Here is a 95,238-nt window from a genome sequence, read left to right as displayed (position 1 = left end):
GCGAAGCATTCGGCGGTGGGTCTTGACGACCTATTGCAAACGTAGCGGGTTGGCTACCGCTTTCCCTGGTCAACCGGGCTTGTTGTCACAAGCCTCGTCCTTTAGGGCGAGGTAGTTGACGGCGGTCTCGGGTGGTGGCAAGTGAACCAAGTGTAAAACCTATAGGTAACACATAGGTCAAGCGACTTTTTTGGAGTCAGCGAGTATGGAATGAAACAAAGATTTAAAACGTTCGTTAGACCAATGTCTGGGGGTTAAATAAAATAAAACGAACGTTTGCCCTTGAACCTTTTGGCCAGGTGCGAGAAAACATGCAGGTACACACAAGCACAGTAAATAAATAGTGCGGCCAGCATTAAAAAAATAAGCATGTTGGTTCATTAGCAAAAGGGTTTCATGATGAAAAATAATTTCCACAAGCTTGCCTTGGTAGTCTCCGTTGCAACTGCCTTCGCCAGCCAGGCCCATGCCGGTGGTTATCAGGTCAATGAGCAAAGTGTCAGTGGGCAGGGTTACGGCCATGCCGGGCGTAGTTCCAACGTCAACGATGCCACTATCGTCTTCGGCAATCCGGCGGGGATGTCGTTTCTTGATCGTGCACAGTTCAGTGCGGGTGGCACGTATTTAAGTGTTAATAGCGACATCGACAACGCTAGCGCTACTCGTAATGGTGCACCGGTCACAGGAAGTAGCGAAGGCGATATGGTGCCGGGTACGCTAGTTCCCTTTGCGTTCTACGCCCACCCCGTTAATGAGCAGTTAGCATTTGGCTTCGGCGTGTACGCGCCATTTGGCTCCAAGACTGAGTATGAAGATGGATTTATCGGCCGTAATTTAGGTAACTACACTGAGTTGACGGTGATGAGCGCCCAGCCAACGGTATCCTACCGTTTTAATGATCAATTCTCTGTAGGTGCTGGTCTATCGTTCAACCGAGTGGATGGCAAACTTCAACGCCAAGTGCCAACGCCTGTTTTCGGTGCACGGCCTGATTTGCCCGGCGGAGTAGGTCCAGTTGGAACCCAAGAGCTTGATGCAAATATCGAAGGTGATGATGATGGCTGGGGATATCACGTCGGGGTAATGTATCAACCCGTTCCTGAAACTACTTTTGGCCTGACTTACCGATCCAAAGTCAGTTATACCTTAGAAGGTGATTATAAAGCCGTTGACTCCAACGGCGATGTTTATGCCAATCCGTTGACAGGAGAGAGCCAGGAAAAAAGTGCTCAGCTCGACTTGGACACACCAGAAACCATCAACTTCTCCGTTACTCAGCAAATGAATGATCGACTGAAGCTTATGTTTGGTGCGTCTTGGACACGCTGGGATCGTTTTGATGAGATCCTGGTTACAGGTCCTCAAGGCGAGACAATAACGTTTGAAGAGCAAGATTATTCGAATGCATGGGCGTTTGCTGTGGGTGGTGAATATCAGTGGAATCCGCAAATTGCACTGCGTGCAGGTTTAAGTATCGACAAAACGCCAACCAGCGATCAATTCCGTAGTGCACGCATTCCTTCTGATGATCGTCGTATCTTTTCGGTGGGGGCTGGTTGGACGCCTATCGAAGATTTGACACTTGATTTTGCCTATTCGTATCTGACGGAACGTAGCACGCTAGTTGACCAAGAGCGTAACGATGCTGGTGGTGCCATTACGTCCACCTACACTGCCGACTACAAGAACGAAGCCCACGGTTTCGGTGCGCAGCTGACCTACCGCTTCTAACGTTTGACGTCTGGAAGGTTTCGCACGTAAACAACCCGGCACCCGCCGGGTTGTTTGCTTTGCTGCGGGGCAATGGATGCGAGTAATCGCCAATTTGGGTACAATGCCTGCCTTTTCCGCACGCCACACTGCTTTCTTGAAGAAAGGGGCTTGAAGACAGGAGACAGGACTTTCTTGAACCGGGCCTGAGCAAGCGCTGTGGCGGCGAATGTTTCCCCGCAACGTTATCAGTCACTCAATCAGGGCGAACCCATGCTGGAAACCAACCCGATTCATAACCTCATCAAGGACCTGTCTGAGCGGACAGACGTTCTTAGGGGGTATCTTTGACTATGCCGAAAAGCAGGATCGGCTAGAAGAAGTCACCCGTGAACTCGAAGACCCCGCTATCTGGAATGACCCGGCCTACGCGCAGAAGCTAGGCAAGGAGCGCGCTTCCCTGGAAGCCATCGTGGCCACCATCGACGAGTTGGACCTGGGACTGGCCGATAGCCGCGACCTGCTCGAACTCGCCGAGATGGAAGACGACGAAGGCACGGTAGAAGAAGTGCGTAAAGAGCTTGATGGCCTGGCGGCTTCGCTGGAAAAACTCGAATTTCGGCGCATGTTTTCCGGTGAGATGGACGCCAACAATGCCTATCTGGATATCCAGTCGGGTTCCGGGGGCACGGAGGCACAGGATTGGGCTAACATCCTGCTGCGCATGTACCTGCGCTGGGCCGAAAGCCACGGCTTCAAGGCTGATATTACCGAGGTGTCCGCCGGTGATGTGGCGGGAATCAAGTCGGCCTCGATCCACATCCAGGGCGATTACGCCTTCGGCTGGCTGCGCACCGAAACCGGGGTGCATCGTCTGGTCCGCAAGAGTCCGTTCGACTCCGGCGGCCGCCGCCATACCTCATTTGCCTCGGTGTTTCTGTCGCCCGAGATCGACGACAGCTTCGAGGTCGAGATCAATCCTTCGGACTTGCGCGTTGACACCTATCGTTCCAGCGGTGCCGGCGGTCAGCACGTCAACACCACCGATTCCGCGGTGCGGATTACCCACGAGCCGAGTGGCATCGTGGTGGCCTGTCAAGGCCAGCGCAGCCAGCATGCCAACCGTGACTTCGCCATGAAACAGCTCAAGGCCAAGTTGTGGGAGCATGAGATGCAAAAGCGCAATGCCGCCAAGCAGGAAGCCGAAGATGCCAAGGCCGATATCGGCTGGGGCAGTCAGATTCGCTCCTATGTGCTGGACGATCAGCGCATCAAGGATCTGCGTACCGGCGTGCAATCGAGCAACTGTGAAAAGGTGCTAGACGGCGACCTGGATCAGTTTATCGTTGCCAGCCTGAAACAGGGCTTGTGAGCTTCTTGTTTTTCCAGGCACTTTTAATTATTTAAGTTCTTCCCGAGCCCGGGTATGTAATTTTTCCGATAGGGTATGACATGGCCAATCAGGACGCTTCCTCCAATAGTCCGCAGCATGACGAGAACCATCTGATCGCCGAGCGTCGGGCCAAGCTGACCGCGCGTCGCGAGCGTGCCGCCGCCACCGGTACCAGTGCCTTTCCCAACGATTTTCGCCGCGATAGCCTGACCGTCGAGTTGCATGAAGAGCTGGGCGACAAGGACAAGGCCGAGCTTGAAGTCCTTGGCCGCGTGGCATCCGTCGCCGGACGTATCATGCGCCAGCGTGGGCCTTTCATCGTGATCCAGGATGTGGCCGGACAGATCCAGCTTTACGTGGATAAGAAAGGCCTGCCGGCGGAACTGCTGGAAGACATCAAGAGCTGGGACATCGGTGACATCGTTGCCGCGCGCGGGCCGGTGCATAAATCAGGTAAAGGCGACCTTTACGTCATGATGGTCGAGGCCCAGCTTCTGACCAAGAGCCTGCGTCCCTTGCCGGATAAGTTCCACGGACTGACCGACATGGAGGCGCGCTACCGCCAGCGCTACGTCGATCTGATCATGAACCCCGACTCGCGAAAGGTGTTCGAGACCCGGGCCGGGGTGATCAGCGCCATGCGCCGCTTCTTCGAGGAGCGCGGCTTCATGGAGGTGGAAACCCCCATGCTCCAGCCGATCCCCGGCGGTGCCACCGCGCGCCCCTTCATTACCCACCACAATGCGCTGGATATCGATATGTACCTGCGCATCGCCCCGGAGCTCTACCTCAAGCGCCTGGTGGTGGGCGGCTTTGAACGGGTCTTCGAGATCAACCGCAACTTCCGCAACGAGGGGCTCTCCACCCGGCACAACCCCGAGTTCACCATGATCGAGTTCTACCAGGCCCATGCGAACCACAATGACCTGATGGACCTCACCGAGGAGATGCTGCGCAGCGTGGCCCTGCAAGTGCTGGGCACCACCACCGTGGTCAATACCGTGCGGAACAGCGAGGGGGAGGTGCTCGAGACCTTCGAATACGACTTCGACAGCCCGCTGAAGCGCATCACCGTGTTCGACGCCATCCTCGAGTACAATTCCGACATCCACGCCGAGGCGCTGGCCGATGAGGCCGCCGCGCGTCAGATCGCCGAGCGGCTGGACATCGACGTCAAGGACGGCTGGGGGCTTGGCAAGATCCAGATCGAGATCTTCGAGAAGACCGTCGAGCACCGCCTGAAGCAGCCAACCTTCATCACCGAATACCCCACCGAGGTGAGCCCGCTGGCGCGGCGCAAGGACAGCAACCCCTTGGTCACCGAGCGCTTCGAGTTCTTCGTCGGCGGGCGCGAGATCGCCAACGGCTTCTCGGAGCTCAACGACGCCGAGGACCAGGCCGAGCGCTTCCGCGAGCAGGTGGCCGAGAAGGAGGCCGGCGACATCGAGGCGATGTACTACGATGCCGACTACGTCCGCGCGCTGGAGTACGGCATGCCGCCCACCGCCGGCGAGGGCATCGGCATCGACCGGCTCGTCATGCTGTTCACCGACAGCCCCTCGATCCGCGATGTACTGCTGTTTCCGGCGATGCGTCCCGAGGCGTCGGAATAAACTGGAAAGTCTCGGAATAATTGGTAAGGAGTGCTTCAAACGCCCATAATGGTCGGCGTTTCGACGGCGAGGAGAGTTCCAATGAAACTGCTTAACCGCTCCGCCCTGAGCGTCAGGCCGACCCAGGACTTTGTAGACTGGATCAATGCGCTCGAACCCACCATGGGAGACGACGACCTGACATTGGACGACGTCGAACGTGAAAGCACCATTTACCTGATTCCCGAGATGGATACGCCGGAAGCGCTGGCCACCTTCGTTCGCGAGCGCTACCCGAAAATCCTGGAAAACGAGCTGCGTGCTTGGGAAGAAGACGAAGAACAGTGGCCGGACAGCCTCGATTGGTCGCTGTTTGAACGTTTTCTTCAGGTAGAACACAGTTATCTGGCCATCGATCTGGATGATGAAACCGCTCTGGAAATTTCCGAAGTGGATGATGCGCTGCTGCTGGATAATGAATAGCATCAGGCGCCAGCTTTCGATGAACCATAAGAAACCGGCTGCGGCCGGTTTCTTGTTGTAGACGAAGCCTATCCGCATGCGACTGTTTGAAACCCGCCCCGGTGATGACGGCCTGCCCGGACATGAACGGGTCCTGGCGGTATTGGCGTTGATCACCGGTACCTTAATGGCGGTGGTCGACACCACCATGATCAACCTGGCGCTGCCTTCCATTGCGCAAGATCTGAATGTTTCCGCCTCCCGCGTGGTGTGGGTGACCAATCTTTTTCAGGTGACGTGCGCTGCTTTCCTGCTGGTGTTTGCCGCGATCAGTGAGTTGGTCACGCGGCGCCGCCTGTACCTATTCGGCATTGGGCTGTTCGTGCTGGCCTCCATCGGCAGTGCCTTTTCGACTAGCCTGGAAACCCTGCTGGTGTTTCGCGCCCTGCAAGGTTTGGGGGCCGCCGCGACCCTTTCCATCGGACCGTCGATCTATCGCTCGATTTTTCCTTCGCGGCTATTGGGGAGTGCCCTGGGCCTGAGCGCCTTGGTGGTGGCCGGAGGCTATGCGGCGGGACCCACCCTGAGCGGAGTGATTCTCTCCTTCGCCGATTGGCCGTGGCTATTTGCCTTGAATGTGCCTCTGGGCGCCTGCGCCCTGTTGTTCGGCTTTCGCGCCTTGCCGCGTGAAACGCCGCGCCAGGGAAGTTTCGACTTCCTCGGAGCGATGCTGTCGATCAGCATGTTGGCAAGCTTCTTTCTGGCCATGGATGCCCTGGGGCATACCGCACCCCCCTGGCAGAGCGGCGGCTGGGCGATGCTGTCGTTAACCGCGGGGGTGGGGTTCGTGCTGCGTCAGAAGCGAGCACCTTTTCCCTTGCTGCCGTTGGTGGTGTTTCAGGAGCGCCGCTTCACCCTGGCGGTCTCCACGTCGGGGCTGGCGTTCGTCGGTCAAGGGTTGGCCTTTGTGGCGCTGTCGTTCCTGTATCAACAGGAATTGGGTTTTTCACCCCTGCAGACCGCCTGGCTATTCACGCCCTGGCCGCTGGCCATCATGCTGGTCGGGCCGATTGCCGGACGTCTGGCGGACCGTATCAATCCCAGTGTGTTGTCGAGTACAGGACTGCTGCTGTTGATCGCGGGGTTCGTCGCCTTGGCGTTGGTGGATGAAACCACTGGCGTGCTGGGAGGGTTATGGCGGATGGCGCTATGTGGCGTGGGGTTCGGTCTTTTCCAGCCGCCCAACAATCGCGAAATGATGGCCAGCCTGCCGGCGGAGCGCAGCGCCAATGTGTCGGGTGTGATGAGCACCACCCGCACGGTGGGTCAGTCGTTGGGCGTGGCGTTGGTGGGGGCGGCGTTGGCGGCGGGGTCACCGGTGCAAGCCACTCTCTGGTTGGGCGCGGTCACCACCCTGCTGGCCCTGGGGGCAAGCCTTGCCCGAATGCCCCTGGCCAGGCGCGCCATGCTGGAACGTCAGGCATCGTCGCGTCCTGACTAAAAGCGTATAATCGGGGTTTGGTTTTACAGGAGAGGCGTCATGAAGTGGCAGGCACTGATTGAAGAAAAACTCCAGGCGCTGACGCCGGAGTATGTTCAGGTGGAAAACGAAAGCCATCGGCATAATGTCCCGGAAAATTCTGAAACGCACTTCAAGGTCACCTTGGTGAGCGAGCGCTTTGAGGGCATGATGCCGGTCAAGCGCCATCAGCAGCTGTACGCCTTGCTCGCCGATGAGCTTTCCGGTCCGGTACACGCCCTGGCCTTGCATCTCTATACCCCGCTGGAATGGCAGGCGCGTGGGGGCGAGCGTCCGGCTTCCCCTGATTGTCGTGGCGGCGGGCAGTGACCGGCGACGTCCAACGTCTGCAATACCTTCAGGCCATGGGCATTACCGCCTGGGCCAGTCGTTACCGTTTGCCCAATGCCAGGCCCACCCCCGCTTGTGAGTGGGAGGCGCCCGAGCCCGAGACGCAGCACGCCAGCGCCAAACTGCATGCTCTGCTCGATGAAGCACAGCAAGCGGCCTCCAGTCGCCAGGAAGAGCAAGCATCTGCCCAGGAGAAGACGGACAACCCCGTAAAGCTGGGGGACGTGCGGGCGTTGCTGGGAGATGCCGGCACACCCGCTAGTGAGAAACCGCCGGTCTTGGAACAAGTGCCCGCCGTTGATAGCGTGAAAACCGCGCAGGACCCGGCTCAGCCGCTGCGCTTTCAGCTGTCGTTGATCTGCCTGGAGGGGCGCTGGCTGAGCCTTCAGTCGGGTGAGATAAGCGCGGAAGAGCAGCGCCTGCTGAGCGCCATGCTGAAGGCGGCGGGAATTCAGCTAGCCACGCCGCTTGTCATCGAAACCTTTTACTGGCCGATGGTGGAAGGGCTGTCTGCGGACGACCCCCTGGAAGAAGCCCGTGAAGGCCTGGAGGCTTATATCGCCGGTTGCGCCGCCCGCCACGGCTGGTCATTGAACCAGGTGTTGTGGTGGGGTGGGGCATCATCAGACGATGAAACACACGCCACCTTGGCAGACGTGCTGGATATCGCTAACAGCGCCCAGGGGCAGGCGCAAAGCCAGGCGTTGGGTCTACCCCTGTGGCAGGCGCCGAGCCTTTTACAGCTACTTGAAAGTGCCGAGGCCAAGCGAGCCTTGTGGCCTGAGCTGGTCGAGCTTGGCACCCGCTGGCGACAGCTGGCAGCCAAAGTGGATGACGCGCGGGAAGAGGCAGCACGGGAAAAGTCGGATGATCACTGAGTTGTCGCCCGAACACCTGGAGGCGTTGCTAGCCCTTGAGGCCGAGGCCGGCAGTGGCGCAAGCGCCAATCAGCTGGCCACGGCACTGGCCGACGCTGACTGCCGGCTGATCGGTGTTTGGCAAGGCACTCAGCTGGGCGGTTACGCCTTGCTGGCGCGTCTGCCGTTCGATGCCGAGCTTCAGGCGCTGGGTGTCTCGCCGCTTCATCGGCGCAAAGGGCTGGGGCAAGGCTTGCTGGAAGAGGTAACCAGTATCGCGAAGGCGTGGCAAAGCGAGCGGCTGTTGCTTGAAGTCCGGGCCGGCAACACAGCGGCTGTCACGCTCTACCACCGCTGTGGCTTTCAGCTTGACGGGCGACGTAAGGGCTACTACTCGAGCCGCTCCGGGCGCGAGGATGCCTTATTGATGTCGCGGGTGCTTTTGCCTATGGCGCCAAACTTACTCTAGCTCGGGGCCTAGCTCTGGTCATCGATGCTATCGAACTTGCCCAGCAAGGCGCTCAGGCGCTGTTCCCATTCTTCACGTTCCTGCTTGAGCTTGGTGTTTTCATCACGCAGCTCGTCATTTTCCATTTTCATCATTTCCAACGCTTCTACAGCGTTAGTGACTTTTTGCTCAAGCTTATTGAACAGTTCCAGACTCATCGATACCTCCAGAAGGACCAAGGCAAGTGCGTAGCGCTCGCCGAATGATTGACAGCGGCGAGCGTAACGCCGGGGACGTGGCGCGGCAAGTGGATAAAGGGAACAAAAAGCGGACCAACGTTACAAAAGGCGCTGATAGAGACGGCCAATGCTTTCTCCCGCTCGGGTTTCGCGGTGCAGTGACCAGGAATTCGGCACTGGCGGTGACAGGCCGGCCTCGGTTTCCACATAGATCATTGCCCGAGGGGTAAGCCAGCCGTTTTCCAGTGCCTGGCAGCAAGGCTCGACCAGCGCCTGATGAAAGGGTGGGTCAAGGAATACCAATGAAAATGCCGTGCTGGGGGGTATGGTGAGAAATGCCGACACATCACGGCTGATCACCGAGGCGTTCTCCACTTCAAGCAGCGCCAGGTTATGACTCAGTTGCGCAGCCACTTTCGAATCGCGCTCCACCAGACAGGCGCTTGCCGCCCCACGCGATAGCGCTTCAATACCCAGTGCACCGGTGCCAGCGAACAAATCCAGCACTTGGGCGCCTTCCACATGTGCCGCCAACCAGTTGAACAGCGTTTCCCGCACGCGATCCGGTGTCGGGCGCAGTCCCGGGCTTTCAAGCACCGGTAATTGGCGGCGACGAAATTTCCCGCCGATGATGCGCAATTTCCCACTCCCGCCGGGGGCGCTGGCGCGAGAGTCTCGCGACGGACGAGAGGTGTTTTTGGAAGGGGAGCGTTTTGGTCTCATGGCGAGGATTGTAGCGGTCTGATTGTCCAAAGTCTCGGTGGGCAATGGTAGGATGGAGCAAATGTTCACTCCTTGAAGTGGGATTCCCTAGATGCTCGGTTTTTTCAAGCGCAAGAAGAAGCAGGACGAGGACGCCAAGTCCAAGGAAAACGCTCAGCAAGCAGAGCGTGAAATAGAAGAGACGCGCGACGAAACCGGTGAAGAACCGGAAAAAGCGCCTGCCGAGGAGACTCAGCCCTCTCTTGAACCATCGGAATCATCGGAGCCTGCGAAGGCGGAAGCGCCGCCGCCGGAAAAGGCGCCGGAACCTGAGCCCGAGCCGGAGCCCGAAATAAAATCCACCCCTGAACCTGAACCTGAACCTGAACCTGAACCTGAACCGTCCAAGCCGGCATTGCAGGAAAAGCCGGTAGCGGAAAAGAAGGGGTGGTTTGCACGCATCAAGTCCGGGCTAGGCAAGACGCGCGCCAACTTCACGGAAGGCCTGGCGAGTCTGTTTCTGGGCAAGAAGCAGATTGACGATGAGTTGATGGAGGACCTGGAGACGCAACTGCTGATGGCGGATGTGGGTATCGAGGCGACCACCGATATCATCGACAGCCTGACCGCACGGGTCTCACGCAAGGAGCTCAATGAGCCTGAGGCGCTTTATCGCGCCCTCCAGGAAGAATTGGAAGCGATGTTGGCGCCGGTTGCCGTACCGCTTGAACTCACCAAGCAAGGCCCGGGGCCTTTCGTGATTTTGGTGGTAGGCGTCAATGGGGTGGGCAAGACCACGACCATCGGCAAGCTGACTCAGCGTTTCCAGCGTGAAGGAAAGAGCGTCATGCTGGCGGCCGGGGATACCTTCCGTGCCGCCGCGGTCGAACAGCTAAAGGTATGGGGCGAGCGCAATAAAGTGCCGGTGATCGCTCAGCACACCGGCGCGGATAGCGCCTCGGTGATCTACGATGCCGTGGCCGCTGCCACCTCGCGGGGCGTGGATGTGTTGATCGCCGATACAGCCGGCCGGTTGCACAACAAGAGCCATCTGATGGAAGAGTTGAAAAAAGTCCATCGTGTCATGGGCAAGCTGGACCCGAAGGCGCCGCATGAAGTCATGCTGGTGCTGGATGCCGGCACCGGCCAGAACGCGATTTCTCAGGCCAGCACTTTCAATGAAGCGGTGCCGGTTACCGGGATTACCCTGACCAAACTCGATGGTACCGCCAAAGGCGGGATTATCTTTGCATTGGCCAAACAACTCAACATGCCGATTCGCTTTATCGGCGTCGGCGAAGGGCTGGATGATCTGCGGCCATTCGCCGCACGTGACTTCGTTGAGGCCCTGTTCTCGAAAGATTCGCTCGACAAAGACCCGCTCGACAAGGATAGCCAGCAACGAGGCGATCCTAACGCATGATTGCGTTCGAACACGTGGGCAAGCGTTACGGTGGGCGTTTCGAAGCCCTGGCCAATATCGACTTTGGTGTGGCGCGCGGCGAGATGGTGTTTCTTACCGGCCATTCGGGGGCCGGTAAAAGCTCGCTGTTGCGCCTGATCATGCGCCTGGAGCGGCCCAGCCGCGGGCGGGTGGTGGTGGCGGGGCATGATATTGCCCGACTGCACGCCAGCCAGGTGCCTTTTTATCGGCGCCAGATCGGGGTGGTGTTTCAGGATCACCAATTGTTGTTCGACCGCAGTGTCTTTCATAACGTGGCGCTACCCCTGGTAATTCAGGGCGTGGAACCACGCGAATCGGCTCGTCGGGTACGGGCGGCTCTCGACAAGGTGGGACTCCTGCATCGCGAGAAAGCCCTGCCCATCGAGCTTTCCGGCGGTGAACAGCAGCGAATCGGCATTGCTCGCGCGGTGGTCAACAAGCCGGCACTACTGCTCGCCGATGAACCGACCGGTAACCTCGACCCCCAGCTTTCCGCCGATATCATGGCCCTGTTCGAAGACTTCAACCGCATCGGCACGACCGTGATGATCGCCAGCCATGACTTGGCGTTGATCGCTCGGCTGCACCATCGCACCCTGCGTCTGCGCGACGGCCGCCTAGTGGCGGATGAGAGAGCCCCATGAGCCAAACACCTCCCTCCCGACGTGGAGCCCGTAGTCATAAGACCCGCTTATCCAGCCGTTTGCGTGCCTGGGCGAGGCACCATCGCGCCATGCTGGTGGATAGCGCCTGGCGGCTGGTACGTCATCCGCTGGGCAACCTTCTGACAATGCTGGCAATCGCTATTGCGTTGGTGCTGCCCGCGGCGCTATGGCTGACGCTGGACAGCGCGCGGCTGCTGGATGCCGAGCTTGAGGAAAGCGCCACCCTTACCGTCTATCTGGCGCAAGAGGTGGACGACGTGCAGGCAGGACGCATCGAACAAGCCGTCCAGGCGCAACCCGAGGTAGCCGCTACCCGGTTGATCAGTGCAGCGGAAGGGATGGCTGAGTTCCAGCAAGCCCTGGGGCTGGATGACGCCCTGGTGGGGCTTGCCGATAATCCCTTGCCGGCGAGTATCGTCGTGCATCCGACATCCCCGGAGCCTGCGGCGATGCAGCAGCTTTCGCAGGTGCTGGGCGAGATGAGCGGCGTGGATGACGTGCGCCTGGACCTTGCCTGGATCGAACGACTGCGCCACCTCGCCGAACTGGGGCGGCGCCTGGCGTTGGCATTGGCGGTGCTGTTCGGGCTGGGCGTGTTGCTGGTGGTGGGCAACACCATCCGTTTGGCGGTGGAGAGTCGGCGACGGGAAATCGAGGTGGTGATGCTGATCGGCGCCACCCATGCTTTCGTGCGGCGTCCTTTCCTGTATAGCGGCGCTTGGTACGGTGTGGGAGGTGGGTTGCTGGCGCTGGGACTGCTGACGTTGGGCAATCACTGGCTGTCGCTGCCGGTGAGTGCGCTTGCCGCCAGTTACGGGGCTAGCTTCAGCTTGCCTCAGCTTGACTTGGCAGGCTCTACAATTCTGCTATCTTGCAGTACACTGCTTGGCTGGCTAGGCGCTTGGCTTGCGGTAGGGCGGCATCTGTCGAGTATCCGGCCGCGCTAGTGCCAGGCAAGCAGACCTGTGCATGTTTGAGTTTCAAGTCATGGTGATTTCAGTTGGGCTGCCAGCAGGTCAGCGATTGTCATTGAGATTGTCATCGGTAATCAGAGTCAGCGGTATTGAGCGTCAGAAATAAACAGATGCGGGAACCATTAAGTGATCACGACGTCTAGTTCGAGGTCAAATATGTTATGGAACAGGTTTATAGGGAGACAAAACGTCACATGAGTAAAAGTCTTCTACCGATAGGCCAGATTTCTCCGGGGCATGACTTGGGCGGTTACATCCAGGCCGTGCACGGAATACCGGTGCTTAGCGCTGATGAAGAACGCGAGCTGGCCTTTCGCTTGTATGATGAAAGCGATCTGGAGGCGGCGCGACGTCTGGTGCTCTCGCACCTGCGGTTTGTGGTGCATGTCGCACGCAGCTATTCCGGCTATGGCCTGCCCCAGGCAGACCTGATCCAGGAAGGCAATTTGGGCTTGATGAAGGCCGTCAAGCGTTTCGATCCCAACCAGGGCGTCCGGCTGGTGTCCTTTGCGGTGCATTGGATCAAGGCGGAAATCCATGAGTTCGTGCTGCGTAACTGGCGTATCGTCAAGATCGCCACCACCAAGGCTCAGCGTAAACTGTTCTTCAATCTGCGGGGCGCGAAAAAACGCCTGGCGTGGCTGAACAACAGTGAAGTCGAGGCCATCGCCAAGGATCTCGACGTCAAGCCGGAAGTGGTGCGCGACATGGAAGGGCGGCTCTCGGCCTATGACGCCGGTTTCGATGCCTCACCCAGCGACGATGAAGACAGCGTTTATCAGTCGCCGGCGCATTACCTGGATGATGCCGACTCGGACCCGGCCACCAAGGTTGAAGACAGCGACTTTTCCGGTGATGCCACGCGCCGCTTGCAGCTGGCGCTGGAAACCCTGGACGAGCGTTCGCAGGATATTCTCCAGCGCCGCTGGTTGAGCGAAGACAAGGCGACGTTGCATGACCTGGCGGATATCTACGGGGTCAGCGCCGAGCGGATTCGTCAGCTGGAAAAGAATGCGATGAAAAAGATTCGTCAAAAGATGGGCGATACCCTGGCGGCGTAACGGCTATAGGTTGAAAAAAACACGCTTCCCCGGCCAAGACCGAAGAAGCGTGTTTTTCGTTGACGGCTTACGCGGCTTCGACAGCGTAAAACAATTGGTCGGCAAGAAACGCCCACTGATCTTCCCAATGCTCAGTGGGAGAACGCTTGAAATCACTTCGCACGTACTGCGAAATCTGCCCTTCAGCTTGAGCCAGCAACAGATTGGCCGTGGCGGCTGCCGAAAGTGCCGGGCGCAGTCCTTCGCGCAATTCGGCTTCGCGTAACACCTGCTTGAGTTGAGTTTCCAGGCGCTCGAACAGCTTGTGGATGCGCAGGCGCAGGCGTGCCGTTTCACCGGTGAGGACGTCACCGCCCAGCAGGCGGGAAAGCCCCGGGTTCTTCTCGGAAAAGCTCAGCAATAAGCGCAGAATGTGGCCGCAGCGTGACGTGGCATCGGGGATCTCTTCCAGAATGCGTGTGATTCGAGCAAACAGACTCTCTTCGATAAAATCGATCAAGCCCTCGAACATTCGCGCCTTGCTGGGAAAGTGACGGTACAGCGCTGCCTCGGAAACGCCGACCTGACGGGCCAGGGCGGCGGTCGTGATACGTTTGCCACTGTCTTCTTCCAGCATCAATGCCAGTGCCTGGAGAATCTGTTCACGGCGGCGGGGTTTGGGTTGTTCAGTCATGGCACAGCCTCGCTCGCGGTTAGTCGGCGTCGGTGATCAAGGTGCCGACCCCGGCATTGGTGAAGATCTCCAGCAAGACGGCATGAGCCACACGCCCGTCGATGATATGCGCACTCTTGACCCCGCCCTTGACCGCATCGAGGGCGCAGCGAATCTTGGGCAGCATGCCGCCGTGGATGGTGCCGTCAGCGATCAGATCATCCACCTGAGCGGTGGAAAGCCCGGTCAATACCTCACCTTCAGCGTTCATCAGGCCGGCAACGTTGGTCAACAGCATGAGCTTTTCCGCGCCCAGCGCTTCGGCCACCTTTCCGGCGACCAGATCAGCATTGATGTTGTAGCTGCGGCCTTTCTCGTCCACCCCTATGGGTGCGATCACCGGAATGAAATCCCGCGCGGCGAGCATTTCGATCAGCTCGGTGGAAATGTGTTCGACCTCGCCGACATGGCCGATGTCAATGATCTCGGGAGCAGTCATCTCGGGGCTCTGGTGTTCCACCTGGAGCTGACGGGCACGGATCTGGGCGCCGTCCTTGCCGGTCAAGCCGATGGCCTTGCCGCCACTCTGGTTGATCAGGTTGACGATGCTCTTGTTGACCAATCCGCCGAGCACCATCTCCACCACGTCCATGGTTTCGGCGTCGGTGACGCGCATGCCGTTGACGAAGCGCGACTCGATATTGAGTTTCTTCAGCAACTCCCCGATCTGAGGGCCGCCGCCGTGTACCACCACCGGATTGATGCCGACTTCCTTCATCAGCACGATGTTGCGGGCGAAGGAGTCGATCAGAGTATCTTCGGTCATGGCATTGCCGCCGTACTTGACCACGACGGTCTTGCCGGAGAACTGCTGGATGTAGGGAAGGGCTTCGGAAAGCACCTCCACAACGACACGAGGGTCGCGGCTGGTTGGGTTCATCGGGTTTCCCTTGCTACAGTTTTTTGGTTTTTTTGAGGTGTTTTATCGTGTGTGACGCCTTTCCATCTTGTCGAGAGTTGCTCTATTGATGACGAGACATTATCTGAAAACTGCGCCCACCTTGAGGTGTGGGCGCATGGCTTTCACTCGGAATGGCTTTCGCTCAGAGAGGTATTTCCAGTTCCGGTGCTACCTGCTTGAGTGCCTGGGCGAATCGCTCGCGGATACGTGCCAGGGCGGCATCGTCCTTGCCTTCAAAGCGCAGCACCAGCATGGGCGTGGTGTTGGAGGCGCGGCACAGGCCCCAGCCATCCGGGTAATCCACACGAATACCGTCCAGGGTGGTTTTGATACCTTGGCCGAAGTCGCCTTCGCGAGCAAGTCGAGCGACGATGTCGAATTTGTTCTCGTCGGTGACCTCGATGTTGATTTCCGGGGTGCCCACGTCCTGAGGGAAACTGTCGAAGAAGGTGTCGGCATCGACGTTCTGCTTGGCGAGAATTTCCAGTAGCCGCACGGCCGCATAGAGGCCGTCATCGAAGCCGTACCAGCGCTCCTTGAAGAAGATATGGCCGCTCATTTCACCGGCCAGTAGCGCGCCGGTTTCCTTCATGCGGGCCTTGATCAGGGAATGTCCGGTACGCCACATTTCCGGCTCGCCCCCGGCATCGCTGATCACGCGGGTCAGGTTGCCGGTGCATTTGACGTCGAAAATTACCTTGGCGCCCGGGTTGCGCTCGAGCATATCGGCGGCGAATACCATCAGCAGATGATCCGGGTAGATTAACCGTCCCTTGGGAGTGATCACCCCCAGGCGGTCGCCGTCGCCGTCGAACGCCAGGCCGATGTCGGCCTTGGTGTCGGCCACGCTTTTGATCAGATCCTGGAGGTTTTCCGGCTTGCCGGGGTCGGGATGGTGATTGGGAAAGTTGCCGTCGATCTCGGCGAACAAGGGAACAGTCTCCACACCGAGTTTTTCGATCAACTGCGGGCCGAGTTCACCGGCAACGCCGTTGCCGCAATCCACCACGGCCTTGAGCGGGCGCGAGACCGTCACATCACCCAGGATGCGCTCGAGATAGGCTGAACGCAGGTCTTCCTGGCGTATGCTGCCCTGGCCGCTTTCGAGCTGGTTGTCCTGCAGGCGCTGGTGGAGGGCGGTAATCGCTTCGCCGGAAAGCGTTTCTCCCTTCAACACGATCTTGAAACCATTGTAGTCCGGCGGGTTGTGGCTGCCGGTGACCATGACGCCGGAGGTGGTGCCTTCGAGAACATGGGTGGCGAAGTACAGCACCGGGGTGGGTACCATGCCCACGTCCACCACATCACGCCCGGCGGCGTTGAGCCCGCGCATCAAGGCGGCCTGGAGACGCGGCCCGGAAAGCCGGCCGTCACGGGCGACGACCACGGTGGATTCACCGCGAGCGGCGGCTTCACTGCCGATGGCGCGACCGATCAGTTCGACATTGGCTTCGGTCAGGGTGTCGTCGACGATGCCGCGAATATCGTAGGCGCGAAAAATGGAAGCGGGTACCGGGTTTTCGAAGTTGGAGTTCATGATCGTCCCTGCAGAATATGTCAGTGAAAATGGCTGAGCAAAGCTCTTGGTAAAGCTCTCGATAAAGCTCTTGGAAAAGACCTCAGTGAGAGCCGGTGCTACCGAAGCCGCCGCTGCCGCGAAGGCTGTCGGTGAACGTATCCACCAGTTCAAGCTCGGCTTGCACCACGGGCACAAGCACGTATTGCGCCAACCGTTCGAAAGGTTCCAGCGTGAAGGCTTGCGTGCCTCGGTTCCACACTGAAATCATCAGCTCACCCTGGTAGTCGGAGTCGATCAACCCCACCAGGTTGCCCAGCACGATGCCGTGTTTATGCCCCAGGCCGGAGCGCGGCAGGATCATGCCGGCAAGCGAGGGGTCGGCAATGTGAATGGCCAGGCCCGTGCGAACCAGCTCGCACTGCCCCGGAGCAAGCGTCAGCGGGGCGTCGAGCAGGGCGCGAAGGTCCATGCCTGCCGAGCCTTGGGTCGCGTAATGCGGCAGATGCTCACGCATGCGTTCATCGAGCAGTTTGAGTTGCAGGCGTGGCGCTGAAGCCGAGGCGGTCATGGGGTCTCTCCAAAAGCTAGCAGATCCAGGGCGCGCTGGATAATATCACTGGCTAGGCGTGCCTTGGGTTGCGATGGCAGCGATTCGCTGGCTTGGCCATCAGGTGTTTTCCACAGCAGCCAGGCGGCGTTGTCGTCGCTGCCGAAGACGCCACCTGCCTGGGAAATGTCGTTGGCCACGATCATGTCCAGCCCCTTGCGAGCCAGCTTGTCGCGCGCATAGTGTTCAACGTCTCGGGTCTCCGCGGCAAAGCCGATCACCAAGGGGCGAGAAGCGCTGGGCAGGGCGGCGATATCCGCGATGATGTCAGGGTTTTTCACCAGGATGAGCGTCAAGCTGTCTTCGTTCTGGTGCTTTTTTATCTTGTGCTCGGCGGGTGCTTCAGCGCGAAAATCCACCACCGCGGCGCAGCCGATGAAGATATCCGCGCCCTGAGCGAGCCGATGGGCGGCGGAATGCATTTGAGCGGCGCTGTCCACGTCGAAGCGCTCCACCCCGGCGGGGGTGGGCAGGTTGACCGGTCCGCTGATCAGGCTGACCCGTGCACCGGTTCTGGCAGCTGCGTGAGCCAGGGCATAGCCCATCTTCCCGGAACTGTGATTGGATAAATAACGTACCGGGTCCAGGGGTTCACGGGTGGGGCCGGCGGTGATCACGATGTGACACGAACGACTCGTTTGGGCAGGACGGAAAACCTTGAACACGGCTTCGGCCACGGCTTCCGGCTCGCTCATGCGCCCGGGGCCGATATCGCCGCAGGCCTGGTCGCCCGCATCGGGGCCGACCCATTGCCAGCCATCGCGGGAAAGCTGTTCAAGGTTGCGCTGGGTCGCCGGGTGGCGCCACATGACCTGGTTCATTGCCGGGGCCATCAGCCTTGGGGCCTCGCTGGCCAGGCACAGGGTGGTGAGCAGGTCATCCGCCATGCCGTGGGCCAGGCGCGCCATCAAGTCGGCGGTGCCCGGGGCGATCAGGATCAAATCGGCCCAGCGGGCGAGCTCGATATGGCCCATGCCGGCCTCGGCGCCGGGGTCGAGCAGTGAGGTGCGTACCGGCTCGCCGGAGAGGGCTTGTAGCGTCAAGGGGGTGATGAACGCCTGGGCGCCGTCGGTCATGACCACGCGCACCTCCATGCCCGCTTGCTTGAGCAGACGAATAATCAGCGCACTTTTGTAAGCGGCAATGCCGGCACTCACGCCGAGCAGGATGCGCTTTCCAGCAAAGGGTGGCATGTGGGGTTCCCGCATCGTTGATTGAGGGGCTTTACCATACCACCACAGCCATGCCTTGCGTAGGCGGTGCGCGGCCTATCCGGAGTGTTATCTCGCTAAAACAACTGAGTATACTGGCAAGACTAAAAATAATGAGGGCGGTGTCTCGAGACCCGCCCGACAAGCCAGGGACAATCAGGCAGGGAGGCGGAAAAATGGGGATCAATCATTGGCCGGAAGGTGAGCGGCCCCGGGAAAAGCTGCTCAATCTGGGGGCTCAGGCATTATCCGATGCCGAGCTTCTGGCAATCTTTCTCCGGGTGGGGGTGCAGGGGCGCTCGGCGGTGGATCTGGCGCGTGACTTGCTGAGTGCCTTTGGCGGTCTGCGCCAATTGCTCGAGGCCGATCAAGTGCGTTTTTGTGAAGCGCACGGCCTGGGCAATGCCAAATATGCCCAGCTGCAGGCGACACTCGAACTTTCCCGGCGTCACCTGGCCAGCCAGTTGGCGCGGGGCAATGCACTGATGTCGCCGGCGCTGGTCAAGCACTACCTGAGCTCACAGATGCGCCACCTCGGCCATGAAGAATTTGCCGTACTGTTTCTGGATACGCAGCATCGCATTATCCGTTACGAAACGCTGTTTCGCGGCACCCTGGACAGCGCCTCGGTGTACCCGAGGGAGGTCGCCAAGCGTGCGCTGGAACTCGGTGCGGCGGCGGTCATCCTAGCGCATAATCATCCCTCCGGCGTCGCCGAGCCGAGCGATGCCGACCGGCGCATCACCGAGAGGCTCAAGGAGGCCTTGGCGTTGTTCGAGGTGCGAGTGCTGGATCACTTCGTGGTCGATGACGGCGAGGTGGTCTCGTTCGCCGAGCGTGGCTGGGTCTAAAGAATTGGATGTGAATATAAAGCTGTTTCGGGGCTTTTTCAGGGGTATTTGTCGGCTTTGCTTGCCCGGCGGGAGTCTCTCTGGTATAAAGTTCCCCCTTTGAACTTGGGTCGAATCACGGACAGGGCTGAGTCACGCGGTAACGGATGTCACGAGGTTATCCGGCGCGCCCTTTTCCGGTTTGCCCGACAGGTTTTGAACTACTCGCCAAGCGGTTGGAGGCTCTCATGTCCAAAGTATGTCAGGTTACCGGCAAACGTCCGGTGACTGGAAATAACGTTTCTCACTCCCAGCGTAAGACGCGTCGTCGCTTCTTGCCTAACCTGCACAGCCACCGTTTCTGGGTGGAAGCCGAAAATCGCTTCGTCAAGTTGCGCGTCTCCAGCAAGGGCATGCGTATCATTGACAAGAAGGGTATCGACACGGTTCTGGCTGATATCCGCAAGCGCGGCGAAACCATTTAAGCTTGAGCTACGGCTGCAAGCAGACGTTTTTGGGAGATTAAAACGATGCGCGACAAGATCAAGCTGGTGTCCAGTGCCGGTACCGGTCACTTCTACACCACTGACAAGAACAAGCGCAACACGCCGGATAAGTTCGAATTCAAGAAATACGACCCGGTAGTGCGCAAGCATGTCATGTACAAGGAAGCTAAAATCAAGTAAGCATTTGCTTGTTGATTGCGCTTTCACCGCAGGCGAGTGCCTGTTGAAGAACCCGGCTAGCCGCCGGGTTCTTGCATGTTCGCTGTATGTAAAATCGCTGTATGCAGAAACTGTCATTATAGGCCGCTATCATGCCTGAGCTGCCCGAAGTCGAAACCACGCGTCGCGGTATTGCACCTTACCTGGAAGGTGCCGAGATTACCGAGGTTCGGGTGCGTCAGTCACGCTTGCGCGTGCCGGTGCCTTCGGACCTTGCCGAGCGCCTGATCGGTGCACGCATCGAGCTACTTTCCCGCCGGGCCAAATACCTGCTGATGCCCCTGGATTCGCCTGAAGAAAGCGCCACCTTGCTGTGGCACCTGGGAATGTCCGGTAGCTTGCGTATTTCCCGGGTGGGAGAGCTTCCACGCAAGCACGATCATGTGGATCTGGTGCTGGATAATGGCTGGATGCTGCGCTATCACGACCCGCGCCGGTTTGGTTTCGTCGATTGGCTGCAGGGCGACGAGCAGAGCGACAAGCGCTTGGTTCACCTCGGACCCGAACCGCTTTCCGAGGCCTTCGGCGGCAAGCGGTTGTACGAGATGTCGCGCGGCCGTCGAATAGCGGTGAAGCCCTTCCTGATGGATAATCGGGTGGTGGTCGGGGTGGGGAATATCTATGCCTCCGAGGCATTGTTCATGGCGGGTATCGACCCCCGCCGAGCCGCCGGGCAGATTTCGCAAGAACGCTATGAACGGCTCGCCGACGCCGCTCGCGAGGTTTTGGCTGCGGCGATCACTCAGGGCGGCACCACCTTGCGTGATTTTGTCAGTGGACGGGGTGAGCCGGGCTATTTCGCTCAGCGGCTGAATGTCTATGGTCGCCATGGCCAGCCATGCCCCCGCTGTGAACATGAACTTATCAGGGTGACGCTAGGCCAACGTGCCAGTGTGTTTTGCCCCGGCTGCCAGCATTGATCTGTCGGCCCAATTGATTGTGGAGACTGTTGTGACCCAACGCTTGCGCCTGAACAAGAACGCCGACCGCCGCCTCAAGGCCGGTCATCTGTGGATCTACTCCAATGAAGTGGATATCCAGGAAACTCCGCTGAAAAACTTTGCCGCCGGTGAGCCGGCGCTGGTCGAAGCGTCCAACGGCAGGCCGATGGGGGTCGCTTACGTCAACCCTCACTCCCTGATCAGCGCACGCCTGATGTCTCGCGACCCGGCCATGCGTCTGGACCGCTCGCTTTTCGTGCATCGATTCAACCAGGCGTTGGGGTTGCGTCAGCGGTTGTTCGCTGAGCCGTTCTATCGCTTGATTCACGGCGAAGGCGATTTACTCCCGGGCTTGATCATCGACCGTTTCGGCGATGTGGTGGTCGTGCAGCTGAATACCGCCGGCATGCAGGCTCTGGCTGACGAAATCGTCGATGCGCTGGAAAAAGTCCTTAGCCCCGAGGTGATCGTGTTCCGCAACGATACCGGGGGTCGCCGTCAGGAAGGGCTGGAGGCCAAGGTCGAAGTGGTCAAGGGCACCCTTCCGGATGAAGTGTTGCTGGTGGAAAATGGGGTGCGTTTTGCCATCCCGATTCTGGGCGGTCAGAAAACCGGCTGGTTCTATGACCACCGTGCCAACCGTGCCTGGCTCAACAGCCTGGTAGCCGGCAAGCGCGTGCTGGATGTGTTCAGTTACGTGGGTGGCTGGGGCGTTCAGGCAGCCGTCAACGGCGCCTCTGAAGTGCTATGCGTCGATGCCTCGAGCAGTGCCCTGGAACAGGTGGCTTATAATGCTGCGCTCAACGAGGTAAGCGAGCAGGTGTCGGTCAGCGAAGGCGATGCCTTCGAGGTGCTGGCGGCGCTCAAGGCCGACGGTGAGGAATTCGACGTGGTGATCCTGGATCCGCCGGCCTTCATCCGCAAGCGCAAGGACATTCCCAACGGTGAGCGTGCTTATTCACGCCTTAACCGTGAAGCCATTCGCCTGCTGGGACGCGATGGGTTGCTGGTCAGCGCCTCATGCTCCATGCACCTGGCCCCGGAGCGTCTGATGGAGGTGGTGCGTGGCGCCGTGCGCCATCAGGACCGCCATGGCCAGGTGATCTTCCAGGGGCATCAGGGACCGGACCACCCGGTACATCCCGCCATCCCGGAAACGTCCTACCTCAAGGCATTGGGCGTACGGATATTCCGCGACTGAGTTACTTGAATGTGGAATGACGCTAGGTTTTTATTGTGTCTTTCCCCATTTCAGTAGATTTTTCTTCTGAAAAGCGCCTTAAACGGCGTTTTTCTTGTTTTACTCTCAGGGGGATGGGTGAGCGGACGAGCTATGCTGTAATAGGGGCGAAATGTCACCCCCAACAGCATTGCATGCATCAGGAGAGTCTTCATGAAAGTCGCCGTGCCCAAGGAAATCAAGAACCATGAATATCGCGTCGCCCTGACGCCCACCGGTGTTCGTGAGCTGACCGGACGTGGTCATCAGGTAAGTGTTCAGGCCGCCGCCGGTGAAGGTGCGGGCTTCACCGATGCCGACTATCAGGCTGCCGGCGCGCATGTCGAAGCGGACGTGAAAGCCTTGTGGCAAGGTGCCGAGCTGATACTCAAGGTCAAGGAGCCGCAGGCGGAAGAAGTGGCGCGATTGAGTTCCGGGCAGACGCTTTTCACTTACCTGCACTTGGCCGCGGAAGAAAAACTGACCCTTGGGCTTCTGGAGAGCGGCGCTACCTGCATCGCCTATGAAACCGTCACCGATTCCCGCGGTGGTTTACCGCTGCTGGCGCCGATGAGTACCGTGGCCGGGCGCATGGCCGTGCAGGCGGGGGCGCATAGCCTGGAAAAGGCGCAAGGCGGTGCCGGCGTATTGTTACCCGGGGTGCCGGGCGTCTCGCCGGGCAAGGTGACCGTGATCGGTGGCGGTGTGGTCGGGGAAAATGCGGCACGCATGGCGCTGGGGCTGGGGGCGGACGTCACCATTCTGGATAAATCGATTGCACGCCTGGAAGTGCTGGATGACCGCTATCAAGGACGCATCAAGACCGTCTATTCGACTGCCGATGCGCTGGATGATGCGGTGCGCGACTCGGATATGATCGTCGGGGCCGTACTGATTCCCGGTGCCGCTGCGCCCAAGCTGATCACGCGAAAAATGCTCGCTGACATGCAGCCCGGCAGCGTATTGGTGGATGTGGCGATCGACCAGGGCGGCTGTTTTGAAACCAGCAAGCCCACCACGCACGCCGAACCCACCTATATCGTCGATGGTATCGTGCATTACTGCGTCGCCAATATGCCGGGGGCGGTGGCGCGCACCTCCACCCTGGGGTTGACCAATGCCACGCTACCCTTCGTGATCGCCCTGGCCGACAAGGGCTGGCAGAAGGCCCTGGCCGATGATGCGCATTTCCTGCCAGGGCTGAACGTGCATGATGGTCGAGTGACTTATCAGGCGGTCGCCGACGCCTTCGGCCTGGAATACACCGATCCAGTCTCGCTGGTCGGCTAAGCACAAATCTTCGAACCGTTATTGGCGGCTCACGTTATTTACGACTCACGTATTTAAGGCTCAATAGTGTGGCGGCACCTCATCCTGCGGATTGAATCCCTCGGGATGGGGTGCCGCCGTCGTATCCGTGTCTTGCAAGGCCTGATGCTGCTCGCGCAGGCGCTCGCTCATCATCCTGCTAAGCTGTTCCAAGCGTGCCAGGCGCCTCTCTTGTTGAGCGGTGGCTTGATCGAGGGTGTCCAGCCAATGTTCCTGGTAGGCGATACGGCTTTCTAGTGCTTCGAGACGGTTGTCAAGCTCGGCGGGCGAGAAATGTTGGCTCATGATAACATCGCAACCTTGTGTATATTATGCCCGGTTCTGTTGGGCGAGGGTCTGATAGACTGGGTATTGTCCATTGTCTGTTATTGCTACAACAAGAGAGCTTTTATTAATCATGAATCCAAAAGTTGTGTTTCGCTGCATATTAATCAGCCTGCTTCTCGCCGCTCCGGTACCGCTACTGCTTGCCGGATTTGCCCACTTGGCCGACCCGTTGCTTACCAAGCAAATATTTGCCGACATTCTGCTCAGTGGCGTGGCGAATATCTATTTTGCCGTAGTTTTAGGTAGTTTCATTGTTTTGCTTGTGGGCACCCTGGCTGGCGCCGCCTTGGCAGTGGTGCCTGCGGCCTTGCCTACCCAGAGAAGAGTGGGGCAAGCGGACGCTCCGGAACCCGCCCAGCAACGGCAAGAAACACTGGCTGATGAAGAGGACGATGATGAAGTTGATATCATCGATTACAACGATGGCCGAGAGGAAGGAGAAGTCAAATGGTTCAATACCAACAAGGGCTACGGTTTCATCACGCGGGATAATGGCGATGATGTGTTTGTGCATTTTCGTGCGATTCGTGGACGCGGAAACCGGATGCTGACGGAAGGTCAGATTGTGCGTTATCAGGTGATTCATAATGAACGCGGCCTTCAGGCGGACGATGTCAGTATCATTGAGTGAATTTTTTTTACTGACAGTCCCACCCAGAAGTACCGTCTTTGAAGTGCCATCTTGATGGAATTGATTGTTGATGGAAGCAGTTGCAAACGGCCCCGCTTAGCGGGGCCGTTTGCTTTTGGCTTAACGGCCCGAGTCGGGCCACTCGATCGGTCCTTCCCGGCCATCTGGCAATACCTGCCAGAAACGGTCCGGATCGTCGCCCGGGTGCCAGCCGCCCAATGAGCAGCGTACTTCCACCACCAGATGCTCGGCGGCCTGCTGGGCGCAGTCCTGGTCGGTGATCCAGGGCGTCTCGCCGCTATCGAACCACAGGCTGGCAAAACCGTCGGCGGCTTTTTCCACCAGCAACACGGGTATGCGCCGGCTTTGGTAAACCCCTTGCGTTTTCCACTGGCCTTTGCCCGCAGGGCTCAGCGGCGGGGCGTCGAGGGTCTGTTCCAGCCAGCGATTCAGCGCCGGCAAGGATGCTTGGGCGAGGTAGATCTCGATATCCGGATAACGTTGCATCATGGCGTCACGCTGGCTGATGGAACAAACAAATGGCGCAGGGTCGCTTCGTATACCCGGCTCAAGTCATCCAGGTCGCTCGCGAGAACTCGTTCGTTGACCTTGTGGATGGTAGCGTTGAGAGGCCCGACTTCCACCACCTGAGCGCCTAGGGTGGCAATGAAGCGGCCATCGGAGGTGCCGCCACTGGTGGAAAGGACTGGTCGCCGGCCGAGCGCTTCTTCCACGCCGCCGAGAACGGCATCCACCAGCTCGCCCTCGGCAGTCAGGAAGGGCTCGCCATTGAGGGTCCAGTCGATGTGATAGCTGAGCCCGAAGCGATCCAGGATCGTCTCGGTGCGTTCACGCAGTTGGGTATGGGTCACTTCCGTGGAAAAACGAAAGTTGAACACCACCTCCACTTCACCGGGAATTACATTGGTGGCACCGGTGCCCGAGCGGAAATTGGAGATCTGGAAGCTGGTGGCGGGAAAGAAATCGTTACCCGCGTCCCAGTGCTCGGTGACCAGAGCGTCGAGCGCCGGCATGGCCTGATGAATGGGGTTGCGTGCCAAGTGCGGATAGGCCACATGGCCCTGCACCCCGGTCAGGTGGAGAACGCCGCCTAAGGAGCCGCGTCGCCCGTTCTTGATCACATCCCCCAGCACCGTCGTGGAGGAAGGTTCCCCCACGATGCAGTAGTCCAGACGTTCGTGGGTTTCGCGCAGATGCTCGACCACCGCCCGGGTACCGTCCATGGCCGGGCCTTCTTCATCCGAGGTGATCAGAAAGGCGATCCGGCCGTCATGATCCGGGTGTTCGGCGACAAAGCGTTCCACGGCGGTGAGCATGGCGGCCAGGCTGCCTTTCATGTCCGCCGCGCCGCGTCCGCAGAGCATGCCCTGGTCGTCGATGCAGGGCGTGAAAGGGGGGAATTCCCAATTGGTGTGCGGCCCGCTGGGCACCACGTCGGTATGCCCGGCAAAGGCCAGCACCGGGCCGTGATGGCCGCGTACCGCCCAGAAATTATCCACGTCACCGAACGGCAAGTGTTCCACGTGAAAGCCGATCCGTTCCAGGCGCTCGATCATCAGCGCCTGGCAACCTTCGTCATCAGGGGTGACCGAAGGTCGGCGCATCAGGTCGAACGCCAACGCCAGTGTCGGTGATAGGCCTTGAGGCTCAGTTATGGGCATGCAGTGCCTCGTTGAGCGCCACGGCACTCTTGTTGGTCAAGCACTCGATGCGGCCGTTCTGGGAGTTGCGGCGCAGCAGCAGGTCCGGTTGCCCGGCCAGATTGCGCGCGGCGACGGTCTCGACCTCCTGGCCCTGATCGTCGAGCAGCGTGACCTTGGCACCGGCGGTAATGTAAAGCCCGGCTTCCACGGTGCAGCGATCGCCCAGCGGAATGCCGATACCGGCGTTGGCGCCGATCAAACAGCCTTCACCCACGGAAATGATCATGTTGCCGCCGCCGGAAAGCGTGCCCATGGTGGAGCAACCACCGCCCAGATCCGAGCCTTTGCCGACCATGACGCCTGCCGAAATGCGACCTTCGATCATGCCCGGTCCTTCAGCGCCGGCATTGAAGTTGACGAAACCTTCGTGCATCACCGTGGTGCCTTCGCCCAGGTAAGCGCCCAGGCGTACCCGGCTGGTATCGCCGATGCGGATGCCGGTGGGTACCACGTAGTCGGTCATCTTGGGGAACTTGTCGACGCAATCCACCGAAAGCGGACGTCCGGCCAGACGCGCCTTGAGGCGACGCATGGGCAGCTCTTCGATATCGATCGGGCCTTCGCTGGACCAGGCAATGTTGCGCAGCAGGCCGAACATGCCGGTCAGGTCAAGATCGTGGGGCTTGACCAGGCGGTGCGAGAGCAGGTGCAGCTTGAGGTAGACCTCCGGCGCGTTCTGCGGCGGCAAGTCGCTTTCCAGGAACATGGCCACCAGCGGGCGCTGGCTATGCGCCAGGGCTTCGGCAAGCTCGGCCTGCACGCCGTGGCCCGCGGCTTCCAGCGCCTTCGCCAGGGCGGTGCAATGTTCGGGCAGAAAGCTCACGGAGGCGTTGCCTTCCGGCGCATCGAGCACCTGCCTGGCTGCGGCGACCAGGCTGGCGTCGGGGTTGAGCAAGGGGGTGGGGTAGTAAATTTCCAGCCAGTCGCCCTGGGTGTTCTGGGTGCCGATTCCAAGCGCAAAGCTCAGCATGAGGTGATGTCCTTGTTCAAGATGTGGTCGGAGCTCAAAGGTCGGCTTCAAACTCGCAATGGGTAGTGAATAAAAATAGTCAGTGAAGAAAAAGGTAGCGTGAATAGCGTGACTATCCCGAGGGATGAAAACCGATATTCAGCCTTTTAAATCGTCGTAGTCGCCCTCGCGATACCCCACACGAATTTCGTTGCCGTTTTCCAGCAAAGGGCGCTTGAGCAGCGTGGGGTATTGCATGATCAATTGGCGGGCGGAGTTGGAGTCAAGCGTGTCCTTGTCCGCCTGCGGCAGGTCGCGCCAGGTTTTGCTGCGCTTGTTGAGTACTTCCACCAGAGGCACCCGGTGCAGGATATGTTCGAGTAACGCCGCGGAAAGCCCGTCTTCACGCAGGTCATGGGTCTTGAACGGGATGCCTCGGCTATCCAGCGCCTTTAGCGCCTTGCGGCAGGTGTCACAGTTCTTGATCATGTAGAGCGTCAGCATTTAAAGCTTTCCTTCCAGAAGATCACGAATACGCTGGGCGGCCTGTACCGTCGGTTCCAGTTCGGCCACCAGTGCCAGTCGCAGGCGCCCTTCGCCGGGGTTGATGCCTGTCACGCCGGCCCGGCCCATGTAAGACCCCGGCAGTACGCTGACATGCGCTCGCTCGAATAGACGCCGGGTGAAGGCTTCGTCGTCACCGTCAGGTACCGCGGGCCAGAGATAGAAACCCGCCTCGGGAGTGGGGAAATCCAGTACCGGCGAAAGGATGCTAGTGACGGCGGCAAACTTTTCCCGATAAGCGTCACGGTTGGCGCGCACATGGATTTCGTCCTGCCAGGCGCTGATGGAGGCACGCTGCAAGGGCAGCGACATGGCGCAACCATGGTAGGTGCGGTAACGCTTGAATGGTGCAATGAGGGCCGCATCCCCGGCGACGAACCCGGAACGCAGCCCCGGCAGGTTGGAGCGTTTGGACAGGGAATGAAACACCAGGCAACGCTGGTATTCGTGGCGACCAAGCTCGGCGCAGGCTTGAAGCAGACCGGGGGGTGGCGCCGCCTCATCCAGGTAGAGCTCCGAATAGCACTCGTCCGAGGCGATGATGAAGTTGTACTCGTCGGCAAGCGCGATCAGTTTCTTGAACTCTTCCAGCGGCGTGACTGCCCCGGTGGGGTTGCCCGGCGAACAGAGAAATACCATCTGTACCTCGCGCCAGGTATCCGCGGAAATTGCGCTGAAGTCCGGGCGAAAGTGGTTTTTCTCGGTGCAGTCGAGGTAGAGCGGCTCGCCGCCGGCAAGCAGGGTGGCGCCTTCATATATCTGATAGAAGGGATTGGGCATGGCCACCTTGGCCGGTCGGGTGCGGTCGAGTGCCGCTTGGATAAAGGCAAAGATCGCCTCCCGGGTGCCATTGACCGGCAGCACCTGGCGTTCGCTGTCCAGGCCGGCCAGCGCAAAGCGACGCACGGCCCAGTCGGCAACTGCCTGGCGCAGCTCGGGCAACCCGGCGGTGGCCGGGTAGCGGGCCATCTCGTGCTGATAGGCGACGAGCGTCTGAAGCGCCCCGCTGAAAGGGGCGTGCTGAGGCTCGCCGATGGTCAGGGGAATGTGCGCAAGCCCCGGCGGTGGGCTCAAGCCTGCCTTCAACGCCGCCAACTTTTCAAACGGATACGGATGCAAGGCGTCGAGATCTGGGTTCATGGGGCTTACCGGCGGTTGAGTAATGGGTGGCGAACAGGCCGTCGATTATAGGCAAGCCCCGGGTCGGTCTCAAACCTAACCGGGGTGGATGCCCTTTACACGCCCAACACTTCGATCAAGCGAGCGCGAAGTTTCTCCTGGCGTTCAAGGTCGAGAAGGGGACTTCCGGCCTTGGTGGTAATGAAGAAAACGTCCTCCACCCGTTCGCCCAGGGTGGCGATCTTGGCGGCGGAAAGGGCGATGTCCTGCTCCATGAAAATCTGTCCCACCCGTGCCAGCAGCCCCGGGCGGTCAGGGGCGGTAAGCTCCAGCAGGGTGCGGTCGTTGGCCGGGTCCTGTTCGATCAGAACTTCCGTGGGTACCTTGAAGTGCTTGAGCTGGCGCGGGGTATGACGAGTGACGATCTGGGGATAGTCCTCAGGGTCGTCGAGTTCTTCCACCAGATGGCTGCGCATTTCCTCGATGCGCCCAGGATCGCGTATCGCCTGTCCCTGATGATCCAGCACAATGAAGGTGTTGAGCGTCCAGTCGTTGCGTGAGGTGGCAATTCGGGCGTCATGGATCGACAGGCCCAGCTGTTCCATGGCGGCGGCGGTCGCGGCGAAAAGATCGTCTACCGAACGCGTGTAAACGAATACCTTGGTGCCGCCTTCGGCCATGTCATCGGTCGGCGCGCTGATCAAGATCAAGGGTAGCTGAGAGTCGCCATGGGCGAGAATGCCCTGCGTTTGCCAGACGATTTCACTGGGGGCGTACTGCAGGAAGTAATCTTCGCCCAATGAATCCCAGAGGTGGTCGATATGCGTGCTGTCGACGCCGATGCTGATCAGCAGTGAGCGGGCTTCGTTGCGCGTTTCACGCACCCAGTCATCGCGGTCGGGCGGGTTGTTGAGCCCACGGCGCAAGGCGCGCTTGGTTTCGGTATACAGTTGACGCAACAGCGAGGCTCGCCAGCCGTTCCACAGCGTGGGGTTGGTGGCATTGATATCGGCCACGGTGAGCACGTAGAGATAATCCAGCCGCACTTCATTGCGCACGATTCGGGCAAAATCACGAATCACGTCCGGGTCGGTGATGTCGCGCTTCTGGGCGGTCATCGACATCAGCAGGTGATGCTCCACCAGCCAGCGCACCAGACGGGTGTCGTGTTGGGAAACGTGATGGCGAAGGCAGAAGTGCTCGACGTCAACCGCGCCGATCAAGGAGTGGTCGCCGCCGCGCCCCTTGCCGATATCGTGAAACAGCCCGGCGATCCACAGAAGTTCCAGTCGGGGAAGCTGCGGAATCAGGGCGACGGCGACCGGAAACTCTTCCCGCGCCTCGAGGTTGCGAAAGCCCTGAATGAATTTCAACAGGCGCAGGGTGTGGGCATCCACGGTGTAGATATGAAACAGGTCGTGCTGCATCAGCCCCACCGCGCGGCCGAACTCCGGCAGGTACTTGCCGAGAATGCCATAGCGGTTCATGCGCCGCAGTTGCCGCGGAACGTTGCCCCCCGAGCGTAACAGCGCCATGAACAGGCGTTGATGGCGTGGCTCGTCGCGATAGTGGTCATCGATCTGATGGCGGTGATCGCGGATCAAGCGAATGGTGTCGGCACGTACGCCCTCGATTTCCGGGTGCTTGGCCATCAGCAGGAACAGCTCCAGCATGGCCTCGGGATGGTCACGAAACAGGCTGCGCCTGCGGGCCTGAATGTAGCCGCCCTTGGTTTCAAAACGAGCGTTGAGCTTGACCGTGGACAGCGCTTGGGTGCCGCGCAATATCACTTCATCGAAGTGTTGCAATAGCATGTCGTTGAGTCCGGCCAATGCCGTGACATGACGATAATAGCGCTTCATGAACTGTTCGACGGCCAGGCGCTCGGGCGTGTCGCGAAAGCCGAACAACTGCGCAATGGTGCGCTGGTGGTCGAACAGAAGGCGGTCTTCCGCGCGGCCGGTGAGCATGTGCAGGGCATAGCGTACCTGCCACAGAAAGGCCTGGCCCTGGCTCAGAATGCGCAGTTCGGCGTCGTTCATGAAGCCGTTGGCGACAATGTCTTCATAGCGCTCGGTGCCGAAATGGCGCTTGGCCACCCAGCCGATCATCTGGATGTCGCGCAACCCGCCGGGAGAGCTCTTGATGTTGGGTTCCAGGTGATACTCGGAGTTGTTGTAGCGGTAGTGACGCGCAATCTGCTCTTGCCATTTGGCTTCAAAGAAACGATCCGCCGGCCAGAGGTGCTCGCTGCTCAAACGTTCTCGCATGGCGTTACGCAGCCGCTCGGGGCCGGTTATCAGGCGCGATTCGAGCAGGTTGGTGATCACTGTCACATCGGCTTCGGCCTCGCGCTCGCAATCGGTGAGCGAGCGGACGCTGTGGCCGATTTCCAGGCCGATATCCCATAGAAAGGTGATAAAGGCGGTCAGGGGTTCACGGTAGGCCGTATCGTCGTCATGTTCCAGCAACAGCAGGAGATCCACATCCGAATGGGGGTGCAGTTCGCCACGTCCGTAGCCTCCCACCGCGAGCAGGGCGATGCCGTCATCCGGCCAGCTATGCTGCTCCCAGGCGAGTGCCAGCAGGCGGTCGAGGCACCAGGCGCGTCCATGCACGAGATCCCGAATGTCGGCGCCGGCGTGAAAACGCTCATCGAGGCGCGCCTGAATCTCACGCAACGCTGCCTTGAACGGTGCGATGGGCGAGCGGCTGCCGGCGAGTTCGTCGTGAAAGCGCTGGGCATCGAACAGCGAGGTGTCGGGGGTGAAATGGTAATGATGAAGTAGCATTAGCGATCGAGAAAGCCGAGGTCTTCCTCGCCTCGTGCGGTAAGTACTTCGACCCCGGTTTCGGTAACCAGCAGGGTGTGCTCCCATTGAGCGGACAGACTGCGATCCTTGGTCACGGCGGTCCAGCCATCCCGCAATACCTTGGTTTTATACTCGCCGACGTTGATCATCGGCTCGATGGTGAAGCACATCCCGGCGGCAAGGGCGATGTCGGCTTCCGGGGCATAGCCGTCATAGTGCAGAAACTGGGGTTCTTCGTGAAAGTCGACGCCGATGCCATGGCCGCAGAAGTCACGCACCACCGAATAGCCGTTGGCTTCGGCATGGGCCTGGATGACGCGGGCCAACTCGGAGAGGCGCACGCCCGGCTTGATCAAGGAGATGCTCTTGTAAAGGCATTCCTGGGTAATGCGGCACAGGCGCTCACCCTGAATGTTTTCTCCGACGATGAACATCATGCTCGAATCGCCATGGTAGCCGTCGGCGGTCTTCACGGTGATGTCGATGTTCATGACATCGCCTTTCTTGAGCTTCTTGGCGTCATCGGGAATGCCGTGACAGACCACGTGGTTGATCGAGGTGCAGATCGACTTGGGGAAACCATGATAATTGAGCGGTGCGGGCGTTGAGCCGAGCGCATTGACGATATAGTCGTAACACAGCTTGTCGAGCTTGCCGGTGCTTACCCCTGCCTCGACATGGGGGGTGATCATTTCCAGTACGCTGGCTGCCTGGCGGCCGGCTTCGCGCATTTTCTCGATTTCTGAAGGCGTCTTGATGGGAACGTTCATGGCGTCTCGATGTGGGAAGTCGCTTTGGGGAACACGCCGTAAACAGCAGGCGGCTTCATCTTGGCAAGGATCTATGGTATAAAGCCGCGCGCTTTCCTGCAATCGTCATCCTGCACCACGCCTGCTGAGCAAGCCTGGCTGCCGTTGCGAAGCTGAAAGCGTTAATCACGGTAGTAAATGATAGTAACGCCTTGAAAACACACATGCACCGACACATGGTCCCGGGTGCCGCTGCGGCTGAATCGGTCGCGTGGTCGGATCCATGGGGTGCGTGGAGGCCTAACCCGTAAAGTCTAAGGAGTCATCCATGGCACACGTCAATATGCGTGACCTGCTCAAAGCAGGCGCTCACTTCGGTCACCAGACCAAATACTGGAATCCGAAGATGAGTAAATTCATCTTCGGTGCGCGCAACAAGATCCATATCATCAACCTTGAGCATACCTTGCCGGCGCTCAACGATGCGATTGATGTGGTCGAGAAGATGGCAGCCACCAACAACAAGATCCTGTTCGTGGGTACCAAGCGCAGCGCCAGCAAGATCATCAAGGAAGAAGCCAACCGCGTCGGCCAGCCTTTCGTCAACCATCGCTGGCTCGGCGGCATGCTGACCAACTACAAGACCATCCGTGTTTCCATCAAGCGCCTGCGCGACCTGGAAACCATGCATGAAGATGGTACTTTCGATAAGTTGACCAAGAAAGAAGTGTTGATGGCCACGCGTGAGCAGGACAAGCTCGAGCGCTCCGTGGGCGGTATCAAGAACATGGGCGGCTTGCCGGATGCCCTGTTCGTGATCGACGTCGACCACGAACGCATCGCGATCAACGAAGCCAACAAGCTGGGCATTCCGGTCATTGGGGTGGTGGATACCAACTCCAACCCCGATGGTGTTGACTACGTGATCCCGGGTAACGATGACTCCATTCGCGCCATCCAGATCTACGTCAAGGGTATTGCTGATGCCTGCGCACGTGCCAAGGAAGGTCGCCCGGACGAATTCGTCGAAGTGAGCGAAGAAGCCGCAAGCACTGAAAGCCCGGAAAAAGACGCAGCGGCGGAATAACGGCCAAGCGTTTGTCGGTGCGACCTTGTTAAGCGTCGCGCCAGAAAAAGGGGGCAATGGCCCCCTTTTTTCCCACTGGCGGTGAAAGCCGGGGTGGGAAGTATTCAGTCCGGTGCTTCGGTACCGGCAGGGCAGTGCTCAGCTCTGTGCGGCGGGGTCTTGCGGGGCTTTGCTTTGGAGGATCTTGTTTTGCAGAACAGTAGTGTTGCTTTCAAGCTCTCAGCTTTTAAATTCTCAGTCAGATAGAACCATTCAGAGGTGAATTCCCATGGCAGCTATCAGCGCCTCTCAGGTCAAGGAACTACGCGAACGTACCGGACTCGGCATGATGGAGTGCAAGAAGGCACTTACCGAAACCGAGGGTGATATTGAAGTCGCGATCGAAAACCTGCGTAAAAGCTCCGGTCTCAAGGCCGCCAAGAAAGCGGGCCGTACCGCCGCCGAAGGCGCCGTGGTCACTAAAGTGGCCGACGACAACTCCTACGGTGTGATGGTCGAGATCAACTCGGAAACCGATTTCGTCGCCCGCGACGACAACTTCAAGGCGTTTACCGCCAAGATCGCCAGTGCCTTCTTCGATGCCAAGAGCGAAGATGTGGCCGCGGTCATGGAAGGTGCCCTTGAAACTGCACGCGAGCAGTTGGTGCAGAAGATCGGTGAGAACATCGGTGTGCGTCGTGCCGTGGTCGTCGAAGCGGGCGAAGGCGGCATCGTGGGCGAATACGTCCATGGCGGCCGCATCGGCGTCTTGACCGTGCTCAAGGGCGGCACTTCGGAAGTGGCCAAGGACGTGGCCATGCACGTGGCAGCCATCAACCCGGCGGTTGCGCATCCGGAGCAGATGCCCCAGGAACAGCTGGATCAAGAAAAGGCCATCATTCTGGGGCAGCCTGATATGGCCGGCAAGCCGGAGCAGATCGCCGAGAAGATGGTGCAAGGCCGTCTGAAGAAGTACCTGGCCGAGAACAGCCTGACCGAACAGCCGTTCGTCAAGGACCCCAATCAGTCCGTGGCCGAGTACGTCAAGGCGGCGGGTGGTGAAGTGCTCGACTTTACTCGCTTTGAAGTGGGCGAGGGCATCGAGAAGGAAGAAGTCGATTTCGCCAAGGAAGTTATGGAACAGGCCGGCCGTCGCTGAGGTCTGAAGTTCCAATGTAATAATGGCGTGCGCGTAAGCGCACGCCTTCGTGTATCCGGCCCTTGCCCGTTCCGGTGCCGGGCTGCCCCGCCCGCCTGCTCTCAGGCACACTTCAGGAGACATGCCATGACCCTTGATGCCCAGGAAACTTTCCCCACCCCCAATGCCAAACCAGCAAGCTCCAAGTCAAAATACAAGCGTATCTTGCTCAAGCTTTCCGGCGAGGCGTTGATGGGTGAGCACGATTTCGGGATTGACCCCAAGGTACTCGACCGCCTGGCGCTGGAAATCGGCCAGTTGGTCGGAATAGGTGTTCAGGTAGGTATCGTGATCGGGGGAGGCAACCTGTTTCGTGGCGCTGCCTTGAATGCTGCGGGAATGGACAGGGTCACGGGTGACCATATGGGCATGCTGGCCACGGTAATGAATGCGCTGGCCATGCGCGATGCACTGGAGCGTTCCAATATCCGTTCCAGAGTGATGTCGGCGATTCCCATGAGCGGTGTGGTGGAGCATTACGATCGCCGTACAGCAATTCGTTACCTCACCTCAGGCGATGTGGTGCTATTTTCCGCCGGCACAGGCAATCCTTTCTTCACCACGGATTCCGCTGCCTGCCTGCGGGGTATCGAGATTGACGCCGACGTCGTGATCAAGGCCACCAAGGTCGATGGGGTCTACGATAAGGACCCGGTCAAGCACGCCGATGCCGTCAAGTACGAAAAGCTATCCTATGATGACGCCCTGGATCAGAAGCTGGGGATTATGGATTTGACCGCTATCTGCCTGGTACGTGACCATGATATGCCGGTGCGGGTATTTGACATGAACAAGTCCGGTGCCCTGCTGAACCTGGTAGTCGGGGGCAAGGAAGGCACGCTGATAGACAGAGGATAATATTGTGATCAACGAGATCAAGAAAGACGCGGAATCCCGCATGAAGAAAAGTGTTGAAGCGCTGCATGGCAACTTCAACAAGATTCGTACCGGCCGCGCTCACCCGAGCATTCTGGATACGGTCACGGTGGACTATTACGGTAGCCAGATGCCGCTCAACCAGGTGGCTTCGGTCAACGTTGAAGATGCCCGCACGCTTGCCGTGGTGCCCTGGGAGCAAGGCATGGTGCCCAAGATCGAGAAGGCTATCATGACCTCCGACTTGGGTTTGAACCCCGCCAGCGCCGGCACTGTGATTCGCGTGCCCATGCCGATGCTGACTGAGGAAACGCGTAAGGGCTACATCAAGCAGGCGCGTAGTGAAGCTGAGCATGCGCGTGTGGCCGTGCGTAATGTCCGTCGCGATGCCAATGGTGATTTCAAGGCCTTGCTCAAGGACAAGGAAATCAGCGAAGACGAGCAGCACCAGGGCGAAGATGCCATTCAGAAACTGACCGACAAGCATATTGCTGAAATCGACAAGATGCTGGAGGCCAAGGAACACGATCTGATGCAGGTGTAACCGTTCTGACTATCCAGGCGGGTGGCGATTGCCACCCGCCATGTTTTTGAGTTTGAGTTTACGTTAGAGTTCAAGCCTTGAGTCAATGATCCACCTGGATGTGAGAGCCCATGACGTCATCGCAGCTTCCCGACAAGCAGCCCGACAGTGCCTTTTCCATTGCTTGTGAGCAGGGCAGGTTACCCGGTCATGTCGCCATTATCATGGATGGTAATAATCGCTGGGCGAAAGGTCGTGGCCTTTCCGGCGTGCGTGGCCATCGCGCCGGTGTCGAATCGGTCAGAACGGTAGTGCGCCGAGCCGTCGAGCGGCAAATCGAGACGCTGAGTCTGTTTGCCTTTTCCAGTGAAAACTGGAAGCGTCCGGCGGCCGAAGTCAATGCCTTGATGGAGTTGTTTCTGATTGCGCTCAAGCGTGAAGTGAAAAAACTCCATGAACGCGATATTCGGCTTTCCATCATTGGTGATCGCCACGGGTTTTCACATGCCATCCAGAAGCAGATCGAGCGCGCCGAGGCATTGACCGCCGGTAATGCCGGGATGCACCTGGTGGTCGCCGCCAACTACGGTGGACAGTGGGACATCACCGCGGCCGCACGTCGGCTTGCCCAGCGTGTCGCCGCCGGGGAATTGGCGCCGGAATCCATTGATGAGCAGTTGATGGCGTCGTCCTTGCACACCCAGCACATTCCTCCCGTGGACCTGTGTATCCGCACCAGCGGTGAGCAGCGCGTGTCGAATTTCATGCTGTGGCAGCTGGCGTATGCCGAACTGTACTTCACGCCCCAGCTGTGGCCGGATTTCAATGCCGAATCCTTTGATGCGGCGCTGGTGGATTATTGCCGGCGTAAGCGACGTTTCGGCATGACGGACGAACAGATCGAGGCGCAAGGTGCTTAAACAGCGAATCATTACCGCCGCCTGGCTAGCACCCCTGATGCTGGCTGGGCTGTTTGGACTCGAGGGCGGCGCCTTCGCTCTGTTTACGGCGGTTGTCGTGTTATTGGCGGGCTGGGAATGGGCGCGTCTGGCCGGTATCGAAGAGACTCCCCAGCGGCTTGGCTGGGTGGGGTTGATGGCCGCGCTGATGGGGCTGATGTGGGCACTCGATGCGGCACTTGCCCTCTGGCCATTGTGGCTTGCTGCCCTGGGTTGGCTGGTGACGCTTTACTGGGTGGCGCGGTATCCCGAAGCGGGAGCTCAGTGGCAGTCAACCCCTCGGCGCTTGCTGATGGGGTTGTGGGTACTGTTGCCTGCCTGGGTAGGGTTCAATGTGCTGCGTGACAGCGGGGCGTGGCTGTTGTTCGTGCTGCTGTTGGTGTGGGGAGCGGATATCGGGGCCTATTTCTTCGGCCGTGCCTACGGTAAACGCAAGCTGGCGCCACGGGTGAGCCCGGGCAAATCCTGGGAAGGCGTCTTCGGCGGCCTGCTGGTAACGTTTCTGCTGGCGGTGGGCTTTGCCGTCTGGCAGGGGTTTGGCATGGTCAGTGCTCTGTCATTGGTGATAATCACCGCACTGGTGACGCTGGCGTCGGTGTTGGGAGACCTGCTGGAAAGCATGCTTAAACGCCATCGTGGGCTCAAGGACTCCAGCAACCTCCTCCCAGGGCACGGGGGCGTACTCGACCGTATCGATAGCCTGACTGCCGCGATTCCCTTGTTTGCTCTGTGTTACCTGACGGCACTTTCTCCATGACTTTCCCCATGATGCAACCGCAAGGAAGACAGGCCGTTACCGTGCTGGGCGCCACGGGGTCCATCGGTACCAGTACCCTGGATGTGATCAGGCGTCATCCCGAACGTTACCGGGTCCATGCGCTCACCGCTCACCGTTCGCGTGAGGCGTTGTTTGAACAGTGCCGCCTATATACTCCCGAAATTGCGGTATTAGGAACCGAAACCGATGCTGCCTGGCTGCGCCAGCGTTTGGCGGATGCCGGACTGGCCACCCAGGTGCGTGCCGGAACTCAAGCCTTGATCGATGTTGCCCGAGACAATGACGCCGGCATCGTGATGGCGGCGATTGTCGGGGCTGCCGGCTTGCTGCCCACCCTGGCAGCAGTGGAGGCCGGCAAGCGTGTGCTGTTGGCCAACAAGGAAGCCCTGGTAATGAGTGGTGCCCTGTTCATGGAGGCCGTGGCGCGCTCCGGTGCCACGTTATTGCCGATTGATTCCGAACATAATGCCATCTACCAGTGTCTACCCATCGAACATCGAGGTGGATTGGCTCGGCATGGTGTCTCCCAGCTGTTGCTGACCGCTTCCGGTGGTCCGTTTCGTGGCTGGAGTGCCGAGCGAATTGCCCGAGTCACCCCCGAGCAGGCCTGCGCCCACCCTAACTGGACGATGGGCAGAAAGATTTCAGTGGACAGTGCCACCTTGATGAACAAAGGACTGGAGTTGATCGAAGCCTGTTGGCTGTTCGATGCGTCGCCCGAGCAAATTCAGGTCGTGGTACATCCACAAAGCGTGATTCATTCCATGGTGGCCTATCATGACGGCTCGGTCATCGCCCAGCTGGGCAACCCGGATATGCGCACCCCGATTGCCTATGGGTTGGCCTGGCCCGAGCGTATCGATGCCGGGGTAAAACCCTTGGATTTGTTCGCTGTGGCCCGGCTGGATTTTGATGTGCCGGATGAAGACACTTTTCCATGCCTGCGTCTCGCTCGTGAGGCGATGAAGGCCGGGGGTACCGCCCCGGCGATTCTCAATGCCGCCAACGAAATCGCGGTCGAGGCTTTTCTTGGGGGCCGGTTGAGTTTTCCCGGAATAGGCGAGCTGGTAGCCCGCGTCCTGGATCGCCAGGCGGTGACCTCGGCGAATACCTTGGAAGGCATTCTTGAGGCAAACCGGCAGGTACGCCACCTCACCCGGCAATTGCTTGACGTAAAAACGTGAAAGACCCGATGAAAAACATGTCTTTGAGGAGCCAAACGTGGGTCTGATTCAAAATATTCTTGCCGTCATCGTGGTGCTGGGTTTGTTGGTAACCTTCCATGAATATGGCCACTTCTGGGTGGCGCGGCGCTGCGGCGTCAAGGTCTTGCGCTTTTCCGTAGGCTTCGGTAAACCGCTGTGGTCACGCTATGACCGGCATGGTACCGAGTTCGTGGTAGCCGCCATTCCGCTGGGTGGCTACGTCAAGATGCTGGACGAGCGCGAAGCGCCGGTGCCTGAAAACCAGCTTGATCAGGCCTTTAACCGCAAGACCGTCTGGCAGCGAATCGCCATCGTCATCGCCGGTCCGTTAGCCAATTTCCTGCTGGCCATCGTGGCGTACTGGGCATTGTTCGTGGTGGGAACCACGACAGTGTCTCCAGTCATCGGGGCCGTGGCGCCGCAATCGCCTGCCGCTCAAGCCGGGTTGCAAAGCGGCTACGAAATAACCGCCGTACAAGGCGAGGAAGTACGCTCCTGGGAGGAGATCAACCTCAAGCTGGTGTCCGTTATCGGCGAAAGCGGCGAGCTTGTCCTCCAGGCCCGTCAGGATATCGATCAGAGTACGCGCGATTATCGGTTGCCGGTGGATGATTACCTGGTGCGCCAGGACCCGCCGCAGCCACTCTCGACCCTGGGTATCACACCCTGGCAGCCGGAGTTTCCGCCGGTGCTGGGTCAGGTGCTTGAAGGGGAAGCGGCCGCTGAAGCCGGCTTGCAGCCGGGCGATGAGATCCGTACGGTCAATGGCGAGGCGGTGAACGACTGGATGCAATTCGTCAATATCGTACGCGGTAACCCCGGTGAGTCGCTGGCATTAGAGATCGAACGTGACGGCCGACGCCAGAGCATGACGCTCACCCCGGGTCGCACTGCGCTGGAAACCGGAGTGGAAATCGGCTACATCGGCGCGGGCGTGGAGCCGGTTAGCTGGCCGGAGGAGTACCGGCGTGAAATACGCTATGGCCCGATCGAAGCGGTCGGCCAGGCTTTCTCGCGTACCGGTGAGATGACGTTGTTGACCCTGGGCGCTATCCGCAAGATGCTGGTGGGCCTGATTTCACCGTCCAATCTTTCCGGGCCGATTACCATCGCTCAGGTGGCCGGGGACTCGGCGCGTACGGGGGTGGAAGCTTTCGTCACCTTCTTGGCGTACCTTTCGATTAGCCTGGGGGTGTTGAATCTCTTGCCCATCCCGGTGCTGGATGGTGGCCACTTACTTTACTATTTCATTGAAGCGGTCCGCGGACGTCCCGTGTCCGAACAGGTGCAGGCGGTCGGGCTACGTATCGGCCTGGCCCTGGTGGGGAGCTTGATGCTGATGGCGCTTTACTTCGACCTGATGCGCCTGTGGTAGCCAGGCGAGCAATGATGACGCGCGCGAGCAGCTTCTGCCTTGTCAGCTGCCCGCACAAATGTATATGGTGCCTGTCTGGACAAGGTGGGCAGACCAACGCGAGCGAACTGACTGCATGAAAATAAAGACTTTTGGAATAGCGGCATTGGTGCTGGCTAGCGCTGGTAACGTACAGGCACAACCCTTTGATGTTTCAGACATACGTGTAGAGGGATTGCAGCGGGTTTCGGCTGCATCGGTGTTCAATGCCTTCCCGGTGAGTGCCCGCGACCGTGTCGACGAAGCTGAACTGGCCGAGGCGACGCGCAATCTTTTTGCCACCGGCTTGTTTGAAGACGTGACGCTTGCCCGCGAAGGCGATGTGTTGATCATCCAAGTGGTTGAGCGGCCCACCATTGCACGGCTCAATATCACCGGCAATAAGCAGCTTTCCGAAGACGACCTGCGTGAAGGCCTGAGAGAATCGGGCATGGCCGTCGGCCAGGTGCTGCAACTTTCCACCTTGGAAGAGATTCAGCGTGAGCTTGAAGGGCTCTATCAATCCCAAGGGCGCTATAGCGCAAGTATCGAAACCGAGGTTGAAGAGGTTGATGAAGGCCGAGTGCAGGTCAACATCAACATCAACGAAGGCGCAGTCGCCACGATTCGTCAGATCAACATCGTGGGCAACGAGGCTTTTGACGATCAGACCTTGCGTAATGTCTTCGAGCTCGAAGATCAGCCGGGTCTTCTGTTTGGCTGGTTCTCGAGTGACGAGTATTCGCGGGCTGCGCTTGCCGGCGACATCGAACGGCTGCGCTCCTATTATCTGGATCGTGGCTATGTCAATTTCGAGGTGACCTCGACTCAGGTCTCGATCAGTCCCGATAAATCGGACATCTTCATTACCGTCAACGTCGATGAGGGGAACCAGTACCGTGTCGGTGACATCCGCTTTGTCGGCGAGATGGAAATCAGCGAGCGCGAAGCCCGCGAACTGCTCGAAGTGCAAAGCGGCGAGATCTTCTCGCGTCGCGATGTCAATGCCTCCGCCGAAGCCTTGCGCACCCGGCTGGGCGCGGACGGCTTTGCCTTTGCCGAGGTGGAAGGCATCCCCGAACTTGCCGATGACGGCAAGACGGTCGATCTGGTGATGGCGGTGGAAGCCGGGCGGCGCGCTTATGTCAGGCGTATAGAATTCTCCGGCAACACCACCACCCAGGATGAGGTGTTGCGTCGTGAAATGATTCAGATGGAAGGCGCCCCGGCTTCCACCGAATCGATCACTCAGTCACGTCAACGTCTCGAACGTCTCGGGTTTTTCAGCCAGGTGGAAGTGGAAACCCGCCCCGTGCCCGGTGAGCCGGACATGCTGGACGTGGCTTACAATGTCGAAGAGCAGCCATCCGGCTCGGTCTCGGCGAGTGTCGGCTTTTCACAAAGCGCCGGGGTAATCTACGGCGCGGCGCTGGCCCAGAACAATTTCCTGGGCACCGGTAATCAGGTCAATGTCGGCGCTCAACGCAGTGATACCTTTACCAGCGTCAACTTCGGCTTCACCGACCCCTACTGGACCATCGACGGGATTTCGCGAGGCTATAATCTCTTCTACCGCGAAACCGATTACGCCGATTCGGATATCTCCACCTATTCCACCGATGCTTATGGTGCGGGTGTCAATTTCGGCTATCCGATCAGCGAGCTCTCACGGCTGAACTTCGGCGCCAGCGTGGAAGATCTTTCGATCAAGACCTATATCGACACGGCCTCGGAAATTCGCCGTTACGTGGAGGATCAGGGCTCCGATGCCCAAAGCCTCAAGCTCACCGCCAGCTGGACGCGCAATAATCTCAACCGCGGGATAATGCCCACGGCGGGTAGCTATCAGCGTCTCTCTCTGGAAACCGGCGTGCCGGGAAGCGATGCCGAGTACGTCAAGTTGCGTGCTCGTGCCCAGAAGCTTTACCCACTGGGGGATGACTGGTCACTGAAGTTCAGTGGCAATTTGGGCTATGCCGATACGCTGGGCAGCAACGACCCTTATCCCTTCTATGAAAACTTCTATTCCGGTGGTCTGGGGTCGGTACGCGGTTTTACCTCCAATACCCTGGGGCAACCGACCACACCGTCTCGGGAAGGCGGACGAGACCGTACCATGGGCGGTAACGTGGTAGTGGAGGGCAGCGCTGAAGTGCTGTTCCCCATGCCGTTCATTGAAGACCGACGTTCGATACAGACCTCGCTGTTCTTCGATGCCGGCAATACCTTCCTGACGTCTTGTTACGATGTTCTGGAAGAAGATGCCGCTCGGCAACGCTGCAGTTCCGGGGTGGACATGGGCGATCTACGTTACAGCGTGGGGGTGGGACTTTCATGGCTGACGCCGGTGGGTCCGTTGACCTTCAGTGTGGCACAGCCCCTGAACGACGAAAGTGACGACGACACCCAATTCTTCCAGTTCTCGCTGGGTCAGTCGTTTTGATCGAGCCTCGATACAAGGAGAAAGACCGATGCGTAAACTGATCGCAGCCATATGCTTGCTGGGCGCCATGATTGTACCGGCCCATGCTGCAGAAGTGGCCGTGCTGGACTGGCGAGCGGCGTTGATGAATACCCAGTCCGCTCAACAGTCGGTGAGCCAGCTGGAGAGTGAGATCGGTGCTCAGCAGCGTGAAGCACAGGCGCTGGGCAACGAACTGCAACAACTTCAGCAACGTCTGCAGAGCGAGGGCGAGGTCATGCCTCAGGCCGAACGTCAGGCATTGATCGAAGAACTGCAGCAAAAAGGCGGGCGTTTCGAACAGCTACGCCAAGAGGTCATGCAGGCCCAGCAACGCTCCGAACAACAGTTTCTGGAGAGTGCGGAAGCCCGGCTGGAGCAGGCCGTGGAGCAAGTCATCGAGCGCCACGCTATCGATGTGCTGGTGGAGCCCCAAGGTGTGCTGCATTCGGCCATCGACCTGCCCAACCTCACCGATGAAGTCACCCAGATATTCGATTCTCTGAATTGATGCGGGTCCATCCCGATCCTGTCCATCGTAAGGGGCGGCTTCCAAAGCGCCCCTCCAGCTTCCCAGGCTCCCATGACGCACGCTCTCGACCAACTGACCCTGGCTGATATCGCCCGACATCTCGACGCCACCCTGGTGGGTGATGGCGGGCAAGCCATTCGCGGCTTGGCAACCCTCAAGGATGCCGGGCCGGATGAAGTGGCCTTTGTGGCCAACCGCGCCTACCTCAAGGACTTGCCAAGTACGCGAGCAGCCGCTGTGCTGCTGCATCCCGAACATGGCAAGACCTGCCCGGTGCCCCGCCTGGAAATGGAAAACCCTTATCTAGGCTACGCCAAGCTCTCCCAGCTGTTCGACCCGGTTCCCGCCCGCGATCATCCAGGGGTTCATCCTTCCGCCATCGTGGCCGGTGATGTCACGCTGGGGGCTGAGGTATGTATCGGACCGCATGCCGTGGTCGAAGCCGGTGTGGTGCTGAAAGCCGGTGTGGTGATCGGTTCAGGCAGTGTGGTGGGAGCCGACACCACCCTCGGCGAGGGCACTCGCCTGCATCCCAACGTCACGGTGTGCCATGGCGTGGTCATCGGCAAGCGCGCGATTCTGCACAGCGGTTGCGTGATCGGCGGCGATGGCTTCGGCTTTGCCCACGATGGCGCCCGATGGCACAAGATCGCTCAGCTGGGCGGCGTGGTGCTGGGAGATGACGTGGAGGTCGGCAGCTGCTCGAGTATCGACCGGGGTGCGCTGGGCGACACCGTGATCGGTGACGATGTCAAGATCGACAGTCAGGTGCAGATTGCTCACAATGTGCGTATCGGTGAGCACAGTGCACTGGCGGGTTGCGTGGGCATTGCCGGTTCAACCCAGGTCGGCAGGCATTGCATGCTGGGCGGAGGTGTGGGGCTTTCCGGACATCTTACGATTTGCGATGGCGTTCAGGTCACCGGCATGAGCCTGGTGACCAATTCGATTCATGAGCCGGGCGTGTATTCGTCGGGAACCGGTTCCATGAATAACGCTCAATGGCGCAAGAACGCAGTGCGTTTCAAACAGCTGGATGACATCGCCAAGCGCTTGTTGCGGTTGGAAAAGCGTACTCACAATCCATAAGCGCCGCGTCGTTCGGCGGGCTTTGGTATTGAGACGATGGGAAGGCGCGCTATAATCCCCGCCATTTTTGCCGGCAGCCCTGCCGGCACTCGCCTGGCTCCTGGCCAGGCATTTTGTCATTTCAGAGGTTGTTACGATGGTTATGGACATCAACGAGATCCGCGAATACCTGCCTCACCGTTATCCGTTTTTGCTAGTGGATCGGGTAACGCAGCTTGTCGAAGGCGAAACCATCGTTGGTTACAAGAATGTGAGTATCAATGAGCCGTTTTTCAACGGCCATTTCCCGCACCATCCGATCATGCCCGGTGTGCTGGTGCTCGAAGCACTGGCGCAAGCGTGCGGTATCCTTGGCTTCAAGACCGTCAACAAGCGTCCTGCCGATGGCTATGTCTATTATCTGGTGGGAAGTGACAACGTGCGCTTCAAGCGTCCTGTCATGCCGGGAGATCAGTTGGTTCTCGAAGCTAACGTGATTCGCGGCAAGCGTGGCATCTGGAAGTTCGCCTGCCGTGCGACCGTCGATGGCGAGCTGGCCTGTGAAGCTGAAATCATCTGCGCCGAGAGGAAGGTGGCTTGATACATCCTACTGCTCTGGTCGACCCCAGCGCCCGGCTGGCCGATGACGTCGAAGTCGGGCCGTTCAGCGTGATCGGCCCGGATGTGACGATTGGCGCCGGTTCACATATCGGCCCCCATGTGGTGATCAAGGGGCCAACCACACTGGGTGAACGTACCCGTATTTTCCAGTTTGCCTCGGTAGGTGAAGACTGCCAGGACAAGAAGTATGCCGGGGAACCCACCCGCCTGGTCATGGGCGACGACAATATCATCCGCGAGTGTGCAACCCTGCATCGGGGCACCGTCCAGGATCGCGGCGAAACCACCATCGGTTCGCGAAATCTTTTCATGGCCTACGTACACGTCGGCCATGACTGCGTTATCGGCAGCGACTGCATTCTGGCCAATCAGGTGACCCTGGCCGGCCATGTCACGGTCGGCGATTTTGCGATTCTCGGCGGACTGGCAGCAGTGCATCAGTTCTGCCATTTCGGAACGCATGCCATGGCCGGTGGGGGTTCCATCATCACCAAGGACACCCCCGCCTATGTCATGATCAACGGCAACCCGGCAAAAGCCCATGGCTTGAACCTGGTGGGGCTCAAGCGGCGTGGTTTTTCCCGTGAGGCTATCCAGGCGCTGAGTGAGTCCTACAAGCTGATCTATCGCCAGGGGCTTACCGTGGAGCAGGGGTTGGCCGAAATCGACTCGCGCTTCAGCTTGGCCGAGACCAAGGCGTTCGCTGATTCGATCAAGGTCTCGACGCGCGGCATTATCCGCTGAGCAAGGCGCCTTTATGACGATCAAACGTGTCTACCTGATAGCAGGCGAACTTTCCGGCGATCTCTTGGGCGGTGGCTTGATGCGTGAACTCAAGGCGCGTCATCCCCACATTGAGTTTCGTGGTATCGGCGGCCCGCGCATGCTGGCCCAGGGCATCGACAGCCGCTTTGCGCTTGAAACGCTGTCGATCATGGGGCTGGTCGAAGTGCTCAAGCACCTTCCCGGCCTGATCAAGGTGCGGCGGGCGCTCAAGGCGGATGCCCTGGCCTGGCGGCCGGATGTCATGATCGGGATCGATGCGCCCGATTTTAACCTGGGGCTGGAACGACAACTGCGCGAGGCGGGTATTCCCACCGCTCATTATGTCAGCCCGACGGTATGGGCCTGGCGCCAGGGCAGGGTCAAGGGCATCGCCAGGTCCGTGGATGTGATGCTGACGTTACTGCCATTCGAAGCCGCTTTTTACCGCCGGCATCAAGTGCCGGTGGTCTTTGTCGGGCATCCTCTGGCCGATGAACTGCCGCTGGAAAATGACCGGTTTCAGGCGCGTGACGCCCTGGGGCTGGTTCAGAATCAGCCGGTTCTGGCATTGCTTCCCGGTTCGCGCGCCAATGAAATTCGCTTTCTGGGCGCGACCTTTCTGGAAGCCGCCGAGCAGCTCTGCCAGACCCGCCCAGGCTTGCAGGTGGTGATTCCCGCCGCAACGCCGGCTCGCTATCAAGAGCTTGAAGCGCTGCTGACGGAGTACCCGGCACTGAAGGCGGCGGTTCGCTTGCTCGATGGGCAGGCCCGCGAAGCCATGGTGGCCTCGGACGTCGTGTTGTTGACCTCGGGTACCGCCGCCCTGGAAGCCATGCTTTGCCATCGCCCCATGCTGGTGGCCTACAAGCTGGCGCCGGCGTCGTACTGGCTGCTCAGTCGTCTGGTCAAGAGTGAATGGATCTCCTTGCCCAATCTGATTGCCCGGGAAACCTTGGTGCCTGAGTTGATTCAAGAGCAAGCCACGAGCACGGCGATTAGCCAGCAAATGAATGAAATGCTTGATGATCCGGATGGCCGCGCCGCCCTGGAAACACGCTTTGCCGAACTGCATGCCGGCCTACAGCGCAATGCCAGTGCGCGGGCCGCCGAGGCGATTGACGCTCTGGTGGCCAGGCGCCCGCTTACGGAGGTGGCCGATGACTTCATCCAGTAAGCGTTTCGAGCCCTTGATAATCGACTATTCCGGGCGTTGGTTGGCCGGGGTGGATGAAGTCGGGCGTGGCCCGCTGGTGGGCGCGGTGGTGGCTGCAGCGGTGATACTCGACCCCGATGATCTCATCGACGGCCTGGCGGATTCCAAGGTGCTCGCCGCGCCCCGGCGTGAAGCCCTGGATCGACAGGTTCGTGCTCGCGCCCTGGCGTTTGCCGTCGCCGAAGCGTCGCCTGAAGAGGTGGATGCGCTGAATATTTACCACGCGACGCATTTGGCGATGCGGCGTGCCATCGATGCGTTGACGCCGGCGGCGGAGTATCTACTGGTGGATGGTAACAAGCTGCCCGGCCATACGCTTCCCGGCCAGGCAGTTATCAAGGGCGATTCGCGCCACATGGCGATTGCCGCCGCCTCGATTCTGGCCAAGGTGGCCCGTGACGCTCAAATGGTGGCACTGGATGCACGCCATCCCGAATACGGCTTCGCACGCCATAAGGGCTATCCAACGCCCGAGCACCTGGCGGCGCTACAAGCCCATGGCCCTTTACCCGAACATCGCCGCAGCTTTGCCCCGGTACAGCGGCAACTAGCGCTGCTCTAGCGCTGCTTTTCTTTTCCTGTTTTCTGCCGAGTTGCCCATGACGGTTCCTTTTGTTCATCTGCGTTTGCACAGTGAATACTCCTTGGTGGATGGCTTGCTCAGGCTCAAATCGCTGATCAAGACCACTGCCGAGCGCAGCATGCCGGCCCTGGCCCTTACCGACGAAGCCAACCTGTTCGGTCTGGTGAAGTTCTACAAGGGCGCCCAGGGAGCCGGACTCAAGCCGATCATCGGTTCGGATCTCTGGCTTGCCAACGCCCATGATCCCCTGCATCCCTATCGCCTGACGCTATTGGCGATGAACGAGACCGGCTACCGTAACCTCACCGAATTGATCTCCCAGGGCTGGATGGAAGGTCAACGGCACGGCAAGGCGATTCTCGACAGGCAATGGGTGCTGGCCAAAAGCGACGGCTTGATTGCGCTGTCCGGCGGCCGCGATGGCGAAATCGGCCGTCACCTGCTCTCGGATCACTACGCGGAAGCCGAAGCGCTGCTGGCGGAGTGGCAAGTGGCATTTCCCGAGCGCTTCTACCTTGAACTGGTACGTACCGGGCGCTCGATGGAAGAGGCCTGTGTGCATGAAAGCGTCAAGCTGGCGCTGGCCACCGGCACCCCGGTGGTGGCTACCAACGATGTGCGTTTTCTTGAGCGCGACGACTTCTGGGCTCACGAGACCCGGGTTTCCATCGGCGAAGGCCGGGCCTTGGACGACCCCCGGCGCGAACAGCGCTATACCGAAGAACAGTACCTCAAGAGCCCGGCGGAAATGGCTGAGCTGTTCGCCGATATTCCCGAGGCGCTCGAAAACAGCGTGATGATCGCCCAGCGCTGCAACGTCGATGTACGCCTGGGCGAGATATTCCTGCCGGAATTCGAGATTCCCGAGGGCCTGACCCAGGACGAGTTCTTTCGCAAGGTCTCCCACGACGGCCTGAACCAGCGACTGGATTTTCTGTTTCCCGCCGAGCGCTACCCCAGAGATAGCGAGGAATATGCCGAAATCGATGCCCGTTACCGCAAGCGGCTGGATTTCGAGCTGGATATAATCATCCAGATGGGGTTCCCTGGTTACTTCCTGATCGTGATGGACTTCATTCAGTGGGCCAAGGACAACGACGTGCCGGTCGGGCCGGGGCGTGGCTCCGGTGCCGGCTCGTTGGTGGCCTATGCCCAGAAGATCACCGATCTCGATCCTATCGGCTACGACCTGCTGTTCGAGCGCTTCCTGAACCCTGAACGTGTCTCCATGCCCGATTTCGATGTGGATTTCTGCATGGAAAAGCGCGACAAGGTCATCGAGTATGTCGCCGAGCGTTACGGGCGCGATGCCGTCTCGCAGATCGTCACCTTTGGCACCATGGCGGCCAAGGCGGTGGTGCGCGATGTGGCTCGGGCTCAGGGCAAGCCTTATCTGCTGGGTGACAAGCTCTCCAAGCTGATTCCGTTCGAAGTGGGCATGACCCTGGGCAAGGCCATCGAGGCTGAGCCGGCGCTCAAGGAATTTCTCGATGCCGACGAAGACGCCCATGAAATCTGGGAAATGGCCCAGAAGCTCGAAGGGGTGACCCGCGGTACCGGCAAGCACGCCGGCGGCGTGGTGATCGCCCCCACCAAGCTCACCGACTTCGCGCCGCTGCTGTGCGACGAGGACGGCGGCGGCTTGATGGTGCAGTTCGACAAGAACGATATCGAGGAAGCCGGGCTGGTCAAGTTCGACTTCCTGGGCCTGCGCACCCTGACGATCATCGATTGGGCGCTGGAAATGGTCGACAAGGTGCGTGCCGTTGAAGGCAGGGGTCCGCTGGATATCGACAGCATTCCGCTGGATGATTCGCCGACCTTCGAGATGCTCAAGCGCGCCGAGACCACGGCGGTGTTCCAGCTGGAATCCCGCGGCATGAAGGAACTGATCAAGCGCCTGCTGCCGGACTCGCTGGAAGACATGATCGCCCTTGTCGCCCTGTTTCGCCCCGGCCCCCTGCAATCCGGGATGGTGGACGATTTCATCAACCGTAAGCACGGCCGCGCGGAAGTGTCTTATCCACACCCGGATTACCAGCACGCCCTGTTGAAACCGGTGCTGGAACCGACCTACGGCATCATCCTGTATCAGGAACAGGTGATGCAGATCGCTCAGGTGATGGCCGGTTATTCCCTGGGGCAGGCCGATATGCTGCGCCGGGCCATGGGCAAGAAAAAACCCGAGGAGATGGCCAAGCAGCGCGCCGGTTTCATGGAAGGCTGCACTGACCATGGCATCGACAAGGAACTGGCGGGCAACATCTTCGACTTGGTGGAAAAATTCGCCGGTTACGGTTTCAACAAGTCGCACTCGGCGGCCTACGCCCTAGTGTCTTACCAGACCGCCTGGCTCAAGGCGCATTACCCCGGCCCGTTCATGGCGGCGGTGATGTCCACGGAAATGGACAACCTCGATAAAGTCGTGCCGTTGATCGAGGAATGCCGTCAGCTCAAGCTCACCGTGACGCCGCCGGATGTCAACGTGGGCGGTTACAAGTTCACCGTGGATAAAGACAAGCGCGTGGTTTACGGCCTGGGCGCCATTCGCGGGGTGGGTGAAGGGCCGATCGATGCCATCGTGAAAGCGCGCGAGACCGGGGGTGCCTTTACTGACCTGTTCGACTTCTGCCGCCGGATCGACCCCAAGCGTCTGACCAAGCGCACCCTGGAAGCGCTGATTCGCTCCGGCGCATTGGACAATCTCGGCCCCAACCGCGCAGTGCTGGCAGCGGCATTGGAAGATGCACTCAAGGCGGCGGCACAGAACCATAGCAACCAGAACCTGGGCATGGTCGACATGTTCGGTGAGGCCTTCGTGGAGCAGGACGACACGGACGTTTACGCCAATTACCTGAATGCCCGGGAATGGACGGACCGCGAGCGCCTTTCCGGGGAAAAAGTCACTCTGGGGCTGTACCTGACCGGTCACCCCATCGATGAATACGAGAAGGAGCTGGCGCGCTTCGTCTCGACCCGTATTTCCGATCTCAAGCCATCGCGTGAGTCCCAGCGGGTCGCCGGCTTGGTGGTGGGCATGCGCACCATGAAGTCCAAGCGTGGCGACACCATGGCGTTTCTTACCCTGGACGACCGCACCGGGCGAATTGAAGTGTCGCTGTTCGGCGAGCTTTTCGAGCAATTGCGCGGCTATATCGACGCTGATCAGGTATTGATCGTCGAAGGCGAGGTGTCGAGCGACGACTACTCCGGTGGCTTGCGCCTGCGCAGCAAGGACGTGACCCCGATGCTCGAAGCGCGTAAACGCTATGCCCAGGCCGTGGAAGTGGCGCTTGATGGCGGCAGGGTCAACGGACGCTTGGTGGACAGTTTGCGTGATTATCTGACCCCGCATTGCGATGCCCAGGGATTGCCGGTGCGGCTGAAATACCGTAACCATGAGGCCAGCGGTTGGCTGGAATTGGCCGAAGAGTGGAAGGTGGCGCCCAGCGATGACCTGCTGCTGATATTGCGTGAGCTCCAAGGCCAGACCGGGGTGCAGCTGCGCTATCGATGATCACTGCTGTGCCGCATATCGCTTCGGCTTATCGTTACGTCGGCAACCATGCCTGATTCGGCCTTTCCTTGCGTGGCAGGGTCAGGGTGCGATAATGCCGTCATTGAATGCTCGTTTCACAAGGTCTAGCCGATGAACCCCAATTATCTTGATTTTGAACAGCCCATTGCCGAGTTGCAGGCGAAGATCGAAGAGTTGCGCCTCGTCAACTCCGACAGCCAGATCAATCTTTCCGACGAAGTGGCGCGCCTGGAAGAAAAAAGCCGCAAGCTGACCGATTCCATTTTCAAGGATCTTAGCCCTTGGCAGGTTTCGCAGATATCGCGCCACCCCCAGCGTCCTTATACCCTCGATTATCTGGACCTTGTATTCACTGATTTCGATGAGCTGCATGGCGATCGTCACTTCGCCGACGATGCGGCGATCGTGGGCGGCGTTGCGCGTCTGGACGACAAGCCGGTTATGGTGATCGGCCATCAGAAAGGCCGGGACGTGAAAGAAAAAGTGCGCCGCAACTTCGGTATGCCGCGTCCCGAAGGCTACCGCAAGGCCTGCCGCCTGATGGAAATGGCGGAACGCTTCAAGATGCCGGTACTGACCTTTATCGACACCCCGGGCGCCTATCCGGGCATCGATGCCGAGGAACGCGGTCAGTCCGAGGCCATCGCTTACAACCTGGCGGTGATGTCGCGCCTCAAGACGCCGATCATTTCCACCGTGGTCGGTGAAGGTGGCTCCGGCGGCGCTCTGGCCATCGGAGTATGCGATGAGTTGCACATGCTGCAGTATTCGACCTATTCGGTGATCTCGCCGGAAGGCTGCGCCTCGATCCTGTGGAAAAGCGCCGAGAAGGCCTCGGATGCCGCACAGGCTATGGGGATTACCGCTGAACGCTTGAAAGAGCTGGGCTTTGTCGATGCCTTGATCAAGGAGCCCTTGGGCGGCGCCCATTGGCACCCGATAGATACCGCAGCAAGGGTCAAGGAAGCGCTGTTGGCAAGCCTCGGCCGGCTTGAAGCCCTGGACACCGATACATTGCTCAAACGCCGCTATGAGCGCTTGATGAGCTATGGGGCACCGGTCTGACGCTGGATGTCAGTCAATGCTTTGCTCGATGACGCCCTGGCCGACAGCGTGCCGGGGCGTGTCGTCTGGGTGGCGCTTTCCGGTGGCCTGGACTCCTCGCTGCTTTTGACCCTGGCGGCACGCGCTTGCCAGCGCCATGCACGGCCCTTGTATGCCCTCCACGTCAATCACGGCCTTCAGGCGGCGGCGGTTGATTTCGAGGTTCATTGTCGGCGCCTGTGTTCACGGCTGGGCGTGCCGCTTTACGTCGAGCATGTGCAGGTGGAAAGCGCCGGGCAAGGGGTCGAGAACGCCGCTCGCAAGGCCCGCTATCACGCTTTTGCAAGGCGTCTGAACGCCGGTGACACCTTGCTGCTGGCTCAGCACCAGACCGATCAGGCGGAAACCTTTCTGCTGGCCGCGCTACGCGGCAGTGGAGTGCGGGGGTTGGCGGCAATGCCCGCTGTCCGCCACTGGCGTGGCGCACGAGTGGTGCGCCCCTGGCTTGCCATCAGCCGGGGGCGGCTAAAGGCTGAAGCCGAGATCGAATCGCTTGCCTGGGTGGAAGACCCGACTAACCAAGACACGCGCCTGTCGCGCAATTTTCTGCGCCAGAAGATCCTGCCGCGCCTGGAGCGGCATTGGCCGCAGGCGGTGAGCAGTCTGGCTCAGGCGGCCGATCAGGCGAGTGAGGCGGATGCCTTGCTCGATGAACTGGCTGAAATGGATCTTCAGGCGGCAGGAGGCGAGCCATCACGCTTGTTACTGACCGGGTTGTCGACGCTTTCCGGGGCACGCCAGCGTCTGCTGATACGTTACGCCTGCCAGCAACTGGGGCTCGCCACGCCGCCACGCGCACGATTGGCCGCTTTGCTCGAACAGCTCAGGGCGCGCCATGACGCTCAGCCCCATGTCTCCTGGAAGGAAGGAGAAGCGCGGGTCTGGAAGGACAGGCTGTATCTGTCAGCAGTATTGCAAGCCTTGCCGACGGGATGGCAGGCCAGCTGGGATGGACGCTCCCGCCTGGTTACTCCCTTGGGGACACTGGCGTTAGTCACGCATGAGCTCCCCGAGCCTTCGCTTTGTGAAGCGGCGTTTGAGGTCAGGCTACGTCGCGGAGGAGAGGTGCTGACGATGCCCGGACGTGGTCGGCGCGACCTCAAGCGCTTGCTTCAGGAAGCCGAGATTCCGCCCTGGGAGCGTGAGCGCCTGTTGATAGTGATGTTCCGGGGGGTGTGCATCGCGGTGCTGCGCACGCCGGGCGAGGTCATCGCCCAGGCGGCGGGCTGGGGCTTCAGGCCTGCTTGAGCGACAGCGCAAAACCTGCGGCTTCCAGATAGCTCTGTTCCTGCTCCAGGTCGGTGAGCAGCAGAGTGGGCTCCTCGGTTTCCGGCATGGCGAGATGCATGGCGTCACCCTTGAGCGTAACCGCCGGTGGCGTGGAGGGTTGTTCCGGGCGAGAGTGGTTGAGTAGCACCGCCAGGCGCAGCAGGCGAGCCAGCCTTGCGTAGCTGGGTTGCAGCGATTTGGGCAATGCCTGCCACTCCTTGAGCGGAAACTTGCGCCGGTGAGCGCGCACCAGAAATGCCAGCAGCTGCTGTTCCGGGCGGGAAAAGCCCGCCAGGTCCGAATGCTCGAGTAAATAGGCCCCATGGCGATGAAACTGGCTATGCGAGATCGCCAGGCCGATTTCATGTACCTGGCAGGCCCAGGCCAGGTAACGTCCCTGGTGTTCATTTAGCTGCCAGGTTTCCTGAACTGCTTCAAACAATAAGTGTGCCGTTGTCGTGACGTTATCCGCCTGGCGACTATCCACGCCATAGCAGCGTTTCAGGGTCTCGAGGGTTTTAAGCCGTGAATCTTCCGCATTGCGGCGCCCGGCCATGTCGTACAGCACGCCTTCTCGCAAGGCACCATCGGAAAAACGCATTTGCTTGAGTGAAAAGGCTTCGAAGATGGCGCATAAAATCGCCACCCCAGCGGGAAACACCCGGGCGCGGTCGGGCTTGAGTCCCTCAAGAGCGACCTTGTCCAGGTGCTTGTGCTTGAGTAGCCGCTCACGCAGCTTGTGCAAGCCTTCGCGGGTGATCAGGCCCTCTTGCTGGGTGTCTCCATAGGCGTTCAATACGCTGGCGACGGCCTTGATGGTGCCGCTGGAGCCGACCGGGTCCTCCCAGCCCAGACGCTGATAAGGGCGCTGGATGTTGGCGAGTTCGGAAAGGGCGGCGAGTTCGGCACGCCGCAAGCGTTTTTCATTGAGTTCGCCTTCAGGGAAGAAGCGTCGTGAGAAGGTCACACAGCCCATGCGCAAGCTTTCCAGCGCCTTGGGCTCGAACTGCTCGCCGATGATGAATTCAGTGGAGCCACCGCCGATATCCACGATCAAACGGCGGCCGTTTTCCGCCAGGGCATGGGCGGCGCCGAGATAGATCAGGCGTGCCTCTTCGCGACCGGCGATGATCTCGATCGAGTGGCCCAGCTGGGCTTCGGCGCGCTCGATGAATGCCTGGCTGTTAGTGGCATCACGCAGGGCGTTAGTGCCTACGATACGCAAGTTGGCCGGGGGAATGTCTTCCAGAAAGGGCGCGAAGCGGCCCAGGCAGTCAAGGGCGCGCTGGATGGCGTCCTCCCCGAGAAAGCCTTGATCATCCAATCCGGCGGCGAGTTGCACTTTTTCACCTTCACGGGCGACAACCTGTAGCCGCTCATGTTGATAGTTGGCGACCAGCAAGTGAAAACTGTTGGAGCCTAGGTCGATGGCGGCCAAGCGGCTCGGGGCGTCCGATGTACTCTCGGCGGAAAAAGAGCTTTCGGTGGAAAGCGGGGTGTCCTGGAGCATGGGCTATCCTTGGTTGGCTGTGGCAAGGTTGCGGGCGAGTTTGGGTGTTGTCAATTCCTCTTGATACTGAGACTTGCGTTTCCTGCAAGGCTTGACTAACATCGGGTCACTGGCCTGGTCCGATGAGCTCTCGGTTTTTACCTGCGGTTCATACTCGCGGTTCTTACTTGAGTCATACCGATCTTCGATTTCACATGGCAGCCAGATTCCCAAGTCGTCAGATAGCCCGCTGATCCAGCCATTATCCCAGTGCTGATCAGTCAACATGTGCTCGCACTCTCGATTGAGCCTAGGAAAATATATGGTTTGGTCAACGTCCCTTTCATAACGAGCACCTGTCTTTTTCGGGTCTGAACGCATCACGCGGCGTTTTCTCCTCGCCTCCCGTCTATTCCGGCGCCTTGCGCCCAGCTTCCATGAGCAACTTTCAACACACCGATGAATCTCACAGAACTCAAGCAAAAACCCGTTCCCGAGCTGTTGGATATCGCTCGCGAGATGGGTATCGACAATCTGGCCCGTTCGCGTAAACAGGACATCATCTTCGCCATCCTCAAGAAACATGCCAAAAGTGGCGAGGATATCTATGGCGACGGTGTGCTGGAAATCCTTCAGGATGGCTTCGGCTTCCTGCGCAGTGCGGATAGCTCATATCTGGCCGGCCCGGATGACATCTATGTCTCCCCGTCGCAAATTCGCCGCTTCAACCTACGCAAGGGCGATTGTATTTCCGGCAAGATCCGACCGCCGAAAGAGGGTGAGCGCTATTTCGCTCTGCTCAAGGTCAGTCAGATCAACTTTGACCGCCCGGAAAACGCCAAGCACAAGATCCTGTTCGAGAACCTGACGCCACTGTTCCCCGATGAACGTATGGTGATGGAAATCGGCAATGGTTCCACCGAGGATCTGACCGCACGCATCATCGATCTCACCGCGCCGATTGGCAAAGGCCAGCGCGGCCTGCTGGTGTCGCCGCCCAAGGCGGGCAAGACCCTGATGCTGCAGAACATCGCCACCTCGATCACCCGTAACAGCCCGGAATGTCATCTGATCGTGCTGTTGATCGATGAGCGCCCGGAAGAAGTCACCGAGATGTCGCGTACCGTGCGTGGGGAAGTGGTGGCCTCAACCTTCGATGAACCGCCGGCGCGTCACGTTCAGGTCGCTGAAATGGTGATCGAGAAGGCCAAACGTCTGGTCGAGCACAAGAAAGACGTGGTGATCCTGCTGGACTCCATCACTCGTCTGGCGCGTGCCTACAACACCGTGGTGCCCAGCTCCGGCAAGGTGCTTACCGGCGGTGTCGATGCCCATGCCCTGGAAAAGCCCAAGCGCTTCTTCGGTGCGGCACGTAACATCGAAGAAGGCGGCAGCCTGACAATCATCGCCACGGCGCTGGTGGATACCGGTTCGAAGATGGATGAAGTGATCTTCGAGGAATTCAAGGGCACCGGCAACATGGAGGCGCACCTTGATCGCAAGCTGGCGGAAAGACGTGTGTTCCCGGCAATGAACATTCGCCGCAGCGGTACTCGTCGCGAAGACCTTCTGGCCTCGGAAGACGAGATGCAGCGTATGTGGATTCTGCGCAAGCTGCTCAATCCGATGGATGACACGGCGGCTACCGAATTCCTGATTGACCGCTTGAAGGATACCAAGACCAACCTGGAATTCTTCGAAGCCATGAAGCGTCGCTGATCGCGTCAGCTGTGACCCAGAGAGGCCTGCTGTGAAGTACAAGGATTTACGTGAGTTCATCACCGCGCTAGAGGCCGCTGGTGAATTGAAGCGTGTCACTGTCGAAGTCGACCCTTATCTGGAAATTACCGAGATATGTGATCGTACCTTGCGTGCCGGTGGCCCCGCGCTTTTATTCGAGAACGTCAAGGGTCATGAGATGCCGTTGCTGGGTAATCTCTTCGGGACCCCCAAGCGAGTAGCGCTGGGCATGGGGCAGGATTCGGTGGAGGCGCTGCGTGAAGTGGGCAAGTTGCTCGCCTTCTTGAAAGAGCCCGATCCGCCCAAGGGCTTGAAGGACGCCTGGGACAAGCTGCCGATCTTCAAGCAGGTTCTCAGCATGGGGCCGAAGAACGTACGTCGAGCGCCCGTGCAGGACGTGGTCTACGAAGACGAGGAAGTGGATCTCGGCCGTTTACCCATCCAGCACTGCTGGCCGGGCGATGCGGCACCTCTCATCACCTGGCCGCTGGTGATCACCCGGGGGCCGAATAAAACACGCCAGAACCTGGGCATCTACCGACAGCAGAAAATCGGCAGAAATCGCCTGATCATGCGCTGGCTGTCGCATCGTGGCGGTGCGCTGGATTTTCTCGAATTCCAGAAGGCCCATCCCGGCGAGCCATTTCCGGTGGCAGTGGCGCTGGGCGCCGATCCGGCGACGATTCTGGGTGCGGTGACGCCGGTACCTGATACGCTCTCCGAATACGCTTTTGCAGGCCTTTTGAGGGGCTCGCGGACCGAGTTGGTCAAATGCGGCCACGTGGACCTGGATGTGCCGGCGTCGGCGGAAATCATTCTGGAAGGCTTTATCTACCCTGATGACATGGCAGCGGAGGGACCGTTTGGCGATCACACCGGCTATTACAATGAAGTCGATCATTTCCCGGTGTTTACCGTTACCCGCATGACCATGCGTCGTGATGCCATCTATCATTCGACCTACACCGGTCGACCGCCGGACGAGCCGGCGATTCTGGGCGTGGCGCTGAATGAGGTCTTCGTGCCGATTCTGTGCAAGCAATTCCCGGAAATCGTCGATTTCTATCTGCCCCCGGAAGGTTGTTCCTACCGCATGGCGGTGGTGACCATCAAAAAGCAGTACCCCGGCCATGCCAAGCGCGTGATGATGGGCGTCTGGAGCTTTTTGCGCCAGTTCATGTATACCAAGTTCGTGGTGGTGCTCGATGACGATGTCAATGCTCGCGATTGGCAGGATGTGATCTGGGCGATCACCACGCGGATGGATCCCTCACGTGATACCGTGCTGGTGGAGAACACACCCATCGATTACCTCGATTTCGCCTCTCCGGTCTCCGGGTTAGGCTCGAAGATGGGGTTGGATGCCACCAACAAATGGCCCGGAGAAACTCAGCGTGAGTGGGGAACTCCTATCGTAATGGATGATGCGGTCAAGGCGCGTGTCGACAGCCGTTGGGATGAGTTGGGAATCGATATCCCGTTACCCGAGGCGCGTCATTGACATTCTTGGCAGCTATTTTTCTTATGTCATCAAACCATTTTCTCTCTCCCCCTAAAAAACAGTAAGAGACGCTATGAGCGCAAGGATACTGACCTGTCAGGTTGCCGCCGTTGAAGACCTTAGCCCCGATGTGCTTGGGGTGACCCTTCACGGGCGTGCCGAAGCCATGCAGCATGCGCCGGGACAGTACCTGGAGTTACAGCTGGACGAGGACACCTGGGTTCCGTTTTCGATCGCCAGCGCCGAGCGCGGTGATGGTGTGATAGAGCTGCATATCCAGCACTGGCCTGAGCGTGAGAATTCCGCCCGGCTACGTGAATTGCTGCAAGTGGCCAACCGGCTCAATGTGCGCCTGCCCGGCGGCAAGAGCGTGCTGGACCTGGAAAGCCAGCGCCCTCTGCTGTTGATTGCCGCCGGTACCGGTTTCGCCCAGATGAAGGCGATCATCGAAGCGGCAGTGCATCATCAGCCCGAACGCAAAATCTCGCTGTGGTGGGCGGTACGTGAATGGCGCGACCTCTATCATGAGCAGCTCGCCAGTGAATGGGCTCGGAGGCTGCCTCAGGTCAGTTTTCATGCCGTTACCGAAAGCCCGTTGGAAGCGGCGCTGCCCGCGGATAATGCCAGTCAGCATCATCTAGGGCGTATCGACCGGGTGCTGGCGCAAGAGATCGATGATCTTCGGGGGTGGGATGTCTACCTTTCCGGCTCGCCGCCGATGGTGTATGCGTGCCTCGACGTTCTGGAAGAAAAAGCGCTGGATGCCGATCGCGTGTTTTCCGATGTGTTCGCCTACGCGCCGCGCAAGACCTGAACCACGTTCTCGCTGAATGCAGCTCGATTGGTTAAACTTGTCTGTTGACCGTGTCGCTTTACCCCCGACGATACGGCGCATGGCTCAGGCCGCAATACATAATAGATAAGGAAGCTTCAATGGCTCATCATGACGAAAACTTCAAGGATACTTCAGGATTGCCGTCGATCATTCTCGGCTTGATTGTATTGGTCGGCATGGCGGCATTGCCGGGAACTATTGGTTGGGTGCAAGTATTTACCGGCTGAAGGGTTGCCATCCGTGAATCCGGCAGGCAGGATTGGTTCATCGAATGACATATGACCCGGCTCATCCCGGTTAACCCAAAGCAGGACATCCCATGAACGCGACACGTTTTTCTCTCAACGCAGCTAGCATGTCGGCCTTCGCCGGCAAGGGTGCCGTGTTGAAGAAAACGTCCGCTCAGGCATATTTCTGGTATTGGTTTAGCCACGGTGTGCCCATGGCCGACGCCTAGCGTCGCGTCGACAGGCACACCCTCCAAGGGTCGCCTGCCGAAAACAAGAAAGCCCCGGTCGGCAACCCCGACCGGGGCTTTTTTATTTTTTAACCATGGAGAATTGATAATGAACGCCCCAGCAAGCCAAGCTCTTGCCGTCACCGAAACGCTCTTGTCCAGGGATACCCCGGCCTCGGTGAATTACTTGCCTACGCCCGCCCAGCTGCGCGCATCCATCCACCTTTCTCCGGCTCTCGAAGCACGTATCCAGCAGCAGCGCGACGCGGTCAATGCGATTCTCGACGGCAGTGATAAACGCCTGCTGGTCGTGGTCGGGCCTTGCTCCATCGACGACCCCAGGGCGGCACGGGAATACGCCGACCGCCTGGCTGTGTTGAGCGAAGAAGTGGCGGATACGCTATTGCCGGTCATGCGGGTTTACGTAGAGAAACCGCGCACCACTGTGGGTTGGAAGGGGTTGGCCTACGATCCGCATCTCGATGGACGTGGTGACATGGCGCAGGGCCTGACGCTTTCCCGTCAATTGATGCATGACGTGGCGGAACGTGGCCTGCCGGTCGCCACGGAACTTCTTCAGCCGATGCTCGCGCCTTACCTTGAAGACCTGTTGAGCTGGGTGGCGATTGGCGCGCGCACCACTGAATCTCAGTTGCATCGTGAACTGGCAAGCGATTTGCCGGCAGCGGTGGGCTTCAAGAATGCCACCAGTGGCGATGTGCAAGTGGCGCTTGATGCGATGATGGCAGCAAAACATCCTCATCAGCGTTTCGCCATGGAGGCCAATGGACGTCCGACGGTTCAGCAAAGCGCGGGCAATCCGCATACGCATCTGGTGCTGCGCGGCGGCCACGGTGAACCCAACTACCAGAGCGACCATGTGGCGGCTGCCACGCGAGCGCTGCTCAAGGCCGGACTCAACCCGCGCCTGATGGTGGATTGCAGCCATGCCAATGCGCGCAAGGATCATCGCCGTCAGGTGGAGGTCATGCTGGATGTACTGGCCCAGCGTCAGGCGGGCAATCCGCATGTCGCCGCCTTGATGCTGGAAAGCCATTTGCATGAAGGCAAGCAACCGCTCAAGCCGGGTGCCATGCGTTATGGCGTTTCGGTGACCGATGCCTGCCTGGGCTGGGAAACCACCGAACGCCTGCTGAAACAAGCCGCCGAACGGCTGGGCTGAACATCGTTGGTGAGCAATGCACGTCTCGGTGTGCTTTGTTTAGTACCACCCGCGCCGTATCATGAGGGACTTTTGATATGGCAGAGAGACTCCGTATGGCGTTTTATTTGGAAGAGCATGACCCGGAAACCTACCGGCGCAAGGGACGCTTGATCAGCTTGGCGATGGCCGGGCAGCTGATCGTGCTGGGTTTGGTATTTTCCCAATTATTGGTGGTTTCCTTCGGTAGCAGCCTGTGGCTCAACGCGCTAGGGGTATTTCTGGGGCTGCTTGCCACCAGCGCAACGTTCGCCGTGTTGAAGGACCGGCCATGGATGAAGGAAGTACGCTACGTTTGGCAGCTTAAACATCATCTAGGCCAGATCAGCGGCTACCTGCCGGGTTTGCGCAAGGCCGTCGAAGAAGGCAACACCACCGCGCTGGATCTACTGACTTTTTATCATCAAGGCATGGCGCAGCTGGCCGAACTCAATGGCCGTACGCCGGATGATGACTCCGAGCGTCTTGCCGAAAAGATGCAGGTACGTCTGAAACGTGAAGAGAAAGGCCTTCCCGATAAGGTCGACGGCTTTGATCCGTTGGATCTCCAAGCCTTCAAGCGTGGTTGAGTTCCGTCTTGTAGCCCCGGCTGTTTTGTCGCTTAGACTGTTTTGTCGCCCAGACGAGGAGTATTGATTTTGCCTACTGCCTACTTTTCCGCGTGCTTGCCCGCTGCCTTGTTCGTGTTACTGAGTGGCTGTGTCGCCCCGGCGGCGAGTACAGACCCTGTGCCGGCTGGTACAGCCTCCACCTCGGCCAGTGCCGCCTTCAATACCGCGCCTTTGTTGCCCTCGTCTTTTTTTGCCGGTGGTGCTGAGCAATTTTCCGCCTGGCATTGTCAGCCGGCCAATCAGCATTTAGTCACCGCCACCACAGGCAATGGCGAGCTTCGGTTATGGTCGCTGCACGGTGCCTGGCAACTGCCGGCGGCTGTGGTGGCCAGTGGCGCACGCTACCAGGCAGGCGATATCAGTTTCTGGAATCGTGGCGAGCAGGCGCAGGTGGAAACCCCGCGTGGCCAACTGCAATGTCGCTTGGCCGAGCAGCGCGACGTCTTTACGCGTAGCGATCATCCTGGGGTGATGTTTCGTGGGCAAGGCAACGAGCCGGGTTGGTCGGTGGACCTGGCGCATGACACACCGACCCTCTCATTGGTGCTGGATTACGCGACTCGCGAGGAAACCCGTGCCTATCGCGTTAGCGTTATGGACAACGAAAACGGACGGGTGGTCCTGGAAAGTACCCGGCCTGACCAGCCGTTTCGTCTACGCCTGGAAGCCGGTGCCTGCTTTGATGACATGAGTGGAAAACCTTTTCCCACCAGGGTAACGCTCACCTTCGAAGGCACGCAATATAGTGGCTGCGGCCAGGGTATTACCCCCGGTAGCTAGTTTTTCTTGCATGGGCAGGGACTTGCGCGAAAGGCTCAAAGTCGTTAGGTTGAGTGGCGCGTCAAGCCGTGACGCTTGCCCCATCCACTTCCGAGATTCAAGTGAGATGGGGGGCAAGATAGTAAATGAAAAAATCCCTATAAGGAGCTTCACCCATGGCGTTTGAATTGCCTGCCCTGCCGTATGAAAAAAATGCCCTCGAACCGCATATCTCCGCCGAGACGCTCGAGTATCATTATGGCAAACACCACCAGACTTATGTCAACAAACTCAATGAGTTAACCGAAGGCACCGACGACGCCAAGAAGTCTCTGGAAGAGATCATCAACGCCTCCTCAGGTGGCCTGTTCAACCAGGCGGCCCAGGTGTGGAACCACACTTTCTATTGGCATTGCCTGTCGCCCAACGGCGGCGGTGAGCCGACCGGCGCTCTGGCCGATGCCATCAATGCCAAGTTCGGCTCCTTCGAGGAATTCAAGAAGACCTTCAACGCCAATGCAGCGGGTAACTTCGGTTCCGGTTGGACCTGGCTGATCAAGACCGCCGATGGCGGTGTCGATATCGTCAACACCAGCAACGCCGACACCCCCATTGCTCATGGCCAGACGCCGATCATGACCATCGATGTGTGGGAGCACGCTTATTACATCGATTACCGTAATGCACGCCCCAAGTACCTGGAAAACGTCTGGAACGTGCTCAACTGGGACTTCGTCGCTCAGAACTTTGCCTGAGACGTAACGCAAGCTGGGTAACCCAACACGGTTTGAAACCATTGCACCAAGCCGTGAAAACCCCGCAAATGCGGGGTTTTGCATGTCTGGTCAACAATCAACAATCAACAATCAACAATCAACAATCAACAATCAACAATCAACAATCAGCCGTAGGCTCGATATGCCAACGGGGCGCGACAAAATCGCCCGGACACAGCGCTTCTGGTCGGCCAAGGGCACGGTTGGCGAGGCGCACCAAGACCTCCAGTTGCAAGTCGCGTGATGTGTCCACCAATCGGGGTGATTCCAGTGCCTGCCAGCGCCTCTCATCACGTCTCGCTAAGGTGAAGCTGAACGGATGGAAGCCGGGAAAGCCCAGGCGAATATCCGTGGCCAGCAAAGTGGTTTGCTCATCGACCCGCTCCGTGTCGTAGCGCAGGAAAGGTCCAGCAAACCAGTCGAGACGTTGCCCATGCCGCGTTTCCAGGGCGAGCGGCTCAAGGTGGGCGCCGCGATGAAAGCGCGCCAGATACGGCTGATGGTCGCCATCGAACACGCTGATCAGGCTTTCATAATGCTCATCCTGGGCAATGATCGTGACTCGCCACAACAGGATATTGAAGGGCGTGGGTTGAACCAGGCGGGGTGCTTGCTGTAGCCCATGCTCAGCCAATACCGGCGCCAGGCGGTATTCCACCCATTGCTTTGCGCCTGCCGCCAGCAGCAGATACAGGCAGGAGATAGCCAGCCCCCAGGCGCAGGCGCGCTGCACCCGATGGCCGACCAGCGCCACACCGATCCCGATCAGAAGCGGAAGGCTGTAAAGAGGGTCGATGATGAAAACGATCGGCCAGGCCTCCGGGGGTGTGGCCGAAGGCCAGAACAATTGGGTGCCGTAGGTGGTCAAAGCGTCGAGCAGCGGATGGGTGACGAGCGCCAGGATAAAAAACCACCACCAGCGCGCCAGTGAGATATCGCGGGCTAGGGCGAAACGTGCGGCAAGCAGTGCCAGAAGCGTGCCCAGCAGGATGAGGACCCACAGCGAATGGGAGAAGCCACGATGCTCGGTCATGTTGCTCACGGCATCGCCGTAATCCAGCACGACATCCAGGTCGGGAAGGGTACCCAGCAATGCACCGATCACGACTGCCTTGCGTCCCAGACGCTTACCCAGCAAGGTACCGCCGACGGCGGCCCCGAGCGCCGCCTGAGTCAAGGTATCCACGGCTTTCTCCTGTCAGCAATCACAGCTAAGATGGGGGAATCATTTAACTATACCGTTTTATTCAAGAGGTCGTCGCCATGTCACGTTCTCGTATAAACAAGCTGGTGTCCGGTGCTTGTCTGCTGACGGTGTTCGCGGGGGCTTCATCGGCCTTTGCCGACGACCCTGTCATCGAAGTGCACAGCGACCCCAGTTGTGGCTGCTGCGGTGCCTGGGTGGAACATTTGCAAGACAATGGCTTCGAAGTGGCGCATCACAAGCAGCCCGATATGCGCTCGATCAAGATCGAACAGGGCGTCGCCCCGGAATTAGCCTCCTGTCACACCGCCATGGTCGAAGGCTATGTGATCGAAGGCCATGTGCCGGCAGCGGATATCAAGCAACTGCTGGAACAGCGTCCGGATATCGCCGGGCTGAGCGTGCCGGGTATGCCGCACGGCACCCCGGGTATGGAAACCGGCCGTGTGGATGACTATGCGGTGCTGAGCTTTACCCGCGATGACCGGACCCCGGAAATCTTCCGCGAATATATCCACTGAACAAGGAGGTCGATCGTGCAATACCTGCATAGCATGCTGCGTGTCAGTGACCTGGACGCCTCGCTGCATTTTTACTGCGATCTGCTGGGTCTCAAGGAAGTGCGCCGCAAGGAAAGCGAAAAAGGCCGTTTCACGCTGGTGTTTCTGGCGGCCCCCGACGATCAAGCCAGCTCCGATGAGCATCAAGCTCCCGAGATCGAACTGACCTATAACTGGGATCCGGAAAGCTATACGGGTGGGCGCAATTTCGGTCACCTGGCCTACCGTGTCGAGGATATTTACGCCTTATGTCAGCACCTGCAGGATAACGGCGTGACCATCAATCGCCCGCCGCATGATGGGCATATGGCGTTCGTCAAAAGCCCCGATGGCATCTCCATCGAGCTGCTGCAAAAAGGCGATGCCCTTGCTCCCCGGGAGCCTTGGGTGTCCATGGAAAAGACCGGCACCTGGTAACAGGCCGGCACTTGTTAAGTGAGATATCGATAATGAAAAGCGTATACCGTATCGCCCCGCTGGCAGTCCTGGCGGCGGTGACGCTGGGGCTTGTGGGTTGCAGCAGTACCCCGGATACCGAGCATCTGGATGAGCCGTCATCGCAAGGGCTTTCCGGCCCGGTGGTGGAGCAGCGCTGGAATCTGCTCCTGGTAGGCACGAATGAGCGGCTTTCCATGCCGGAAACGCCGTATTTTCGTATCGAGGCCAATGGCAAGCTGAGTGGCCACGATGGCTGTAACAGCTTCAGCGGAGAGGTGGCATTGGGCGACAACCAGCGTATCGGAGTGAGCAAATTGGCCACCACGCGTATGGCCTGCCCACAGCTGGAAGATGCACAGCGAGTCACCGATATGCTGGAAACCGCCTATCGCTACCTGATCGACCATGACCGCTTGGTGTTCTTCGGCCCCGACAGCCGGGTGCTGGGCGGCTTCAGAAAGGCCGGTTGAAGCGGGCGATAAAACGCGCATCGATACGTTTTTTCCAGCGCCACACCCAGCGCCCGGAAAATCCGATACTGCCGCGGCTGGCAATCGCTCGGCCATCACCGGTACCGATCAAGGCGAGTACGCGCCTGGGTGGCTGCCAGGGCTTGAGTGCCTGGCCGTGACAGGCGCGGCGCAGGTTTTCAGCCAAGGGTGGCCCCATACGTACCGCATAGACACCGGCATTGGGCAACGGCGGGTCGAAGGCCGTGCAGTCCCCAGCGGCAAACAGCCGAGGCATGCCGCTTACTGCCAGGGTGTTTTCTACCTTGATGAAGCCGTTTTTATCCAGCGGTAAGTCGCTTGCGGCAAGCCAGCGATGGCCGACCGCACCGGTGGCCCAGAGCACGATATCCGCTGGATGCTGCCGACCTTGGTGGTCGCGCACCGCGCCTTCAACGAGTGCTTTTCCCCGAGAGTTTCCTTGCCAGGTCACGTCCGCTTGCTTGAGTGCGCGCTTTATCAGAGCGCGCGGCAAGTGGCCGGCGCCGGGCAATGGCTGCTTTCCCGCACTCATCAAGGTGCCGCGCCAAGTGATATCCGGGCGTTGCGACCTGAGCTGCGCCAGGACGCTCATCAGGGTTTCGCATCCCGCCGCACCGCCGCCCACCCCAAGCACGCGGCGCTCGGTCCCACCCGGCCAAGCCTGTACTGTTTCCAGCAAGTCTTGCCAGCGCCGTTGAAGCTCATTCAAGGGGCGCATGGCCAGAAGGTACGGCGGGGAATCGCTTTGCTGCGCTGGTCTCTCAAGGGTCGAGCCGACATTGAGAGAGGCGATATCAAAATTGATTTTCTCACCCCCAGCCAATATTACATGGCGGTTTGCACCGTCGACCGCCACCGCGGGCTCCACAATCAAGCGGGCACCGGCCCGCTCGCATAAAGTGGCGATATCGATCTGCGCTTCTTCCAGGGGGCATTCCCCGGCCAGCCAGGCGGGTACACAACCGGAATAGGCGGCCTTGGGGCGATCACTGATCAGCGTCAGCTCAATGCCCGCATCCGGGCGTTCGGCGAAAGCTTCCAACACGAAGGCATGGGCGTGTCCCGCCCCGACCAGCACCAGTTTCTTCACAAAGACACCCCATCCTTGCGCCGCCAGGCAAAGTAGCGTTTCAGCAGGCGCAACAAGCGCTCGGGTTTGTGGGCATTCTTCCATACCCCGGCCGTTGCCTTGGCGGCTTCGCCCAGGGTGGGATAGGGGTGAATGGTGCCCAATAACTTGTTCAGCCCCAGGCCGTGTTTCATGGCCAGGGTGAATTCCCCCAGCCATTCTCCGGCATTTTCGGCCACGATGGTCGCGCCCAGAATGCGGTCACGCCCGGGCACCGTCAGCACCTTGATGAAGCCTTGCGTCGCGCCTTCGGCGATAGCCCGGTCGCTTTCTTTCATGGCGTAATGAGTGAGCTCATAATCGATGCCTTTGGCCTTGGCCTGTTTTTCGTTGAGCCCCACCCGGGCGACTTCCGGTTGCACATAGACCACCGCCGGCATGAAGCGATAATCCACGGCAAAGCTCTTGAGTTCGCCGAACAGCGCATTGACCGTGGCGTGCCAAGCTTGATGAGCGGCGGCATGCGTGAGCTGGTAAGGCCCGGCGAGATCGCCGCAGGCCCAGATATTGGGCATGCGGGTCTGCAGGCGATTATTCAGCTCCAGCGTGCCTGTCTCGGAAGCGCTAATGCCCAGCGCCTCCAATCCCAGCCCTTGGGTATTGGCCTGGCGCCCCACGCTGACCAGCAGTCGGTCGAAAGGCAGTGTACGACGCTTTCCGTCATGTTCGATCACCAGAGCGTGGCCTTCATCGGTGGCAATCACTTCCAGCGCCTTTGCCTGGGTAAGCACATCGATTCGTTCGCTGCCGAGTACCTGGGCGACGTGTTCGCCGACCTCGCTGTCTTCGCCGCCGAGCAGTTGATCGGCGCCCTCCACCAGGCTAACCCGGCTACCCAGACGTGCGAAGCTCTGGCTCAATTCGCAGCCGATGGCGCCACCGCCAAGCACCACCAGACGCTCGGGTAATGTCTTCAGTGACCAGAGGTTTTCCGAGGTGAGCACTTCGATCCGGTCTATTCCCGGCAGGTTCGGCACCTTCGGCCGAGCGCCGGTGGCCAGGACGATATGCCGGGCGTTGAGAATCTTGTCGCCGACCTGAACTTCCCAGGGCGAAACCAGGGTGGCGCTGTCCTGAATGACATCTACCCCAAGCCCGGTATAGCGCTCTACGCTGTCGTGAGGGGCGACGTTGGCAACGGCTTCATGCACATGGCCCATGACCGCCGTAAAATCGACCTCGGGTTGCTGGGTCTTGATGCCGAAGCGATGGGCATGGCGAACCTCATGGGCGCTACGCGCGGCACGAATCAGCGCCTTGGAAGGCACGCAGCCGGTATTAAGACAGTCGCCGCCCATCTTGTCGCGTTCGACCAGCGCGACCTTGGCCTTGACCGCACTGGCGATATAGCTTGCCACCAGGCCGGCGGAGCCCGCGCCGATCACCAAGATGTCGTAGTCAAAGTGCTTGGGCCGAGTGAACCCCCGATACATCTTGCGCCGCTGAACCAGCAGCACCAGGCGCCGGGCGACCCAGGGGAACACCGCAAGCAAAGCGAAAGAAGCCAAGAGCGATGGCGACAGTACGCCGCCCAAGGATTCCAGTTCGCCCAGCTGTCCTCCGGCGTTCACGTAGACCAAGGTGCCCGGCAGCATGCCGATTTGACTCACCCAGTAGAAGGTAACAGTCTTGATTCGCGTCAGGCCCATCACCAGGTTGATGATGAAAAAGGGGAATACCGGTACCAGGCGCAAGGAGAAAAGGTAAAGGGCGCCATCACGCTGGATGCCGCGATTGACCGTTTCCAACTGGCGAGGAAAGCGCTGCTCGATAAGCTTGCGAAACAGAAACCGTGACAACAGAAAGGCGAGCGTCGCCCCGATGGTGCTGGCGAAGGAAATGATCAAGAGCCCCCAGCCCAGGCCGAACAAGGCGCCGCCCAACAGCGTCAGCAGAGTGGCGCCGGGCAGCGAAAGCGCGGCCATCACCACGTAAATCGCAAAGAAACCCCCGCCGACCTGCCAGGGGTGCTGCACGAACAGCTGTTGAAACTGAGCTTGATATGCCTGGAGGTTGGCCAGGGTGAAAAATTCATCGAGGCCGGTCAGAAAGAAGGCGGCGATGGCAAGCGCCACCAGGGCGGCAATGAGCAGGCGTTGTCTCGTCACGGGCGTATCTCGTAGGAGGAATGAATAGCTAGGTCGCTGAAAACACGCAAACCTTACAGCAGCGATACGTTAAGTGCTTGCCAGCGCGCCCAGTCTTCAGGGTGATCAATGTCCCAGAGGGTAGCCGGGCAGGCAAGCGACAGCCCCAGTTGCTGGATGCGTTGGCGAGTCATCGCCATGACCTGAGCGCTTCCCCAGGCGATTTCCCTGAACAGTTCCGGCTGGGGGTGGGTCATGCCGATCAACCCATAACCGCCGTCTTCGGCGGGTAATATCACTACGTCATGGTCGGCGAGTGCTTGACTACAGTGCCGCAGCAGCGCGGGGCTAATCAGCGGGCAATCGCTGCCCATCAACAATGTCGGCCCTGGCGCGCAGCCCAGCGCATGCAACATCCGCGCACCCAAATCGCCTTCCGGCTGGGGCGCCAGGCTTATGGCATAGTGCGCTTGAAGCTCGATGAACAAGGGATGAGCGTGATCCAGCGCCGTCCAGAGGGTGATTTGCGAGCCTGCAAACGCCTGACAGGCGGTGGCCACGCTATGTCGCACCAGGTCGGCATGAATCCGGGCGGCCCGTTGCGCCCCCACGCCTGGAATCAAACGGGTCTTGGCCTGGCCGGGCAACGGCGCCTTGGCCAGAATTCCCAACTGCATATCACTTTCTAGTCTACCTGACATGGCGGTACTCCTCTGCCAGACGCTCGGCGGTCTCACCCCGCCAGTAGCGGTAACGTAGCCCCCACATCAATAAAATGGTCTTCCAGGCGCCATGGTTATCCCAGCGCCTTCCGGCACTGGTGACTTTCTGCCCCAGGCAGGCGGGTCTTGAAAGCCGCTTGAGCTTGCGTGATATCTCGATATCCTCCATCAGCGGCTGGTCGGGAAACCCGCCGACCCGCTCAAAGGCATTTAGGGTCATGAACATCGCCTGGTCGCCGGTAGCAATCCCGGTGAGCCGCGAACGCCGGTTCATCATGGCGCTGATCATGGGTAGCATGGAACTGGCACCGCTCAAATGAATATCGAATCGTCCCCACACTCGATTGCCGCCCAATGCCCGGGAAATCGCGGGCAGGGCGTCTTCAGGCAGATGTGTATCGGCGTGCAGAAACAGCAACCACTCACCGCTGGCTGCGTAAGCCCCGAGGTTCATCTGCCGCGCGCGGCCAACCGGGCCTTCCAGCACCTGATCGGCAAGCGGACGGGCGAGGGTGAGGGTGGCATCTTGACTGCCGCCATCCACCACGATGACTTCCACGCCGCTGTGTCGCAGCGGAACAAGCGCTTCGAGTGTCGCAGCGAGCGTGCTTGCCTCGTTCAAGACGGGAATCACGATGCTCAGGTGATGTTCAGAGTTCAATCAGCGGCCCTCCCGCTGCCTGGGCGTCTTCCTGATCATGGGTGACCAACAGGCTGGGCAGGCCCGCTTCTCGCAGCTGGCTGAATACCAGGTCGCGCATTTCCCTACGCAGGGTAGTATCCAGCTTGGAAAAAGGTTCATCCAGCAGTACCGCGCAGGGTTTGGAAAGCAGCAGGCGCATCAAGGCGACACGCGACTTCTGGCCCCCGGAAAGAGTGGCCGGGTCGCGATTGCCGAAGCCGCTCAGGTTGATCTGTTCAAGCGCCCGTTCAATGCACTCGGCCTTGTTCGGTGTATGTTGCGGCAGGCCGAATCCCAGGTTACCGGCCACGCTCAAGTGCGGGAATAACAGTGGGTCCTGAAACAGCAGCCCCACCCCGCGAGACTCCGCCGGTAAATGGGTGATGTCACGATTTCCCAGCCATATTTCCCCTTCGGCTTGAAAGGTGGGCGACAGAAAGCCTGCCACATAAGCCAGAAGCGTGGACTTTCCCGAGCCGGAAGGGCCCATCACGGTGAATACATCGCCTGGAGAAATGATTTGATCCACGCCGACCAGACAGCGGTTTTCCAGTTGGATGCGTACCTGTTTCAAGATCAGCGAATCGTTCAAGGCGCACCTCGCATGCCGCTTCGGTTGGCCCACAGCAATCGAGGCAAGCCGATTGCCAGCATGAAGCCGATTAACGGGAGTACTGCCTGTACCAGTGCCCAGACGCCGATCAAGCGACGGTTGCCGCCTGCGGCCAGTGACACCGCCTCGGTGGTAATCGTCGTGACACGTCCGCCGCCGAGTAGCTGGGTGGGCAAATACTGGCCGATGCTTATGGCAAGCCCTACGGCCACGGCGGTGAGAATCGGGGCCAGCAGCAACGGTAGGCGCACTTGAAAGAAGGTGCGCAGTCGGGAAACGCCTAGGGTGCGCGAAAGCTGAAACCAGCGCGGATCAAGACGCCGGTAGGCTTCGGCAAGCGATAGGTAAAGGTAGGGCAGAACGAAGAGTAAATGTCCGGCCACCACCAGCCCTAGCTGCGGGCGTATCCCCAGGCTTTCCGCCGCCACCACCAACCCGAACAGAAAGGCGATCTGAGGCACGATCAGCGGGAGATAAAGTAGCCACAGGGCGCGTGAAGGCAGGATCTGTCGCCGGTATTCATTTTCCAGCGTGGCGAGTACCAGCACCAAGGCGAGCAAGGTGGAAGCGCAGGCAATGGCCGCCGTCGTGAGCAGGGGAGATTGCAAGGACGGCAAGGCACGCAACCAATGCACAACCACAAAATCTTGCGGCAATGCCTCGGGAAAGCGCCAGAAGCCGGCAAAGGAGAACAGAGCCAGGCCGCCGATCGCGGCAAAGGCGGTCAGCGTGGTCAGCAGAATCAACCCGCGGCCTGCAATGCGCAGGGGGAGCTCGCCGCCCCTGCGGTTGCCACGCTCGATCCAGTGCTGCATCGAGCGGTGAACCAGGGTTTCCAAGCCCCACCAGGTCGCCAGGGCGGCGAGGGTGACGCCCAGTTGCAGCACCGCCCCTGCCGAGGCCATGAAGCGGCGGGTCAAGTCCGGGTCGTGAAACCATTGCAAGACCGATACGCTGAGCGTGGAGGGCAGGGTCGGCCCCAGAATCATCGCCATATCGACAACCGAGGACGCATAGGCGATCACCGCATAGACCGGCAAGCGAATCAGCGGATAGAGCGCCGGCAACACTGCCTTGAACCAGGCAATCGTGGGGCGATAGCCCAGCGAGCGGGCCATCATGACTCGCTGCTCCGGGTTCAGTTGAGGCAGGGCGGCCAGGCTCATCAGCAGCAGAAAGGGTATCTCTTTCAGGACGAGCCCTGCCATTAACGCAAGCCCCCAGGCATCGTTCACGATCAATAAATCCGGCGGACGCTCCCAGCCGGTCAGCGCCGGCGAGATAAAGCGTGAAATCAGCCCTGAAGGCGCGATCAGAAATGCCAGCCCAAACGCCGTGGCGGCGTGGGGAATCGATAATAACGGCGATACCAGGCGCCGAATCGCACGGTCCAGTCGTGAGCCGCTGGCGGCGGCTAGAAACAGCACCACGATACTCAATGACACAATCGTGGTGACAAGCCCGGTGGAGAAACTCACCCACACCGAGCGCCACAGCCCCGGCTGGGCGAAGAGTTCACGCCATGGCGCCAGGCTCAGGGTCTCGCCACCGAGCACCGGTAGATAACCGAAGGCGGGAAGCAGCATCATGGCGAGCCCCGCCATTACCGGGCCGACCAGCAACGTCATGGTAATGGCGGGGGCTAGCCTTACCAGCATGAGGGCGTCCGAACGAGGTTATGGTATTTGCTTGCGGGGCTATTCTCAATTGCCCACATAGCGCTCTTGCCAAGCGTTCTGCAAGGCGGTCATCCAGCTTGGGTGTGGCTCGGGCAAGGTGTTGGCCAATGCCTCCGGCGCCAGCATGGCAGGGTTGCTCTCATCGATGGCGAAGCGTTCCCGTTCACTCGCGTCCAGGGTGTTCATGTCGAGGACGGTGCGGTCACCCCATACATCAATATCCTGTTTATAGGCTTGAGCTTCAGGCGAAAGCAGGAAATTAGCCAGCAGCATGGCACCTGCCTTGTGTGGCGAGTTGTAGGGAATGGCGACGAAATGCACATTGCCCAGCGTGCCTCCTTCAAGCACATAACTGCGCGTGCTTTCGGGCAGTTCATAACCGGCAACGGCGGCAGCGGGTTCGGAAGGGTAGAAAGTGAAAGCCAGTGACAGCTCACCATTGCTCATCAAGGTGCGCAGGGTGGGCCCGGCATCGGGAAAGGCGCGGCCACTGCGCCAGAGGTGGGGGTGCAGCTCATCCAGATAAGCCCAGAGCGGCGCCGTGACAGCCTGGAAGTCGCTCTCTTCCATTGGCGCATAGAGGGCGTCGGGATTATCACTGAGTTCGATCAATGCCTGTTTGAGAAAGGTGCTGCCGGTGAAGTCGGGAATGCGTGGGTAAGTGAATTCACCCGGGTTGGCTTCAGCCCAGTCGAGGAGTTCGGCCATGTTGGTAGGCGGTGTCTCGATACGCTCGCTGTCGTAATAAAAAGTGATCTGGGCCTTGCCCCAGGGCGACTCATAGCCTTGCGTGGGCAAGGTGAAGTCGGTGATTACCTCGGGGTTGGCGTCGGCGTTGGTCAGCGCGAAGTTGGGGAGCGATTCAGCGTAAGGGCCGTACAACAAGTCGTTCTCACGCATGGCGGCGAAATTTTCGCCATTGATCCAGATGAGATCCACGCTGCCGGCAGCGTCATTCCCTGCCTGCTTTTCCGCCAGTACGCGCGAGACGGCGCGGCTGGTGTCATTGAGTTTCACGTGACGAACATCGATATTGTGTTCACGCTGCATTTGCTCGGTGACCCACTCGATATAGCGATTGGTATGGGTGTCGCCACCCCAGGCATTCCAGTAGACGGTCTGACCTTGCGCTTGTTCAAGCACGGCGTTCCAGTCGTTGGGGTCGGCGGCACTTGCGCTATGCACGGGCAGGGCAATCAGCAAGGCAAGTGCGGCAAGCGGCAAGGTAGGCATGGGCATCACAAGGTTCCTTTCAATTGTTCAAACTCATTTTGTACATGAATGATGGCTTCTTGTGACAAGTAATGATCGACCCGGTCACGTACATGGGTAATCAGGTTGTCGTCGCTCAATTCGGATGACCAATCCTCGCCGCGTTGGCGGGCGTCGCGGGTTTCCAGGTGGCTGGCTCGCCATTTGGCGCACCAGGTCAATGACCACAACCAGGTGGCGCGACGACAAGCCATAAGTGTCTCGGCGCTGGCGCTTTCGGGCATGGCCGCTTGCCAGCACCGATAAAAAGCCAGCACTTGCTCGCTATCCAGTATGGCGCGGTTGGTGATATCCCAGGTGGTCGAGGTGTAAAGGCTGGTATGGGCCAGGTCGATGCCCGGCAGGCCGTAGCGACATTTTTCCAAGTCTACCAGGATGGCTCGGTTATCCGGAGTCACCAGAAAATTCCCGGGATGGGTATCGAAGCTTATCAGCGAGGGGCTCGCCTGTTCGAGTTGCTTTGGCAGGGCGGCAAGCTCAGCCTGGATTGCCCGGATAACCTCGCGGGGAAGACCGGCCGATTCCAGCCATCTTGCTTGAACTTCCACTTCATCGCGCATGGCGCTCCAAGGGTCGGCGGGCGCGAGCAACGGCATACGCTGCGCCTGGGGAGGAAGTGGCAGACTGTGCAGGCTCGCCAATGCCTCGGCAATCAATGCAAGGTCTTCCGGTAGACGCGCCAAGCGTCCATCGATGGCCTCCACCAACAGCGCACCACGTGGCAGCAATTCACTGGGTGCAAGCATTCCATGAAAATGCGGAGTATGCCCACCTTGGCTGGTACGCTGATAGCAGGCCGCTTGATAGTCGAGATTGGCCTGGGGGAGCAGGTTCATCTGGCTCTGCTTGGGCAGGCGTGCCACCCAGTCGGCACCTTCGCGGGAAATCCATATGTGGTCATGGGCCAGGCCGGTGTCGGGCATGGGGTCAAGATGATGAAACGCAATGCCCGCCTGGTGCAGCTCGGCCGCCAGCGCATTGAGGCGTGTCTCTGAAAGTGTCGGCATAGAAACGTCTGTTGTCCGTGAAAAGCTACTGTCTCGAGGCTTGATAAATGACGGCCTTGAAAAGCCCGGCACTCCTAAGTGTCGTTGCATAGCGAGACCTTACACTGCAGGGGCGGGAAAAATTCGTCAAAATAATTTTTTGGCGCCTTTAAGTCCCATCGATCACAATTGCTGAAGGGATGGCAAGGCAATAATCTTAGCCAATCTGTAGCTCCGACTGCATCGCGTTTCGGGGAGGAGCAAAGGCCGAGCCGACCAGATAGGCCACCGTCAGAGGGCATGCGCGCCCCACGAACATCATGACCATGATAATGACCTGTCCCCAACCGGAAAGCTCCGTGGTCAAGCCCCGGGTCAGGCCAGCGGTGCCAAGCGCGGAGGTGGCTTCAAACGCCACCGACAGCAGGTCGGCGTCTTCGGTAATGGAGAGAGCCAGGGTGCCCATGAAGATGCCGAGGACGGCCATCACCGTTACGGCAAGCGCCTTGAGCAGGGTGGTCATCTTGATAGGCTGCGAAAATAGCATGGGCTCGCGCCGACCCCGCAGGTAGGCCCAGGTGGCGGCGAGCAGGACAAGCAGGGTGGTCACCTTGATGCCGCTGGCGGTACCGTTGGCGCCCGCCCCCCACGAACATCAGCATCATCAGTACCAGGCTGGTGGGCTGGGTGAGGGCGCTGATATCAAGGCTGTTGAAGCCTGCGGTTCGCGGTGTCGTGGCCTGTAGCCAGGAGGCCCAGAGCTGATCGGAGAGCCCGGGTAGCGCTGCCAGGGTGGCCGGATTATCCGACTCCAGCATGTAGATCATGGCAGTTCCCAGCAGACTCAGCACCACGGTGCCGGAGAGCACTACCTTGACATTGATATCCAGCTGCCTGCTGCGGGGAAAGTCGATAATTCCCATGATAACGATGAACCCCAGCCCTCCGATCAGATAAAGAGCGGGGATCACCGTATTGATGGCTGGGCTCCCGGCGTAGGCCATGAGGCTGTCGGGTGAAAGGGTGAAGCCTGCATTGTTGAAGGCGGAAACAGCATGAAAAAGCGACCACCAGAGACCCTTGAGCCAACCATGTTCGGGCACCCAGACCAGTGCCAGGGGCACAATGGCGATCCCTTCCATGACAAGTGCCAGCTTGACCACCACCTTGGCGGTGCGTATCACATCCTGAGGGTGGGTTTCGTTGTAGGGGCTAGTGGCGACAAGGTAGCGTCTGCCCCTGACTCGCCCGCCGAGGGACAGCAATGCCAGTACGGCGAAAGTCATGAGTCCCAGTCCGCCGGCCTGCATCAATATGAGAATCACGGCTTCCCCCCAGACACTGAGGGTGGCACCGGTGTCGGAGACGATCAGCCCAGTCACGGTGACTGGGGAAGTGGCGGTAAACAGAGCCTCGCCCCATGAAATAGGGACGTGCACAGCGGGGGGTAGCTTGAGCAGCACCGTTCCCAAGAGAATCAAGACCATAAACCCTGCACTCAACAGCAGCGGAGGGCTGATTCGCCAAGAATCCTGCAAGCGTTGGCGACTGCCGACGACTGCATCGCGAATCCTGGTGAGCATGGCTATTGGCTTGTCGATGAAAATCACGCCTAGCCAGCGGCAGATGCCCAGTCTGTATCTAGGGCGACCTCGACGTGCCATCTCGACTGCTCCGGGTGGAGAAGGAATATGCGATTCTTCTACGCTTTCTAGATGTTGTCTCGAGGGATGACCATTTCCCAGTTTTTAGAGAAAACCCGGTAATCGTCTTCGTAAGCATCGAGCTGGGCGTGAATGTAAAAGTTTTCGTTCGAGCAGCTTAGTATTGTGCGGGTATAGACTTCCGCATTCCAATCTTCACGCCAAAAAGCTCGCTCTGTATAGGTTTCACCTCGCGCGGAGCTGAAGTTATCGTCCTCTGTGGAGTACCATTCACGGGTGCTACGGTGGATTTCCGTGCCGATATCATCGATACGAAAATTACCCTGGTCATTGACCACTTCCAGGGTGGACGTTTTTGCAGCAAGGTCACGATGTAACAACCAGTTATGCTCACTAGGTTGAAGAGTCGTGGTGGCAAGCGGCTGCCCGCCTTCCGGCTCGGCAAAGTCCACCAAGGATTCGTCCTCTTTTCTGGGTGGACGTACGGGTAGGGTCAGGACGCTGCTTTCCGGGTAAACGTTAAGTTTAACGGGTTCGGGAGGAAGCCATGCCAAGGGCCAATAAGAGGTGGAAACCGACACTCTTAGCTGATGTTTCGCCGGGAATCGTTGGGCTATTCCATTCAAGGAAACCTTGACACGGTAGCGCTGATGCGGGGTCATCGGTTGGGGAGCGGAATCGCTGTCACGATGCGATAAATTTAGCAGCCCATAGGTGACGCGCGTGGCCTTTCCGCTAGGCGCGACATCGGAAAGACGGACCGCCACCATGCCTTGAGGTTTGTCCGCTGAAAGCTCAAGCGTAAGCGTTGGCATACCGAATATTTCGAGGGGTTCTTCAAGAGGCGCCGTCGTGAAGATAAGCGACCCCCCATCTTCTTCCCGCTGATCTCCCGGTAAATCAGGGGTAGCGGCATAAGAGCACCATTTACCGGCAAACAGTCCTACACTCAGTGGGGATTGGACCGCCAGTATTTCCTCTTGTGGATTTTCTTTCCCAGGAGAGGTGTGGCTTTCACTTCGTGACAGAGTGGCATTGCCCAAAGTGTAATTCGTCTCGTGAATGTTAGCCGAAGGCCAGCCGGGCTCACTGATCCATCTGCCCGGGCGTTCTTCATATGACGTATCGGGAGGAATACTATCCTGTAACCAGGCGCGCAGCGGTGGTTCCTCCATGATGCCGTTGTCTTTTCCTTTCAACCAATAGTCCCACCATCTCAATGCCTCCTGGAGAAAGCCAATCGCCGGACCGGGCATCCCCTGGTGAGGATATTTGTGTCCCCAGGGGCCGATAAGCCCTTTACGTGGCACTTCCAGATGTTTAAGCAAGCGCAAGACGGTATTGGTGAAGCCATCGGCCCAACCGCCAATGGCATATACCGGGCACTGAATGGCATCGTAATGCTCACAAACGGAGGCGCTCGACCAATAGTCATTACGTCGCTGATTTTTCAGCCAGGCTTCCAGCCACAACCCGCTGGATTCCATGCGTTCAAACCACATGTCGCGCCACCGGTCTCCGACGATATGCGGGTCGGGTGGAAGAGAGTTGAACGCGAACATGACCGTCGCTTCGGATAAGTTATCGCCGAGTAGACAGCCTCCCATGTAGTGCATGTTATCCGCATATAAATCGTCGCTGGAACATAGGCTGATTATCGCCTTTAACTCGGGGGGTTGTTTCGCCGCCACTTGCAAACTATTGAAGCCGCCCCAGGAAATCCCCATCATCCCGACATTTCCATCACACCAGGGCTGCTTGGCGATCCAGGCAATCGCATCCACGCCATCTTCTCGTTCCTGCTGGGTATATTCATCCGTGATGATGCCATCGGAGTCGCCGCTGCCACGAAGATCCACCCTGACACATACATAGCCATGGCCTGCCATATAGCTATGGTTCGTGGCATCTCGGCCTCGGGTAAGGTCGCGTTTACGGTAGGGGATATATTCCATTATCGCCGGTAATGGTTCATTGTGGGCGCTTTCCGGCAACCATATGCGTGCGGCGAGTCGGGCTCCATCCCGCATGGGGATAAAGACGTTTTCTATGATTTCCGTCTTGTAGGAATAGGAAGATATGTCCTTCATTATACCTCCTTGAGATTCATTGATGAATAGGGTCGATCTTGAACTCAAGTGCCTCCAGGCAAGCCATATAGCGCTCATTAAGCTGTTCGTGACTTTCCGCTGGAATGAATAATGTGCCTAACTGATAACAAAAGGCATTTTGATTGACGAGTTCACTAAGCCGGGTTCCTTTCTCGACGGTAAACTTGACAATAAGGCCGGGGAATCTGTTTTTTAGTTTTTCTATCTCTTCTTGCGTGGGCAGCCCGGTGACAATTCCATCCTTTTTTTGGTAAGGGATGTAACATTTGGCGGCTACCGGGTATGGCCCTTCACGATTAGGTAGGGAGGGCCGCTCACCAAGAGCGATATCAATCGCTACTTCATGGTTACTCATGCCGTCCACCATGATGAATATTTCGCTATGCGACTGGGAGATTCGCGTATTGACTTCTATCAGCCATAATTTGTCGTCATTTTCATCCCACATGAATTCTGCATTGAAACAGCCATTGTCGAAATCAATATGCTTAAGAAACTTCTTGCAAGCGAGAATCATCCGGCGGTGGATGTTTTCAGGAAGATTGCTGGGGTATTCCAAACGATCGAAGAGACCGGAATCCGTGCTGCAGGGCTGGGAGATAATGCCATGCACATTGAATTCCCCATGAAACATCGTCCCTTCAGGAGCAGCTTGTACCCCATCTATCAACTTTTCCGCAATGCAGGTATTGCCATCCCGCTCCTCTATCTCAGGCGGTAGCTCAACCTTGTCAAGGGCTTCATTGAAGGGGTCGCCGAAATGACGAATGTCATCACGCATGGTATTTATCGCTTCGTCGAATTGTTGCTTGTTCTCTATCTTGAAACCCAGCTGTGACGAGAAAGCTTTGACGGGCTTTAGCCAGAACGGGTAGTCCAAGGTGACTTGGTCAAAGGGGTCTTTTTCGAAAGGGTTAATACTACAGAAGTCAGGTACGCATTCAGGAATTACCTTGTTCTGTTCAAGACGACTCCAGTATTTATGTTCACATTTAAGGACGCTTTCCACAGAGGGCGAGGGAATGCGTTGCTCTTTACAGAGCAAGGGAACCATGACACTCGTGGGAAAATCCCAGTGGGCTACAATCGCATCCACTGAACATTCATGGCTCGCAATTTCCTTTCTGGCTTTTTCTAAAAGCTCATTAAAGGAAAACTTATCGGCCGACTCAACCGCCGTGGCGACATCCAGTACACCGTAAAGATTAAACGCCTGGGCTCGCCGTATTGTCTGGAATTCCTTACGTTGCTGCTCTTCCAAGGCGATGACAAATACATTGCGTTTCATCCCTCTGTCTCCTTGAGCAGAATAAGCTCCTGAACGGGTAATCCTCATTTTGGTTGATTATTATTACGCTGAGGCAGCGCGCAATAAACCAAGTAACTCAAGCTAAAGCAGGTAAGCCGAACCTACTCCATTAACGTAGTAAAGGAGGGAGGGGCTTCCAAGCAAAAGCAACAAAAATCAACCGTTATGATTGGAAGGAACGCACAGCTTGTCGAGCATAGCCTAGTTAATTCATTTTCCTGAATGGACTATGCTCGGAAGAAAGGAGGGTGAAATAGAGGTTCGACGGCATGATGCCATCCAAACCAATACGCCCGCACCAAGGGTGCGGGCGTAAATGCAAGGATAAGGCTGCTGATGGCTTTACAACGCCTGGATCTTTTCCTGCTGCTCCAGCAAGAGCTTACGGGCAGCCTGGAAGTCCTTTAACTTGCCGCGCTCCTTTTCCACTACCGCATCCGGAGCCTTGGCGAGAAAGCCTTCGTTACCTAGTTTTTTCTCGATGCCACCGATCAGCTTATCCTGCTTGTCGATTTCCTTGGACAGGCGCTTGAGCTCAACGTCCTTGTCGATCAGGTCAGCCATGGGCACCAACACCTCCATCTCACCCACCAGTTGGGTGGCGCAAAGCGGGGCATCGTCGGGGTTGGCAAGCCAGGTCACGCTTTCCAGCTTGGCGAGCTTGGAAAGGAACAAGCGATTGCTCTCGAGCCGTGACTGGTCTTCGGGCTTGCCCTTGGTCAACATCACGTCCAGCGGCTTGCCGGGGGCGATGTTCATCTCGGCGCGGATGTTGCGCACTGCGATGATCACACCCTTGAGCCATTCGATATCCAGGGTGGCCTGTTCATCGATCTTGGCCTGTTCGGCCTGGGGCCATGGTTGGACCATGATCGAGTCATTTTCCCCTTTGAACGTACCGGCCAAGGGCGCCACGCGCTGCCAGATTTCCTCGGAAATATACGGCATCATCGGGTGGGCCAGGCGCAGAATGGCTTCCAGTACACGCACCAGGGTGCGGCGTGTGCCTCTTTTGCGCTTTTCTAGCGCCGCCGCTCCCGACGCCCTGTTTCCCGCAGCATTAGTACTTCCTTGTACGTCATCCTCCCACAGCACCGGTTTGGAAAGCTCCAGGTACCAGTCGCAGTACTCGTTCCATACGAAGTCGTAGAGCGCCTGGGAGGCGTGGTCGAAACGGTATTCCTCCATCGCCTTGGTGACCTGGGCTTCGGTTTTCTGCAACTGGGAAATGATCCAGCGATCGGCGAGGGAAAGCTCAACCTCGCTATCCTGACCGATGCCGCAGTCCTCGCCCTCGGCGTTCATCAGCACGTAGCGCGAGGCATTCCACAGCTTGTTGCAGAAGTTGCGATAGCCATCCAGGCGGCTCATGTCGAACTTGATGTCACGCCCGGTGGTGGCCTGGGAAAGGAAGGTGAAGCGCAGCGCATCGGTGCCGTGGGCTTCGATACCGCCGTCGAACTCCTGGCGCGTGGCCTTGGCGATCGCCTTGGCTTTCTGCGGCTGCATCATGTTGCCGGTGCGCTTTTCGACCAGCGTTTCAATCTCGATGCCATCGATCAAGTCGATGGGGTCGATCACGTTACCCTTGGACTTGGACATCTTCTGGCCTTGGGCATCACGTACCAGGCCATGCACATAGACGGTCTTGAACGGTACTTCGTCCGTAAACTTCAGGGTCAGCATGATCATGCGCGCCACCCAGAAGAAGATGATGTCGAAACCGGTGACCAGCACACTCGAAGGGTGGAAGGTCGCAAGCTCCGGGGTCTTCTCCGGCCAACCCAAGGTGCCGAAGGTCCAGAGGCCCGAACTGAACCAGGTATCCAGGACGTCTTCGTCCTGGGTCAACTGGACGTCCGCGCTTAAACCATGTTTCTCGCGGGCCTCTTGCTCGGTGCGGGCGACAAAGATATTGCCCTCGGTGTCGTACCAGGCGGGAATGCGATGCCCCCACCACAGCTGGCGTGAAATACACCAGTCCTGAAGATCGCGCATCCAGGCGAAGTACATGTTCTCGTAATTCTTGGGCACGAACTGAATGTCGCCGTTTTCCACCGCCTCGATGGCCGGTTTGGCCAGGCTTTCGACGGCCACGAACCATTGGTCGGTAAGCAGCGGCTCGATGACATCGCCCGAGCGGTCGCCATAGGGCAGGGTGTTGTTGACCGCTTCCACTTGCTCCAGCAGGCCGAGTGCGTCCATGTCGGCGACGATCTGCTTGCGTGCTTCAAAGCGGTCAAGACCGGCGTACTTGGCGGGCAGGGTGGGGTCGACGTCCGGTTGCGGCTGGCCCTTGAGGTTGTAAACCTCGGCTCGCTCGAGAATCGTCGCATCCTTGGAGAAGATGTTGATCAGAACGTGATCCTGGCGCTTGCCGACTTCGTAGTCATTGAAGTCATGCGCTGGGGTGATCTTCACGCAGCCCGAGCCTTTTTCCATGTCGGCGTGTTCATCAGCAACAACGGGAATCCGGCGGCCGACCAACGGCAGTTCGATGAACTTGCCCACCAGCGAAATGTAACGCGGGTCCGCCGGGTTGACCGCCACGCCGGTGTCACCCAGCAGGGTTTCCGGGCGGGTGGTGGCGACTACCAGATAGTCTTTGCCATCGTCGGTGGTGACGCCGTCGGCCAAGGGGTAGCGGAAGTGCCAGAAACTGCCCTGCTGGTCGCGGTTCTCGACTTCCAGGTCGGAAATCGCGGTGTGCAGGGTGGGGTCCCAGTTGACCAAGCGCTTGCCGCGATAGATCAGGCCTTCTTCGTGGAGGCGCACGAAGACTTCCTGAACTGCCTTGTAAAAGCCTTCGTCCATGGTGAAGCGTTCGCGGGACCAGTCGACACTGGCACCCATGCGGCGCAGCTGGCGGGTGATATGGCCGCCGGATTCGTGCTTCCACTCCCATACCTTGTCGATGAATGCCTCGCGCCCCAAGTCATGGCGGGTCTTGCCTTCTTCGACGGCCACCTTGCGTTCTACCAGCATTTGCGTGGCGATGCCTGCATGGTCGGTACCTACCTGCCACAGAGTGTTGTGCCCCTGCATGCGTTTCCAGCGCGTCAGCGTATCCATGATGGTGTCCTGGAACGCATGGCCCATGTGCAGGCTGCCGGTAACGTTGGGCGGCGGAATCATGATCGAGAAAGGCTCACCTTCACCGCTGGGCGCGAAGCGTCCATCGGCTTCCCAGCGTTCGTACCAGCGGGTTTCGATCTGTTCGGGTTGGTAGGTCTTTTCCATGAATAGCGGCTCGCAACAAAGATACCCCGCGCCAACGGAGCATCGAATCGAATGGGCGGAAACGTTCCGAAAAATGGCGCCAAGTATAGCGCGGGAGAGGCAGTGGCGTCAGGGGGCAAAGCCCAACAAGGGCTTTGGTGAGTCGCTACAGGATAGAAGTGGGTAGTCAGCGAGTCGCTGTATTGGGAAAAACGCGCGTTTGCTCGATTTCTTTTTCAGTGGCGTACCGCCGGCGGTACCCATAGCCGAGCAGTTTTGCGTGTCCTTCAATCCATCCGTTGGTGTAGCGAAACCCTGGGATACCTTTCAACGTTTGATGACGCTTGCCTCGTTCGCCATCCAGGAAACCTTGGATCCAGGCGTTGCGGTAAATGCGGCGGTACATGTTAGCTCCCCAACTTTGTTACTAAGTCTATTAAGCTCCTTGGTACTAGTTTCTTAGTTTAAACGAGTTTTTATTTATTTTGCAGTGCAATGTAAGGTTGACGTGCCGCCGTCTTGATTGAAAAACGTTTTACAAGGAAGATTCGCTAAAATGTAATCCGCAATCAAGCGCTTGAGGTTGCGATGGCGCGACCAGGGCTGTAGAAGCGCATGGCCAACAGTCCCAGTACTGGGCCGGGAAGCAGCCACCATAAAACCGCCAGTTGCTGGCTTGACCAGAGCGTGGTGGTCAGGGCGATGGCGGGAATGGTCAGAGCAAAACCGATGGCATTCATGATCGCCAGCGCCGCGCCCAGGCGTTCACGCGGTGCGGTGACAGAAGCCAGGGCGGAAAACTGGGGTGAGTCGGCAATCACGCAAAGCCCCCAAATAGCCAACAACCCCAGCAACAGCAGGGGCGAGGAGCCGCCGAGAAAGGGGTAGACCAGGCATAGCGTGCCGGAAACCGCCAGGGCGCCGACGGCCACGCGGTCACTGCCCATGCGACGGCTCAGCCAACCGCCACCGACACAGCCGGGAAGGCCAAGGGCGATCACCAGAAACGCAAGCCAGGGCAGCCAGGAAGGATCCCAACCTAACCGTGCGACTTCACGACTGACCAGATAAGGCACCAGCGCCCAGAAAGCATACAGCTCCCAGCAATGGCCGAAATAACCCAGGGCCGTCGCGCGAAAATTGTTGACTCGAAACGCTGCAAGCCCTACCCAGGGGCGGCCTCCCTTAGCGGGACCGGGCAGGTGCGGACCATCACCAAGACGCAAGATCAGCACGGCGGCAATCAAAGCCAGAAGCGAGGCCAACAGCAGCGGCCACTGCCAGGGTAGCGCCAGGGTGAGACCGCGCAACAAGTGTGGGGAAGCGGTGCCCAGGGTCAACATGCCCACCAGCCAGCCGAGTGCCGCGCCGGCGTGGCTGGGTGTCCAGCTGACCACCAGTTTCATGCCCAAGGGGTAAATGCCGGCCAGGCACAGACCGGTAAAAAATCGCGCAATCACCGCAAGAGAAAGCGATTCGGCCATGTCGATGAAAGCGGCGTTGCATAAGGCACCGGCCACGGCGGAGCAGGCGAACAACCGGCTGGCCTGTACTCTGTCGGCAAGCCCGGTGGTGGCGATCATCAAGGTACCGCTGATGAAGCCCGCCTGGACGGCGATGGTAAGCAGCCCCAGGCCCCGTTCGCTCAAGCCGACAGCCTCGCTCAAGGCCAACCCCACGCCATTGACGCTGAACCACAATGAGGTGCCGAAAAGTTGCGCAATGACGATGGTGGCAAGAGGATGGCGCGTGAGCAAAGAAACAAGCATGGAGTGATGCCTTGAGGCGAGTCGGTCCCACCAGTCTACCTTTCGCCGCTTTCGAAATACTATCTTTGAACCAACCCCGGCGCAATCTCGGTTGCTTTAGCTTCGAGTCAAGCCGGATCGGCCAGGGAAGGCCGCTATCGGCGGCGTAGCCGCCGCAATTGTTGTTCACCTTTCTCGGAGGTGGGGCGCTGCTGGTCGGTGATGTAATGCGTCACGATATCCAGCGGTGCGCCCCCGCAACTGACGACGCAGTAGGACGGTGACCAGAACTGGCTGCCCCAGCGTTTGTCGGCGATGTCTTGTGCAAACGCCTTGCGTATCACGTAAGCACCCTTGCCTTTGAGCTTGCCGATAAAGTGAGACAGGGCTTTCTGTGGTGGGCAGATGACCAGCAGGTGGAGATGGTCGGCCTCGCCGTTAAACTCGATCAATTCGCCCTGCATTTGCTCACAGGTTTCGCGCAACACCGCGTCCAAACGGACCAGCATCGACTCGGTGAAGACATCGCGCCGATATTTCGGGACAAAGACAAGGTGGTAGTGAAGTCGGTAAGCGCATGACCTGCCAGTTCTCCAGGGGTACTCGTCACTCATAGTCTTGACTCATTAGGGGGATGGCGCTAGCCTGGAACCATTGTCCTGTTTATGCAACCAGGTCCCTTATGGCACAGCGCGGTTTTTCATTAAGCATTTCGGATCGCCTGTCTTCACGACAGGCGACCGCCTTTGCTCAATGGATAGGTGGCGCGAATGTGCTGCGTAACTATAAGGTGCGTGAGTATCGTGACTTGCTGGCGCAAGGCCGAGGGACCGAGATCAACCAGGCGTACGCCCCGATCAAGCAAGCCCCTGACGTTGCCTTCCTGAAAGACATACCCGTTCAAATCCTGCGTAACGCCGCCAGCTCGGCCTATGCCGATGCGGAAGCCGCCCGAAAAGGGATTTCCAGGTTTCCCAAGGTCAAAGGCCGAAACAATAAACGTAGCTGTATCATCACCCAGGAGTTGTTTGATCTTCAGCCTGTCGCAAACGACAAGACTCAGGTGACGATCTATGACTCGGCAACCAGGAAGCGCACCAAGCTGTTTTCTATCACCGTGCCTTATTCGTACGCATCACTGAGCAAGCAGTTTGTCATCAGCCGCCAGGGACGCAGCTTCACGTTCTCCGGCTCACTGGATGATGGTCAGACCTACCCTGACAACGAGGCGCTACTCAACGACGTTGCGTACCTCGATGACGACAAGCTGCTGGGTTATATCACCGGCCTGGACGGCGGTGTTGCCCGCCCCCTTCAGGCCTGCAATGGCACGATCTTCGACTACACCCCGGAAGAAAAGCGCCAGCTTCGACGACATAACGACCGGATCAAGCGGCTCCAGGCAGCCCTCAGTGGCAAGAAGCGTCGCAACGGCAATAAGTCCCGGCGCTGCGCGTCGAACAATCAGCGTCATCTCGCCAACCAGATAGCCACCCTGCATGGCAAGATTCGTCGACTGCGCCGAAATTTCGCGCATCGCGTGTCGCGGAACGTCGTGGAAACGTCAGGCGAGATCATCTGTGTGGAAGACCTCAAACTCAAGGCGATGACCAGGCGGGCAAAGAAGCAAACCCAAGGCCGCCAGACTCTTAAAAATGGGGCAAGGGCCAAATCCGGGCTTAACCGCAGCCTGAACAANTTTCTCAAGATCAATCCGGCGTACACCTCGAAGGAGTGTCATGCCTGTGGCAGCCGCAACACCGAGCGGCCCACTCAAGCCGGGTTTCATTGCCTGGCATGCGGCCTCAAGGCCAATGCGGACGAGAATGCCGCCCGCAATATCGCCAAGCGAGGCGTCAGAGACATCAAGAGCGGAGCGTTTGCTGCTAAGGCAAAACCGCGCAAGACCATTGCAAGACGACGTAAGAAGCACCTGGAGAGTGATCTTCCCCTGGTGGGCGAACGGCCATCAGGTAAAAAATCAGAAAGCCGAGAGGACGGTCTGGCCAGTTTGGCAGCCTCCCACGCCTCGACGGTCGAGACGTCTGGAATAAGTCCCGAGACCTCGGGCAGTCTTCATTTGTCTCACGTTGAGGCAGCGACGCTTTCTACAACAAAGGTCGACCCGTCAGGGTAGACTGGAAACCTCCTTGCTTTAGCTGGAGGTAGTTCATAACATGGAAGCCCGACAGGTAAGACCTGCCGGGCTTGAAGGTGAATCAGGCTCAATTCGGGCCTCAGCTGATTTCCAGAGGCTGATGGCCTTTCATCTTTTCGATGACATTGTCTGCAGCGTCGTCATTGATGGAAGCTATCAACAGGGTGCGACCCTGGTCGATATGTTGTTTCCATTTCTGGTAGGTATCGGTGGACCTGTTTTCGTTGATGACGGCTTCAGGAACCTCATCCAGCGTCAGTTCCTTGCCCACCAATCCGGCCTGAAACTCATGGGTCTTGTTTTCCTGGCCGATAAGATGGAATTTTTCGCTGGGAAAACCCCAGGAAGTCAGGTCACGCATAGCGCCTAGTGCTTGATCGACCGATTCATATACGCCGGCAATGTGTCTAACCATAATGGCAGTCTCCTTACAGGTATCAGCGCCGATTGGCGCCTATTGAATCATTGGGCCAGGTGTGTTCCTAACTATAGTCAATCATTCAGTTTCTGCCTGAAGGTAAGTGCTCAAGACTTCAGTTGATGGGACACCACCTCATGGCCGAGCTGCTTGTAACGTTGCCAGCAGGCGCGCTTGGTGATCAATACTTCCTGGTGCTGGTTGATGATTTCCGCCACACGGGCGTAATCATTGACGCCTTCGGGAATCTCCGAGTGCAAGTTGAGCAGCGCCGTGGCTTGGGTCGGGGTGGGCAATGCTGTCCAGCTGAGCGTCACGGGGACGCTCTCGGCCATGTCGCTTTCGAGCAAAGCGTGGGGGAGGTAGGCGTCCGGGCGAAACGTCCACAGCATGCTATCGAGCTGTTCGGCCATGCTGCGGTCGGCGCAATGCAGATGCAGTCGATAGCCTTTGCCATGGATGGTTTCGGCCAGGCGACAGGCGAAGGACAGGCGTGCCTCAAGGGTGGTGTCGGGCAGGATGTAGAAGTCGATACGGGTCATGGGCGCTGGCTTGGGAGGGGCTGCCTTGTTAGAGGAGCTTTGAGGATGAATATCGCCGCCCGCAGGCGGCGATGCCACTGTCATCGCCTCAATGAAGCGTTAGATCAGTCGGGTTAGCCAGCTGCGGCTGTCTTCACTGCGCCCGTACTGCAGGTCGAGCAGCTTGGTACGCAGGCGCTTGGCGATATCATTGTCACCACCGGCAGTCAGACGAATGCGTTCGTTTTCACCCACCAGCTCGCCCACCGGTGTGATCACCGCCGCGGTGCCGCAGGCAAATATTTCCGTGATCTCGCCGGATGCCGCGCCGTCACGCCACTCATCGATGCTGATATGGCGTTCTTCCGGGGTCAGACCTTCATCCTTGGCCAAGGTCAGGACGGAGTCACGGGTCACCCCTTCGAGAATGGTGCCGGTGAGCTTGGGCGTGACGATACGACCGTCCTTGAAGACGAAGAACAGGTTCATGCCGCCGAGTTCTTCCACCCATTTGTTTTCCGTGGCATCCAGAAATGCCACCTGGCCACAGCCGTGGGCTTCGGCTTCTTTCTGTGCCGCCAACGAAGCGGCGTAGTTGCCACCGCACTTGGCGAAACCGGTGCCGCCGGGCGCCGCACGGTTATAGTTGGTCGACAACCAGATCGAAACCGGTTCAATGCCGCCCTTGAAGTAAGCCGCCGCCGGTGAGGCGATGACGTAATAATCCACTTCATGCGAGGGGCGCACCCCGAGGAATTTCTCGCTGGCGATCATGAAGGGGCGCAGGTAAAGGCTGCATTCATCGGCGTCACTGGAAGGCGTGGGTACCCAGGCGTGATCCTGGGCCAGCAGCGCTTTCAGGGAGCCGATAAAGTCGTCATCGGAAAGCTCCGGCAGTGCCAGGCGACGGGCGCTGCGGCGAAAGCGTTCGGCATTCTTTTCCGGGCGGAAGGTCCACACCGAACCGTCGGCATGGCGGTACGCCTTGACGCCTTCGAAAATTTCCTGGCCGTAATGCAACACGGCGGCAGCTGGATCAAGGGTCAGCGGGCCGTAAGGCCGTACTTCATGGCCGTGCCAACCGTTGTCCAGGGTCCAGCGAACGTGGGCCATGTGGTCGGTGAAATAACGGCCGAAACCCGGGTTTTCGAGAATATTGTCACGAATGTGGTCTGCCGTGGGTTGAGTCGACGGCAAGGGATCAAAGCGAGTGGACACGACTGATAATCTCCGCTGTAATCAAACGCCCTTGGGCGTTTCATGATGCGATACGGGAACACCGAAGGATAACCTTCGGTGTTTGTTTAATTAAACAGGTTTAAAGGTTGCGGTGTCGAAAGGCAATCTTTAGCGGGTCAGGTGTCACTACTTTCTACCTGGACATCGTTTTCCCGGTCCATCAGGTACTGAGTCAACAGCCCGACCGGTCGTCCCGTCGCCCCTTTTTGTTTACCGGAATGCCAGGCGGTGCCGGCAATATCCAGGTGGGCCCAAGGGAAGTTGTCGGCAAAGCGCGACAGGAAGCAGGCAGCGGTAATGGTGCCCGCCGGGCGTCCACCGATATTGGCCAGATCAGCGAAATTGGACTCCAGCTGCTGCTGGTATTCGTCCCACAGCGGCAGGTGCCAGGCACGATCCCAGGCAGTTTCTCCGGCATCCAGAAGATCCAGCGCCAGGTCATCATTGTTGGACAGAAGCCCGGTGGCATGATGGCCGAGCGCGATGATGGCGGCGCCGGTGAGCGTGGCGATATCCACGACGCTAGCCGGTTTGAAACGTTCGGTATACGTCAGGGCGTCACACAGTACCAGACGGCCCTCGGCATCGGTGTTGAGCACTTCCACGCTCAAGCCTTTCAGCGTGGTGATGATATCGCCGGGCTTGGTGGCGTGGCCGTCAGGCATGTTTTCCGCGGCAGCCACGACGAACACCAGGTTGAGCTTGGGCTTGATGCCGAGGATTGCCTTGGCGGTGCCCAGCACGCTGGCGGCGCCGCACATGTCGAATTTCATTTCGTCCATGCCTTCGCCGGGCTTGAGCGAAATGCCCCCGCTGTCGAAGGTAATACCCTTGCCCACCAGCACATGCGGCGCTTCTTCGCTGTCATCGGCGCCGTAATACTTCATCACGATCAGACGTGTCGGTTCGGCGCTGCCCCGGCCCACAGAAAGCAGGGAGTTCGCCCCGAGAGCTTCCAGCGCTTCCTCGTCGAGAATCTCGACTTCCAAGTCACCCTTGGCGCTCTTGCCGAGTTCCTGGGCTTGTTCGGCCAGATAGCTCGGGGTGCAGATATTGCCCGGCAGGTTGCCCAGGGTACGGGCCAGACTGGCGCCTTCACCGATGGCATTGCCTATTCTGGCGCCTGCCTGAGCGGCCTCGGTGTTGGCGGATTCGCTGACGACCAAGGTAATGTGCTTGAGCGAAGGCGCCGGAGCCGGGTCGGTCTTGAAACGGTCAAACCGGTAAATGCCGCGTTGGCTCGCTTCAAGCACCATGCGTGCTTTCCAGGCACAATCGCGGTTTTCCACCGGCACATCGGTAAAGGCGATGGTGATATCATCCAGAGGAAGCTTGACCAGAGCGCTGAAGGCACTGTCCAATGCCTTGATAAAGGCGGCTTCCTGACACTTCTCGCGCTTGCCCAGCCCTACCAGCATCAGGCGCTCGGCGCCGAGGCCCGGGGCGAAGGGAATCATCTGTACATTACCCAAGGCGGCGTCGAAGTCGCCGCGCTCAAGCAGCTGGCCGATCAGCCGTTCGCTGGCATCATCCAGCTTGGCGACAGCGGGCAGCAATTCACTGTCCTTGAATACCGGTACCACTAAACAGGCAGTTTCGGCTTTGGCCGGATTGGCTGTCTGAACGGAAAATTCCATGACGTCTCCAACAAGACAAGCATCGAGGGATTCGGGATAATGTCGGCTCGGCGTTACGCCTTGCCACATAGCCTCAGTGTACCCAAGGCATGCTTGCATTGCATGGCATCCTGCACGACAAGCCGGAGAGTGCGTTGATTTTATTTCGTTACCTGACTCGTGAAGTCCTGCTGACCATGGCAGCAGTGACCGGTATTCTGCTGCTGGTCATCATGGGCAGCCGTTTTATCCGCTATTTCGGCAGTGCCGCGGAAGGCGATATCCCGGTGACCATACTCGGCAGCCTGATGCTGTTTCACCTCCCGGGGTTTCTCGAACTGATCCTGCCGTTGGCGTTTTTTCTCGGCATCTTGCTGGCCTACGGGCAGCTTTACATGAACAGCGAAATCACCGTGATGGTGGCCTGTGGCATCAGCCCCTCCCGGCTGCTGCGAGTCACTTTATTGCCGGCAGCGGTGGTGGCGGTTCTGGTGGGTCTATGCAGTTTGTGGCTGACCCCGGCCGGGGCCTTGCATAATGCGGCGACGCTGGAAGAGCAACGTAGCCGCCTGGATGTCTCGTTACTCGCCCCCGGGCGCTTCCAGGATTTCGGCGGCGGGCGTACCGCTTACATCGGCAGTTTCAGTGACGACGGCACGCTCATGCAGGACGTGTTCGTGCATCAACAGGGACGGCGCGGAGACGACTTCATTCACAACTATGTTACCCGTGCCCAACGTGGTTACCAGGAAACCAGCCCGCAAACCGGCAGCCGCTTTCTGGTGCTGGAGGAGGGCGAGCGTTACGGCGTCACGCCCGGAAGACAGGAAACCGAGCACTTGGCATTCGAGCGATATACCCTGCGCCTGGGGCTGAGCCGTGACCGGCGCGAACTGGACTCGTTGGAGTACGCCACCACGGAGGAGCTATGGAATGACGACAACCCGCGCGCCCAGGCGCAGTGGCAATGGAGAGCCGGATTGCCGTTGATGGTCTTCGTGCTGGCCTTGATCGCTCAGCCGCTGTCTCGGGTCAACCCACGCCAAGGGCGCTTCGCCAAGCTATTGCCCGCGGTATTTCTGTATGTCGCCTATTTGAGTTTGCTGTTGGCGGTGGTGGATGCCGTGGGTAGCGGTGCCTGGCCCGTAGCGGCGGGCGTCTGGCCTGTACATGCATTATTTCTGCTGATCGGCTTTGGGCTGCTGTGGCACTCGCAACGCAAGGGGATGCGCTGATGCTGACAATAGCTGATCGGCTAGACCGCTATATCGCCCGTAATGTGCTGGTGGCGATCATCGTCGTGCAGATAGTCTTGCTGGGGCTGGACCTGACGATTGCCTACATCGGCGATCTCGGCCATGTCGAGGCGGGTTACAGCGCCTTCGACGTTCTGCTCTATCTGTTCATGCGCATGCCCTGGCGCTTTTATCAGTATGCCCCGGTGGCGGTGTTGATCGGCGCCTTGATCGGCCTGGGGGGAATGGCCTCAAGCAATGAACTGACCGTGATGCGCGTCGCCGGGCGATCCCTGACCCGTATCTTGTGGGGCGTGATGAAACCGGTGCTGCTGGTGGTAGTCGTGGTCTTGCTGGTGGCGGAATACATAAGTCCCCGTACCGAGCAGTTCGCCGAAGCCTGGCGGCTGGAAAAGCGCCAGGGAGAAGGGGCGTTAATGGTCAGCCGTAGCGGCTGGCAGTTCGAAGGCGACAGCATTTATCGTTTTGGCGCGATTCGTGCCGATAACGTGGTGCTCGACCTGACGCGTTACCGTTTCGAAGGCCAGCGCTTGACCGAGACCTTGTATGCGGAACGTGGCGTATGGGAGCAAGGTAGCTGGACGCTTGAAAATGTCTCGATTACCCGGCTTTCCGATACCCGCACCCAGTCTGAACAGCATGCGGGAATGGAATGGGATACCGCTTTCACGCCCATGCAGCTCGAGCGCCTGCTGCGCAGTATCGAAAGCCAGGCGCCCAGCGAGCTATGGGATTACGCGCAATTCTTGCAGGCCCAGGGCTTACAGGCCGACCAGCCGCTTTTGCATTTCTGGCAGAAAATGTTGATGCCGTTGACCATGGCCTCACTGGTGTTGATCGCCGCTTCATTCGTGTTCGGGCCGCTGCGCACCGTGGCGGCGGGCACGCGGGTGTTCTACGGCGTAGTGACGGGGCTGGTGTTTAAATACACCCAGGACCTGCTGGCACCGGCGTCGACGATTTTCGGTTTTTCACCCGCCTGGGCGGTACTGGTGCCTACCCTGAGCGTTGCGCTGGTCGGTCTGTATTTACTGCGCCGCAATGGATAGCGGCGCGCAACTTTCTTGATGGTGTGATGTTAATAATGATGCAACGACAATTCTCACAGCTGGACAGCGTATGGCCGGCGGCTCTGGCGCGACGCTTGGGTGCCATGCTCTACGACGGCTTTCTGGTGGCGGGCATCTGGTTCGTGGTGACCGTGGTCCATGTGGCCTTTGCCCGCTTCGTGCTGGGACTGGAGGCGCAGCAGGTGGGCCAAGGGCCGCTTCAGGTAGCTAGCTTGCGCCTGTTGCTGGTGCTTTCCGCGATGGCATTTTTTATCTATTCATGGACGCGTGGCGGCATGACGCTGGGCATGCAGGCCTGGCGGTTACGCGTCCAGACCCCGGATGGCTTTTCGATCAGTGTGATGCAAAGCCTCATTCGCTGCTTGACTGCCTGGGTATCGTTGGCGGCCCTGGGGCTGGGCTATTGGTGGGTGCTGTTCGATGGTGAACGGCGTAGCTGGCCAGACATCGTTTCCGGCACACGCACGGTGGTATTACCCAAACGCAACAAATGAGCCGAAAGAATAAGGAAAACCAAAAAAGCAGTGACGGCCAGCACATACGCAACACTTGGATTGGGGCACTTCATCCGGGCGATAAAAAAATACAATCCCACTTGCAAAGATGCATGCGAATCATTTACATTCACCTTAATGTCTTTTGTGAGGTGAACCACATGTATGTATGCGTGTGCAAGGGCGTAACCGACCACCAGATTCGTCGCCATGTCAGCGATGGGGCCCGCAGTTGGCGCGAAGTGCGTGAAACCACGGGGTGTGCCACCCAGTGCGGTAAATGCGCCTGTGTAGCCAAGAGCGTGACCCGTGAAGCGATCAAGTCGGAAATGCAACAGGCCGATATGGGACTCGCTTACGCCGTGTGATGTTAATCATTTTCACCTGGATTAACATTAACAACCTTATGATTTAATTTGATTTTTATCTCAATTGTCTATAATTTCCCTCACGCTGGGAGAGCGGGCCATATTGGCTTATACTCGATCTCTCCATAAATTTTTCTATTGCGTAATGGGCTTCGCCAGCAAAGGCAATCCATCCCTGCAATAGCACAACGTGAGGTGCCATTATGAAAGGTGATCCGAAGGTTATTGCTTATCTCAACACAGCGTTGGGAAACGAGCTGGTTGCCATCAACCAATATTTTCTGCATGCCAAGATGTACAAGGACTGGGGTCTGAAAGCACTGGCCAAGTGGGAATATGAAGAATCCATTGAAGAAATGAACCACGCGGATAAGCTGATCGAGCGCATCTTGTTTCTTGAAGGGATGCCCAATCTCCAGGATCTCGGCAAGCTCCACATTGGGGAAAACGTCAAGGAAATGCTGGAAAGCGATCTCAAGATCGAGCATGACGGCCGCAATGATTACATCGAAGCCATCACCTACTGCGAGCAGGTCAAGGACTATGTCACGCGTGACATCTTCCGCGATATTCTGGCCGATGAAGAAGACCACATCGACCACATCGAAACCGAGCTGGGCCTGATCGACAAGGTCGGTCTTCAGAACTATCTCCAGACTCAGATGCAGGTTGCCGGCGACGAATAATCCTTCGCCGCGGCAACTGATCAAAGGCAGCCAATCTGGCTGCCTTTTTGGTCCTGGCCCTCGCTCGGCAATTAGCCTTTCAGAAAAGGTTTTTCCAGGGCAAAGCGGGCGACTGGTTCCCCCTGGACTTCCGCGCTTTGCATGAACATCTCAAGGGGCCGCACCCAAAGGCCGTATTCGCCATATAGCGCCCGGTAGACGACCAGGGCTTCCCCGGTTTCGCTATGCTGTGCGCTGCCTATCACTTCGTAAAGATTACCCTTGTAGTGCCGGTAGATGCCGGACACCGGGTATTGAACGGTACCTTTCATCGTTTTGCGCGGGAAACCCGGTTGCTTTAGCGCCGGGAGGGATAGCGCGTCGTGCGCAGCACGACTCGGGGCTCCCTGTCCGCGCCCTCCTTTAGGGTTGGATTGTGGGTATCTGGTGGTAGCCGTAGCCATCACCGCGTTGCAGCAGGGTGCAGTGGCGCCAGGAAATCCCCTGGACCGCGCCCTGTTCTGTCTGAATATTGAAACTGCCGGTCTTGCGAATCGCCACGCGCCCCATGTGGCTGCCGGTCTTCTTGCCGGCCGGGACAATCGCCCTGACCCTATCGCCGGTCTGAAAGCCCTTCACTTGCTTTTGGCGCATCAGGTAGCCACGCGGAAAGCCGAACTTGTCGAGCCG

The 95,238-nt window shown here is 58.8% G+C and carries 93 protein-coding genes and 2 pseudogenes; 55 read left to right on the top strand and 40 right to left on the bottom strand.

From position 1 onward, the window contains the following. Window positions 1–399: 399 nt before the first annotated feature. The 8 genes from DU506_RS05835 to DU506_RS05800 all read left to right on the top strand — a co-directional run bounded on the left by DU506_RS05835 (window position 400) and on the right by DU506_RS05800 (window position 8,353). The gene (locus DU506_RS05835) at window positions 400–1,731 is read left to right on the top strand and encodes an OmpP1/FadL family transporter (protein WP_114485999.1); all 1,332 of its coding nucleotides are present in this window, start codon (window positions 400–402) and stop codon (window positions 1,729–1,731) included. Between the two features lie 252 nt (window positions 1,732–1,983). Further along, a protein-coding gene (gene prfB, locus DU506_RS05830) for a peptide chain release factor 2 (protein ID WP_114486008.1) occupies window positions 1,984–3,082 on the top strand; the annotation gives its coding sequence in 2 pieces (ribosomal slippage) (window positions 1,984–2,058 and window positions 2,060–3,082; 1,098 coding nt in all). Window positions 3,083–3,162: 80 nt separating this feature from the next. Continuing rightward, window positions 3,163–4,716: a lysine--tRNA ligase gene (lysS, locus tag DU506_RS05825; protein ID WP_114485998.1), complete on the top strand. Its 1,554-nt coding sequence runs from the start codon at window positions 3,163–3,165 to the stop codon at window positions 4,714–4,716. Window positions 4,717–4,797: 81 nt separating this feature from the next. Then, a complete protein-coding gene (locus tag DU506_RS05820; protein ID WP_114485997.1) occupies window positions 4,798–5,178 on the top strand; it encodes a hypothetical protein in 381 nt (126 codons plus the stop codon). 76 nt (window positions 5,179–5,254) lie between these two features. Beyond that, window positions 5,255–6,658, top strand: a complete 1,404-nt coding sequence (locus tag DU506_RS05815; protein WP_114485996.1) for an MFS transporter — start codon at window positions 5,255–5,257, stop codon at window positions 6,656–6,658. Window positions 6,659–6,697: 39 nt separating this feature from the next. After that, window positions 6,698–7,006 (top strand): BolA family protein, encoded by a 309-nt coding sequence (locus DU506_RS05810; RefSeq protein WP_114485995.1) that lies wholly within the window; start codon window positions 6,698–6,700, stop codon window positions 7,004–7,006. Further along, window positions 7,003–7,905, top strand: a complete 903-nt coding sequence (locus DU506_RS05805) for a hypothetical protein (RefSeq protein WP_114485994.1) — start codon at window positions 7,003–7,005, stop codon at window positions 7,903–7,905. The genes DU506_RS05810 and DU506_RS05805 overlap by 4 nt, the downstream gene beginning before the upstream one ends. Then, entirely contained in the window at window positions 7,895–8,353 is a 459-nt protein-coding gene (locus DU506_RS05800) for a GNAT family N-acetyltransferase (RefSeq protein ID WP_114485993.1), read from the top strand. Before DU506_RS05805 ends, DU506_RS05800 begins: the two co-directional genes overlap by 11 nt. Before the next feature lie 8 nt (window positions 8,354–8,361). Here DU506_RS05800 and DU506_RS05795 read toward each other — a convergent pair whose 3' ends face one another. Beyond that, on the bottom strand, window positions 8,362–8,550 hold the full coding sequence (locus DU506_RS05795) for a cell division protein ZapB (RefSeq protein ID WP_114485992.1): 189 nt from the start codon (window positions 8,548–8,550) through the stop codon (window positions 8,362–8,364). Between the two features lie 120 nt (window positions 8,551–8,670). Continuing rightward, window positions 8,671–9,294, bottom strand: a complete 624-nt coding sequence (gene rsmD / locus DU506_RS05790; RefSeq protein ID WP_114486007.1) for a 16S rRNA (guanine(966)-N(2))-methyltransferase RsmD — start codon at window positions 9,292–9,294, stop codon at window positions 8,671–8,673. Between the two features lie 91 nt (window positions 9,295–9,385). On the opposite strand from rsmD, the gene ftsY reads away from it, so the two are divergent. From ftsY to rpoH, 4 genes are all read left to right on the top strand, one after another. After that, window positions 9,386–10,696, top strand: a complete 1,311-nt coding sequence (ftsY, locus tag DU506_RS05785; RefSeq protein ID WP_114485991.1) for a signal recognition particle-docking protein FtsY — start codon at window positions 9,386–9,388, stop codon at window positions 10,694–10,696. Next, window positions 10,693–11,361: a cell division ATP-binding protein FtsE gene (gene ftsE, locus DU506_RS05780; RefSeq protein ID WP_114485990.1), complete on the top strand. Its 669-nt coding sequence runs from the start codon at window positions 10,693–10,695 to the stop codon at window positions 11,359–11,361. Before ftsY ends, ftsE begins: the two co-directional genes overlap by 4 nt. Continuing rightward, window positions 11,358–12,329, top strand: a complete 972-nt coding sequence (gene ftsX / locus DU506_RS05775; protein ID WP_114485989.1) for a permease-like cell division protein FtsX — start codon at window positions 11,358–11,360, stop codon at window positions 12,327–12,329. The genes ftsE and ftsX overlap by 4 nt, the downstream gene beginning before the upstream one ends. Before the next feature lie 221 nt (window positions 12,330–12,550). Continuing rightward, window positions 12,551–13,417: an RNA polymerase sigma factor RpoH gene (gene rpoH / locus DU506_RS05770; RefSeq protein ID WP_114485988.1), complete on the top strand. Its 867-nt coding sequence runs from the start codon at window positions 12,551–12,553 to the stop codon at window positions 13,415–13,417. Between the two features lie 67 nt (window positions 13,418–13,484). Here rpoH and slmA read toward each other — a convergent pair whose 3' ends face one another. The 5 genes from slmA to coaBC form a co-directional block, all read right to left on the bottom strand. Then, complete coding sequence (slmA, locus tag DU506_RS05765; RefSeq protein ID WP_114485987.1) at window positions 13,485–14,090, bottom strand: nucleoid occlusion factor SlmA; 606 nt, start codon at window positions 14,088–14,090, stop codon at window positions 13,485–13,487. Window positions 14,091–14,109: 19 nt separating this feature from the next. Further along, complete coding sequence (argB, locus tag DU506_RS05760; protein ID WP_114485986.1) at window positions 14,110–15,009, bottom strand: acetylglutamate kinase; 900 nt, start codon at window positions 15,007–15,009, stop codon at window positions 14,110–14,112. Between the two features lie 163 nt (window positions 15,010–15,172). Next, on the bottom strand, window positions 15,173–16,567 hold the full coding sequence (locus tag DU506_RS05755) for a phosphomannomutase/phosphoglucomutase (RefSeq protein ID WP_114485985.1): 1,395 nt from the start codon (window positions 16,565–16,567) through the stop codon (window positions 15,173–15,175). An 82-nt stretch (window positions 16,568–16,649) separates the two neighbouring features. Next, window positions 16,650–17,117, bottom strand: a complete 468-nt coding sequence (gene dut / locus DU506_RS05750) for a dUTP diphosphatase (protein WP_114485984.1) — start codon at window positions 17,115–17,117, stop codon at window positions 16,650–16,652. Continuing rightward, window positions 17,114–18,349 carry a bifunctional phosphopantothenoylcysteine decarboxylase/phosphopantothenate--cysteine ligase CoaBC gene (coaBC, locus tag DU506_RS05745; protein ID WP_114485983.1) on the bottom strand — a complete coding sequence of 412 codons (1,236 nt, stop codon included), beginning with the start codon at window positions 18,347–18,349 and terminating at the stop codon, window positions 17,114–17,116. The genes dut and coaBC overlap by 4 nt, the downstream gene beginning before the upstream one ends. A gap of 194 nt (window positions 18,350–18,543) precedes the next feature. Here coaBC and radC point away from each other — a divergent pair, with 194 nt between their 5' ends. The 6 genes from radC to ald all read left to right on the top strand — a co-directional run bounded on the left by radC (window position 18,544) and on the right by ald (window position 23,372). Further along, complete coding sequence (gene radC / locus DU506_RS05740; protein ID WP_114485982.1) at window positions 18,544–19,218, top strand: RadC family protein; 675 nt, start codon at window positions 18,544–18,546, stop codon at window positions 19,216–19,218. A gap of 227 nt (window positions 19,219–19,445) precedes the next feature. Further along, window positions 19,446–19,682: a 50S ribosomal protein L28 gene (rpmB, locus tag DU506_RS05735; RefSeq protein ID WP_114485981.1), complete on the top strand. Its 237-nt coding sequence runs from the start codon at window positions 19,446–19,448 to the stop codon at window positions 19,680–19,682. A gap of 45 nt (window positions 19,683–19,727) precedes the next feature. Beyond that, window positions 19,728–19,883: a 50S ribosomal protein L33 gene (gene rpmG, locus DU506_RS05730; protein ID WP_027337782.1), complete on the top strand. Its 156-nt coding sequence runs from the start codon at window positions 19,728–19,730 to the stop codon at window positions 19,881–19,883. Between the two features lie 131 nt (window positions 19,884–20,014). Next, window positions 20,015–20,842: a bifunctional DNA-formamidopyrimidine glycosylase/DNA-(apurinic or apyrimidinic site) lyase gene (mutM, locus tag DU506_RS05725; RefSeq protein WP_114485980.1), complete on the top strand. Its 828-nt coding sequence runs from the start codon at window positions 20,015–20,017 to the stop codon at window positions 20,840–20,842. A gap of 31 nt (window positions 20,843–20,873) precedes the next feature. Next, window positions 20,874–22,064, top strand: a complete 1,191-nt coding sequence (locus DU506_RS05720; RefSeq protein WP_114486006.1) for a class I SAM-dependent rRNA methyltransferase — start codon at window positions 20,874–20,876, stop codon at window positions 22,062–22,064. A 192-nt stretch (window positions 22,065–22,256) separates the two neighbouring features. Continuing rightward, window positions 22,257–23,372: an alanine dehydrogenase gene (ald, locus tag DU506_RS05715; protein WP_114485979.1), complete on the top strand. Its 1,116-nt coding sequence runs from the start codon at window positions 22,257–22,259 to the stop codon at window positions 23,370–23,372. Window positions 23,373–23,432: 60 nt separating this feature from the next. Here ald and DU506_RS05710 read toward each other — a convergent pair whose 3' ends face one another. Continuing rightward, the gene (locus DU506_RS05710) at window positions 23,433–23,696 is read right to left on the bottom strand and encodes a SlyX family protein (protein ID WP_114485978.1); all 264 of its coding nucleotides are present in this window, start codon (window positions 23,694–23,696) and stop codon (window positions 23,433–23,435) included. Window positions 23,697–23,808: 112 nt separating this feature from the next. On the opposite strand from DU506_RS05710, the gene DU506_RS22675 reads away from it, so the two are divergent. Beyond that, window positions 23,809–24,369 carry a cold-shock protein gene (locus DU506_RS22675; protein ID WP_114485977.1) on the top strand — a complete coding sequence of 187 codons (561 nt, stop codon included), beginning with the start codon at window positions 23,809–23,811 and terminating at the stop codon, window positions 24,367–24,369. A gap of 120 nt (window positions 24,370–24,489) precedes the next feature. Here the strand turns inward: DU506_RS22675 and DU506_RS05700 are convergent, their stop codons facing one another. The 7 genes from DU506_RS05700 to map all read right to left on the bottom strand — a co-directional run bounded on the left by DU506_RS05700 (window position 24,490) and on the right by map (window position 32,308). Then, window positions 24,490–24,879, bottom strand: coding sequence for a hypothetical protein (locus tag DU506_RS05700; protein WP_114485976.1), 390 nt, complete (start codon window positions 24,877–24,879; stop codon window positions 24,490–24,492). Continuing rightward, complete coding sequence (gene dapE / locus DU506_RS05695; RefSeq protein ID WP_114485975.1) at window positions 24,876–26,051, bottom strand: succinyl-diaminopimelate desuccinylase; 1,176 nt, start codon at window positions 26,049–26,051, stop codon at window positions 24,876–24,878. Before dapE ends, DU506_RS05700 begins: the two co-directional genes overlap by 4 nt. Beyond that, window positions 26,038–27,063 carry a 2,3,4,5-tetrahydropyridine-2,6-dicarboxylate N-succinyltransferase gene (dapD, locus tag DU506_RS05690; RefSeq protein WP_114485974.1) on the bottom strand — a complete coding sequence of 342 codons (1,026 nt, stop codon included), beginning with the start codon at window positions 27,061–27,063 and terminating at the stop codon, window positions 26,038–26,040. The genes dapE and dapD overlap by 14 nt, the downstream gene beginning before the upstream one ends. A gap of 138 nt (window positions 27,064–27,201) precedes the next feature. Then, window positions 27,202–27,546, bottom strand: coding sequence for a Spx/MgsR family RNA polymerase-binding regulatory protein (locus DU506_RS05685; RefSeq protein ID WP_114485973.1), 345 nt, complete (start codon window positions 27,544–27,546; stop codon window positions 27,202–27,204). Continuing rightward, window positions 27,547–28,746: a succinyldiaminopimelate transaminase gene (gene dapC, locus DU506_RS05680; protein WP_114485972.1), complete on the bottom strand. Its 1,200-nt coding sequence runs from the start codon at window positions 28,744–28,746 to the stop codon at window positions 27,547–27,549. It abuts the gene before it with no gap. Window positions 28,747–28,841: 95 nt separating this feature from the next. After that, window positions 28,842–31,517 carry a [protein-PII] uridylyltransferase gene (locus DU506_RS05675; RefSeq protein WP_114485971.1) on the bottom strand — a complete coding sequence of 892 codons (2,676 nt, stop codon included), beginning with the start codon at window positions 31,515–31,517 and terminating at the stop codon, window positions 28,842–28,844. Then, on the bottom strand, window positions 31,517–32,308 hold the full coding sequence (gene map, locus DU506_RS05670; protein ID WP_114485970.1) for a type I methionyl aminopeptidase: 792 nt from the start codon (window positions 32,306–32,308) through the stop codon (window positions 31,517–31,519). The genes DU506_RS05675 and map overlap by 1 nt, the downstream gene beginning before the upstream one ends. 307 nt (window positions 32,309–32,615) lie before the next feature. On the opposite strand from map, the gene rpsB reads away from it, so the two are divergent. From rpsB to tilS, 18 genes are all read left to right on the top strand, one after another. Further along, window positions 32,616–33,374 (top strand): 30S ribosomal protein S2, encoded by a 759-nt coding sequence (gene rpsB, locus DU506_RS05665; protein ID WP_114485969.1) that lies wholly within the window; start codon window positions 32,616–32,618, stop codon window positions 33,372–33,374. A gap of 268 nt (window positions 33,375–33,642) precedes the next feature. Next, on the top strand, window positions 33,643–34,512 hold the full coding sequence (gene tsf / locus DU506_RS05660) for a translation elongation factor Ts (protein WP_114485968.1): 870 nt from the start codon (window positions 33,643–33,645) through the stop codon (window positions 34,510–34,512). Window positions 34,513–34,638: 126 nt separating this feature from the next. Continuing rightward, window positions 34,639–35,409, top strand: coding sequence for a UMP kinase (pyrH, locus tag DU506_RS05655; protein ID WP_114485967.1), 771 nt, complete (start codon window positions 34,639–34,641; stop codon window positions 35,407–35,409). Between the two features lie 4 nt (window positions 35,410–35,413). After that, on the top strand, window positions 35,414–35,971 hold the full coding sequence (frr, locus tag DU506_RS05650) for a ribosome recycling factor (protein WP_114485966.1): 558 nt from the start codon (window positions 35,414–35,416) through the stop codon (window positions 35,969–35,971). Between the two features lie 110 nt (window positions 35,972–36,081). Continuing rightward, window positions 36,082–36,870 (top strand): polyprenyl diphosphate synthase, encoded by a 789-nt coding sequence (gene uppS, locus DU506_RS05645; RefSeq protein ID WP_114485965.1) that lies wholly within the window; start codon window positions 36,082–36,084, stop codon window positions 36,868–36,870. Then, window positions 36,863–37,666, top strand: coding sequence for a phosphatidate cytidylyltransferase (locus DU506_RS05640; protein ID WP_114485964.1), 804 nt, complete (start codon window positions 36,863–36,865; stop codon window positions 37,664–37,666). The genes uppS and DU506_RS05640 overlap by 8 nt, the downstream gene beginning before the upstream one ends. Window positions 37,667–37,677: 11 nt before the next feature. Next, a complete protein-coding gene (gene ispC / locus DU506_RS05635) occupies window positions 37,678–38,871 on the top strand; it encodes a 1-deoxy-D-xylulose-5-phosphate reductoisomerase (RefSeq protein ID WP_415843575.1) in 1,194 nt (397 codons plus the stop codon). Window positions 38,872–38,908: 37 nt separating this feature from the next. Continuing rightward, window positions 38,909–40,267: a sigma E protease regulator RseP gene (gene rseP / locus DU506_RS05630; protein ID WP_114485963.1), complete on the top strand. Its 1,359-nt coding sequence runs from the start codon at window positions 38,909–38,911 to the stop codon at window positions 40,265–40,267. 115 nt (window positions 40,268–40,382) lie between these two features. After that, window positions 40,383–42,728: an outer membrane protein assembly factor BamA gene (gene bamA / locus DU506_RS05625; RefSeq protein WP_422822312.1), complete on the top strand. Its 2,346-nt coding sequence runs from the start codon at window positions 40,383–40,385 to the stop codon at window positions 42,726–42,728. Window positions 42,729–42,756: 28 nt separating this feature from the next. Beyond that, window positions 42,757–43,257 (top strand): OmpH/Skp family outer membrane protein, encoded by a 501-nt coding sequence (locus DU506_RS05620; RefSeq protein WP_114485962.1) that lies wholly within the window; start codon window positions 42,757–42,759, stop codon window positions 43,255–43,257. 72 nt (window positions 43,258–43,329) lie between these two features. After that, on the top strand, window positions 43,330–44,367 hold the full coding sequence (gene lpxD, locus DU506_RS05615) for a UDP-3-O-(3-hydroxymyristoyl)glucosamine N-acyltransferase (RefSeq protein ID WP_114485961.1): 1,038 nt from the start codon (window positions 43,330–43,332) through the stop codon (window positions 44,365–44,367). Between the two features lie 136 nt (window positions 44,368–44,503). Then, entirely contained in the window at window positions 44,504–44,947 is a 444-nt protein-coding gene (gene fabZ, locus DU506_RS05610; protein ID WP_114485960.1) for a 3-hydroxyacyl-ACP dehydratase FabZ, read from the top strand. Further along, window positions 44,944–45,711, top strand: a complete 768-nt coding sequence (gene lpxA / locus DU506_RS05605; RefSeq protein ID WP_114485959.1) for an acyl-ACP--UDP-N-acetylglucosamine O-acyltransferase — start codon at window positions 44,944–44,946, stop codon at window positions 45,709–45,711. Before fabZ ends, lpxA begins: the two co-directional genes overlap by 4 nt. Window positions 45,712–45,724: 13 nt before the next feature. Beyond that, entirely contained in the window at window positions 45,725–46,906 is a 1,182-nt protein-coding gene (lpxB, locus tag DU506_RS05600) for a lipid-A-disaccharide synthase (protein WP_114485958.1), read from the top strand. Next, entirely contained in the window at window positions 46,890–47,507 is a 618-nt protein-coding gene (gene rnhB, locus DU506_RS05595; protein ID WP_114485957.1) for a ribonuclease HII, read from the top strand. Before lpxB ends, rnhB begins: the two co-directional genes overlap by 17 nt. A gap of 37 nt (window positions 47,508–47,544) precedes the next feature. Then, a complete protein-coding gene (gene dnaE, locus DU506_RS05590) occupies window positions 47,545–51,045 on the top strand; it encodes a DNA polymerase III subunit alpha (RefSeq protein WP_114485956.1) in 3,501 nt (1,166 codons plus the stop codon). Window positions 51,046–51,177: 132 nt separating this feature from the next. After that, a complete protein-coding gene (gene accA / locus DU506_RS05585; RefSeq protein ID WP_114485955.1) occupies window positions 51,178–52,131 on the top strand; it encodes an acetyl-CoA carboxylase carboxyl transferase subunit alpha in 954 nt (317 codons plus the stop codon). Between the two features lie 6 nt (window positions 52,132–52,137). Beyond that, window positions 52,138–53,418 carry a tRNA lysidine(34) synthetase TilS gene (gene tilS / locus DU506_RS05580; RefSeq protein ID WP_114485954.1) on the top strand — a complete coding sequence of 427 codons (1,281 nt, stop codon included), beginning with the start codon at window positions 52,138–52,140 and terminating at the stop codon, window positions 53,416–53,418. Here the strand turns inward: tilS and ppx are convergent. Together ppx and DU506_RS05570 are read right to left on the bottom strand one after the other, a co-directional pair. Continuing rightward, window positions 53,405–54,949: an exopolyphosphatase gene (gene ppx / locus DU506_RS05575; RefSeq protein ID WP_114485953.1), complete on the bottom strand. Its 1,545-nt coding sequence runs from the start codon at window positions 54,947–54,949 to the stop codon at window positions 53,405–53,407. The genes tilS and ppx overlap by 14 nt on opposite strands. Window positions 54,950–54,952: 3 nt before the next feature. Next, window positions 54,953–55,216, bottom strand: a complete 264-nt coding sequence (locus DU506_RS05570) for a hypothetical protein (protein WP_147273737.1) — start codon at window positions 55,214–55,216, stop codon at window positions 54,953–54,955. A gap of 171 nt (window positions 55,217–55,387) precedes the next feature. On the opposite strand from DU506_RS05570, the gene rho reads away from it, so the two are divergent. The 9 genes from rho to DU506_RS05535 all read left to right on the top strand — a co-directional run bounded on the left by rho (window position 55,388) and on the right by DU506_RS05535 (window position 62,808). Continuing rightward, window positions 55,388–56,647 carry a transcription termination factor Rho gene (rho, locus tag DU506_RS05565; protein ID WP_114485951.1) on the top strand — a complete coding sequence of 420 codons (1,260 nt, stop codon included), beginning with the start codon at window positions 55,388–55,390 and terminating at the stop codon, window positions 56,645–56,647. 31 nt (window positions 56,648–56,678) lie between these two features. Then, complete coding sequence (ubiD, locus tag DU506_RS05560) at window positions 56,679–58,169, top strand: 4-hydroxy-3-polyprenylbenzoate decarboxylase (RefSeq protein WP_114485950.1); 1,491 nt, start codon at window positions 56,679–56,681, stop codon at window positions 58,167–58,169. 73 nt (window positions 58,170–58,242) lie between these two features. After that, window positions 58,243–58,983, top strand: coding sequence for an NAD(P)H-flavin reductase (locus tag DU506_RS05555; protein ID WP_114485949.1), 741 nt, complete (start codon window positions 58,243–58,245; stop codon window positions 58,981–58,983). Between the two features lie 119 nt (window positions 58,984–59,102). Continuing rightward, the gene (locus DU506_RS22445; RefSeq protein ID WP_268877306.1) at window positions 59,103–59,231 is read left to right on the top strand and encodes a hypothetical protein; all 129 of its coding nucleotides are present in this window, start codon (window positions 59,103–59,105) and stop codon (window positions 59,229–59,231) included. A 92-nt stretch (window positions 59,232–59,323) separates the two neighbouring features. After that, window positions 59,324–59,461: a hypothetical protein gene (locus tag DU506_RS21600; RefSeq protein ID WP_181870699.1), complete on the top strand. Its 138-nt coding sequence runs from the start codon at window positions 59,324–59,326 to the stop codon at window positions 59,459–59,461. Between the two features lie 109 nt (window positions 59,462–59,570). Next, window positions 59,571–60,644, top strand: a complete 1,074-nt coding sequence (locus DU506_RS05550; RefSeq protein WP_114485948.1) for a 3-deoxy-7-phosphoheptulonate synthase — start codon at window positions 59,571–59,573, stop codon at window positions 60,642–60,644. A gap of 95 nt (window positions 60,645–60,739) precedes the next feature. After that, window positions 60,740–61,252, top strand: a complete 513-nt coding sequence (locus DU506_RS05545) for a DUF3087 family protein (RefSeq protein WP_114485947.1) — start codon at window positions 60,740–60,742, stop codon at window positions 61,250–61,252. Window positions 61,253–61,315: 63 nt separating this feature from the next. Further along, a complete protein-coding gene (locus DU506_RS05540; protein ID WP_114485946.1) occupies window positions 61,316–62,074 on the top strand; it encodes an MliC family protein in 759 nt (252 codons plus the stop codon). Window positions 62,075–62,229: 155 nt separating this feature from the next. Further along, window positions 62,230–62,808, top strand: coding sequence for a superoxide dismutase (locus tag DU506_RS05535; RefSeq protein ID WP_114485945.1), 579 nt, complete (start codon window positions 62,230–62,232; stop codon window positions 62,806–62,808). A 139-nt stretch (window positions 62,809–62,947) separates the two neighbouring features. Here DU506_RS05535 and DU506_RS05530 read toward each other — a convergent pair whose 3' ends face one another. Next, window positions 62,948–64,015 carry a metal-dependent hydrolase gene (locus tag DU506_RS05530; RefSeq protein WP_114485944.1) on the bottom strand — a complete coding sequence of 356 codons (1,068 nt, stop codon included), beginning with the start codon at window positions 64,013–64,015 and terminating at the stop codon, window positions 62,948–62,950. Window positions 64,016–64,092: 77 nt separating this feature from the next. On the opposite strand from DU506_RS05530, the gene DU506_RS05525 reads away from it, so the two are divergent. From DU506_RS05525 to DU506_RS05515, 3 genes are read left to right on the top strand one after another with little or no spacing between them, the layout of a single operon-like run. Beyond that, window positions 64,093–64,554: a DUF411 domain-containing protein gene (locus DU506_RS05525; RefSeq protein WP_114485943.1), complete on the top strand. Its 462-nt coding sequence runs from the start codon at window positions 64,093–64,095 to the stop codon at window positions 64,552–64,554. Window positions 64,555–64,569: 15 nt separating this feature from the next. Beyond that, window positions 64,570–65,010, top strand: coding sequence for a lactoylglutathione lyase (gloA, locus tag DU506_RS05520; RefSeq protein WP_114485942.1), 441 nt, complete (start codon window positions 64,570–64,572; stop codon window positions 65,008–65,010). A gap of 32 nt (window positions 65,011–65,042) precedes the next feature. Continuing rightward, window positions 65,043–65,501, top strand: coding sequence for an META domain-containing protein (locus DU506_RS05515; RefSeq protein ID WP_114485941.1), 459 nt, complete (start codon window positions 65,043–65,045; stop codon window positions 65,499–65,501). Here DU506_RS05515 and DU506_RS05510 read toward each other — a convergent pair. The 16 genes and pseudogenes from DU506_RS05510 to tnpA all read right to left on the bottom strand — a co-directional run bounded on the left by DU506_RS05510 (window position 65,485) and on the right by tnpA (window position 85,357). After that, window positions 65,485–66,612 (bottom strand): FAD-dependent oxidoreductase, encoded by a 1,128-nt coding sequence (locus DU506_RS05510; protein ID WP_235825452.1) that lies wholly within the window; start codon window positions 66,610–66,612, stop codon window positions 65,485–65,487. The two genes, DU506_RS05515 and DU506_RS05510, sit on opposite strands and share 17 nt — an antisense overlap. Beyond that, complete coding sequence (locus DU506_RS05505) at window positions 66,609–68,759, bottom strand: FAD-dependent oxidoreductase (RefSeq protein WP_114485939.1); 2,151 nt, start codon at window positions 68,757–68,759, stop codon at window positions 66,609–66,611. The genes DU506_RS05510 and DU506_RS05505 overlap by 4 nt, the downstream gene beginning before the upstream one ends. A 53-nt stretch (window positions 68,760–68,812) precedes the next feature. Further along, complete coding sequence (locus DU506_RS05500; protein ID WP_114485938.1) at window positions 68,813–69,439, bottom strand: TIGR04282 family arsenosugar biosynthesis glycosyltransferase; 627 nt, start codon at window positions 69,437–69,439, stop codon at window positions 68,813–68,815. Further along, window positions 69,429–70,121, bottom strand: a complete 693-nt coding sequence (locus tag DU506_RS05495) for a TIGR04283 family arsenosugar biosynthesis glycosyltransferase (protein ID WP_235825451.1) — start codon at window positions 70,119–70,121, stop codon at window positions 69,429–69,431. The genes DU506_RS05500 and DU506_RS05495 overlap by 11 nt, the downstream gene beginning before the upstream one ends. Further along, the gene (locus DU506_RS05490; RefSeq protein ID WP_114485937.1) at window positions 70,111–70,734 is read right to left on the bottom strand and encodes an ATP-binding cassette domain-containing protein; all 624 of its coding nucleotides are present in this window, start codon (window positions 70,732–70,734) and stop codon (window positions 70,111–70,113) included. Before DU506_RS05490 ends, DU506_RS05495 begins: the two co-directional genes overlap by 11 nt. Beyond that, window positions 70,731–72,413, bottom strand: coding sequence for an ABC transporter permease (locus DU506_RS05485; protein ID WP_181870698.1), 1,683 nt, complete (start codon window positions 72,411–72,413; stop codon window positions 70,731–70,733). The genes DU506_RS05490 and DU506_RS05485 overlap by 4 nt, the downstream gene beginning before the upstream one ends. Window positions 72,414–72,458: 45 nt before the next feature. After that, on the bottom strand, window positions 72,459–73,673 hold the full coding sequence (locus DU506_RS05480; protein WP_415843573.1) for an ABC transporter substrate-binding protein: 1,215 nt from the start codon (window positions 73,671–73,673) through the stop codon (window positions 72,459–72,461). After that, window positions 73,673–74,713: an aminoglycoside phosphotransferase family protein gene (locus DU506_RS05475; RefSeq protein WP_114485936.1), complete on the bottom strand. Its 1,041-nt coding sequence runs from the start codon at window positions 74,711–74,713 to the stop codon at window positions 73,673–73,675. Before DU506_RS05475 ends, DU506_RS05480 begins: the two co-directional genes overlap by 1 nt. A gap of 196 nt (window positions 74,714–74,909) precedes the next feature. Continuing rightward, window positions 74,910–75,302 (bottom strand): potassium transporter TrkG, encoded by a 393-nt coding sequence (locus DU506_RS22440; protein WP_268877305.1) that lies wholly within the window; start codon window positions 75,300–75,302, stop codon window positions 74,910–74,912. A 43-nt stretch (window positions 75,303–75,345) separates the two neighbouring features. After that, window positions 75,346–76,179: pseudogene (locus DU506_RS05465) on the bottom strand (potassium transporter TrkG); the annotation flags it as partial. A gap of 224 nt (window positions 76,180–76,403) precedes the next feature. Beyond that, entirely contained in the window at window positions 76,404–78,446 is a 2,043-nt protein-coding gene (locus tag DU506_RS05460; RefSeq protein ID WP_114485933.1) for a CocE/NonD family hydrolase, read from the bottom strand. A 16-nt stretch (window positions 78,447–78,462) separates the two neighbouring features. Then, window positions 78,463–79,755: an ATP-grasp domain-containing protein gene (locus DU506_RS05455; RefSeq protein ID WP_114485932.1), complete on the bottom strand. Its 1,293-nt coding sequence runs from the start codon at window positions 79,753–79,755 to the stop codon at window positions 78,463–78,465. 363 nt (window positions 79,756–80,118) lie between these two features. Further along, window positions 80,119–83,016: a valine--tRNA ligase gene (locus tag DU506_RS05450; protein WP_114485931.1), complete on the bottom strand. Its 2,898-nt coding sequence runs from the start codon at window positions 83,014–83,016 to the stop codon at window positions 80,119–80,121. A gap of 166 nt (window positions 83,017–83,182) precedes the next feature. Beyond that, the gene (locus tag DU506_RS05445; protein ID WP_114485930.1) at window positions 83,183–83,401 is read right to left on the bottom strand and encodes a hypothetical protein; all 219 of its coding nucleotides are present in this window, start codon (window positions 83,399–83,401) and stop codon (window positions 83,183–83,185) included. A 163-nt stretch (window positions 83,402–83,564) separates the two neighbouring features. Beyond that, window positions 83,565–84,764: an MFS transporter gene (locus tag DU506_RS05440; protein WP_114485929.1), complete on the bottom strand. Its 1,200-nt coding sequence runs from the start codon at window positions 84,762–84,764 to the stop codon at window positions 83,565–83,567. Window positions 84,765–84,898: 134 nt separating this feature from the next. Continuing rightward, on the bottom strand, window positions 84,899–85,357 hold the full coding sequence (tnpA, locus tag DU506_RS05435) for an IS200/IS605 family transposase (RefSeq protein WP_114485928.1): 459 nt from the start codon (window positions 85,355–85,357) through the stop codon (window positions 84,899–84,901). A 20-nt stretch (window positions 85,358–85,377) separates the two neighbouring features. On the opposite strand from tnpA, the gene DU506_RS05430 reads away from it, so the two are divergent. Further along, window positions 85,378–86,880: an RNA-guided endonuclease InsQ/TnpB family protein gene (locus tag DU506_RS05430; RefSeq protein WP_114485927.1), complete on the top strand. Its 1,503-nt coding sequence runs from the start codon at window positions 85,378–85,380 to the stop codon at window positions 86,878–86,880. 100 nt (window positions 86,881–86,980) lie between these two features. On the opposite strand, the gene DU506_RS05425 is transcribed toward DU506_RS05430, so the two are convergent. The 4 genes from DU506_RS05425 to DU506_RS05410 all read right to left on the bottom strand — a co-directional run bounded on the left by DU506_RS05425 (window position 86,981) and on the right by DU506_RS05410 (window position 90,716). Beyond that, window positions 86,981–87,316: a hypothetical protein gene (locus DU506_RS05425; RefSeq protein WP_114485926.1), complete on the bottom strand. Its 336-nt coding sequence runs from the start codon at window positions 87,314–87,316 to the stop codon at window positions 86,981–86,983. 110 nt (window positions 87,317–87,426) lie between these two features. Then, window positions 87,427–87,861: a DNA polymerase III subunit chi gene (locus DU506_RS05420; RefSeq protein WP_114485925.1), complete on the bottom strand. Its 435-nt coding sequence runs from the start codon at window positions 87,859–87,861 to the stop codon at window positions 87,427–87,429. A 99-nt stretch (window positions 87,862–87,960) separates the two neighbouring features. Beyond that, window positions 87,961–89,058: a branched-chain amino acid aminotransferase gene (locus tag DU506_RS05415; RefSeq protein ID WP_114485924.1), complete on the bottom strand. Its 1,098-nt coding sequence runs from the start codon at window positions 89,056–89,058 to the stop codon at window positions 87,961–87,963. 137 nt (window positions 89,059–89,195) lie between these two features. Further along, entirely contained in the window at window positions 89,196–90,716 is a 1,521-nt protein-coding gene (locus DU506_RS05410) for a leucyl aminopeptidase (RefSeq protein WP_114485923.1), read from the bottom strand. A gap of 134 nt (window positions 90,717–90,850) precedes the next feature. On the opposite strand from DU506_RS05410, the gene lptF reads away from it, so the two are divergent. The 5 genes from lptF (at window position 90,851) to bfr (ending at window position 94,569) form a co-directional block, all read left to right on the top strand. After that, a complete protein-coding gene (lptF, locus tag DU506_RS05405) occupies window positions 90,851–91,930 on the top strand; it encodes an LPS export ABC transporter permease LptF (RefSeq protein WP_181870701.1) in 1,080 nt (359 codons plus the stop codon). Then, complete coding sequence (gene lptG / locus DU506_RS05400; RefSeq protein WP_114485921.1) at window positions 91,930–93,000, top strand: LPS export ABC transporter permease LptG; 1,071 nt, start codon at window positions 91,930–91,932, stop codon at window positions 92,998–93,000. Before lptF ends, lptG begins: the two co-directional genes overlap by 1 nt. A gap of 35 nt (window positions 93,001–93,035) precedes the next feature. Next, complete coding sequence (locus DU506_RS05395) at window positions 93,036–93,515, top strand: RDD family protein (RefSeq protein WP_235825450.1); 480 nt, start codon at window positions 93,036–93,038, stop codon at window positions 93,513–93,515. Window positions 93,516–93,676: 161 nt separating this feature from the next. Continuing rightward, window positions 93,677–93,883: a bacterioferritin-associated ferredoxin gene (locus tag DU506_RS05390; RefSeq protein WP_114485920.1), complete on the top strand. Its 207-nt coding sequence runs from the start codon at window positions 93,677–93,679 to the stop codon at window positions 93,881–93,883. Window positions 93,884–94,086: 203 nt separating this feature from the next. Beyond that, the gene (bfr, locus tag DU506_RS05385) at window positions 94,087–94,569 is read left to right on the top strand and encodes a bacterioferritin (RefSeq protein WP_114485919.1); all 483 of its coding nucleotides are present in this window, start codon (window positions 94,087–94,089) and stop codon (window positions 94,567–94,569) included. Window positions 94,570–94,640: 71 nt separating this feature from the next. Here bfr and DU506_RS05380 read toward each other — a convergent pair whose 3' ends face one another. After that, complete coding sequence (locus DU506_RS05380) at window positions 94,641–94,880, bottom strand: DUF1653 domain-containing protein (RefSeq protein WP_114485918.1); 240 nt, start codon at window positions 94,878–94,880, stop codon at window positions 94,641–94,643. Window positions 94,881–94,971: 91 nt separating this feature from the next. Continuing rightward, window positions 94,972–95,238 (bottom strand): annotated as a pseudogene (locus DU506_RS05375) (RNA-guided endonuclease IscB); the annotation flags it as partial.

Origin of the sequence: Vreelandella rituensis (assembly GCF_003336665.1) — a bacterium.
Taxonomy (GTDB): domain Bacteria; phylum Pseudomonadota; class Gammaproteobacteria; order Pseudomonadales; family Halomonadaceae; genus Vreelandella; species Vreelandella rituensis.
This window is presented reverse-complemented; position numbering and strand designations above follow the sequence as displayed.

Coding starts and splice junctions, on each gene's coding strand:
- DU506_RS05835 (WP_114485999.1), top strand. CDS start 400: ATGAAAAATAATTTCCACAAGCTTGCCTTGGTAGTCTCCGTTGCAACT.
- lysS (WP_114485998.1), top strand. CDS start 3,163: ATGGCCAATCAGGACGCTTCCTCCAATAGTCCGCAGCATGACGAGAAC.
- DU506_RS05820 (WP_114485997.1), top strand. CDS start 4,798: ATGAAACTGCTTAACCGCTCCGCCCTGAGCGTCAGGCCGACCCAGGAC.
- DU506_RS05815 (WP_114485996.1), top strand. CDS start 5,255: ATGCGACTGTTTGAAACCCGCCCCGGTGATGACGGCCTGCCCGGACAT.
- DU506_RS05810 (WP_114485995.1), top strand. CDS start 6,698: ATGAAGTGGCAGGCACTGATTGAAGAAAAACTCCAGGCGCTGACGCCG.
- DU506_RS05800 (WP_114485993.1), top strand. CDS start 7,895: ATGATCACTGAGTTGTCGCCCGAACACCTGGAGGCGTTGCTAGCCCTT.
- DU506_RS05795 (WP_114485992.1), bottom strand. CDS start 8,550: ATGAGTCTGGAACTGTTCAATAAGCTTGAGCAAAAAGTCACTAACGCT.
- rsmD (WP_114486007.1), bottom strand. CDS start 9,294: ATGAGACCAAAACGCTCCCCTTCCAAAAACACCTCTCGTCCGTCGCGA.
- ftsY (WP_114485991.1), top strand. CDS start 9,386: ATGCTCGGTTTTTTCAAGCGCAAGAAGAAGCAGGACGAGGACGCCAAG.
- ftsE (WP_114485990.1), top strand. CDS start 10,693: ATGATTGCGTTCGAACACGTGGGCAAGCGTTACGGTGGGCGTTTCGAA.
- ftsX (WP_114485989.1), top strand. CDS start 11,358: ATGAGCCAAACACCTCCCTCCCGACGTGGAGCCCGTAGTCATAAGACC.
- rpoH (WP_114485988.1), top strand. CDS start 12,551: ATGAGTAAAAGTCTTCTACCGATAGGCCAGATTTCTCCGGGGCATGAC.
- slmA (WP_114485987.1), bottom strand. CDS start 14,090: ATGACTGAACAACCCAAACCCCGCCGCCGTGAACAGATTCTCCAGGCA.
- argB (WP_114485986.1), bottom strand. CDS start 15,009: ATGAACCCAACCAGCCGCGACCCTCGTGTCGTTGTGGAGGTGCTTTCC.
- DU506_RS05755 (WP_114485985.1), bottom strand. CDS start 16,567: ATGAACTCCAACTTCGAAAACCCGGTACCCGCTTCCATTTTTCGCGCC.
- dut (WP_114485984.1), bottom strand. CDS start 17,117: ATGACCGCCTCGGCTTCAGCGCCACGCCTGCAACTCAAACTGCTCGAT.
- coaBC (WP_114485983.1), bottom strand. CDS start 18,349: ATGCCACCCTTTGCTGGAAAGCGCATCCTGCTCGGCGTGAGTGCCGGC.
- radC (WP_114485982.1), top strand. CDS start 18,544: ATGGGGATCAATCATTGGCCGGAAGGTGAGCGGCCCCGGGAAAAGCTG.
- rpmB (WP_114485981.1), top strand. CDS start 19,446: ATGTCCAAAGTATGTCAGGTTACCGGCAAACGTCCGGTGACTGGAAAT.
- rpmG (WP_027337782.1), top strand. CDS start 19,728: ATGCGCGACAAGATCAAGCTGGTGTCCAGTGCCGGTACCGGTCACTTC.
- mutM (WP_114485980.1), top strand. CDS start 20,015: ATGCCTGAGCTGCCCGAAGTCGAAACCACGCGTCGCGGTATTGCACCT.
- ald (WP_114485979.1), top strand. CDS start 22,257: ATGAAAGTCGCCGTGCCCAAGGAAATCAAGAACCATGAATATCGCGTC.
- DU506_RS05710 (WP_114485978.1), bottom strand. CDS start 23,696: ATGAGCCAACATTTCTCGCCCGCCGAGCTTGACAACCGTCTCGAAGCA.
- DU506_RS22675 (WP_114485977.1), top strand. CDS start 23,809: ATGAATCCAAAAGTTGTGTTTCGCTGCATATTAATCAGCCTGCTTCTC.
- DU506_RS05700 (WP_114485976.1), bottom strand. CDS start 24,879: ATGATGCAACGTTATCCGGATATCGAGATCTACCTCGCCCAAGCATCC.
- dapE (WP_114485975.1), bottom strand. CDS start 26,051: ATGCCCATAACTGAGCCTCAAGGCCTATCACCGACACTGGCGTTGGCG.
- dapD (WP_114485974.1), bottom strand. CDS start 27,063: ATGCTGAGCTTTGCGCTTGGAATCGGCACCCAGAACACCCAGGGCGAC.
- DU506_RS05685 (WP_114485973.1), bottom strand. CDS start 27,546: ATGCTGACGCTCTACATGATCAAGAACTGTGACACCTGCCGCAAGGCG.
- dapC (WP_114485972.1), bottom strand. CDS start 28,746: ATGAACCCAGATCTCGACGCCTTGCATCCGTATCCGTTTGAAAAGTTG.
- DU506_RS05675 (WP_114485971.1), bottom strand. CDS start 31,517: ATGCTACTTCATCATTACCATTTCACCCCCGACACCTCGCTGTTCGAT.
- map (WP_114485970.1), bottom strand. CDS start 32,308: ATGAACGTTCCCATCAAGACGCCTTCAGAAATCGAGAAAATGCGCGAA.
- rpsB (WP_114485969.1), top strand. CDS start 32,616: ATGGCACACGTCAATATGCGTGACCTGCTCAAAGCAGGCGCTCACTTC.
- tsf (WP_114485968.1), top strand. CDS start 33,643: ATGGCAGCTATCAGCGCCTCTCAGGTCAAGGAACTACGCGAACGTACC.
- pyrH (WP_114485967.1), top strand. CDS start 34,639: ATGACCCTTGATGCCCAGGAAACTTTCCCCACCCCCAATGCCAAACCA.
- uppS (WP_114485965.1), top strand. CDS start 36,082: ATGACGTCATCGCAGCTTCCCGACAAGCAGCCCGACAGTGCCTTTTCC.
- ispC (WP_415843575.1), top strand. CDS start 37,678: ATGCAACCGCAAGGAAGACAGGCCGTTACCGTGCTGGGCGCCACGGGG.
- bamA (WP_422822312.1), top strand. CDS start 40,383: ATGAAAATAAAGACTTTTGGAATAGCGGCATTGGTGCTGGCTAGCGCT.
- DU506_RS05620 (WP_114485962.1), top strand. CDS start 42,757: ATGCGTAAACTGATCGCAGCCATATGCTTGCTGGGCGCCATGATTGTA.
- lpxD (WP_114485961.1), top strand. CDS start 43,330: ATGACGCACGCTCTCGACCAACTGACCCTGGCTGATATCGCCCGACAT.
- fabZ (WP_114485960.1), top strand. CDS start 44,504: ATGGTTATGGACATCAACGAGATCCGCGAATACCTGCCTCACCGTTAT.
- lpxB (WP_114485958.1), top strand. CDS start 45,725: ATGACGATCAAACGTGTCTACCTGATAGCAGGCGAACTTTCCGGCGAT.
- rnhB (WP_114485957.1), top strand. CDS start 46,890: ATGACTTCATCCAGTAAGCGTTTCGAGCCCTTGATAATCGACTATTCC.
- dnaE (WP_114485956.1), top strand. CDS start 47,545: ATGACGGTTCCTTTTGTTCATCTGCGTTTGCACAGTGAATACTCCTTG.
- accA (WP_114485955.1), top strand. CDS start 51,178: ATGAACCCCAATTATCTTGATTTTGAACAGCCCATTGCCGAGTTGCAG.
- tilS (WP_114485954.1), top strand. CDS start 52,138: ATGTCAGTCAATGCTTTGCTCGATGACGCCCTGGCCGACAGCGTGCCG.
- ppx (WP_114485953.1), bottom strand. CDS start 54,949: ATGCTCCAGGACACCCCGCTTTCCACCGAAAGCTCTTTTTCCGCCGAG.
- DU506_RS05570 (WP_147273737.1), bottom strand. CDS start 55,216: ATGTTGACTGATCAGCACTGGGATAATGGCTGGATCAGCGGGCTATCT.
- rho (WP_114485951.1), top strand. CDS start 55,388: ATGAATCTCACAGAACTCAAGCAAAAACCCGTTCCCGAGCTGTTGGAT.
- DU506_RS05555 (WP_114485949.1), top strand. CDS start 58,243: ATGAGCGCAAGGATACTGACCTGTCAGGTTGCCGCCGTTGAAGACCTT.
- DU506_RS22445 (WP_268877306.1), top strand. CDS start 59,103: ATGGCTCATCATGACGAAAACTTCAAGGATACTTCAGGATTGCCGTCG.
- DU506_RS21600 (WP_181870699.1), top strand. CDS start 59,324: ATGAACGCGACACGTTTTTCTCTCAACGCAGCTAGCATGTCGGCCTTC.
- DU506_RS05550 (WP_114485948.1), top strand. CDS start 59,571: ATGAACGCCCCAGCAAGCCAAGCTCTTGCCGTCACCGAAACGCTCTTG.
- DU506_RS05545 (WP_114485947.1), top strand. CDS start 60,740: ATGGCGTTTTATTTGGAAGAGCATGACCCGGAAACCTACCGGCGCAAG.
- DU506_RS05535 (WP_114485945.1), top strand. CDS start 62,230: ATGGCGTTTGAATTGCCTGCCCTGCCGTATGAAAAAAATGCCCTCGAA.
- DU506_RS05525 (WP_114485943.1), top strand. CDS start 64,093: ATGTCACGTTCTCGTATAAACAAGCTGGTGTCCGGTGCTTGTCTGCTG.
- DU506_RS05515 (WP_114485941.1), top strand. CDS start 65,043: ATGAAAAGCGTATACCGTATCGCCCCGCTGGCAGTCCTGGCGGCGGTG.
- DU506_RS05500 (WP_114485938.1), bottom strand. CDS start 69,439: ATGTCAGGTAGACTAGAAAGTGATATGCAGTTGGGAATTCTGGCCAAG.
- DU506_RS05485 (WP_181870698.1), bottom strand. CDS start 72,413: ATGCTGGTAAGGCTAGCCCCCGCCATTACCATGACGTTGCTGGTCGGC.
- DU506_RS05480 (WP_415843573.1), bottom strand. CDS start 73,673: ATGCCCATGCCTACCTTGCCGCTTGCCGCACTTGCCTTGCTGATTGCC.
- DU506_RS05475 (WP_114485936.1), bottom strand. CDS start 74,713: ATGCCGACACTTTCAGAGACACGCCTCAATGCGCTGGCGGCCGAGCTG.
- DU506_RS05460 (WP_114485933.1), bottom strand. CDS start 78,446: ATGAAGGACATATCTTCCTATTCCTACAAGACGGAAATCATAGAAAAC.
- DU506_RS05455 (WP_114485932.1), bottom strand. CDS start 79,755: ATGAAACGCAATGTATTTGTCATCGCCTTGGAAGAGCAGCAACGTAAG.
- DU506_RS05450 (WP_114485931.1), bottom strand. CDS start 83,016: ATGGAAAAGACCTACCAACCCGAACAGATCGAAACCCGCTGGTACGAA.
- DU506_RS05445 (WP_114485930.1), bottom strand. CDS start 83,401: ATGTACCGCCGCATTTACCGCAACGCCTGGATCCAAGGTTTCCTGGAT.
- DU506_RS05440 (WP_114485929.1), bottom strand. CDS start 84,764: ATGCTTGTTTCTTTGCTCACGCGCCATCCTCTTGCCACCATCGTCATT.
- tnpA (WP_114485928.1), bottom strand. CDS start 85,357: ATGAGTGACGAGTACCCCTGGAGAACTGGCAGGTCATGCGCTTACCGA.
- DU506_RS05425 (WP_114485926.1), bottom strand. CDS start 87,316: ATGGTTAGACACATTGCCGGCGTATATGAATCGGTCGATCAAGCACTA.
- DU506_RS05420 (WP_114485925.1), bottom strand. CDS start 87,861: ATGACCCGTATCGACTTCTACATCCTGCCCGACACCACCCTTGAGGCA.
- DU506_RS05410 (WP_114485923.1), bottom strand. CDS start 90,716: ATGGAATTTTCCGTTCAGACAGCCAATCCGGCCAAAGCCGAAACTGCC.
- lptG (WP_114485921.1), top strand. CDS start 91,930: ATGCTGACAATAGCTGATCGGCTAGACCGCTATATCGCCCGTAATGTG.
- DU506_RS05395 (WP_235825450.1), top strand. CDS start 93,036: ATGATGCAACGACAATTCTCACAGCTGGACAGCGTATGGCCGGCGGCT.
- DU506_RS05390 (WP_114485920.1), top strand. CDS start 93,677: ATGTATGTATGCGTGTGCAAGGGCGTAACCGACCACCAGATTCGTCGC.
- bfr (WP_114485919.1), top strand. CDS start 94,087: ATGAAAGGTGATCCGAAGGTTATTGCTTATCTCAACACAGCGTTGGGA.
- DU506_RS05380 (WP_114485918.1), bottom strand. CDS start 94,880: ATGAAAGGTACCGTTCAATACCCGGTGTCCGGCATCTACCGGCACTAC.